Annotated in this window: 104 protein-coding genes and 1 pseudogene (1 of these 105 only partly in view); 57 read left to right on the top strand and 48 right to left on the bottom strand. The window is 69.7% G+C overall.

The window, feature by feature from the left end; translation table 11 throughout:
* The 6 genes from MKK65_RS20485 to MKK65_RS20460 form a co-directional block, all read left to right on the top strand.
* Nucleotides 1-1,094, top strand: the final stretch of a protein-coding gene (locus MKK65_RS20485) for a xanthine dehydrogenase family protein molybdopterin-binding subunit (protein ID WP_243959974.1). It extends 1,102 nt beyond the left edge of the window; 1,094 of the gene's 2,196 nt are visible here — the last part of the coding sequence; the start codon falls outside the window, past its left edge; it ends in the stop codon at nucleotides 1,092-1,094.
* 143 nt (nucleotides 1,095-1,237) lie between these two features.
* Nucleotides 1,238-1,864 (top strand): uracil-DNA glycosylase family protein, encoded by a 627-nt coding sequence (locus MKK65_RS20480; RefSeq protein ID WP_243959973.1) that lies wholly within the window; start codon nucleotides 1,238-1,240, stop codon nucleotides 1,862-1,864.
* 53 nt (nucleotides 1,865-1,917) lie between these two features.
* Nucleotides 1,918-2,205 (top strand): BrnT family toxin, encoded by a 288-nt coding sequence (locus MKK65_RS20475; RefSeq protein WP_058193135.1) that lies wholly within the window; start codon nucleotides 1,918-1,920, stop codon nucleotides 2,203-2,205.
* Nucleotides 2,192-2,530, top strand: a complete 339-nt coding sequence (locus tag MKK65_RS20470) for a BrnA antitoxin family protein (protein ID WP_243959972.1) — start codon at nucleotides 2,192-2,194, stop codon at nucleotides 2,528-2,530. The genes MKK65_RS20475 and MKK65_RS20470 overlap by 14 nt, the downstream gene beginning before the upstream one ends.
* 70 nt (nucleotides 2,531-2,600) lie before the next feature.
* The gene (pyrF, locus tag MKK65_RS20465; protein ID WP_243960021.1) at nucleotides 2,601-3,293 is read left to right on the top strand and encodes an orotidine-5'-phosphate decarboxylase; all 693 of its coding nucleotides are present in this window, start codon (nucleotides 2,601-2,603) and stop codon (nucleotides 3,291-3,293) included.
* 62 nt (nucleotides 3,294-3,355) lie between these two features.
* Entirely contained in the window at nucleotides 3,356-3,700 is a 345-nt protein-coding gene (locus MKK65_RS20460; RefSeq protein WP_243959971.1) for a DUF1330 domain-containing protein, read from the top strand.
* 59 nt (nucleotides 3,701-3,759) lie between these two features.
* Here MKK65_RS20460 and MKK65_RS20455 read toward each other — a convergent pair whose 3' ends face one another.
* Complete coding sequence (locus tag MKK65_RS20455) at nucleotides 3,760-4,407, bottom strand: TetR/AcrR family transcriptional regulator (protein ID WP_243959970.1); 648 nt, start codon at nucleotides 4,405-4,407, stop codon at nucleotides 3,760-3,762.
* Nucleotides 4,408-4,576: 169 nt separating this feature from the next.
* Here MKK65_RS20455 and MKK65_RS20450 point away from each other — a divergent pair, with 169 nt between their 5' ends.
* On the top strand, nucleotides 4,577-5,347 hold the full coding sequence (locus MKK65_RS20450) for an SDR family NAD(P)-dependent oxidoreductase (protein ID WP_058193139.1): 771 nt from the start codon (nucleotides 4,577-4,579) through the stop codon (nucleotides 5,345-5,347).
* A gap of 105 nt (nucleotides 5,348-5,452) precedes the next feature.
* Here the strand turns inward: MKK65_RS20450 and MKK65_RS20445 are convergent, their stop codons facing one another.
* The 3 genes from MKK65_RS20445 to MKK65_RS20435 all read right to left on the bottom strand — a co-directional run bounded on the left by MKK65_RS20445 (nucleotide 5,453) and on the right by MKK65_RS20435 (nucleotide 7,127).
* Nucleotides 5,453-5,650: a hypothetical protein gene (locus MKK65_RS20445; RefSeq protein ID WP_058193140.1), complete on the bottom strand. Its 198-nt coding sequence runs from the start codon at nucleotides 5,648-5,650 to the stop codon at nucleotides 5,453-5,455.
* A 248-nt stretch (nucleotides 5,651-5,898) separates the two neighbouring features.
* Entirely contained in the window at nucleotides 5,899-6,408 is a 510-nt protein-coding gene (locus MKK65_RS20440; protein WP_243959969.1) for a ferritin-like domain-containing protein, read from the bottom strand.
* Between the two features lie 89 nt (nucleotides 6,409-6,497).
* The gene (locus tag MKK65_RS20435) at nucleotides 6,498-7,127 is read right to left on the bottom strand and encodes a glutathione binding-like protein (protein WP_243959968.1); all 630 of its coding nucleotides are present in this window, start codon (nucleotides 7,125-7,127) and stop codon (nucleotides 6,498-6,500) included.
* A 150-nt stretch (nucleotides 7,128-7,277) separates the two neighbouring features.
* Here MKK65_RS20435 and MKK65_RS20430 point away from each other — a divergent pair, with 150 nt between their 5' ends.
* Nucleotides 7,278-7,601 carry a winged helix-turn-helix transcriptional regulator gene (locus MKK65_RS20430; RefSeq protein WP_243959967.1) on the top strand — a complete coding sequence of 108 codons (324 nt, stop codon included), beginning with the start codon at nucleotides 7,278-7,280 and terminating at the stop codon, nucleotides 7,599-7,601.
* Nucleotides 7,602-7,636: 35 nt separating this feature from the next.
* Here MKK65_RS20430 and MKK65_RS20425 read toward each other — a convergent pair whose 3' ends face one another.
* Nucleotides 7,637-8,236, bottom strand: coding sequence for a PAS domain-containing protein (locus MKK65_RS20425; RefSeq protein WP_058193144.1), 600 nt, complete (start codon nucleotides 8,234-8,236; stop codon nucleotides 7,637-7,639).
* Between the two features lie 433 nt (nucleotides 8,237-8,669).
* Between MKK65_RS20425 and MKK65_RS20420 the strand changes: the two genes are divergently transcribed.
* The gene (locus MKK65_RS20420; protein WP_058193145.1) at nucleotides 8,670-9,161 is read left to right on the top strand and encodes a hypothetical protein; all 492 of its coding nucleotides are present in this window, start codon (nucleotides 8,670-8,672) and stop codon (nucleotides 9,159-9,161) included.
* Nucleotides 9,162-9,324: 163 nt separating this feature from the next.
* On the opposite strand, the gene MKK65_RS20415 is transcribed toward MKK65_RS20420, so the two are convergent.
* Nucleotides 9,325-9,879 (bottom strand): hypothetical protein, encoded by a 555-nt coding sequence (locus tag MKK65_RS20415; protein ID WP_243959966.1) that lies wholly within the window; start codon nucleotides 9,877-9,879, stop codon nucleotides 9,325-9,327.
* Between the two features lie 117 nt (nucleotides 9,880-9,996).
* Between MKK65_RS20415 and MKK65_RS20410 the strand changes: the two genes are divergently transcribed.
* A complete protein-coding gene (locus MKK65_RS20410) occupies nucleotides 9,997-10,260 on the top strand; it encodes a hypothetical protein (RefSeq protein ID WP_058193147.1) in 264 nt (87 codons plus the stop codon).
* 52 nt (nucleotides 10,261-10,312) lie between these two features.
* Here the strand turns inward: MKK65_RS20410 and MKK65_RS20405 are convergent, their stop codons facing one another.
* Nucleotides 10,313-12,424, bottom strand: coding sequence for a TonB-dependent receptor (locus MKK65_RS20405; protein ID WP_243959965.1), 2,112 nt, complete (start codon nucleotides 12,422-12,424; stop codon nucleotides 10,313-10,315).
* Between the two features lie 709 nt (nucleotides 12,425-13,133).
* Here MKK65_RS20405 and MKK65_RS20400 point away from each other — a divergent pair.
* On the top strand, nucleotides 13,134-13,454 hold the full coding sequence (locus MKK65_RS20400) for a hypothetical protein (RefSeq protein ID WP_058193149.1): 321 nt from the start codon (nucleotides 13,134-13,136) through the stop codon (nucleotides 13,452-13,454).
* Nucleotides 13,455-13,562: 108 nt separating this feature from the next.
* On the opposite strand, the gene MKK65_RS20395 is transcribed toward MKK65_RS20400, so the two are convergent.
* Nucleotides 13,563-16,232, bottom strand: coding sequence for an MGH1-like glycoside hydrolase domain-containing protein (locus MKK65_RS20395; protein WP_243959964.1), 2,670 nt, complete (start codon nucleotides 16,230-16,232; stop codon nucleotides 13,563-13,565).
* Nucleotides 16,233-16,568: 336 nt separating this feature from the next.
* On the opposite strand from MKK65_RS20395, the gene MKK65_RS20390 reads away from it, so the two are divergent.
* The 6 genes from MKK65_RS20390 to MKK65_RS20365 all read left to right on the top strand — a co-directional run bounded on the left by MKK65_RS20390 (nucleotide 16,569) and on the right by MKK65_RS20365 (nucleotide 23,784).
* Nucleotides 16,569-17,702, top strand: a complete 1,134-nt coding sequence (locus MKK65_RS20390; protein WP_243959963.1) for a branched-chain amino acid ABC transporter substrate-binding protein — start codon at nucleotides 16,569-16,571, stop codon at nucleotides 17,700-17,702.
* A gap of 148 nt (nucleotides 17,703-17,850) precedes the next feature.
* On the top strand, nucleotides 17,851-18,945 hold the full coding sequence (locus tag MKK65_RS20385; protein ID WP_243960020.1) for a branched-chain amino acid ABC transporter substrate-binding protein: 1,095 nt from the start codon (nucleotides 17,851-17,853) through the stop codon (nucleotides 18,943-18,945).
* A gap of 177 nt (nucleotides 18,946-19,122) precedes the next feature.
* Nucleotides 19,123-20,013, top strand: a complete 891-nt coding sequence (locus MKK65_RS20380; RefSeq protein ID WP_243959962.1) for a LysR family transcriptional regulator — start codon at nucleotides 19,123-19,125, stop codon at nucleotides 20,011-20,013.
* A 113-nt stretch (nucleotides 20,014-20,126) separates the two neighbouring features.
* On the top strand, nucleotides 20,127-20,897 hold the full coding sequence (locus tag MKK65_RS20375) for an HpcH/HpaI aldolase family protein (RefSeq protein ID WP_243959961.1): 771 nt from the start codon (nucleotides 20,127-20,129) through the stop codon (nucleotides 20,895-20,897).
* Nucleotides 20,898-20,911: 14 nt separating this feature from the next.
* Nucleotides 20,912-22,495: a galactarate dehydratase gene (gene garD / locus MKK65_RS20370; RefSeq protein ID WP_243959960.1), complete on the top strand. Its 1,584-nt coding sequence runs from the start codon at nucleotides 20,912-20,914 to the stop codon at nucleotides 22,493-22,495.
* 65 nt (nucleotides 22,496-22,560) lie between these two features.
* Nucleotides 22,561-23,784 (top strand): PepSY-associated TM helix domain-containing protein, encoded by a 1,224-nt coding sequence (locus MKK65_RS20365; protein ID WP_243959959.1) that lies wholly within the window; start codon nucleotides 22,561-22,563, stop codon nucleotides 23,782-23,784.
* A gap of 157 nt (nucleotides 23,785-23,941) precedes the next feature.
* On the opposite strand, the gene MKK65_RS20360 is transcribed toward MKK65_RS20365, so the two are convergent.
* The 7 genes from MKK65_RS20360 to MKK65_RS20330 form a co-directional block, all read right to left on the bottom strand.
* A complete protein-coding gene (locus tag MKK65_RS20360) occupies nucleotides 23,942-26,125 on the bottom strand; it encodes a TonB-dependent siderophore receptor (protein ID WP_409565464.1) in 2,184 nt (727 codons plus the stop codon).
* Nucleotides 26,126-26,593: 468 nt separating this feature from the next.
* The gene (locus MKK65_RS20355; RefSeq protein ID WP_243959957.1) at nucleotides 26,594-27,163 is read right to left on the bottom strand and encodes a DUF2147 domain-containing protein; all 570 of its coding nucleotides are present in this window, start codon (nucleotides 27,161-27,163) and stop codon (nucleotides 26,594-26,596) included.
* Nucleotides 27,164-27,274: 111 nt separating this feature from the next.
* Nucleotides 27,275-27,907: a TetR/AcrR family transcriptional regulator gene (locus MKK65_RS20350; RefSeq protein ID WP_243959956.1), complete on the bottom strand. Its 633-nt coding sequence runs from the start codon at nucleotides 27,905-27,907 to the stop codon at nucleotides 27,275-27,277.
* Nucleotides 27,904-28,203 (bottom strand): hypothetical protein, encoded by a 300-nt coding sequence (locus tag MKK65_RS20345; RefSeq protein WP_243959955.1) that lies wholly within the window; start codon nucleotides 28,201-28,203, stop codon nucleotides 27,904-27,906. Before MKK65_RS20345 ends, MKK65_RS20350 begins: the two co-directional genes overlap by 4 nt.
* A 421-nt stretch (nucleotides 28,204-28,624) precedes the next feature.
* Nucleotides 28,625-30,460, bottom strand: coding sequence for an NADPH-dependent assimilatory sulfite reductase hemoprotein subunit (locus MKK65_RS20340; protein ID WP_243959954.1), 1,836 nt, complete (start codon nucleotides 30,458-30,460; stop codon nucleotides 28,625-28,627).
* 215 nt (nucleotides 30,461-30,675) lie between these two features.
* Nucleotides 30,676-32,445, bottom strand: coding sequence for a sulfite reductase flavoprotein subunit alpha (locus tag MKK65_RS20335; protein ID WP_243959953.1), 1,770 nt, complete (start codon nucleotides 32,443-32,445; stop codon nucleotides 30,676-30,678).
* A gap of 110 nt (nucleotides 32,446-32,555) precedes the next feature.
* Nucleotides 32,556-33,071, bottom strand: coding sequence for an Lrp/AsnC family transcriptional regulator (locus tag MKK65_RS20330; protein ID WP_039902897.1), 516 nt, complete (start codon nucleotides 33,069-33,071; stop codon nucleotides 32,556-32,558).
* Between the two features lie 267 nt (nucleotides 33,072-33,338).
* Here MKK65_RS20330 and MKK65_RS20325 point away from each other — a divergent pair, with 267 nt between their 5' ends.
* From MKK65_RS20325 to cysN, 3 genes are read left to right on the top strand one after another with little or no spacing between them, the layout of a single operon-like run.
* Complete coding sequence (locus MKK65_RS20325; protein WP_243959952.1) at nucleotides 33,339-34,151, top strand: phosphoadenylyl-sulfate reductase; 813 nt, start codon at nucleotides 33,339-33,341, stop codon at nucleotides 34,149-34,151.
* Nucleotides 34,148-35,095, top strand: coding sequence for a sulfate adenylyltransferase subunit CysD (cysD, locus tag MKK65_RS20320; protein WP_243959951.1), 948 nt, complete (start codon nucleotides 34,148-34,150; stop codon nucleotides 35,093-35,095). Before MKK65_RS20325 ends, cysD begins: the two co-directional genes overlap by 4 nt.
* Nucleotides 35,095-36,504, top strand: a complete 1,410-nt coding sequence (gene cysN / locus MKK65_RS20315) for a sulfate adenylyltransferase subunit CysN (protein WP_243959950.1) — start codon at nucleotides 35,095-35,097, stop codon at nucleotides 36,502-36,504. The genes cysD and cysN overlap by 1 nt, the downstream gene beginning before the upstream one ends.
* A gap of 119 nt (nucleotides 36,505-36,623) precedes the next feature.
* Here the strand turns inward: cysN and MKK65_RS20310 are convergent, their stop codons facing one another.
* The 3 genes from MKK65_RS20310 to MKK65_RS20300 are packed head-to-tail and all read right to left on the bottom strand — an operon-like array spanning nucleotide 36,624 to nucleotide 38,301.
* Nucleotides 36,624-37,649, bottom strand: coding sequence for an LLM class flavin-dependent oxidoreductase (locus MKK65_RS20310; protein ID WP_243959949.1), 1,026 nt, complete (start codon nucleotides 37,647-37,649; stop codon nucleotides 36,624-36,626).
* Nucleotides 37,650-37,709: 60 nt separating this feature from the next.
* A complete protein-coding gene (locus MKK65_RS20305; protein WP_409565470.1) occupies nucleotides 37,710-38,006 on the bottom strand; it encodes a type II toxin-antitoxin system RelE/ParE family toxin in 297 nt (98 codons plus the stop codon).
* Nucleotides 38,007-38,016: 10 nt separating this feature from the next.
* Nucleotides 38,017-38,301, bottom strand: coding sequence for a type II toxin-antitoxin system ParD family antitoxin (locus MKK65_RS20300; protein ID WP_243959947.1), 285 nt, complete (start codon nucleotides 38,299-38,301; stop codon nucleotides 38,017-38,019).
* Nucleotides 38,302-38,458: 157 nt separating this feature from the next.
* Here MKK65_RS20300 and MKK65_RS20295 point away from each other — a divergent pair, with 157 nt between their 5' ends.
* The gene (locus MKK65_RS20295; protein ID WP_243959946.1) at nucleotides 38,459-39,661 is read left to right on the top strand and encodes a pyridoxal phosphate-dependent aminotransferase; all 1,203 of its coding nucleotides are present in this window, start codon (nucleotides 38,459-38,461) and stop codon (nucleotides 39,659-39,661) included.
* Between the two features lie 99 nt (nucleotides 39,662-39,760).
* On the opposite strand, the gene MKK65_RS20290 is transcribed toward MKK65_RS20295, so the two are convergent.
* Nucleotides 39,761-40,060 carry a type II toxin-antitoxin system prevent-host-death family antitoxin gene (locus tag MKK65_RS20290; protein ID WP_243960019.1) on the bottom strand — a complete coding sequence of 100 codons (300 nt, stop codon included), beginning with the start codon at nucleotides 40,058-40,060 and terminating at the stop codon, nucleotides 39,761-39,763.
* 25 nt (nucleotides 40,061-40,085) lie between these two features.
* Complete coding sequence (locus tag MKK65_RS20285; RefSeq protein ID WP_243959945.1) at nucleotides 40,086-40,304, bottom strand: antitoxin MazE-like protein; 219 nt, start codon at nucleotides 40,302-40,304, stop codon at nucleotides 40,086-40,088.
* Nucleotides 40,305-40,388: 84 nt separating this feature from the next.
* Between MKK65_RS20285 and MKK65_RS20280 the strand changes: the two genes are divergently transcribed.
* From MKK65_RS20280 to MKK65_RS20270, 3 genes are all read left to right on the top strand, one after another.
* Nucleotides 40,389-41,231, top strand: coding sequence for an NAD(P)-dependent oxidoreductase (locus MKK65_RS20280; RefSeq protein WP_243959944.1), 843 nt, complete (start codon nucleotides 40,389-40,391; stop codon nucleotides 41,229-41,231).
* Nucleotides 41,232-41,655: 424 nt separating this feature from the next.
* Nucleotides 41,656-42,000, top strand: a complete 345-nt coding sequence (locus tag MKK65_RS20275) for a hypothetical protein (RefSeq protein ID WP_058193173.1) — start codon at nucleotides 41,656-41,658, stop codon at nucleotides 41,998-42,000.
* 115 nt (nucleotides 42,001-42,115) lie between these two features.
* Nucleotides 42,116-43,066 carry a DMT family transporter gene (locus tag MKK65_RS20270; RefSeq protein WP_243959943.1) on the top strand — a complete coding sequence of 317 codons (951 nt, stop codon included), beginning with the start codon at nucleotides 42,116-42,118 and terminating at the stop codon, nucleotides 43,064-43,066.
* Nucleotides 43,067-43,093: 27 nt separating this feature from the next.
* On the opposite strand, the gene MKK65_RS20265 is transcribed toward MKK65_RS20270, so the two are convergent.
* The gene (locus MKK65_RS20265) at nucleotides 43,094-43,363 is read right to left on the bottom strand and encodes a hypothetical protein (protein ID WP_243959942.1); all 270 of its coding nucleotides are present in this window, start codon (nucleotides 43,361-43,363) and stop codon (nucleotides 43,094-43,096) included.
* A gap of 328 nt (nucleotides 43,364-43,691) precedes the next feature.
* Between MKK65_RS20265 and ileS the strand changes: the two genes are divergently transcribed.
* From ileS to MKK65_RS20240, 5 genes are all read left to right on the top strand, one after another.
* On the top strand, nucleotides 43,692-46,658 hold the full coding sequence (ileS, locus tag MKK65_RS20260; RefSeq protein WP_243959941.1) for an isoleucine--tRNA ligase: 2,967 nt from the start codon (nucleotides 43,692-43,694) through the stop codon (nucleotides 46,656-46,658).
* 430 nt (nucleotides 46,659-47,088) lie between these two features.
* Nucleotides 47,089-47,619, top strand: a complete 531-nt coding sequence (gene lspA, locus MKK65_RS20255) for a signal peptidase II (RefSeq protein ID WP_243959940.1) — start codon at nucleotides 47,089-47,091, stop codon at nucleotides 47,617-47,619.
* Nucleotides 47,620-47,779: 160 nt separating this feature from the next.
* The gene (locus MKK65_RS20250) at nucleotides 47,780-48,442 is read left to right on the top strand and encodes a hypothetical protein (protein WP_058190625.1); all 663 of its coding nucleotides are present in this window, start codon (nucleotides 47,780-47,782) and stop codon (nucleotides 48,440-48,442) included.
* Nucleotides 48,443-48,601: 159 nt separating this feature from the next.
* Nucleotides 48,602-50,011, top strand: a complete 1,410-nt coding sequence (locus MKK65_RS20245) for a M16 family metallopeptidase (protein ID WP_243959939.1) — start codon at nucleotides 48,602-48,604, stop codon at nucleotides 50,009-50,011.
* Between the two features lie 106 nt (nucleotides 50,012-50,117).
* On the top strand, nucleotides 50,118-51,410 hold the full coding sequence (locus MKK65_RS20240) for a M16 family metallopeptidase (protein ID WP_058190627.1): 1,293 nt from the start codon (nucleotides 50,118-50,120) through the stop codon (nucleotides 51,408-51,410).
* Nucleotides 51,411-51,414: 4 nt separating this feature from the next.
* Here the strand turns inward: MKK65_RS20240 and MKK65_RS20235 are convergent, their stop codons facing one another.
* Nucleotides 51,415-51,735 carry a HigA family addiction module antitoxin gene (locus tag MKK65_RS20235; RefSeq protein ID WP_243959938.1) on the bottom strand — a complete coding sequence of 107 codons (321 nt, stop codon included), beginning with the start codon at nucleotides 51,733-51,735 and terminating at the stop codon, nucleotides 51,415-51,417.
* A gap of 131 nt (nucleotides 51,736-51,866) precedes the next feature.
* On the opposite strand from MKK65_RS20235, the gene MKK65_RS20230 reads away from it, so the two are divergent.
* Together MKK65_RS20230 and MKK65_RS20225 are read left to right on the top strand one after the other, a co-directional pair.
* On the top strand, nucleotides 51,867-52,817 hold the full coding sequence (locus MKK65_RS20230) for a ring-cleaving dioxygenase (protein ID WP_243959937.1): 951 nt from the start codon (nucleotides 51,867-51,869) through the stop codon (nucleotides 52,815-52,817).
* A 241-nt stretch (nucleotides 52,818-53,058) separates the two neighbouring features.
* On the top strand, nucleotides 53,059-53,832 hold the full coding sequence (locus tag MKK65_RS20225; RefSeq protein ID WP_243959936.1) for a ferredoxin--NADP reductase: 774 nt from the start codon (nucleotides 53,059-53,061) through the stop codon (nucleotides 53,830-53,832).
* Between the two features lie 216 nt (nucleotides 53,833-54,048).
* On the opposite strand, the gene MKK65_RS20220 is transcribed toward MKK65_RS20225, so the two are convergent.
* The gene (locus MKK65_RS20220) at nucleotides 54,049-57,534 is read right to left on the bottom strand and encodes a DUF3971 domain-containing protein (protein WP_243959935.1); all 3,486 of its coding nucleotides are present in this window, start codon (nucleotides 57,532-57,534) and stop codon (nucleotides 54,049-54,051) included.
* A gap of 176 nt (nucleotides 57,535-57,710) precedes the next feature.
* On the opposite strand from MKK65_RS20220, the gene MKK65_RS20215 reads away from it, so the two are divergent.
* The 7 genes from MKK65_RS20215 to MKK65_RS20185 all read left to right on the top strand — a co-directional run bounded on the left by MKK65_RS20215 (nucleotide 57,711) and on the right by MKK65_RS20185 (nucleotide 63,998).
* Complete coding sequence (locus MKK65_RS20215; protein WP_243959934.1) at nucleotides 57,711-58,178, top strand: peroxiredoxin; 468 nt, start codon at nucleotides 57,711-57,713, stop codon at nucleotides 58,176-58,178.
* A 68-nt stretch (nucleotides 58,179-58,246) separates the two neighbouring features.
* The gene (locus MKK65_RS20210; RefSeq protein ID WP_243959933.1) at nucleotides 58,247-59,410 is read left to right on the top strand and encodes a M23 family metallopeptidase; all 1,164 of its coding nucleotides are present in this window, start codon (nucleotides 58,247-58,249) and stop codon (nucleotides 59,408-59,410) included.
* A 286-nt stretch (nucleotides 59,411-59,696) separates the two neighbouring features.
* Nucleotides 59,697-60,260, top strand: coding sequence for a Uma2 family endonuclease (locus MKK65_RS20205; protein ID WP_243959932.1), 564 nt, complete (start codon nucleotides 59,697-59,699; stop codon nucleotides 60,258-60,260).
* 62 nt (nucleotides 60,261-60,322) lie between these two features.
* The gene (locus tag MKK65_RS20200; protein ID WP_058190635.1) at nucleotides 60,323-60,664 is read left to right on the top strand and encodes a hypothetical protein; all 342 of its coding nucleotides are present in this window, start codon (nucleotides 60,323-60,325) and stop codon (nucleotides 60,662-60,664) included.
* A 130-nt stretch (nucleotides 60,665-60,794) separates the two neighbouring features.
* On the top strand, nucleotides 60,795-61,646 hold the full coding sequence (locus MKK65_RS20195; protein ID WP_058190636.1) for a DUF1206 domain-containing protein: 852 nt from the start codon (nucleotides 60,795-60,797) through the stop codon (nucleotides 61,644-61,646).
* 91 nt (nucleotides 61,647-61,737) lie between these two features.
* On the top strand, nucleotides 61,738-61,896 hold the full coding sequence (locus MKK65_RS20190) for a hypothetical protein (RefSeq protein ID WP_201025703.1): 159 nt from the start codon (nucleotides 61,738-61,740) through the stop codon (nucleotides 61,894-61,896).
* Nucleotides 61,897-61,994: 98 nt separating this feature from the next.
* Nucleotides 61,995-63,998, top strand: a complete 2,004-nt coding sequence (locus MKK65_RS20185) for an SDR family NAD(P)-dependent oxidoreductase (RefSeq protein ID WP_243959931.1) — start codon at nucleotides 61,995-61,997, stop codon at nucleotides 63,996-63,998.
* A 7-nt stretch (nucleotides 63,999-64,005) separates the two neighbouring features.
* Here the strand turns inward: MKK65_RS20185 and MKK65_RS20180 are convergent, their stop codons facing one another.
* The 4 genes from MKK65_RS20180 to MKK65_RS20165 all read right to left on the bottom strand — a co-directional run bounded on the left by MKK65_RS20180 (nucleotide 64,006) and on the right by MKK65_RS20165 (nucleotide 69,348).
* The gene (locus MKK65_RS20180; RefSeq protein WP_243959930.1) at nucleotides 64,006-64,926 is read right to left on the bottom strand and encodes an NAD-dependent epimerase/dehydratase family protein; all 921 of its coding nucleotides are present in this window, start codon (nucleotides 64,924-64,926) and stop codon (nucleotides 64,006-64,008) included.
* On the bottom strand, nucleotides 64,923-65,948 hold the full coding sequence (locus MKK65_RS20175; protein ID WP_243959929.1) for an MraY family glycosyltransferase: 1,026 nt from the start codon (nucleotides 65,946-65,948) through the stop codon (nucleotides 64,923-64,925). Before MKK65_RS20175 ends, MKK65_RS20180 begins: the two co-directional genes overlap by 4 nt.
* Before the next feature lie 70 nt (nucleotides 65,949-66,018).
* Nucleotides 66,019-68,061 carry a protein meaA gene (locus tag MKK65_RS20170; protein ID WP_243960018.1) on the bottom strand — a complete coding sequence of 681 codons (2,043 nt, stop codon included), beginning with the start codon at nucleotides 68,059-68,061 and terminating at the stop codon, nucleotides 66,019-66,021.
* Between the two features lie 177 nt (nucleotides 68,062-68,238).
* Nucleotides 68,239-69,348, bottom strand: coding sequence for a DUF3616 domain-containing protein (locus MKK65_RS20165; RefSeq protein WP_243959928.1), 1,110 nt, complete (start codon nucleotides 69,346-69,348; stop codon nucleotides 68,239-68,241).
* Nucleotides 69,349-69,742: 394 nt separating this feature from the next.
* Here MKK65_RS20165 and ccrA point away from each other — a divergent pair, with 394 nt between their 5' ends.
* Complete coding sequence (ccrA, locus tag MKK65_RS20160; RefSeq protein WP_243959927.1) at nucleotides 69,743-71,029, top strand: crotonyl-CoA carboxylase/reductase; 1,287 nt, start codon at nucleotides 69,743-69,745, stop codon at nucleotides 71,027-71,029.
* A 210-nt stretch (nucleotides 71,030-71,239) separates the two neighbouring features.
* Nucleotides 71,240-71,545 (top strand): alkylphosphonate utilization protein, encoded by a 306-nt coding sequence (locus MKK65_RS20155; protein ID WP_243960017.1) that lies wholly within the window; start codon nucleotides 71,240-71,242, stop codon nucleotides 71,543-71,545.
* A 134-nt stretch (nucleotides 71,546-71,679) separates the two neighbouring features.
* On the opposite strand, the gene MKK65_RS20150 is transcribed toward MKK65_RS20155, so the two are convergent.
* Nucleotides 71,680-71,856 (bottom strand): hypothetical protein, encoded by a 177-nt coding sequence (locus MKK65_RS20150; protein ID WP_201025704.1) that lies wholly within the window; start codon nucleotides 71,854-71,856, stop codon nucleotides 71,680-71,682.
* Between the two features lie 286 nt (nucleotides 71,857-72,142).
* Here MKK65_RS20150 and MKK65_RS20145 point away from each other — a divergent pair, with 286 nt between their 5' ends.
* On the top strand, nucleotides 72,143-73,552 hold the full coding sequence (locus MKK65_RS20145; protein WP_243959926.1) for a serine protease: 1,410 nt from the start codon (nucleotides 72,143-72,145) through the stop codon (nucleotides 73,550-73,552).
* A gap of 86 nt (nucleotides 73,553-73,638) precedes the next feature.
* Here the strand turns inward: MKK65_RS20145 and MKK65_RS20140 are convergent, their stop codons facing one another.
* The 7 genes from MKK65_RS20140 to MKK65_RS20110 all read right to left on the bottom strand — a co-directional run bounded on the left by MKK65_RS20140 (nucleotide 73,639) and on the right by MKK65_RS20110 (nucleotide 79,323).
* The gene (locus MKK65_RS20140; RefSeq protein WP_007563230.1) at nucleotides 73,639-73,794 is read right to left on the bottom strand and encodes a hypothetical protein; all 156 of its coding nucleotides are present in this window, start codon (nucleotides 73,792-73,794) and stop codon (nucleotides 73,639-73,641) included.
* A 123-nt stretch (nucleotides 73,795-73,917) separates the two neighbouring features.
* The gene (locus MKK65_RS20135) at nucleotides 73,918-74,967 is read right to left on the bottom strand and encodes a cysteine synthase A (protein WP_243959925.1); all 1,050 of its coding nucleotides are present in this window, start codon (nucleotides 74,965-74,967) and stop codon (nucleotides 73,918-73,920) included.
* 39 nt (nucleotides 74,968-75,006) lie between these two features.
* Entirely contained in the window at nucleotides 75,007-76,032 is a 1,026-nt protein-coding gene (locus MKK65_RS20130; protein ID WP_313902055.1) for a sulfate ABC transporter ATP-binding protein, read from the bottom strand.
* Nucleotides 76,033-76,048: 16 nt separating this feature from the next.
* The gene (cysW, locus tag MKK65_RS20125; protein ID WP_243959924.1) at nucleotides 76,049-76,930 is read right to left on the bottom strand and encodes a sulfate ABC transporter permease subunit CysW; all 882 of its coding nucleotides are present in this window, start codon (nucleotides 76,928-76,930) and stop codon (nucleotides 76,049-76,051) included.
* Entirely contained in the window at nucleotides 76,923-77,777 is an 855-nt protein-coding gene (gene cysT / locus MKK65_RS20120) for a sulfate ABC transporter permease subunit CysT (protein WP_058190647.1), read from the bottom strand. Before cysT ends, cysW begins: the two co-directional genes overlap by 8 nt.
* A 10-nt stretch (nucleotides 77,778-77,787) precedes the next feature.
* Nucleotides 77,788-78,816 (bottom strand): sulfate ABC transporter substrate-binding protein, encoded by a 1,029-nt coding sequence (locus MKK65_RS20115; RefSeq protein WP_409565469.1) that lies wholly within the window; start codon nucleotides 78,814-78,816, stop codon nucleotides 77,788-77,790.
* A 321-nt stretch (nucleotides 78,817-79,137) separates the two neighbouring features.
* Nucleotides 79,138-79,323, bottom strand: coding sequence for a hypothetical protein (locus tag MKK65_RS20110; protein WP_058190649.1), 186 nt, complete (start codon nucleotides 79,321-79,323; stop codon nucleotides 79,138-79,140).
* A gap of 146 nt (nucleotides 79,324-79,469) precedes the next feature.
* Here MKK65_RS20110 and MKK65_RS20105 point away from each other — a divergent pair, with 146 nt between their 5' ends.
* The 5 genes from MKK65_RS20105 (at nucleotide 79,470) to fdhE (ending at nucleotide 85,885) form a co-directional block, all read left to right on the top strand.
* The gene (locus MKK65_RS20105) at nucleotides 79,470-79,808 is read left to right on the top strand and encodes a hypothetical protein (protein WP_243959923.1); all 339 of its coding nucleotides are present in this window, start codon (nucleotides 79,470-79,472) and stop codon (nucleotides 79,806-79,808) included.
* A gap of 176 nt (nucleotides 79,809-79,984) precedes the next feature.
* On the top strand, nucleotides 79,985-83,065 hold the full coding sequence (gene fdnG / locus MKK65_RS20100; RefSeq protein ID WP_243959922.1) for a formate dehydrogenase-N subunit alpha: 3,081 nt from the start codon (nucleotides 79,985-79,987) through the stop codon (nucleotides 83,063-83,065).
* A gap of 14 nt (nucleotides 83,066-83,079) precedes the next feature.
* Nucleotides 83,080-84,018 carry a formate dehydrogenase subunit beta gene (fdxH, locus tag MKK65_RS20095; RefSeq protein ID WP_058190653.1) on the top strand — a complete coding sequence of 313 codons (939 nt, stop codon included), beginning with the start codon at nucleotides 83,080-83,082 and terminating at the stop codon, nucleotides 84,016-84,018.
* A 151-nt stretch (nucleotides 84,019-84,169) separates the two neighbouring features.
* Complete coding sequence (locus MKK65_RS20090) at nucleotides 84,170-84,892, top strand: formate dehydrogenase subunit gamma (protein ID WP_082643112.1); 723 nt, start codon at nucleotides 84,170-84,172, stop codon at nucleotides 84,890-84,892.
* Nucleotides 84,893-84,895: 3 nt separating this feature from the next.
* The gene (fdhE, locus tag MKK65_RS20085; RefSeq protein WP_243959921.1) at nucleotides 84,896-85,885 is read left to right on the top strand and encodes a formate dehydrogenase accessory protein FdhE; all 990 of its coding nucleotides are present in this window, start codon (nucleotides 84,896-84,898) and stop codon (nucleotides 85,883-85,885) included.
* Nucleotides 85,886-86,011: 126 nt separating this feature from the next.
* Here fdhE and MKK65_RS20080 read toward each other — a convergent pair whose 3' ends face one another.
* From MKK65_RS20080 to MKK65_RS20070, 3 genes are all read right to left on the bottom strand, one after another.
* Entirely contained in the window at nucleotides 86,012-86,356 is a 345-nt protein-coding gene (locus tag MKK65_RS20080; RefSeq protein ID WP_243960014.1) for a hypothetical protein, read from the bottom strand.
* A 530-nt stretch (nucleotides 86,357-86,886) separates the two neighbouring features.
* Complete coding sequence (locus tag MKK65_RS20075) at nucleotides 86,887-87,372, bottom strand: SRPBCC family protein (protein ID WP_243959920.1); 486 nt, start codon at nucleotides 87,370-87,372, stop codon at nucleotides 86,887-86,889.
* Nucleotides 87,373-87,657: 285 nt separating this feature from the next.
* Nucleotides 87,658-88,296 carry a L,D-transpeptidase gene (locus MKK65_RS20070; RefSeq protein ID WP_243959919.1) on the bottom strand — a complete coding sequence of 213 codons (639 nt, stop codon included), beginning with the start codon at nucleotides 88,294-88,296 and terminating at the stop codon, nucleotides 87,658-87,660.
* 218 nt (nucleotides 88,297-88,514) lie between these two features.
* On the opposite strand from MKK65_RS20070, the gene MKK65_RS20065 reads away from it, so the two are divergent.
* Nucleotides 88,515-89,804, top strand: a complete 1,290-nt coding sequence (locus MKK65_RS20065; RefSeq protein WP_243959918.1) for an ArgE/DapE family deacylase — start codon at nucleotides 88,515-88,517, stop codon at nucleotides 89,802-89,804.
* Between the two features lie 390 nt (nucleotides 89,805-90,194).
* Here MKK65_RS20065 and MKK65_RS20060 read toward each other — a convergent pair whose 3' ends face one another.
* Together MKK65_RS20060 and MKK65_RS20055 are read right to left on the bottom strand one after the other, a co-directional pair.
* Nucleotides 90,195-91,256, bottom strand: a complete 1,062-nt coding sequence (locus MKK65_RS20060; protein ID WP_243959917.1) for an SDR family oxidoreductase — start codon at nucleotides 91,254-91,256, stop codon at nucleotides 90,195-90,197.
* A 490-nt stretch (nucleotides 91,257-91,746) separates the two neighbouring features.
* The gene (locus MKK65_RS20055; protein ID WP_243959916.1) at nucleotides 91,747-93,081 is read right to left on the bottom strand and encodes an aspartate aminotransferase family protein; all 1,335 of its coding nucleotides are present in this window, start codon (nucleotides 93,079-93,081) and stop codon (nucleotides 91,747-91,749) included.
* Between the two features lie 151 nt (nucleotides 93,082-93,232).
* Here MKK65_RS20055 and MKK65_RS20050 point away from each other — a divergent pair, with 151 nt between their 5' ends.
* Complete coding sequence (locus MKK65_RS20050) at nucleotides 93,233-93,793, top strand: cupin domain-containing protein (RefSeq protein WP_243959915.1); 561 nt, start codon at nucleotides 93,233-93,235, stop codon at nucleotides 93,791-93,793.
* Between the two features lie 142 nt (nucleotides 93,794-93,935).
* The gene (locus MKK65_RS20045) at nucleotides 93,936-94,130 is read left to right on the top strand and encodes a hypothetical protein (protein ID WP_058190662.1); all 195 of its coding nucleotides are present in this window, start codon (nucleotides 93,936-93,938) and stop codon (nucleotides 94,128-94,130) included.
* A gap of 6 nt (nucleotides 94,131-94,136) precedes the next feature.
* Here the strand turns inward: MKK65_RS20045 and MKK65_RS20040 are convergent, their stop codons facing one another.
* From MKK65_RS20040 to MKK65_RS20030, 3 genes are all read right to left on the bottom strand, one after another.
* The gene (locus MKK65_RS20040; protein WP_243959914.1) at nucleotides 94,137-95,006 is read right to left on the bottom strand and encodes an amidohydrolase family protein; all 870 of its coding nucleotides are present in this window, start codon (nucleotides 95,004-95,006) and stop codon (nucleotides 94,137-94,139) included.
* Between the two features lie 2 nt (nucleotides 95,007-95,008).
* Nucleotides 95,009-96,313, bottom strand: a complete 1,305-nt coding sequence (locus MKK65_RS20035) for an MFS transporter (RefSeq protein WP_243959913.1) — start codon at nucleotides 96,311-96,313, stop codon at nucleotides 95,009-95,011.
* Between the two features lie 144 nt (nucleotides 96,314-96,457).
* Nucleotides 96,458-96,982, bottom strand: coding sequence for a hypothetical protein (locus MKK65_RS20030; protein ID WP_243960013.1), 525 nt, complete (start codon nucleotides 96,980-96,982; stop codon nucleotides 96,458-96,460).
* A 222-nt stretch (nucleotides 96,983-97,204) separates the two neighbouring features.
* Here MKK65_RS20030 and MKK65_RS20025 point away from each other — a divergent pair, with 222 nt between their 5' ends.
* Entirely contained in the window at nucleotides 97,205-97,960 is a 756-nt protein-coding gene (locus MKK65_RS20025) for a phosphodiester glycosidase family protein (RefSeq protein WP_058190665.1), read from the top strand.
* Nucleotides 97,961-98,197: 237 nt separating this feature from the next.
* Nucleotides 98,198-100,261 carry a beta-galactosidase gene (locus MKK65_RS20020; RefSeq protein WP_243959912.1) on the top strand — a complete coding sequence of 688 codons (2,064 nt, stop codon included), beginning with the start codon at nucleotides 98,198-98,200 and terminating at the stop codon, nucleotides 100,259-100,261.
* Nucleotides 100,262-100,414: 153 nt separating this feature from the next.
* Here the strand turns inward: MKK65_RS20020 and MKK65_RS20015 are convergent, their stop codons facing one another.
* Complete coding sequence (locus MKK65_RS20015; RefSeq protein ID WP_243959911.1) at nucleotides 100,415-101,533, bottom strand: NADH:flavin oxidoreductase/NADH oxidase; 1,119 nt, start codon at nucleotides 101,531-101,533, stop codon at nucleotides 100,415-100,417.
* A 205-nt stretch (nucleotides 101,534-101,738) separates the two neighbouring features.
* Between MKK65_RS20015 and MKK65_RS20010 the strand changes: the two genes are divergently transcribed.
* Nucleotides 101,739-102,230: a hypothetical protein gene (locus MKK65_RS20010; protein WP_058190668.1), complete on the top strand. Its 492-nt coding sequence runs from the start codon at nucleotides 101,739-101,741 to the stop codon at nucleotides 102,228-102,230.
* Between the two features lie 40 nt (nucleotides 102,231-102,270).
* Here the strand turns inward: MKK65_RS20010 and MKK65_RS20005 are convergent, their stop codons facing one another.
* The 4 genes from MKK65_RS20005 to MKK65_RS19990 form a co-directional block, all read right to left on the bottom strand.
* Entirely contained in the window at nucleotides 102,271-103,566 is a 1,296-nt protein-coding gene (locus MKK65_RS20005) for an alpha/beta hydrolase family esterase (protein WP_243959910.1), read from the bottom strand.
* A gap of 77 nt (nucleotides 103,567-103,643) precedes the next feature.
* Nucleotides 103,644-104,063 (bottom strand): CopG family transcriptional regulator, encoded by a 420-nt coding sequence (locus MKK65_RS20000; protein WP_243959909.1) that lies wholly within the window; start codon nucleotides 104,061-104,063, stop codon nucleotides 103,644-103,646.
* A 233-nt stretch (nucleotides 104,064-104,296) separates the two neighbouring features.
* Nucleotides 104,297-106,222, bottom strand: coding sequence for a propionyl-CoA synthetase (locus tag MKK65_RS19995; RefSeq protein WP_243959908.1), 1,926 nt, complete (start codon nucleotides 106,220-106,222; stop codon nucleotides 104,297-104,299).
* Nucleotides 106,223-106,596: 374 nt separating this feature from the next.
* Nucleotides 106,597-106,779 (bottom strand): YdcH family protein, encoded by a 183-nt coding sequence (locus MKK65_RS19990; RefSeq protein ID WP_058190671.1) that lies wholly within the window; start codon nucleotides 106,777-106,779, stop codon nucleotides 106,597-106,599.
* A gap of 131 nt (nucleotides 106,780-106,910) precedes the next feature.
* On the opposite strand from MKK65_RS19990, the gene MKK65_RS19985 reads away from it, so the two are divergent.
* The 5 genes and pseudogenes from MKK65_RS19985 to MKK65_RS19965 all read left to right on the top strand — a co-directional run.
* On the top strand, nucleotides 106,911-107,174 hold the full coding sequence (locus tag MKK65_RS19985) for a YdcH family protein (protein WP_152997395.1): 264 nt from the start codon (nucleotides 106,911-106,913) through the stop codon (nucleotides 107,172-107,174).
* A gap of 126 nt (nucleotides 107,175-107,300) precedes the next feature.
* A complete protein-coding gene (purE, locus tag MKK65_RS19980) occupies nucleotides 107,301-107,798 on the top strand; it encodes a 5-(carboxyamino)imidazole ribonucleotide mutase (protein WP_243959907.1) in 498 nt (165 codons plus the stop codon).
* Entirely contained in the window at nucleotides 107,795-108,904 is a 1,110-nt protein-coding gene (locus tag MKK65_RS19975) for a 5-(carboxyamino)imidazole ribonucleotide synthase (RefSeq protein ID WP_243959906.1), read from the top strand. The genes purE and MKK65_RS19975 overlap by 4 nt, the downstream gene beginning before the upstream one ends.
* A gap of 286 nt (nucleotides 108,905-109,190) precedes the next feature.
* Nucleotides 109,191-110,063 carry a tetratricopeptide repeat protein gene (locus MKK65_RS19970; protein WP_058190674.1) on the top strand — a complete coding sequence of 291 codons (873 nt, stop codon included), beginning with the start codon at nucleotides 109,191-109,193 and terminating at the stop codon, nucleotides 110,061-110,063.
* A gap of 612 nt (nucleotides 110,064-110,675) precedes the next feature.
* Nucleotides 110,676-110,889 (top strand): annotated as a pseudogene (locus tag MKK65_RS19965) (hypothetical protein); the annotation flags it as partial.

Here is a 110,889-nt window from a genome sequence, read left to right as displayed (position 1 = left end):
ATGCCGGCTTCCAGTTCCAGACCGTGGAGCAGGCGACCATGGCGGCGATCCTCGGGGTGACGCCCGACCGGGTCCGGCTCCACAGCAACTGGGCCGGCGGCTCCTTCGGGCGCCGGGCGACGCCCACCGCCGACTACCTCGCGGAAGCCGCCACCGTGCTCAAGGCCTCCGGCGAGAAGGCCCCGGTCCACCTGGTCTGGACCCGCGAGGACGACATGGCCGGCGGCTATTACCGGCCGACCGTGCTGCACAAGGTCCGGGCCGGCATCGACGCCAAGGGCGCGGTGGTCGGCTGGGACCACGTCATGGTCGGCAAGTCGATCATGATCGGCTCGCCCTTCGAGGCGATGATCGTCAAGAACGGCATCGACTCGACCACCGTCGAGGGCGCCTCCGACACGCCCTACGCGCTGCCGGCCTACCGCTTCGGCGTCCATAACGGCCGCGAGGGCGTGCCGGTCCTGTGGTGGCGCTCGGTCGGCCACACCCACACCGCGCACGTGATGGAGGTGATGATCGACGAGCTGGCCCATGCCGCCGACGTCGATCCGGTGGCCTACCGGCTGTCGCTGCTCGCGCAGGCGCCGCGCCTCTCCGGCGTGCTGAAGCTCGCCGCCGACAAGGCTGCCTGGACGAGCAAGCCGCAGGAGAAGGGCCGCGGGCTCGGCGTCGCGGTCCATGAATCCTTCGGCTCCTACGTCGCCATGGTGGCCGACGTCACAGCGCAGGATTCCGGGATCCGGGTGAACCGGATCGTGGCGGCGGTGGATGTCGGCGTCCCGGTCAACCCGGACGTGATCCGCGCCCAGGTCGAGGGCGCGGTCGGCTTTGCCCTGTCGGCGGTGCTGCGCAACCGCATCACCCTGAAGGACGGCCAGGTGCAGGAGCACAATTTCGACGCCTACGAGCCGACCCGCATGAGCGAGATGCCGAAGGTCGAAGTGCATATCGTGCCGAGCCAGGCAGCGCCCACCGGCATCGGCGAGCCCGGCGTCCCGGTGCTGGCGCCGGCCATCGCCAACGCGGTGTTCTCCGCCACCGGCCAGCGCCTGCGCGCCCTGCCCCTCGACCTCTCCGGCGTAAAGGGCGCGTGACGAATCGCACGCCGCGCCGGTCTACGCCGGCGTAGGACGGAGGGGCCTTCCCCCCAAGGCAAGAGACCCGACTGACGACGGCGCGGCGCGACACCGCGCCGTTTTTTTTGGTTTCTGCGCGGCCGCTCGCCATCTTGGAGCCGATGCCCGCACCCGTCCCGTTCGAAGACACCGCCACCCGCCTGCGTGCCTGCCGCCTCTGCCGGGACAGCCCGCTCTACGGGCCGCCCCTGCCCCAGGAGCCGCGGCCGATCGTGCAGGGCAGCACCGGCGCGCGGCTCTGCGTGGCGAGCCAGGCCCCCGGGACGCGGGCCCATCGCACCGGCCTGCCGTTCACCGATCCGTCGGGCGTGCGGCTGCGCAGCTGGCTCGGCCTCGACGAGACGCGGTTCTACGACCCCGCTCAGGTGGCGATCGTCCCGATGGGCTCCTGCTTCCCCGGTCTCGACCCCAAGGGCGGCGACCGGCCGCCCCGCCGGGAATGCGCCGAGCGCTGGCGGGCGGAGCTGTTCTCCGGCCTGCCGAACCTCGATCTCATCCTGGTGATCGGCCAGTACGCGCAGGCCTGGCATCTGGGCCGGATGGAGGACGGCCTGACTGGCACCGTGCGGCGCTGGCGCGCGATCCTGGCCGAGCCCCGCCGCCCCCGGGTCCTGCCCCTGCCCCACCCGTCCTGGCGCAACAACGGCTGGCTCAAGCGCGAGCCCTGGTTCGAGGCGGAGCTGCTGCCGGTGCTGAAGGCGGAGGTGGCACGGGTGCTGGGTGCCTAAATCCAGCTGCGGATTTCGCCGAGCTGCCGCTTCCGGTCCCGGGGTTTGGGTCTATGCTGCGGTTCGTGAAGTTCATCGCGCAGGAACCGAAACGGTCGGCGAACATCGCCAAGCACGGATTCGATCCGGCCCAGTTCGAGGAGGCCTTCAGCTTCGACCGTTACGCAACTGCCCCGACCAAGCCGAGCCGCACCGGCCGTGCGCGTTTCCTGCTCATCGGGACTTGGTTCGGCGAGGCCGTGGTCGTCGTGATCGTCTCGCCGCTGGGGACCGAAGCCTTCGACGTCGTGAGTGTCCGCCGCGCCAACCGGACGGAGAGATCCCGCTATGAAGCCCTCTGACCACGCCCCCGGCTATGTCCCGAACGCGGCCTATTCGCAGGCAGATTGGGACGTGGTGTCCGACAATCCCGAATTGACGACCGAACAGCTGGCCCAGATGCGGCTCGGCTCCGAAGGTCTGCCGCCGGACCTCGCGGCCGCCCTGGACCAGCGCGGCCGGCGCCCCGCGAAGGCGCAGGGCGTCCCCGTCTCGCTGAACGTCGATCCCGACGTGCTCGCCGCCTACCAGGCCGGCGGCCCCGGCTGGCAGGCGCGCATGAACGCGGCCCTGGCCGAGGGCATCGCGCGCGGCAAGCGGCGCACCAAGGCCGTCAAGCGCGGCTGATCGGCTCCGGCTCCAGATTGACAGGGATCGCCGCGGCATGGTCGGTGCCGCCAGCCTGAAGGACGACTCGATGACCGTGCGTGCCGACCCCCGCGACCGCCTGATCGTGGCCCTCGATCTCCCGAGCGTGCCCGAGGCCGAGGCGCTGATCGACCGGATCGGCGATGCCGCGACCTTCTACAAGATCGGCTACCGGCTGGGCTATGCGGGCGGGCTGGCGCTGGCCGAGCGGCTGGCGGCGCGGGGCCTCAAGATCTTCCTCGACCTGAAGCTCCACGACATCGGCAACACCGTCGAGGAGGGCGTGCGCTCGGCCTCGGGCCTGGGCGCCACCTTCCTGACCGTGCACGCCTATCCGCAGACCATGCGGGCGGCTCTGCGCGGGCGGGGCGCGAGCCTCAAGATCCTGGCCGTGACGGTGCTCACCTCCTACGACGACGCCGACGCCGCGGAGGCCGGCTACGGCCTGCCGGTGGCCGAGCTGGTCGCCAAGCGCGCCGCCCAGGCCGCGGGGATCGGCGTCGACGGTCTGGTCTGCTCGGCCGCCGAAGCGACCTCGGTCCGGCGGATCGTGGGGCCGGACCGGCTGATCGTGACCCCGGGCATCCGCCCGGCGGGCGCCGAGGCCGGCGATCAGAAGCGGGTGATGACCCCCGGGGACGCGCGCAAGGCCGGGATCGATCACGTGGTGGTCGGGCGCCCGATCACCGGCGCTGCCGACCCGCGCGCGGTCGCCCAGGCGATCGTCGCCGAACTGGCCTGATCCCCGGCATTGCCTTCGGGCAACCGGAATCCATCTCAACTCCGCAACCGATGAGGCGCAGGATGGCGAAGGGCTACTGGATCGCGCGGGTCGATGTCCGCGACGCGGAGGCCTACAAGGCGTACGTCGCCGCCAACGGCGCCGCCTTCGCCAAGCATGGCGGGCGCTTCCTGGTGCGCGGCGGCGCCTACGAGGCGGTGATGGGTCAGCCCCGGTCCCGCAACGTGGTGATCGAGTTCCCGAGCTACGCCGACGCCCTCGCCTGCTGGAATTCCGACCTTTACCAGGCGGCCAAGGCCAAGCAGCGCGGCGGAGTCGATGCCGAGATTTTGGTGATCGAGGGCTATGACGGCCCGCAGCCGAGCGTGTCCGAGCCCACGCCGGAAGCCGGACGGGCCTCCGAATAGGGTTTTCGGTCCCGGGCCTCGAAGCTGGTCTTCGTCTGACTGAGACCGTGTGAGGCGTCCTACGCCGATCCATCCTGGGGGGCGGTCCGCCTCGTCGGCGCAAGGCCCCGCAACAGGAAGGCCGTCATGGCCTCGAGCGAGGGCACCGGCTGGAGCGCGGTTTGCCCGACCAGCAGCGGATGCGTGTAGCGGGCGATGCCGGCATGGATGCAGGCGGCCGCTTCCGCCGGGTCGGCGGCCTCGAACTCGCCCCGGTCCACGCCCTCGCGGATGATGCGCTCGAACCCGGCGGTGACCCGGGCGATGTGGTGGCGGCAGACCTCCCAGCTCTCGCCCATGGCCGCCTCGACCATCTCGTGCAGCCGGGGAAATTCCTGGCAGCGCCGGGTGCAGTCGCGGTGCAGCAGGTCGATCGCCGCCACCAGCCGCTCGGTGGCGCTGAGGCCGGGCCGGGCCGCGACTTCCGAGACCAGGGCCTCGATCTCGCCGATCAGCCGCTCCAGCACCGCCTCGTTGATCGCCTTCTTCGACTCGAAGAACCGGTAGACGTTGGCCGGGCTCATCTTCAGCGTCCGGGCGATGTCCGCCACGGTGGTCTTCTGGTAGCCGATCTCGCGAAAATACGCCGCCGCCGTCGCCAGGATCCGGCAGCGGGTGGTGGGCGCGCTCTCCTCTGCGAGCAGGGGGGTCGGGGCATCCAGGGACATGCACCCTCAGTAGGGCACGGGCGCGGCGGGCGTCAAAGACCCTGGCTCGAGCCCTTGCGGAGGCCGGACGGCCTGCGGCGGGTCGGCGCGTGCGGAACCGTCCCCGGCCGCACCGATTGCCCCGGCATCCGGCCGTCTCCGAAGGCGGCGAGCGAGCGAGATGGGCAGAATGAACCTGACCGACAAACGAGCCCTGATCACCGGAGCCGATTCCGGCATCGGGCAGGCGACCGCGGAGCTGTTCGCCCGCGAGGGCGCGGACGTGGCGATCACCTACCACTCCGACGAGACCGGCATCCGCGAGACCGCCGCCCGGGTCGAGGCGGCCGGCCGCCGCGCCCTGGTGCTGCAGCTCGATATCGGCGATGCCGCCGCGGTGAACGCCGCCTACGATCGCATCGGCAGCGAGCTGGGCGGCCTCGACATCCTGGTGGCCAATGCCGGCCAGGCGATGAGCGGCATGCCGGTGGCCGAGATGGACGACTCGGTGCTGGAGCGGATCCTGCGGGTGAACCTGATGGGCCCGCTGTTCTGCGCGCGCCCGTTCATCGGGATGCGCCGGGCGGAGGGCGGCGGCGGCAAGATCGTGTTCGTCTCCTCCGTGGCCCAGCATCTGCCGACCCCCGAGAGCGCCCCCTACGGCATGTCGAAGGCCGGGCTCGGCTCCCTGTGCCGGAGCCTGTCGCGGGAGCTCGCCGAGGACCGGATCAACGTCAACAACGTCGCCCCCGGCCTGATCGAGACCCCGATGACCGCCGACCGCTTCGAGAAGACCGAGGTGCTCGATCAGTCCCTGGAGCGGATCCCGTGGCACCGCGCCGGTCAGCCGGACGAGATCGCCAAGGCGATCCTTTATCTCGCCTCCGGCGCGTCCGACTACGTCACCGGCCACACGCTGGTGGTGGATGGCGGCCTGACGATGCAGTGGGGCGGCGCCTGAAACGACGACGGGCGCCGGGTTTCTGCCCGGCGCCCGTCGCTGACCTCAACGCGTCGAAAAAAGGCCCGCCGGCAAGGTGCCGGTCGGGCCGATACCGATCGTGGGCTATGAGCCGAACTGCGAGCCGAGCTGCTCCAGATACTCGGCGAGATCGAGGCCGCCGACGCGCTTGCCGTAATCGAAGCGCATGCCCTGCTGGATGTCGATGCTGGCATCGCGCGTGGTCAGGGTGAACGGCCGAACGCACACCCAGGCCCCGTCGCGGCGATGCTCAAAGTAGCCGAGGATCTCGTGCTTGGCCATGTCCTGCCCTCTGGAAAGTGTTCGAGGACATAACGGTCAGGCTGCCGTTCGGTTCGCAGGGGCAGGACTGTTTTTCACGCGTGATCCGATGCGGATCGCGTATTCGTGCTCTGAACCTCGCCCAGCCCGTCTCCGTAGAGCTTGACTATAACAGGTCAAGGCGGCGCGCAGCCGCTCGCTTACCATCCGCGCGTTTTGGGTCCCGGAGCAGTGGTGTATCCGCTCCCTGCCGTCCGGGACCCATTGCCTCAGCGGTCGGCCTTCTCGCCGGCCGCGGTCAGCGCGAGGTAGCGCTCGGTCGTCGGCTTGATCAGCGCGCGCACCGCCTCCGCCATGCCCTGCTCCTCCTTCAGCGATTGCTGGAAGGCGGTCCGGTGGCCCTGCTGACCGGCCGCGTCGGCGATCGTGAGCAGCGACTCGTAGGCCGCGATCTCGAAATTCTCGAAGGCGTGGTTGGCGTAGGTGTTCTTCAGGATCTCGTCCTGGGCCGGCGTATGGCCCAGCGCCATCATGTTTCCGACGAAGCCCAGGAACCCTTCCTTGAGCGCCGACGGCCCGTCGCCCAGGCTCTGCAGGGCTTCCTCCAGGCGCTGGCGCTGGCCGTGGGTCTCGTCGATATGCCGGCGGAGGGCCTGCTCCGTCTCCGGGTAATGCTCCAGGCGTTCCACCTGCCGCTCCATGATCTGCAAGGCCTGCATCTCGACGGCGTGGGTGTTCTTCAGGGCCGTGACGTAGATCGAACGTGCGTCCAAGGTCATGCTGCTGGCTCGCGATTGGGGTGGATCGTGGCGATCCGGTCCCCAGGGCAACCCCGTATGCGCACGGCCAAGTTCCGGCCCAGGCTGCCCTATGGCAACCCCTCCTCCTGCAACGCCGTCCGCACCGCCGGACGCCCGCGCACGCGGCCGTACCAGGCCTGGAGGTTGTGCAGGTGGTCGAAGTGGATATCGGCCCGGTAATAGGAGGTCAGCCACGGGGCCTGTCCCCAGCCGGTGAGCGCGAACAGGTAGGCGTCGGCCACCGTGAAGGTATCGCCCAGGAGGAAGTCGTGCGCGGCGAGCTGCGCGTCGATCCAGGCATAGCGCGCCGCGAGCTTCGGCTTGGCGGTCTCGACCCAGCGCCCCGCCAGCCGGGCGTAGAGCAGGGGAACGAAGCCCTTGTGGATCTCGGAAGAAAGGAATCCGAGCATCTCCTGGAGGCGGTAGCGATCGACGCTTCCGTTCGGCGGGGCGAGACCCGCTTCCGGCTTCAAGTCGGCCAGATATTGCAGGATGGCGGGGCCCTCCCGCAGGACGGTGCCGCCGCCGAGATCGAGGGCCGGGACATAGCCGTACGGATTGACGGCGACGTAATCCGCGCCCGCCTCCGTCCTGTGCGTCGCGGGATCGACGCGGCAGAATGTCAGATCGAGGCCGAGTTCGTGGGCGATGATATGGGGCGCAAGCGAGCAGCTCGCGGGGATGCAATACAGTTTCATAGACAATCTCTGAAGACGTGCGGTAACGTCGGTGCCGGTATCGGTGGTGTCCTGAATTTTACGTAGCGCAGTCGAGACGATGTTGGGAAAACGCAGTAGTTTTAGTGCAGGGAACAAGAATTATACTTTGGGACATGTGGGGCCCGGCCGATGAGGGCGACCGTGACCGGGTGCTCCGTCGAGCACGCGATGCACCTGCTCGGCGGCCGCTGGCGCCGGCTGCTGGTGTCCTACCTGATCGACGGCCCGAAGCGCTTCAACGAACTCCGGCGCGACCTGCCGGGCATCTCGCCGCGGATGCTGACCCTGGACCTGCGCGCCCTCGAATCCGCCGGCCTGATCAGTCGGACCGTCTATCCGACGACGCCGGTGAAGGTGGCATATGCCCTGACCGAGGACGGGATGCGGCTGAAGACCGTGGTGTCCGTCGTCCAGGAATTCGGCCTGTGGTTGAAGCAGCGCGACGCGGCCTGAGCGGTTCCATCCGCCTCCCATCCTGTCCGGTGCGGTCAATGCAGGGATTGGTTCGCCGGCGCGCGCTGCCGGTCCGCAAGATGTTTGCCGATTTCGAGAAGCAGGGTCTCCGTCAGCGTGACGATGCGGGTATCGCCCAGGTCCGAGACGGCGTTGTGCAGGGACAGGCACAGGTCGGCGGTCTTGTTCAGGGCATCCTCGATCGTGTTGCCGTCCCGGGTCGCGAAGGCGATGCCGGCGGCCTTGCTGTCCGAGATCTCGACGACGACGCCTCGCCCCGTGGTCGGCCGGCCATTCTCGTCCAGGTAGAAATGGCCGCGGGTAAAGACCCAGCGCAGCCGCCCGTCCGGGGAGCAGACCCGGTACTCCGCGGTATAGGAACTGCCGGATTGCACGCAGTCCAAGATAACCTGCGAGATATGCGCCTGATCGTCGTGATGGACGGCCCGCATGATCTCGGCGAGGCTGACGCCGGCTCGCGACCGGGCCGGGCTGATGTTGAACAGCAACGCCGTGACCGGATCGGCCCGGGCGTCGTCGTTGGGGATGTCCCACATCCAGAAGCCGACGCCGCCGGATGCTTCGAGCGCCGCGATTAGTGCCGCCTCGGAGACGACATCGTCCGAATGGTCCACCTGGATATCCCCCGATATCGGTATCACGCTTTTTCGCCATGCCGGTTACTGGATCGGCATGGCCAATCAGGCGGGATGTATCAGAAATCGACCGTCGAATAGAGCGCTGTGGCAACAGCCGGGCCGGGTCCGCGTGCGGCGGGACACATCCGGATCCAACGATCGGCGGGTCGCCGCAGGGCCACCGCGCGGTCGCGGATCCCATCGACCCGACGGCCTTGAGACAGGCGTGATTCGTGCGGGTCCGGCTCCCCCGCCGCCGAGGCTGTGGCCGATACCTGTGGACCACACAAAGTACCGATAGATTTGCCTTTCAGAATCCAAACCTTTATAAAACAGCTCAATTCGCTTCAAAAAAATGAATTTAGGCTAGATCATGTCGGGACTGCGATACATTCTTCTCGGATGCTCGGCTCTATCGCTGGCTGTCGTGTTGGTCTTCTGGACCGTGAGCGGGCATGCGGGGGATCTGACCGTGTTTTTGGTGATGGCGTTTCTGGTCGCCAACAGCATCTATCTTCTGTTTTCCCAGCCAACATTGAAAGCGAGTTCCGTGTTCGACCGTGCGGCCACAGGGCTTGCTTTCGCGTCGCTCGAACTGCAGCACCAGGCCAAGGAGGCCAAGGTCCGGGAAGCCGAAGCCGAGCGGATTCGGGCGCAAGAGGCGGAGCAGAACACATCAAAACTGCGGGCGGCCGAGGAATTCATCAGCTACGTGCGCCAGAACCCGCTCATGCGGGGGCGGCAGGCGGTGGAGATCAAGCAGATCACGCTGCTCAGCGACCCGAAGAGCATCACGCTTCCGGCCCTCGAACTGCCCCGTCCCGCTCCGACGGAGCTGAATGGCCGGCACCACGCCGACCCGGTTACCCCGATCACGCCTCAGCCGCCGCCGCCCGGTGCGATGCCGCGTCTCGAGAACTAAGCGCGCGCCCCGCGACCCTGCCGGTCGCGGACGTGAACACCGATGTTTCCTCGATCGCGGCAGCGCCAGGGGTCGTCATGACGCCCGCAGAACCTTTGCGGGTCTTCGCGTTTGGCGGGTCGCACGCGCCCTGTAGGGAGTAGCCGGTCGCGAGCAGCATCGATCACCAGCGCGCGATTCGGGTCGGCGCCGTCGTCGAGGATCCGGTGCGACCCGACGAGGCGGATGGAGCGGACGGCGTCATCGTCCCCCGCCCCAGGATGAGATCGCCGGGGCACTGCTCCACGCCGCAACCGGCCTTCTCGGTCGCCAGCACCGTGGCCACCGGGTCACGGTAGCCGTGCCAGGCCACGGTGGGTGCGGCGGCTTGCCCCGCCCCACGGAGGCCAACGCGCCGGTGGTGAGGACGACGAAGAGCGGCCACCGCACGCGCATCATCGGAATATCCGGTCGTCGTCACGCCGCCCGACACGCCGATCTGCCATGGCGACCCCCCGGCCTTGCGCGAATCGTGTGCGCCCGTGATCCGCCCGTCAGGGCGATTCGAACTCAGATGCTTCGCCGCGTTGCGCGCTTGCTTACGCAGATCGCACAGGTCCTGTCCGGCGGCGGCGATTTGTGCCGTGGCACGCCTTGCCCCGTCCGGTGCCCCTGCCGCCACCTGTCCCGGCCGTCCGGGCGAGCGCCGCTCTCCCGTTTCGGAGGTCTCCTCGGCCACGGTGGAACCAACTTGGCGGTCCGCGGCTTCCTGAGCGGGTTCCGGGAAGGATTTGCTCCTCTCACGGCTCCGAGGAAAACAACCGCCCTCGACGGCGGATATGAGAGGAAATATCCTTTGCGCACCACGCTCATCACCGCAGCCCTGCTCGCTGCCTTCGGCGCCGCCGTCGCGTCGCCCGCATCCGCCGCGCCGATCGCTCCCGGTGCCGTCGCCGCCCCGGCCGACATCGTCTCGACCGTCCAGATGGACCGTATGGAGCGCCGCATGGAGCGTCGCCACATGGAGCGCCGGATGATGCGGCGTCACATGGAGCATCGCATGATGCACCGTCACATGCGCCACCGCATGATGCGCCGCGAGATGATGCACCGCATGTAGTCGATCGACTGGCCCCCGCCGGCAGACGCGTCGGCGGGGGCCCGGCTCTGCTTCAGAAATCCGCCGAGAGGGATGCCAAGAACGTCCGCGGCATGCCGTAGGTCAGAATGCTCGATCCTGCGGAACTCCAGTATCGTGTGCCGGCCGCGTTCTCGACGTTGAAGCGGGCTGTCAGCGGCGTTCCGTTCGCCGTGAAGCTGTAGCGGACGCCGAGATCGAGGCGCGTCCAGTCCGGGATCTTCTGTGTGTTCGCCTGATCGTAGTACTGGGCGGACGTGTAGATCACGCGCCCGGTCAGGGTCACGCCGCGCAGCGTCCAGGCCGGCAGATCCACCTCGCCGCCGAGATTGGCTTGCACGTTGGGCACGCCGGGCGCCACGTGGCCGTCGAAGCGGCCCGCCTCCGTCTTCACCAGCCGGCCGTCCGACAGCGTGAGGCCGCCCAGCACGCGAAACCCCTCGGCTGGCGCGCCGAAGACGTTCAGGTCGATGCCCTGGTTGCGCTGCTCGCCGTTCAGCCCGAAGATCTGGGTCTTCGGGTCGAGAATCCCGGATGGCTGCGTGATCTCGAAGAAGGCCAGGGTGAGCCCGACCGGGTCGAGATCGAGCTTGGCCCCCGTCTCGATCTGGCTCGTCACCACGGGCGGGAACACCGTTCCGGCATTGCGTGCGAGGTCGGGGACATCCGGCCCGAAGCCGAAACCTTCCGCGTAGCTGGCGTAGAGCGATAGCCGATCCCACGGCTTGACGATCAGCGCCGCCACCGGGGTCGAGGCCGGCTTGTCGTAGCGCGATGAGAAAAGGCCATTTGGCAGGATCGTGTCGCGTTGCGCGTTCTGGAAACGGCCGCCGGCGATGAGTTGGATGCGTTCGTCGAGGACGGACGCGGTGTCGGTGACGGCCAGACCGTCCAATCCGGACTGGGTCGTCAGCTGAAGCGGGGGCCTTGTCCGGTATGGGCGCGGGACGATGACTGGAACGTAGAGTGACGACGTGAATCGCGGGCCGGATGCGGAAGAGGACGGCTCCCGCGCCTCGTAATGCGTGGCGACGACCGCCACCGCATGGTCGATCGGGCCGGTCTGGAAGTGGCCCCTCAGGCCGGTCTCGCCCGACCACTGGCCGTTCTCGACGGATATGGTCGTCGCTTGTTGCGACAGCGTGCCGGACGCGCGTGTGATGCTGCTGCGCGTGGTGAAGAAATCGCGTTGCGTCGCCGAACCGCCGACGGCGCCGAACAACGTGATGTCCGGCGTGATGTCGAATTCCGCCCGCAGGACGGCGAACTTCTGATCAATGTTCGAGCGCTCCCATGGTTGCTGCACGTTGCGGCTCAGGCGTGGCGCGCGCGGGATCCGGACTCCCGGAAGAACAGAGAGGCCCGAACTCTGAGCGTCCAGGTCGAGGTGCTGATAGCCAGCATCGAGGCTGAGGCGGAGCGCGTCGCCGCGGAGATCAAGGCCCAGCGTCAAGGCGCCGAGGTTCTGGTTCTGGCGATCGATCGGGGTCGGCCCGTCGCGGTAGACGCCGTTGATCCGGACGCCGACAGCGTTGCCCTCTCCGAAGCGACGGCCGACATCGAACGTCCCGCCGACATTGCCGCGCGAGAGGTATTGCGCCGTGACGCGCGTCAGGGGCGTCTCGGTTGCGCGCTTGGGGACGAGGTTGACCACGCCCACGGCGCTGCCCGAGGGCGGGAAGCCGTATAGGAACGAGCCCGGCCCGCTCAAAACCTCGACGCGCTCGATGCCCTCGATCGCCGGCCGGTAGACGCTCGCGATGCCGTACAGACCGTCGAATGCCGTATCTCTCGAGATGACGACGAATCCGCGGATGAAAAGGTTCTGTTGTGAGCCGAAGGGCGGCTGTTGTTCGCGGACGGAGGCGTTGTTCGCTAGGACGTCGCCGACCGTCAGTGCCTGCTGGTTGCGGATCAACTCCGCGGTGTAGTTCGATTGTGTGAACGGCAGGTCGAACACGCTGCGATTGCCGAGGAAGCCGGCACGGCCGCCGCTCGCGACTTGCCCGCCGGCGAACGGGGCCGGGGGCTGTCCGATCGTACCGGTCGGCGGCGGCGAGCTGGGATCCGGAGCAGTTCCGCCGTGGGACTCCACCGAAAGTTCGTCGAGCAGCATCGCCGGCTGTGCCGCTGCAGCTTGGCTCATCACGGCCATCAATACTGCTGTCAGCAAGACTTGGATGAAAGGACCGCGGTCCGACGGAACTCGATGACTCCGTTTTTGAACGAATAATTTGTATAAACTCAAAGATTGTTTGATCATTCTGTCGACGCAGCCCGCTCACGAAGACGTTTTCGTGCGTCGTTCGCTTATAAGGCGCGCAATAAAATCCAAAATCTCAAGTCATTGATTTGAATTATTGCAATTTATGTTGCGGCGGCATCTACGTTATCGCCAAATCAAGATATAATCATCGAAATTTTACGATAAAATATTTAAAGATCTCATGCAGAAAATGAGCACAAAATAAATTGGTGTAAAAAATATTTTTACTGAGGCATGTCTGTGGACAGTTCGCTGGGACACCTTTTTCTCCGACTGACGAGGCGGCGGATTTCGTCAGCGCCGGCATATGGAGCGCCAGTGGCGGCCATCCGGGTACGCCCGAGCTTCGGCGCAAGCGCAGGCTCCAGAGCGATCCGACCGGGATGGCCGATGGTTGGGCCGTTCGCACGCACGCTGTTCAGTCCATGGCTCCGACGCGCTGAATGGACATCCCGCGAACGGGTGCCCCCGCGCTCTCGGGGCGACCCGCGGATGGGTTTTCCGCGCTACGAGTCTCGACCGGCAGGCCGAGCCGATCGAACCATCTGGGCCGCAACGCGTTTCAAGCCTCCGATAGGAGACAGGTACGATGAAAGCGTTTTTGGCAGCGGTCGCCGTCGGTTTCGGCGTGATGTCCGCGCTCGGGCCGGCTCTGGCTCAACGCGGCCCCGATTACGGCTATGGCGATCGGGATTACGGCGGCCGGGATCGCGATGACGATTACCGGGGCCGCGACCGCGGCTATCGGGACCGCGGCTACGGCGAGCGCGCCTATGGCGGCTTCGACGAGCGCGAGTATCTGCGCTGCAACCCCGATGTCCGCCGGGCGATCGCGAACGGCCAGATGGAATCCGGCGCGGCCCATTACCGGACCTTCGGCCGCCGCGAGGGCCGTCGCCTGAGTTGCTGATACGCCGCGCGCATCGTCCCGAAAGGCGGCCTCCGGCTTTCGGACACACGACGATGGGGACGAGACGGACAGCGCGTCGTGCCGGTTTTCGATATCCCGGCCGACGCGCTAGCGCGATCGGGCTCGGTCGCGCAGCAGATTGAGGATCAGCGCGGTCCAACCGGTCTGATGCGAGGCGCCGAGCCCCCGGCCGGTATCGCCGTCGAAGAACTCGTGGAACAGCAGAGCCTCCTCGGCGCCGGGCGCCGGGGGAATCGGTGGCCGCGCCCCGAACGCGGGCCGGCGCCCCGTCGGATCCTTGGCGAACAGGGCGATCAAGCGATCCTCCAGGGCGTCGGCGATCGCGCTCAGGGTGCACATCGCCCCTGAGCCGGTCGGGTATTCGACCACGAACTCGTCGCCGTAATAGGTGTGGAACCGTCGCAGCGCCTCGATGATCAAGTAGTTCATCGGCATCCACACCGGCCCGCGCCAGTTCGAATTGCCGCCGAACATGTTCGAGGTCGAGTCGGCCGGGTCGTACCGGACCGTGAAGGAGGCGCCCAGCTCGTTGAGCACGTAAGGCGCGTCCCGGTGGACTTTCGACAGGGAGCGCACGCCGTAGGGCGAGAGGAACTCAGCCTCGTCGAGCATGCGCCGCAACAGCGCCTTCATCCGGTGCCCACGCAGTAGCGACAGGAGCTTGCGGTCCTTCACGCCGCCCTCGTTCCAGCGCGAAACCAGGCGGGCCAGGTTCGGCCGGTTCTCCAGCGCCCAGTTCAGCCGCCGGGCGAAGTCCGGCAGCCGCTGGAGCACGGAGGGCTCGATCACCTCCACGGCGAAGAGCGGCACCAGCCCGACCATCGAGCGGACCCGTAAGGGGAGCATCCCGCCGCCGGGGATGTCGACCTCGTCGTAGTAGAATTCATCGACCTCGTCCCAGAGGCCGAACCCCTCGCCACCCCCCTGCCCGCCCATCTCGGTCATCGCCTCGGCGATGAGCAGAAAGTGCTCGAAGAACTTCGAGGCGGTGCTCTCGTAGACGTCGTTGTGGAGCGCTAGCTCGAGGGCGATGCGCATCATGTTGAGGGCGTACATCGCCATCCAGGCGGTGCCGTCGGCCTGGTGGACCACCCCGAAGCCCGGGGGCGGTCGCGACCGGTCGAACACCCCGACATTGTCGAGACCCAGGAAGCCGCCCTGGAAGACGTTGCGCCCCTGCGCGTCCTTGCGGTTCACCCACCAGGTGAAGTTGATCAGCAGCTTGTGGAACACGCCCTCCAGGAAGGCGAGGTCGCCGCGCCCGCCCCGGCGGTCCCGGTCGATCTCGAACACCCGGTAGGCCGCCCAGGCATGGACCGGCGGGTTGGCGTCGCCGAACTCCCACTCGTAGGCCGGGAGCTGCCCGTTCGGGTGCATGTACCATTCGCGGGTCAGCAACAGGAGCTGCTTCTTGGCGAAGTCCGGGTCGAGCAGAGCCAGCGGCAGGCAGTGGAAGGCGAGGTCCCAGGCAGCGAACCAGGGATATTCCCAGGTGTCGGGCATCGACAGCACGTCGGCCGCCGCGAAGTGGCGCCACTGGCTGTTGCGGCCCCCCTCGCGCTCCCGGGGCGGGACCGGCTGGAGCGGGTCGCCCTCCAGCCAGCGCCGCACGTCGTAGCAATAGAGCTGCTTTGACCAGATCAGGCCGGCGGCGGCCTGCCGGAAGATGGTGCGGGCATCCGGGTCCGTGATGCCGTCCTGAAGCCCCTCGTAGAACGCGTCCGCCTCGGCCACGCGACGCCGGACGACGGCACCCTCGGTGTCGACCGGGCGCACCCTTGAGCCGGCCGACAGGCGCAGGCGGATTTGGGCAGTGGCGCCGGGTTCGAGCCGCAGGGCGTAATGCAGGCCGAGCTTCGTGCCCGCATCCCGGCGGATCGCCGCGGTCTCGCCCTCGACGATCGCCGCGTGCAGGCCGTCCTTGAACGGGCCGGGCGCGTCGGGCTGGGCGCCGTGCAGCCGGAGGTTGGTGTCGTTCTCGCAGAACAGCAGCTCCGGCGTGCCGTCATAGGCTAGCCGATAGGGGCCGAGCCGCGGATGCGTGCAGGTCGCGCCGCCCTCGGGATCGGCGGCGATAAGCGGGCGGCCCTGCCCGGCCTGCCAGGACCAGGTGTTGCGGAACCAGAGCTGCGGGATCAGGTGGAGTTCGGCGGTCTCCGGGCCCCGGTTGAGCGCCGTGACGACGGCGTGGATGTCGTCGGCATCCGCCTTGGCGTATTCGACGGTGATGTCGAAGAAGCGCCCGTCCTCGAAAATACCGGTTTCCTCGATCTCGTATTCCGGCTGGTCGCGCCCGCGCGCCAGGTTCTCGCGCACCAAAGCCTCGTAGGGGAACGGCGCCTGCGGGTAGCGGTAGAGCAGCTTGAGGTAGGCGTGGCTCGGGACCGCGTCGAGGTAGTGGTAGACCTCCTTGACGTCCTCGCCGTGGTTGCCCTCCTGGTTGGTCAGGCCGAACAGGCGCTCCTTCAGGATGCGGTCGCGGCCGTTCCACAGGGCCAGCGCCAGGCAGAGGCTGCCGCGCTCGTCGCAGATCCCAGCCAGCCCGTCCTCGCCCCAGCGGTAGGCGCGCGAGCGGGCCTCCTCGTGCGGCAGGGCCCGCCAGGCATTGCCGTCCGGGCTGTAATCCTCCCGCACCGTCCCCCATTGCCGCTCGCTGAGATACGGACCCCACAGGGACCAGGCCCGGTCCCCCCGCCCCTGCTCGGCGATTCGGCGGCGCTCCGCCCAATCCACGGAGTCATCCCCATGCGGACTCATCGGCCGTGCCCCGGCTGGGTGGTGGCGGGCGGCCTGCGGCCAGGCGGTGGAGGAGCGGTCATCGATCTCGATGGGCTGCGACGGATGTGGCCGCCCGATGCATCTTCGAAGCCACGCCACCTGAGGTCGGCGAACGCCGAGACCTCTCCGGCAGGATCGGGACGGCGTCACAGAAGGCCGGCGCCCATCATCCCTATGCGTGTGGCCTTGACGGCGCGGCATGTTGAACTGAGGGTCGGTCCCACGTCGCCGCAAGCTGATAGACGTTTTGTAAGTCCGGCCGAAATGTCGCGTGCGGATGGCGGTGCGAGTTCATCTTCGAACGCGGGGGCGGATATGAAGACAATACTTTCTTTGGCGATTGCCGGTCTGTTGACGATCGGTGCCGCACAGGCCAAGGACAGGAGCGGGCCGGTGAAGATCGGTATCTCCGCCGGCGTGACCGGGCCGTATGCGGCCTTCGGGGTGCAGGTGAAGAACGGCGCCAGTCAGGCGATCGAGGACATCAACAAGGCCGGCGGGATCAAGGGCCGGCTGTTCGAGCCCGTCTATGGCGACGATGCCTCCGACCCGAAGCAGGGCGTCTCGGTAGCCAACAAGCTCGCCGCGGACGGCGTGACGATGGTCGTGGGCGCGTTCGCGTCGAGCGTGTCGATCCCGGCTTCCGACGTCTATCTCGATGCCGGCATCATCCAGGTCACGCCGTCCTCCACCAACGTGAAGTTCACCGAGCGCGGGATGTGGAACACGTTCCGCACCTGCGGTCGCGACGACCAGCAGGGTGTGGTCGCCGGCGCGTATCTGGCCAGTCACTTCAAGGACAAGAAGATCGCCTTCGTCCACGACAAGTCGCCCTACGGAAAGGGGCTGGCCCAGGAGACCCAGATGACGCTCAAGGCCAAGGGCGGAAAGGCCGTGCTGGTCGAGGGCATCAACCCGGGCGAGAAGGATTTCTCCGCGCTCGTCTCCAAGCTGAAATCGGCCGCGATCGACGTGGTCTATTACGGCGGCTTCCACACCGAGGCCGGGCTGATCCTGCGCCAGATGCGCGATCAGGGCCTGAAGGCGACCCTGGTCGGCGGCGACGGCCTCGCCCCGAAGGAGTTCGTGCAGATCGCCGGCGACGGCGCCGAGGGCACGCTGATGACCTTCTCGCCCGATGCCCGCAAGAACCCGAGCGCCCAGGCGGTGGTCGCGGCCTTCAAGGCCAAGAACATCGATCCCGACGCCTACACGCTCTACGCCTATGCGGCCGTGCAGGTGCTGGCCAGGGCCGCAGCCGAGACCGGCTCCACCGAGGGCAAGGTGCTGGCCGACTGGCTGCACCAGGGCAAGACGATCGAGACCGTGGTCGGCCCGATCGCCTACGACAAGAAGGGCGACCTCACCCGGCCCGATTACGTCCTCTACGCCTGGAAGAAGGGCGCCGACGGCCGGATCGACTACGCGGGCAACGAACTGGCGCCGTGAGGCCGGCAGCCGATCCCCGCCGTGACCCGCGCGCCGCCGCACCGGTGGCGCGCGCTTTGGAAAGCCCCCCACAGGCGTCGCAGCGCCGTTTTCGATCCGGGAGCGTATCGTGAGAGCAACCCTGACGTTTTGTCTTCTCGGGCTCCTGATGGTGGGCCCCGCACAGGCACAGGAGAAAGGCGGGCCGGTGAAGATCGGCATCGCCGCGCCCCTGACCGGGCCCTACGCGGCTTTCGGGGCGCAGATCCGGAACGGTGCCGGCCAGGCAATCGAGGATCTGAACAAGGCCGGCGGCCTCAAGGGCCGGACGTTCGAGGCCACGGTCGGCGACGACGCCTCCGATCCGAAGCAGGGCGTCTCGGTGGCCAACAAGTTCGCCAGTGCCGGCGTGACGATGGTGGTCGGAACCTACAATTCCGGCGTGTCGATCCCGGCCTCGGACGTCTATCTCGACGCGGGCATCATCCAGATCACCTCAGCTTCCACCAACGTGAAGTTCACCGACCGCGGGATGTGGAACACGTTCCGCACCTGCGGGCGGGACGACCAGCAAGGTGCGGTCGCCGGCACCTATCTGGCCACGCACGTCAAGGACAAGCGGGTCGCCTTCGTTCACGACAAGACCCCCTACGGCAAAGGTCTCGCCGACGAGACCCTCAAGGCGTTCAAGGCCAAGGGCGGCAAGGAGGTCATGGTCGAGGGCATCAACCCGGGTGAGAAAGACTATTCGGCGCTCGTCTCCAAGCTGAAATCGGCCAACGTCGATGTCGTCTATTACGGTGGTTACCACACCGAGGCCGGGCTGATCCTCCGGCAGATGCACGATCAAGGCCTGAAGGCGATCGTGGCGGGCGGCGACGCCGTGGCCGACAAGGAGTTCGCACAGATTGCCGGGCCGGCCGCCGAGGGCACGCTGATGACCTTCCCGGCCGACCCGCGCAGGAACCCGAATGCCAAGGCGGCGGTGGCCGCGCTCAACGCCAAGGGCATCGATCCCGAAGCCTTCACCCTGTACGCCTATGCGGCGGTGCAGGTGTTCGCCAAGGCGCTGGCCGAGACCGGCTCCAGCGACGGCAAGACGCTGGCCGACTGGCTGCACCAGGGCAAGCCGGTCGACACCGTCATCGGCCCGATCGCCTACGACAAGAAGGGCGACATCACCCGGCTCGACTACGTCATGCACGTCTGGACGAAGGGCCCCGACGGCAAGATCGATTATGCCGGCCACGAGTTGACGCCGTAAGGACGCCGCGCTTTCGGGGCTCCGCGCCCCGAACCCCGCCAAAGGGCCGCGGGCCCTTTGGGATCCCTGGACCGATGCGTGGATCCGGTCGAAGCGCGTACCTCTATCGGGCGAACCACCGAGGAGCGCCGAGGCTTTATGATCTTCCTTCGCGTCCCGGCGCGCAGGGGAAAACCGATGTTCGACTTCAGCCAGCTCCGGTGCTTCGCCGCCGTGGCGGAGGAGCTGCATTTCGGCCGCGCGGCCGCCCGGCTGAACATGACGCAGCCGCCCCTGTCGCGGCAGATCCAGGTGCTGGAGCGGATCCTCGACGTACAGCTCCTGGAGCGTACCAGCCGCTCCGTCCGGCTGACCGCGGCCGGGCGCAGTTTCCTGCCGGAGGCGCAGCGCATCCTGCGGCTGGCCGAGACCGCGACCCACGTCACCCGCCAGGTGGCGGCCGGGCGCGCGGGGGTGCTGAAGCTCGGGTTCACCGCGGCCTCGGCCTACGATTTCCTGCCCCGCCTCGTCACGGTGCTTCGGCGGGCGCTGCCCGACGTCACGCTCGCCTTACGCGAGATGGTCAGCCAGGATCAGCTTGAGGCGCTGCTCGCCGGCCGCATCGACGCCGCCCTGGTCCGCCCGCCGGTCACCCATCCGGACCTGATCGCCGTCCGGGCGCTCGCCGAGCCGCTCGTTGCGGCGCTGCCGGCGGGACATCCTCTGGCCGCGCGCGTGCAACTCACCCTGGCCGACCTCGGCGGCGAGCCGATGATCGCCTACGCGCCAAACGAGGCCCGCTACTTCAACGACCTGATTCAGGGCCTGCTGGCCGAGGCCGCGGTGGAGCCCCGGATCGTGCAGCGCCTTACCCAGATCCACGCGATCCTGGCCCTGGTCCGGGCCGAGCTCGGGATCGCCCTGGTGCCGGCGGCGGCCGAGCGCCTGCGCTTCGAGGGCGTGGTGTTCCGGCCGCTGCTGCTGCCGGCCCCCCGCCCCGCCGAGCTGGTCCTGGCCTGGCGGCGCGGCGCGGACGAGCCGCTGATCGCCCGGCTGGTCGCGATCCTGACGGAGATGCCGCCGGCTTGATCGATGCGCGGGCCGCATCGATCGATCCAGCCTTTGGCTTTGACCTTCGGCGGAAAGGCTGCGCCTGATAGCCTGACGGCACGCAGATGCCGAGACGCTCCGGAGGAATCGCCATGGACAGCCTGACCAACCGCTTCAAGGCTGCCCTCGGAAACGGGCGCCAGCAGATCGGCCTGTGGTGCAGCCTCGCCAGCCCGATCTCGACGGAGATCGTCGCCGGTGCCGGGTTCGATTGGCTGCTCCTCGACATGGAGCACTCGGCCAACGATCTGCGGGATATCTATTTTCAGCTCCAGGCCATGATGGAGAACGCCACCAACCCGGTGGTGCGGGTGCCGAGCGACGATCCCATCACCATCAAGCGCATCCTCGATGCCGGCGCGCAGTCGTTGATGATCCCCAATATCGACGATGCCGCGCAGGCCGAGCGGGTCGTGGCGGCGACGCGCTACGCGCCCCGCGGCATCCGCGGCTTCTCGCAGGCCCCCCGGGCCGCCCGGTTCGGCCGGATCCCCAATTATCACACCCGCTGCGAGGCCGAGATCGTCGTGATCGTCCAGGTCGAGTCGCGCCGCGCCCTGGACAATCTGGACGCGATCGCGGCCGTCGAGGGCGTGGATGGCGTCTTCATCGGGCCCGGCGATCTCTCCACCAGCCTCGGCCACCTCGGCCAGCAGGGCCATCCGGAAGTGGTGCGCACCATCGAGGACGCGATCGGCCGGATCGTGAAGGCCGGCAAGCATGCCGGCATCCTCACGCCGAGCGAGGAGCTGGCCAAACGCTACATCGCGGCCGGCACCCGGTTCACCGCGGTCGGCTCCGATCTGGGGCTGCTCGCGCGCAACGCCGAGGCGCTGGCCGGGCGCTTCCGCACCGCGGGCTGAGCGAGGAGCATCCGATGCAGGCCGAGATCGACATCCCGACCCAGGATTACCCGACGCTTGTGCGCCCGGCCGGGGACGCGCCGCGCACGATCCGGCTGAGCGCGCACGACAACGTCGCGATCGTGGTCAACGCCTTCGGGCTGCCGGCCGGCACGACCTTCCCGGACGGGCTGCGGCTCACCGAGTTCGTGCCGCAGGGCCACAAGGTGGCGCTCACCGACATCCCGGAGGGCGGGGAGGTGCGCCGCTACGGCGAGGTGGTCGGCATTGCCACGCAGGACATCCCGCGGGGCGCCTGGGTGGAGGAATCCCGGGTTGCGACACCCACCGCCCCGTCCCTGGACGCGCTGGAGCTCGCTACCCGGGTGCCGGCCCCCCTGGCGCCGCTTGAGGGCTACACCTTCGAGGGCTACCGCAACCCGGACGGGTCGGTGGGCACCAAGAACATCCTGGCGATCTCGATCAGCGTGCAATGCGTCGCCGGCACCCTCGACGTGGCGATCCGCCGGATCAAGCAGGAGCTGCTGCCGCGCTTCCCCAATGTCGACGACGTGGTCGGCCTGACCCACGCCTATGGCTGCGGCGTCGCCATCAACGCCCCCGAGGCGGTGGTGCCGATCCGGACCCTCCAGAGCCTGGCCCAGAACCCGAATTTCGGCGGCGCCGTCATGGTCGTGGGGCTGGGCTGCGAGAAGCTCGTCTCGGAGCGGCTTCTGCCCGACGGCGGCGCGGCCGGGGATGGGGTGGTCCGCCTCCAGGACGAGCGCCACCAGGGTTTTTCCGCGATGCTCGACAGCATCCTGGCCATGGCGGAAGCCCGCCTGGAGGTCCTGAACCGCCGCACCCGCGAGACCTGCCCGGCCTCCGAGCTCGTGGTCGGCCTGCAATGCGGCGGCAGCGACGCCTTCTCGGGCGTCACCGCCAACCCGGCGCTCGGCTACTGCGCCGACCTGATCGTGGCCTGCGGCGGTACGGTCCTGTTCTCCGAGGTCACGGAGGTGCGCGACGCCATCCACCTCCTGACCCCCCGGGCCAGGACGCCGGAGGTCGCCCAGGCCCTGATCCGCGAGATGGCCTGGTACGACGCCTATCTCGCCAAGGGCGAGGCCGACCGCCGGGCCAACCCGTCGCCCGGCAACAAGAAGGGCGGCCTCAACAACATCGTCGAGAAGGCCCTGGGCTCGGTCGCCAAGTCCGGCACCGGGGCGATCGCCGGGGTGCTGGCGCCGGGCGAGCGGGTTCGCGAGAGGGGCCTGATCTTCGCTGCGACTCCGGCCAGCGACTTCGTCTGCGGCACGCTCCAGCTTGCCTCGGGGATCACCCTGCAGGTGTTCTCCACCGGCCGCGGCACGCCCTATGGCCTGGCCCAGGCCCCGGTGATCAAGGTCGCGACCCGAACGGAGCTGGCCGAGCGCTGGTCCGACCTGATCGACCTCGATGCCGGCCGCATCGCCACCGGCGAGGCCACGATCGAGGAGGTCGGCTGGGAGCTGTTCCACCTGATCCTCGACGTGGCGAGCGGGCGCAAGCGGCCCTGGTCCGACCGCTGGGGCCTGTTCAACGACCTGACCCTGTTCAACCCGGCGCCGATCACCTGAAACCCGGGCATGCGCGGCACGGCGTCGCATGCCGGGCCGGACTCTGCTAGGCATTCGGCACTGTGATGTCGCTGCCGATTCCCGCCCCCCGAACCGTCCTGTTCCGCCTGCACTGGGCGCTCGGCCTCACCGCCGGCTTCGTGCTCGCGCTGATGGGCGTGACCGGGTCGCTGATGAGCTACGAGGAGGCGATCACCGCCTTCGCCAACCGCGACCGGACACGGGTCGAGGCGAGGGATCGGGTGCCGCTGGCGCCATCGGCCCTCGCCGCCCGGATCGACGCGCAGGCCGGCGGCCGAACGGTGAACGTCCTCACCCTGTCGGGCGACCCGGAGGCGAGCGTGTTCGTGCGCTTCGCCCGGGATTCCGAGACCCGGGCGCGGCCGCCCTCTCTCTATGCCGACCCCTATGACGGCGCGGTGCTCGGGCCCGTGCGACTGGAGGCAGCGTTCTCGACGGTGCGGGACCTGCACCGCTGGCTGCTGATCCCCGGCGGGTCCAAGGGCTGGGGCCGCACCATCACGGGCGCCTGCACGCTGGCGCTGATCGTGTTCCTCGCCACCGGCCTCTACCTGCGCTGGCCCAAGATCCATCGCTGGCGGATCTGGCTGAAGCCGACCCTGTCGCGGCCTGGGCGGCCGCGCTGGTGGTCCCTGCATGCCGTGGCCGGGACCTGGCTCTTGCCGATCTACCTGGTCATCGCGCTCACCGGACTGACTTGGTCCTACCCGTCGTTCAAGGACGGGGTCAGCTGGCTGCTCGCCGGGACGCCGGAGCGGGGCAAGCCCGCCCGCATGGCCGGAAGCCGGGAGGCGCCTCCGGTGCCGGGGGCCGGGTCCGAGCCCGCTCTCGATCGCGCCTGGGCGGCATTCCGGGCCGGCGAGGGGCACGCGGCCGGCCTCGTGATCCTCACCCTGCCGGGGGCCGACACGCAGGCCATCCGCATCCGCTGGCTGCCCCGGGGCGTCGACGCCCTGAGCGCCCGCAACGAGGCCCGCTACGACGCCGCCACGGGCACGCTGCTCTCCACCGCGCACGCCGCCGACACGCCGCTGGGGCGGCGCATCGTCGAGAACATGCTGGAGGTGCATCGCGGCCGGTTCTTCGGCAGCCTGTTCGCGCTGCTGTTCTGCCTCGCGGCGGTATCCCTGCCGGGCTTCGCCGCCACCGGCTTGGTCCTCTACATCCTGCGCCGCCGCGCGAGCGGCCGACGTGCGCAGCCGAGAGCCGCGACGCCGACCCGTGAAACGAGGCCTCGCGAACAGCCCGTCGTGGGCGCCGATCGATAGCACGCCGGCGAAGATCGGGTGTCCAAAGGGCCCAGCCCTTTGGCGGGGTTCAGGGGCGGAGCCCCTGAGGCAGCCGGACTTCGTGCACCTCAGGGCTCTGCCCTGGACCCGCGAAAGGTCCCGAACCTTTCGAAATCCTAACTTTGGCCGACCCGGTTCACATCCGCGCAGTGATCGTCGCCAGTACCGAGAGCGGCGCGCCGGGGGCGTTGTTGAATTGGTTGAACGGCTGCTCGATGTAGCGCCGGTCGGTCAGGTTGCGGGCGTTGATCGAGAACCGGGCATGCTCGTTGAAATCATAGAACACGGCGGCGTCGAGCCGCGCGTAGCCGCCGACCGAGTAGCTGTTGTTCAGATCACCGGTGCGCCGGCCGACATAGGTGATTCCGGCCCCGATGTTCCAGCCGAGCAGGAAGCCCTCCTGGAACTGGTAGGTCGACCAGATGCTGCCGCTGAAAGCGGGCGCGCCCACGAGGCGGTTGCCGACCGGGAAGACCTGATCCTTGGTAATGCGCGCGTCGAGGAAGCTGATCCCGCCGATGACCTTCCAGCCCGGCAGGATCTGGCCGGCGAGATCGGCCTCGACCCCCTCGGAGCGTTGCTGGCCGGTGATCACCGAATAGAGGCTGTTGGTCGGATCATTGGCCGCAACGTTGTTGCGGGTAATACGGAAGGCGGCCGCCGACAGGGTCAGGTCGGGGGTGAGGTCGAGCCGGCTCCCGATCTCGTACTGGTCGCCGGTCTCCGGCGCCGGGTTGGTGACGTTGAGGACGTTGGCGATCTGCGGCTTGAACGAGGTCGAATAGCTCACATAGAACGTCAGCGGGTCGAATGGCCGGTAGATCAGCCCGACCCGCGGTGAGGTGCCCGAGAGCTGCTGATCCGGCGGGATCGTGCGCGAAGCCGGCAGGCGGTTGAAGTAGTACTGCGTTCCGGTGTCGTAGCGGACGCCCAGCAACACCTGGAACCCGAGGCCGAGATCGATCTGATCCTGGACGTAGAGGCCGTTCAGCTCGTTCTTCTGCTTGAGTTCGGATTGGAACTGGAGCCCGACGAGGCTGGCGCCGAAGACCGGATTCTGGAAGCTCACCGACGGGTAGTTCCGGCTCTCGGTCTGGTAGGCGTGCCGGTATCCGTTGGTGTATTCGATCCCGGCCAGCACGGTATGCTTGAAACCCAACAGATCGAACTTGGCCACCATCTCGGTCTGGCTGTCGACGGCCGCGTAGGTCGAGTTGACCGTGGCCTCGCGCCGGCTCACCAAGGTATTACGGTTGGTCAGGCCGGTGGCGCGGGTCGCCAGCAGGGCGAACGCACCCCATTGCACGTTGAGCACCTCGCGCAACGTGATGTTCTCGTTGAGGTCGTGCTCGACCTTCAGAAGCCCGAAATTCGCGTTGCTGTTGTACCGGGAGAACGGCTCTCCGTAGAACCGCGCGATGTTGTCCAGCGGCACGCGGCCGTTCCGGGCGATCAGGCCCTCGTCATACTGCGTGTCCACCCGGGTGAACTCGCCGAGGAACGAGACCCGGGTGTCCGGGCTCGGGTTCCAGGTGAAGGCGGGGGCCACGAAGGTGCGTGAATTATCCCGGCCTCCGAAATTGCGGAAGGTCGGATCGGACTGGCCGGCGAAGCTGACCCGTCCGGCCAGACCGTCCACACCCGCGATGGCGCTCGAGACCGAGCCTTGAACGCGGCGGAAGCCGAAGCTGCCGCCCTGCAGGCTGATGTCGCCGGACGGTTCGAGCGTCGGCTGGCGGGTGACGATGTTGATCAGGCCACCGGGGTCGCCGCGGCCGTACAGGACCGAGGCCGGGCCCTTCAGCACCTCGATCCGCTCCACGTCGGCCAGATCGCGGGTGACCGACGAGAAGGTGTTGGTCGGGCTCAACAGCACGCCATCGATGGCGTAGATCTGGGTCTTGAAGCCGCGGATGATGAAGCTGTCGCTGCGGCCCTGGATCGTGCCCCCGGGCTGGACGCTGCTGACGTTCTGCAGGGCGTCGCCCAGGCGGATGTCCTGCTGGTCGACCAGTACCTCGCGCGGCACCACCTGCACCGATTGCGGCGTGTCGCGCAGGGGCGTGTCGGTCCGGGTCGCGGTCGCCGAGCGCGTGGCGCGGTAGCCGACGACCGGGCCACCGGCCCGCTCCACCGCGGGGCCGGTGCCGGTGACGCTCAGTTCTGAAAGGGTGACTTCATCCTGCGCCGGATTGGGTTGTGCCTGAACGACAGTCGTCGATGCCAGAATCAGAGTGATCGCCAGTTCAGGGCGCGTACTTGTACTGCGTGTACGACAAACGTTTGCGATAACAGCGCGGTCTGATCGGCCCTGTGGCATAGCTTTTAGTCGTTCTCAAGAAGATCGTCGCCACGAGGCGCCTCGATCCTTGAGTACGATTGCCGGAGCGGTTCAATGCTCGATTGTAACGGATGGGCTCAGAGCCGCGGTAACTCGGTGGCTGTGTCCAACACGTCACAGATTACCATTAGAATAATTTAAAATTTGGGTGGTAGTGCAAACTTAGACGTGCGCTGAGATGACGAATGCACGTTCTGACGTTGATTCGGAGCAGCGCCGTGATTGGGATCGCCCGTCGCATCCACGGCCCCGTGCGAATCAGGGGCGGGCTCGCAGCGCCCAGGAGGCGGGCTTTTCCAGACGGTCTCGCTGAATGCGGCCAGCCGGCCCGCGTGAGGGGGGGATCGCAGGCCGGCCAGCCTACCGCGCGCCGTGATTCGACGCGCGATCTCTGTGATTTCGGGGGACGAACGCGGAGGCGTCGCCATCGGGATTCTGCGGCGCGGGTCAGCGTGGTGGGGCGGCTTTCCCGTCGGAGCCCTTGGCCTTCGTGCCGGCGGCAGCCCATTCGGGATCGGATCGGGGGCCGCCCGGCGCGTCGGTCGCGGCCTGCAACTGGCCCGGCTCAACGCCCGTCACCCGCGTCCAGGTCTGCGTGCCGCACAGCACTGTGAGCAGGCAGCCGCGCACCGAGAGCTCGCTCGGCTTCTCGCTCCAGATCGACACGTCGTAGGACTTGCCGTTGTCGCCGTTGTAGATCCTGCCGGCGTAGCGGCCATCCGAATCCGGCTTCAGCCCGAGGATCATCTGGTGGCCGAGCAGCGGGCGGGCCTGCCGGCGCGGATCCGGGTTGGCTTTGTCCAGCGGGCCCTGCGCCTTGTCGTCCTTCGGATTGCGCCAGACGACGTAGCCACACAGATGCCCGTGATCCGATCCGCAGAGCTCGGTCCGCACCCGGGCACGCCCGTCCTCGGTAAGCCAGGTGCCCGTGGGATCGGCCGCAGCTGCCGGACCGCACTCCAACGCGGCGACGCCGATGACGACGACCGTGACGAGGCGGGCGAGGATCTGAGGCATGCGGTATCCTTCTTCGCGCAGGCGCGCGTGGTGCAAGAGCGCGTGGTGTTTGGGGCGGGGCAGCGCGGGAACGCCGACGGATCGGTGCCCGCGTGCACGGGCCGACACGGATCAGCCGTTCGGTGGCGGCTCAGGGGTGGCGGCGCGCGGCAGGCGTCCGTCAAGGCCGGTCTCCAGCAGGGTGTGGAGCTCGGTGACTGCGGGACCCGGGTCGTAATCGGGCAGGATCGCGCGGCCGACCAGGATTCCCTTCATCAGCGGCGCCAGCAGCGCGTAGAGCCGGTCCGGATCGCAATCCGGACTGGTGGCCAGCGCCGAGAAGGTTGCGGTGAACCAGTCCCGGGTCTCCGCCTCGGTCCGCGCCGTCAATGCGGCGATGGCCGGATTGCGGGTCGCTTCGGACCAGACCTCCAGGCGCAGCACCGCGGCCGCACGGGTGATCGACACGAAGTACCGCGCGATGATGTCCAGCAAGGCCCCGCGCCGGTCGCCGCTGCGCTCCATCTCTTCGACAAGCCGGGCACCACGCTCGCGCTCGCGCTCTACCAGCCCGACGACCAGAGCCTCCTTGGATTCGAAATAACGGTAGAAGTTGCCCGGGCTCATCGCAGCCTCGCGGGCGAGATCTTGCATGGTGGCGCGATGGAAGCCATTGCGTACGAAGCAGGCTTCGGCGGCGTCGAGGATGTGCTCGCGCCGGGCGGCCGGGTTGCCGCGCGCCTCGACGCTTGCCGGTATGCTCACGGGGCGAGCTGCGTGACCGGAACGACGCGGCTCTGGTCCTTCGCGGAAGCGGCAGCCGCACAGGCCTGGGCGGTCTGGCTCACATCTGCACAGAGACGCGCCTGCCAGCCTTTCGGGCCGGCACCGGTCCAGCTGATCAGCGCCATCCAGGCCAGGACAAGCACGGCGGCGAAGGTGAGATTCGCGGGGCTGCAGAAAGTCCGGAGCGCTGCGCGGAAGTGCGCCCCACCCGTCCCCGACGAGTCAAAGCTGTCCTGTTCGAGATCGGACCAGTGGCCTTCGAGCGACAGAGCCATGGCTCACTCCTGCTTGCCTCACCTTCGTAATGAACGTTCATTCTCGCGTCAATGAACGGTCGTTCTCATACGTTGGGGAGAGGCGGGCGTTGAGGCGACATGGTTTCCAGACCCTTGCTTCGGCGCCGTCCCGGCACAGCGAGCGCAGGGAAGCAAGCCGGTGCAGCCCCACGGTTGACCGGCGCGCCAGGCCCGGGGCACCGCGCTGCGCTCGCGAGGACGGTGAAGGCCCGCTTGACCGCGGCCGCTGGCCGGGGCGCCGTCGGAAAGCTCTCTCCCGGTGGGGCTGCTGCGTGGACGCTAGCGGGCCCGTGTCGAAGGGCGGCCCGCCACCCGCAGGCCCGTGCGATCGCCCGGCCGATTCAAAGGGCCGTCCCTCCGGGGCCGAGGACGCTGCCTCGGCCTCCGGGATCGCGTCGGCTCAGGCGTGCCCGGCCGGCTTGAGGGCGCCGGTCCGGTCGTGGAAATCCGGGCCGTTCACCGTTCGGGCCACGTGCCCGGCCCGGATCAGGTAGTCGCCGAAATGCTCGCCCGGGTTCCGGCCCTTGGCGAAGTCGGCGAAGAGCGGATCCAGGGTGTCGCGGATGTCTGAGGCCGCCACGTCTTCCTTGTAGAGCTTGCTCAGGCGCGAGCCGTCGAAGGCGGCGCCGAGATAGAGATGGTAGCGCTCGGGGCCGCGGCCGACGAGGCCGATCTCGGCGATGAACGGGCGGGCGCAGCCGTTCGGGCAGCCGGTGGAGCGGATCGTGATCTCCTCCTCGGCGAGCCCGTGGGTGGCCAGGCTCTCCTCCAGCTCGGTCATCAGGTCCGGCAGGTAGCGCTCGCTCTCGGCGAGCGCCAAGCCGCAGGTCGGCAGCGCCACGCAGGCGATGGAATTGCGCCGCAGCGCGCCCGCACCCTTGGCGATGCCGTACTGGTCGACCAGGGCCTCAATCTCGGCGCGCTTGGCCCCGGGCACGTTGGCGATGATCACGTTCTGGTTGGCGGTGAGGCGGAAATCACCCTCGTGCACCTGGGCGATCGTACGCAGGCCGGTGAGGAATTGCGGACCGTCCTCGTAATCCTTGATCCGGCCGGAGGGGACGTAGAGCGTCAGGTGGTGGCGGCCGTCGTCACCCTCGGTCCAGCCGAATCGGTCGCCGTTGTTGGTGAAGGTGAAGGGCTTGGGCTCGCCGAGCGTCTTGCCGATCCGCGTCTCCACCTCGGCGCGGAACGCCGCCAGGCCGTAGCGCTCGATCGTGTACTTGAGCCGGGCGTTCTTGCGGTTCTTGCGGTTGCCCCAGTCGCGCTGGACCGTCATCACGGCCTCGGCGACCTTGATGGCGTCCTCGGGGGCCACGAAGCCCATCACGTCGGCGGTGCGCGGGAAGGTCTCGGGCTCGCCATGGGTCATGCCCATGCCGCCGCCCACCGTGACGTTCCAGCCGGTCACCTGGTTGTTCTTGTCCAGGATGGCGATGAAGCCGAGATCGTGGGCGAAGATGTCGACCTCGTTCGAGGGCGGCACCGCCACGACGATCTTGAACTTCCGCGGCAGGTAGGTGCGGCCATAGACCGGCTCGACCTCCTCCTCCTCGCCGCCGACCACGCGCTCACCGTCGAGCCAGATCTCCCGCCAGGCGCTGGTCTTCGGCAGCAGGCTGTCCGAGATGTCCTTGGCCAGCGTGTGGGCGGCCTTGTGGGCGCCGACCTGGGCGGGGTTGGTCGCCGCCATGACGTTGCGGTTCACGTCGCCGCAGGCCGCGATCGTGTCGAGCAGGGCCCCGTCGATGGCCGCCATCGTGCGCTTGAGGTTCGACTTGATCACGCCGTGATACTGGAAGGTCTGGCGCGTGGTCGCCCGCAGGGCGCTGCCCGCATAGGTGACTGCGATGTCGTCCAGCGCCAGCCATTGTTGCGGGCTGATCACGCCGCCGGCGATGCGCAGGCGGATCATGAAGCTGTAGGCCTTGTCGAGCTTCTTCTTGGTCCGCTCCGGGCGCAGGTCGCGGTCGTCCTGCATGTACATCCCGTGGAACTTCACGAGCTGCCCGTCATCCTCGGAGATCGCCCCGGTGGCGTGCTTCAGCAGGCCGTCGGCCAGGCCGCCGCGGAGATAGCCGCTGGCGATCTTGATGTGCTCGTTCGCGGCGAGCTGGGCGGCGCGGGCCGCCTCGGCATCGGTGATCGGCCGATCCTTGGGCGGGGTCTCGTAGACGCGCGGCGCCGGGGTTGGAGCCAGGGCCTGGGCGTCGTCGCGGGGGCTGTGGTCGTCCATGGGATCACTTCCAAAGTCTTGACTGCGTCCCCGCTCCCTGAACGGGCGGGATCGTCACAAATCCCAGATTCAAAAGGTCCGGGACCTTTTGCGGGTGCAGGGCGGAGCCCTGCCGTCGGGCTTCGCCCGATCCATCAGGGCTCCGCCCCGATACCCCGCCAAAGGGCGGCACGCCCTTTGGAAACCCGGATTGGCCCGTGTTCAGCCATTGCGCTCTAGTAGACGTCCTGCTGGTAGCGGTGGCTGCGCTCCAGGGCCGCAACCTGCGCCTCGGCATCGGCCGGACTCAGGGATTTGGCGATCTCGTAGGCCCGTACCACCGCGGCGCGCACGTCCTTGGCCATGTTCTTGGCATCGCCGCAGACGTAGAAATGGGCGCCGCCCTCCAGCCAGGAGACCAGCTCCTGCGCGTTGTGGGTGATGCGGTTCTGCACGTAGATCTTCTCCGGCTGGTCGCGGGAGAAGGCGACGTCGATCTTCGTCAGCGATCCGTCCTCCAGGGCCTCCTGCCATTCGAGCTGGTAGAGGAAGTCGTGCAGGAAGTGCCGGTCGCCGAAGAACAGCCAGGAGCGGCCGGGGGCCTCGATGGCGCGGCGCTCCTGCACGAAGGCGCGGAACGGCGCGACGCCGGTGCCGGGGCCGACCATGATGATGTCGGTGGCCGGATCCTGCGGCAGGCGGAAGTGCCGGTTCGGCTTCACCCGCACCCGCAGCTTGGCGCCGTCCCGGATCCGGTCGGCGACATGCACGGAGGCGACGCCCGAGCGGGCGCGGCCATGGGTCTCGTAGCGCACCGCCACGATGGCGAGGTGAACCTCGTCGCCCACTTCCTTGCGCGAGGACGCGATCGAGTAGGCCCGGGGCGGCAGCGGCCGGGTGATGGTGTTGAGGTGCTCGGCGGTCAGCGTGGCCGGGAAGGTCGCGAGCAGGTCGATCAGGTGCCGGCCCTCGATCCAAGCCCGGGCCTCGCCGCTGTCGATCAGCGTCTGCGCCTCCGCGTGGCCGGTCGCCTTGACGAAGCGCTCGATGGTGGCGGCCGACAGGGTGGTGATGTCCCGCTCGGCGAGCAGCGCCTGGCGCAGGGTCTCGTCGCCCGACAGCCCCGCGGCGTTCAGGATCTCGTCCACGAGCTGCGGGTCGTTCTCGGGGAAGATCTCCAGCGAATCGCCGGGCTCGTAGGCGGGCGCCCCGTCCTCGAAGGCGAGCGCCAGGTGGATCGTCTCCTTGTCGGAGCGCGACGAGTTGAGGTTCACGTGCTCGACGACCTCGACCACCAGCGGCTCGCGGCTCGGCTCGGCCTCGTCGTCCTCGCCGGCGGCGGCGCGGGCGAAATCCACCGCCACGACGTTGTCGGGCGTCTCTGCCGGGGCGAGTGCCTTGAGGGTGTTCTTGATCCAGTCGGCGGCCGGCTTCTCGAAATCGAGGTCGAGGTCGGCGCGCTCGGCGGCGCGCTTGCCGCCCAGGGCCTCGAAGCGCGCGTCGAGCGCCTTCCCGATGGCGCAGAACTCGACATAGGAGGTGTCGCCCAGCGCCAGCACGGCGAAGTCCACGCCGTCGATGCGGGGTGCGCCCTCCCCCATCAGCTCGCCATAGGCCCGCACGGCCCGGGCCGGCGGCTCGCCCTCGCCCCAGGTCGCCGCGATGGCGATGAGCTTGCCGGCCTTGGGCAGGCTCGCGATGTCGAGATCGGAGAAATCCACGACCTTGGGCTTGAAGCCCTGCTTGCGCGCCAGCTTGGCGACGTTGCCGGCCAGCGCCTCGGAATTCCCGGATTCACTGGCGTAGACGATCGTCAGCGGCTCGGCCGCCTTGGGCGGGGCAGCCGGGGCCGCGGCCGGCTGGCCGCCGGCGGCGTCGAGGCCCGCCAGGAAGCCCGCGAGCCAGGCGCGCTGCACGGGCGTCGCGGCGCCGAGCACGGCATCGAGGCTGGCGCGCTCGCCGTCGCCGAACGGGGCGGTGCGCGGAAGGAGATTCTGGCGTGCCATCAGGGGACCATGTCGTGGCCTACGGGGCCGGTGTCAATCGAAAACGTTCTTTTTGCAGAACGCGCCTGAACTAGGATATTGCTTTCGCTGCGCCGCAGAAAAATAGAAAATCATTCTCCTACGACGGCGAGCACCGGGGCGGTCCCGGGTAGGTGGCGCCCGGTTTTCGGCGGTGCCGGCAGCGGCAGGGCGGTGGTGGACTTCACCTTCTCCATGGCGAATCGCGACGTGACGTTCTTCAACGGCAGCACCGCGATAAGCTGCTTATAGAAACTGTCATAGGCCTGCATGTCGGCCACGACGACGCGCAGCATGTAATCCACATCCCCCGCCATCCGGTAGAATTCCAGTACCTCCGGCATGGCTGAAATGGTCGCGGCGAAGCGCTGCAGCCATTCCTGGGAGTGGTCGGCGGTCTCGATGGAAACGAACACGGTGAGCCCGAGGCCGAGTTTGACCGGGTCCAGCACCGCCACCCGCCGATCGATCACCCCGTCCGCCTCCAGCTTCTGGATGCGCTTCCAGCACGGGGTCTGAGACAGGCCGACGCGCTCGCCGATCGCCGCGATGGACAGGGTTGCATCCGCCTGCAGCAGGGCCAGAATCTTCAGATCGATGGCGTCCAAAGTCGTCTCCGTGGGATCCTTCCACGCTGGGCCGCGCGCGGAGAGTTTAGGCGTTTCACAAGGCCGCCGAGAAGAATCTTTTGTCGTGCGGGGTCTCGGGTGCCGAGGAACAGAGTGCGCCACCGCACGCCAGGCCGCCCGGATATGCCCGACAAGCAACCCGCGCCGCCTTGACTTCGTTCGTTATAGCGAACATCTCGACCCTTCGACAACAGGGTGCGGCACCGTCTGCATCTTTCCCATGATCCAACCTCAGGACATGTCGCGATGACCCGTCCGGACCGAACGATGGCCGACTCCCTCGCGGACCGGTTGTCCGGGCTCGACCTGCCAGGCCGCCTCCACCTGATCGCCGCCGAGATCCCGGGTCGCCTCGTGTTCACCACGAGCCTCGGCGTCGAGGACCAGGCGCTGACCCACGGGCTGGCGATGGCCGGGCTGGCGAAGGGCCGCGTCGAGATCGTCACCCTCGATACCGGCCGGCTGTTCCCGGAGGCCTACGACACCTGGGCCGAGACCGAATCGGCCTACGGGATCCGGATCGGCGCCTACGCGCCGGAGCGGACCGCCGAGGAGGCGTTCGTCCGCGAGGAGGGCATCAACGGTTTCCGCCGCTCGGTGGCGGCCCGACAGGCCTGCTGCGGCTTCCGCAAGGTCGAGCCGCTCGGCCGCGCCCTCGACGGCGCGAGCGGCTGGCTCACCGGCCTGCGCGCCGGTCAGTCGGCCAACCGCGCCGAGACGCCGCTCGCCGAGTTCGATCCCGCCCGCGGCCTGATCAAGCTCAACCCCCTGGCCGACTGGACCCGGGCGCAGGTCGACAGCTTCGTCCGGGAGAATTTCATCCCCTACAACGTGCTGCACGATCGCGGCTTTCCGTCGATCGGCTGCGCCCCCTGCACCCGCGCCGTGAAGCTCGGTGAGCCGGAGCGAGCCGGACGCTGGTGGTGGGAGCAGGAAGAGAAGAAGGAGTGCGGCCTGCATGTCGGGCAGCCCTCCGCGTCGATCCAGCCGGGCCAGGAGCCCGCCATCTTCGAGAGCAACCCAGACGTGAAGACCCGCCAGCCGGAGTTCGCCCGATGAGCGCCGCCCTCGCCGCCGTGCCGCCGGGCGCGCCCGCCTCCGCCGACCGCCTCAGCCACCTGAAGCGGCTCGAGGCCGAGAGCATCCACATCTTCCGGGAGACGGTCGCCGAGGCCGAGAACCCGGTGATGCTCTACTCGATCGGCAAGGATTCCTCGGTACTGCTGCACCTGGCCCTGAAGGCCTTCGCGCCCGGCACCCTGCCGTTCCCGCTGCTCCACGTCGACACCACGTGGAAGTTCCGGGAGATGATCGCCTTCCGCGACGCCCGGGTAAAGGAGCTCGGTCTCGACCTCCTGGTCCACACCAACCCGGACGGGCTCGCCCGCGGCGTCGGGCCGGTGAGCCACGGCTCCGAGGTCCATACCGACGTGATGAAGACCCAGGCGCTCCGGCAGGCGCTCGACAAGTACAAGTTCGATGCGGCCTTCGGCGGCGCCCGCCGGGACGAGGAGGCGAGCCGCGCCAAGGAGCGGATCATCAGCTTGCGCACGGCGCAGCACCGCTGGGATCCCAAGCGCCAGCGCGCGGAGCCCTGGCACCTCTACAACCTCAAGAAGAAGCGCGGCGAATCCCTGCGGGTGTTCCCGCTCTCGAACTGGACCGAGCTCGATATCTGGCTCTACATCGAGCAGGAAAACATTCCGATCGTGCCGCTCTACTTCGCCGCCGAACGCCCGGTGGTGGAGCGCGACGGCCAGCTGATCATGGTCGACGACGACCGCCTGCCGCTCGAGCCCGGGGAGGTTCCGCAGCAGCGCCTCGTGCGCTTCCGGACGCTCGGCTGCTACCCGCTCACCGGGGCGGTGGAGAGCGACGCGGCCACCCTCCCGGAGATCGTCGGCGAGACGCTGGCGGCCCGCACCTCGGAGCGCCAGGGCCGGGTGATCGACAAGGACGGCGCGGGCGCCATGGAGCGCAAGAAGCAGGAAGGCTATTTCTGATGACGGTGCACCAGGCTCCCACCGCGTTCAGCGACCGTGCCGCCACCTATCAGGCGTTCCTGGCCGCGCACCAGAACAAGGCCGTGCTGCGCTTCATCGCCTGCGGCTCCGTGGATGACGGCAAGTCGACCCTGATCGGCCGGCTGCTGCACGACACCAAGCAGATCTTCGACGATCAGATCTCGGCGCTCCAGCGCGATTCCCGCCGCCACGGCACGCAGGGGCAGGAGATGGACCTGGCACTGCTGGTCGACGGTCTCCAGGCCGAGCGCGAGCAGGGCATCACCATCGACGTCGCCTACCGGTTCTTTTCCACCGACAAGCGCTCGTTCATCGTCGCCGACACCCCCGGCCACGAGCAGTACACCCGCAACATGGCCACGGGCGCCTCGACGGCCGACGTGGCGGTGATCCTGGTGGACGCCCGCCAGGGCCTGATCCGCCAGACCCGGCGCCACGCCCTGCTGGTCTCGATGCTGGGTATCCGCCGGGTGGTGCTGGCGGTGAACAAGATGGATCTGGTCGGCTGGTCGCAGGACAAGTTCGACGCGATCGTGTCCGGCTTCGGCGACTTCGCCCGCGAGCTGAACTTCGCCGAGGTGAAGGCCATTCCGCTCTCGGCCAAGAACGGCGACAACGTCGTGGAGCCGGGCATCGCCGCCCCCTGGTATAGGGGCGGCACCCTGCTCGATTACCTGGAGACAGTGCCGGTGCATGCGGAGGCGCTCAACGCTCCCTTCCGCATGGCGATCCAGTGGGTCAACCGGCCGAATTCCGAGTTCCGCGGCTATAGCGGGCGGATCGCCAGCGGCCGGGTCCGGCCGGGCGACGCGATCACCATCCAACCCTCCGGCCGGACCTCGACGGTGGCGCGGATCTACACGGCCGACGGCGACCTCGCGGAGGCCGGCGAGGACGAATCGGTGACTCTGGTCCTCGCCGACCAGATCGACGCCTCCCGCGGGCAGGTGATCGCGGCTTCCGATGCCCCGCTGCGCATTGCCGAGCAGTTCGAGGCCCGCCTGTTCTGGGCGGCCGAGACCGAGCTGGCGCCGGGGGCGAGCCTGCTGGCCAAGATCGGCACCGCCACGGTCAACGCTACGGTCGAGCGGATCGTCTCGCGGATCGATCCCGAGACCGGCAATCCGGGCCCGGCCGAGCGCCTCGCGGCCAACGACATCGCGGACGTGTCCCTGCGCCTCGATCGCCCCGTTGCGGTGGATGCCTACGCGGCCAACCGCGAGACCGGCAGCCTGATCCTGATCGACCGGGAGACCACCGACACGGCCGCCCTCGGGCTGGTCCTGGCGCCGAAGGGCGAAGCCGCCCCGGCAGCCCCCGCCGCGCCGTCCGCGAGCGAGAAGTCTGCCGGCCTGCTCGGTCGCCTCGGTCGCCTGTTCGGCCGCTGACGCTGATAAAGTCCCGGATCCACAAGGTCCGGGACCGTGTGCGGGTCCAGGGCGGAGCCCTGGTTCATCGGGGCTCTGCCCCGATACCCCGCCAAAGGGCTGAGCCCTTTGGGATCCTCTTAGGCCGCTTCCGAGACCGCGCCGAGGCCCCAGGCTTGGGCCAGCCGGGTATAAGAGTCGTGCCGGGCCGCCTGGTCGGGGATCGCCGTGACGATCATCAACTCGTCGGCCTGCGTCCGCGCGACGAGATCTGTCAGCGTCGCCCGCAGGGTCTCCGGCCCGCCCACATGCAGCTTGTCGCGGCCGCGCTCGATCTGGGCGCGCTCCGCATCGGAATACGGATAGGCCAAGGCTTCGTCCAAGCTCGGCAGCGGACGGTACTCGCCACGCTCCCGACGCAGGGTGGACAGCCGCGCGCTCGCGGCCAGTCGCTCGGCCTCCGCGTCGGTGGCGCCGCAGATCGCCGCCACGGCTAGGATCGCGTGGGGCCGCTCGCCAAGGCGGGTCGGCCGGAACAGGCGGCGATAGGCCAGCATCGGCGCCTCGGCCGGCATCCCGGAGAAGTGCTGCGCGAAGCCGAAGCCGCAGCCGATCTCCCCGGCGAGCTGGGCGCTGTAATCGGACGAGCCGAGCAGAAAGATCGGCGGCAGCGGCACCCCGGCGGGGCTCGCCTGGATCTTGCCGAACGGATGCCCCTCCGGGAAGCCGCCGTCCCAGAACAGCAATTCCTGCAGGCGGTCCAAGAAGTCGTCGTTGCCGCCCTCACCCGGCGCCTCCCGGCGGCGCAGGGCCCGGGCGGTGAGCCCATCGGTGCCGGGCGCGCGCCCGAGGCCGAGATCGATCCGGCCCGGGAACAGGGCCTCCAGCACCCGGAAGCGCTCGGCCACCATCAGCGGTGCGTGGTTCGGCAGCATGATGCCCCCCGAGCCGACCCGGATAGCCCGGGTCGCGGCCGCGATCTGGCCGATCATGATCTCGGGGGCCGGGCTCGCCACGTTGGGCAGCGCATGGTGCTCGGCCAGCCAATAGCGCCGGTAGCCGAGGCCATCGACGTGACGCGCCAGCGCCAGCGTGTCGTGCAACGCCTGCGCCGGGGTCGAATCGGCGCTGACGAAGGAGAGGTCGAGGACGGAGAGCGGTGTCATCGACAGGAGATGGGGAGGCCGATGGGCCGGTGCGAGGGCGGCTCGTCTTGGCTGCGGCTCCTACGTCTGGTTATCGTAGAAAGCTTCGAAATCACGGCCGCCGTAGAAGATGTTCAGGATACGCACTGATCCGCGCTCCACGCGGTAGGCGATGATGGCCGACCGCTCGAAGGGCACCGTCCGTAAGCCTTCCGAGAGGTCATCGCGAGGCCTGCCGGCGTGAGGCGCATCACCGATGCGATCACACCGGTCCTTGATCCGCTGCGTGAACCGTCGCGCCGTTGGGGCGTCCTGACTGAGGTGCAAAACCGTCCGAAAGATATTGGCCAAGTCTGCCCGCGCTTGAGCGCGAAACACGACGGGCAGTCTACGCACGGCGAGGATCCCGCTGGGCTTCGGCGAACAGCTCGTCGAGATGCTCCTGAACCTCTTCGCTGCTCAGATCTGGACGAGGGTCGTCGAGGGAGCGGCGGATGCGGGCACGGATGACATCAAGGCGTTCGGCGTTCTCGCGGCGCTGGCGCTGCAGGGCGTGCACAGCCTCGTCGAGCATCGCCTCCACTGAGGCGTACTCACCGGACTCGACGCTCTGGCGTACGGTGCGGAGCGTGTCCGGTGCCAGCGTGACGCTGATCGTCTCGGCGGGTGGCATGAATCGCCCTCGTCAATCGCCCTCTTCGAATCGGCACGATCTTAGCATGGAAACCGAGCCGCCGCGCAGCCTTGTCCGCACCGCACCGTCGGCCTAGGGTCCCGGCCGAATCGCGGACGCCCGAGACCGCCGCGCCCCTCACGGAGATCGAAACGCCATGGCTCTCCTCGCCGACGTCCTCTCGCGGGTGAAGCCGTCCGCAACCATCGTCATGACCCAGAAGGCCCGGGACCTGAAGGCCTCGGGCGTCGACGTCATCAGCCTGTCGGTGGGCGAGCCGGATTTCGACACGCCGGACCACATCAAGCAGGCCGCGATCGAGGCGATCCACCGCAACGAGACGCGCTACCCGCCGGTCTCCGGCATCGCGCCCCTGCGCGAGGCGATCGTGCGCAAGTTCAAGCGCGAGAACGGGCTCGACTACAAGGTCGCGCAGACCATCGTAGGCACCGGCGGCAAGCAGGTGCTCTACAACGCGTTCCTCGCCACCCTGAACCCCGGCGACGAGGTGGTGATCCCCCGCCCCTACTGGGTGTCCTACCCCGAGATGGTCGGGCTGTGCGGCGGCACGCCGGTCTTCGCCGACACCGACATGGCGCACGGCTTCAAGCTCCAGGCCGAGGAACTCGACCGGGTGCTGACGCCCAAGACCAAGTGGATCGTGCTCAACTCGCCGTCGAACCCGTCCGGGGCCGCCTACACGCGCGACGAGATGAAGGCGCTCACCGATGTGCTGCTGCGCTATCCCGACGTGCACATCCTCACCGACGACATCTACGAGCACCTGACCTACGGCGATTTCGCCTTCGTCACCCCGGCCCAGGTCGAGCCGCAGCTGATCGAGCGGACGCTGACCATGAACGGTGTCTCCAAGGGCTACGCCATGACCGGCTGGCGGATCGGCTACGCGGCCGGGCCGGAAAAGCTGATCAAGGCGATGGACTTCGTCCAGGGCCAGCAGACCTCCGGGGCGAGCACCATCGCGCAATGGGCCGCGGTGGCCGCCCTCGACGGCCCGCAGGACCACCTTGCGAAGTTTCGGGCGGCGTTCCTGGGCCGGCGCGACCTCGTCGTGTCGATGCTCAACCAGACCAACGGCTTGACCTGCCCGACGCCGGAAGGCGCCTTCTACGTCTACCCGTCCTGCGCGGCGCTGATCGGCAAGACAACCGAGGCCGGCAAGACCATCGAGACGGACGAGGATTTCGTCACCGAGCTGCTTCAGGCCGAGGGCGTCGCTGCGGTACACGGCTCGGCTTTCGGGCTCGGCCCGAACCTGCGCATCTCCTACGCCACCTCGAACGCGGTGCTGGAGGAAGCCTGCCGGCGGATCCAGCGGTTCTGCGGCTCGCTGCGGTAGGGCTCAGAGCGCCGGCCGCGCCGGGCTCAAGCCACCGGATCGCTCCCCGGGGTTGAGGAGCGATCCGCCGGCCTGTGAGGTTCGGGCGGGACGTTGGTGCTACGCAGCCGCATCAGAGACCGGCGTCGCGGGCCGGGATCGCCACGGGCTCGGATTCGGGATCGATATCGCGGAAGGGCGATGCCTGTGCGCATCGATCAGCGCCTGGCCCGTCACCGGTCCGGTCAGCCGACGGAACTCCGCGGCCGAGATGATCACCACAGCGTCCTGGCCGGGCACGATCACGCACTGCGGACCCTCGGTGCAGGCGCGTTGGGCCACCTCGCCGAAACGGGCCTTCGCGTCTTGAAAGCACCAAGTTTCGGACTGGCTGAAGGGTTGGACTGCGCCGGTGGTCATGCTGAACAAGCGACCCATCGATTTCTCAATCGCGCCAATCGAATGCTGCCGCGATGAAGCGTAACGCTTCGACTTCCTCGCTGGCGCCCTTCAGAAGCGAAGCCTGCCGGGCCGCTTCCGCGTTGAAGCCCGGCCTCGATGGATCGGGCACCCAAACGCGCGGGACCTTCAGGCCGTCGCGTCGCCGCGCGCTGCGGCAACGCCGTGACCTCGACAGAGCATCGTTGGGCTTGGGCTGGTTCATGACGGTGATCCGTTCCGCGAAACACTATGATCCCGCTGGCGCGCTGGCTACCATGGTCCCGGCAGCGCATGTTCGGAGCCTCCCATGCCCACCATCGCGGTGATTGCCCCCGGGGCCATGGGCAGCGCCATCGGGGCGCGGCTGGTCGAGCACGGTGCTCGCGTGCTGACCGCACTCGACGGGCGCGGAGAGGCGAGCCGGGCACGGGCCGCGGCGGCCGGCATGGTCGATGCCACCATGGCCGAGCTCGTGGCCGCCGACATCCTGCTGTCGATCGTGCCGCCCGCCGACGCGGAGGCCCTGGCCCGCCGCCTCGCCCCCGCTCTGGCGGCGGCCCCGCGCAAGCCGGTCTATGTCGACGCCAACGCCGTCAGCCCGGACACCATCGCGCGGATCGCCGCGGTCGTCTCGGAAACGGGGGCCCCCTTCCTCGACGGGGCGATCCTGGGCCTGCCGCCCAAGCCCGGCAGCCAGGGGCCGCGGGTCTACATCTCGGGGGCCGACACCGCCCCGGCGCTGGTCCTGCGCGATCTGGGCCTCGACCTGCGCGTTTGCCCCGGGGGCGTCGGCGCGGCATCCAGCCTCAAGATGAGCTATGCCGGCCTCAACAAGGGGATCACGGCGCTCGCCGCGATCATGATCCTGGCCGCGGAGCGCACCGGCGCCGGCCCGGCGCTGCTCGACGAGCTCACGGAGAACGAGCCGGCGCTGCTCGCCCGGTTCGCCAAGGCTCTGCCCGACATGGCGCCGAAGGCTTATCGCTGGGCGCCCGAGATGGGCGAGATCGCCGATTTCCTCGGGCCGGACGCGGCGGGGCGGCAGGTCTTTTCCGGTTATGCCGATCTCTACACGCGCCTCGCTGCCGAGGTGGGAGGGGTCGAGATCGCCGCGCTGATACGCTTCGCCGCGGCCGCCGCGGAGCGCTGATCGCCGCGGGGGCGCCGAAACCGCCCGCGCTCTGTTGCCGGCTCGGCTGCCACCCTCTACACGGACGGTCCCCGCAGCCGATGCGCCTGAAGGTTTCGCGAGCCCGCTCGGGCCTGCATGGTAGCGGGGTCGGCAGTGACGGGGTGGTCCGGACCAGTTCTCTGGGCCGATCCTGTGAGGCTCAGTGGGCCGAGTCGCTGCAGGAGTGTCGGGAGCGCGGGGAACAGGAACCGCGGGCTCGGCGCAAGGCCCACTTAGAATTCCGGCTTTTCGCGTTCGAGAACGCGCGTTCCCCCGGCGCTTTGCCCCGATCCGGGACAGCCGCAGAGGGAATGTTTGCAGCTTCGTTCACGCTCCGGCGCGATGATGTGACGAGGCCGGGGATCCGGTCCGGCGTAACCGCGTTCTTTCGGGCCTGACGACCATGCGAGCCCTGCTCACCGGCGGCATCAAGGCGATCCTCGGGATTGCCGCCCTCTCCACCGCCGCTCATTGGACCTTGCGCGTTCAGCGCGAATCCACCCCCGCGAGTCCGATCGCGGCCTTCGCCAGCCTTCCCGATCCGGCGGCCACCGGCTCGATCGAGCCGCGCCGGCCCGTGAGCGCCCCCACCGTCGTGCCGACCCCTGTTGCTATGCCCGCGCCGAATGCGGGCCTCGACCAGGGCCATCTGGCGGCGCTGATCGCGGGTGCGACCCCGGCCAAGGCGAAGGTCGCCAAGGCGGCGACCAAGACCGCGGCCGCCGAGAAGGTCACGGCCAAGCGCTGAGCCGGATTGCGGGCCGGCGAACCGTGCCGGCTGCATACTTCCCCTGCGCCGTGGCGGGTGCCGCCGCGGCGGTCGGCATGGCAGGAATACAGGCCTCCACCGAGATTTGGCAGGCATGAGCACGCAGGTCGCGACAACCGTCGCCAACGACAGGGCCCCCGCCCGCGCGGCCCCGTCACCCGACCTCGCGCGCCGTCGCCGGATCGTCGGCATCGCCCTGATGTGCGGCGCCGTCGCCTTCTTCGCGAGCCTCGACGCCAGCGCCAAGACCCTGGCCCGGGCCGGGGTCGACCCGCTGGTCACCACCTTCATGCGCTACGCCGCCAGCGTCGCGATGATCTCGCTGTTCATCAACCCGGTGCGCACCCCGGGGGTCGTGAAGAGCCGGCGGCTGACGTTGCAGATCGTCCGCTCGCTGCTGCTGTTCGCCTCCACGGCCCTGAACTTCCTGGCGTTGCGCTACCTGCAGCTCGCCGAGACGATCTCGATCCAGTTCGCCGCGCCGCTCACCGTCGCGCTTCTCGCCGGGCCGCTGCTCGGTGAATGGTCGTCCCGGGGCCGGATGGTGGCGATCGGCGTCGGCTTCATCGGCGTTCTGGTGATCGTACGCCCGGGGTTCGGCGGGATGCACCCGGCCGCCTTGCTCTGCGTCGCCAACGTCGTGGTCTACGCCTTCTACGCGATCATCACGCGCAAGCTTGCAGCCTACGATTCCACCGCCACGACCATGTTCTACACCGGGCTCGCGGGCCTGGCGCTGATGGCCCCGCTCCTGCCCTGGATCTGGACCAGCCCGACCAACCTCACCCATTGGGCGCTGCTGATCGCGGTCGCGCTGTTCGGGACGATCGGGCACTGGCTGCTGGTGCTGGCCCATGCCCGGGCGCCGGCCAACATCCTGGCGCCGTTCATCTATACCCAGCTGCTGTGGTCGGTGACCCTGGGCTTCCTGCTGTTCGGCGATGTGCCGAGCCGCTGGACGGTCGCCGGCGCCATGATCGTGGTCGGCTCCGGCCTCTATCTCCTGGCGCAGGAGACGATCCGCCGGGACAGGCCGGCCGCCTGAGGCGACCGGCCCGATCTCAGGGCTGTATCAGCGGCCCATGCGCTCCTGGCGATCCATCCTATCCTCGCGGCGGTTCTCGCGGGCGCGGCGGGCCGGATCCGGATCGGTGCCGAGCACGCCGCCGACCGTGCCGGTGGCGGCACCCACCGCGCCGCCCACGACGCCACCCACCGGGCCGGCCGCGGCCGAGCCGTCCTCGACGCCGCGCTGGGCGCCCCGGGCCGTGCCCTGGGCTTCGGCGCCGGTGGCGAAGGCCAGCGGGGCGAGGGCGAGGGCGGCGATCATCAGTTTTTTCATGGTCAACTCCTGGTCGTCGTTCAGACTGGGCTCCGCGCCGTTGCGGGGCGCGGAGGTCGTACCGATCAACGGTTCAGGCCCCGAAAGGTCTCATCCGGCATCGCAGGGCCGCCCGCTGGCATCGGGAAGTTGCCGCTGCTAGAGAACGGGTCATGTTCGCTTCGCATGCTCTTCGCGGCCTGGGCCGCAGGCTTCGAATTATTGGCCCGGCCTCCGCGTAAATGAGCGCCCGCTTCGGCGAGGCCGCGCGGAAGTCCGGGATCCTGCTGCCGCCCGCCCTGCCCCTGCCGGCCCATTGCCGCCGGCCCGACCGCCGATGCGAGATCCGATGACCACCCCCGAGACCGCTTCTGCCCGCGACTATTCCAAGACCCTGTTCCTGCCGCGCACCGAGTTCCCGATGCGCGCCGGCTTGCCGACCCGGGAGCCGCTGCTGCTGGAGCGCTGGGCCGCGATCGACCTCTACGGGAAGATCCGCGCCGCCGCTTCGGGCCGGCCGCGCTTCGTGCTGCATGACGGCCCGCCCTACGCCAACGGCAACATCCATATCGGCACGGCGCTCAACAAGATCCTGAAGGACGTGGTGGTGCGCTCGCAGGGTGCGCTCGGCCTCGACGCCAACTACGTCCCCGGTTGGGACTGCCACGGCCTGCCGATCGAGTGGAAGATCGAGGAGCAGTACCGCGCCAAGGGCCGCAACAAGGACGACGTGCCGGTGATCGAGTTCCGGCAGGAATGCCGGACCTTCGCGGCCCACTGGCTCGACGTGCAGCGGGAGGAGTTCAAGCGGCTCGGCGTCACCGGCGACTGGGACCATCCCTACGCGACCATGGCTTATCCGGCCGAGGCGGTGATCGCCGACGAGCTGATGAAGTTCTCGATGAGCGGCCAGCTCTATCGCGGCTCCAAGCCGGTGATGTGGTCGGTGGTCGAGAAGACCGCGCTGGCCGAGGCCGAGGTCGAGTACGAGGAGCATGTCAGCGACACGGTTTTTGTCGCGTTCCCGATCCGCGAGGGTGCCAATGCGGCGCTGGCCGACGCCCGGGTGGTGATCTGGACCACCACCCCCTGGACCATGCCGGGCAACCGCGCCGTCGCGTATTCCAAAAAGATCGCCTACGGGCTCTACCGGGTGACGCAGGCCCCGGCCGAGAACTGGGCGACGCCCGGGCAGACCTATGTGCTCGCCGACAGCCTGGCCGCCACCGTGTTCAAGGCCGCCCGGGTCGAGGCGTTCGAGCGCGTCGGCGACGTGCGCCCCGAGACGCTCGCCGGCCTCACCCTGGCGCACCCGCTCAACGGCCGCGGCTACGACTTCGCGGTGCCGATGCTCGACGGCGACCACGTCACCGACGAATCCGGCACCGGCTTCGTCCACACGGCGCCGAGCCACGGCCGCGAGGATTTCGATCTCTGGATGTCCAGCGGCCGGCTGCTCCAAGAGCGCGGCATCGACCCCGCGATTCCCTACACGGTGGATGCGGACGGCGCCCTGACCAAGGCCGCGCCGGGCTTCGAGGGCACCCGGGTGCTCACCGACAAGGGCGAGAAGGGCGACGCCAACAAGGCGGTCATCGCCGCGCTGACCGAGGCCGGGGCGCTGGTCGCCCGCGGGGTGCTGCGCCACCAGTACCCGCATTCCTGGCGCTCCAAGAAGCCGGTGATTTTTCGGAATACCCCGCAATGGTTCATCGCCATGGACCGGCCGGTGGATAGCCTGGGCAACCGGTCCCTGCGGGAGGTCGCGCTCCAGAGCATCGACGAAACCCAGTGGGTCCCGCCGCAGGGCAAGAACCGCATCAACGGCATGGTCGGCAACCGGCCGGACTGGGTGGTCTCGCGCCAGCGCGCCTGGGGCGTGCCGATCACCGTGTTCGTCCACCGGGAGAGCGGTGAGATCCTCAAGGACGAAGCCGTCAACGCCCGGATCCGCGACGCCTTCAAGGCAGAGGGCGCCGATGCCTGGTTCCGGGACGACGCCGCCCAGCGCTTCCTGGCGCCGGACCATGACCCCGCCGCCTACGAGAAAGTGACCGACGTCCTCGACGTCTGGTTCGATTCCGGCTCGACCCACGCCTTCGTGCTGGACGATCCGGAGGCGTTCCCGGCGCTGGCCGGGGCGCGGCGCGTTCGCGACGGCGGCCAGGACCGGGTGATGTACCTCGAGGGCTCCGACCAGCACCGGGGCTGGTTCCAGTCCTCGCTGCTTGAATCCTCCGGCACCCGCGGCCGGGCGCCCTACGACATCGTCCTGACCCACGGCTTCGTGCTCGACGGCAAGGGCCTGAAGATGTCGAAGTCGAAGGGCAACGTCGTCGCGCCGCAGAGCATCATCAAGGATTCGGGCGCAGACATCCTGCGCCTGTGGGTCGCCGCCTCGGACTACACCGACGACCTGCGGATCGGCCCGGAGATCATCAAGACGTTTGCGGAAACCTACCGCAAGCTGCGCAACTCCCTGCGCTGGATGCTCGGCTCCCTGGCGCATCGCGTGCCGGGCGACGACGTCGAGTCCGAAAAAATGCCGGAGCTGGAGCGGTTGATCCTGCACCGGCTGGCCGAGCTCGACGGCGAGATCCGCGAGGCCTACGCGACCTACGACACCAAGCGGGTCGTGGCCCTGCTCAACGGCTTCATGACCGGCGACCTGTCGTCGTTCTACTTCGACGTGCGCAAGGACGCGCTCTACTGCGATCCGATCTCGTCGGTGACCCGCCGGGCGGCCCTGCAGGTGATCGACGAGACCTTCCGCCGGGTGGTGGTCTGGCTGGCGCCGGTGCTCGCCTTCACGGCGGAGGAGGCCTGGCTCGACCGCTACCCGTCCGCGGAGGGCTCGGTGCATCTCCAGACCCTGCCGGAGACGCCCGCGGCGTGGCTGGACCCCACCCTCGCGGAGCGCTGGCAAAAGATCCGGAAGGTGCGCCGGGCCGTGACCGGCGCCCTGGAGATCGAGCGCGCGGCCAAGCGCATCGGCGCGAGCCTGGAGGCGGCCCCGACCGTCTACGTCGCGGATCCGGAGCTGCTCGCCGCCCTGGAGGGCTGCGACTTCGCCGATACCTGCATCACCTCCGCGATCACGGTGGTGGCCGGCGAGGGGCCGGCAGACGCGTTCCGGATCGACGAGGTGCGCGGCGTCGCCGTGGTGCCGACACCGGCCGAGGGCCGCAAATGCGCCCGCTCCTGGCGCGTCAGCCCAGCGGTCGGCAGCGACCCGGAGTTCCCGGACGTGACCCCCCGCGACGCCCAGGCCCTGCGCGAGTGGGACGCCGCGCACCCCGAGGCCAGCGCGGCGTGATCGTACCCGCGACATCACCCTCCCCCCTCTGCGGGGGAGGGTGGCCCCCGAAGGGCGTCGGGAGAGGGGAGCGCCGTTTCCGGACGAGGCGAGGCCGGCATGACGGGCACGGCCTCACTCTGCACCGCCGCTCCCCTCTCCCCCCCTGCTGCGCAGGATACCCTGCCCCGCAGAGGCTGGCGGATTCACGCATCAGGGTTGTTTTGAAACAAGGCTCTGAAACACAATACGTTTTCCCCTCCCCCCTGCGGGGAGGAGTAGGGGTGGGGGTGGTGCAGGATAGGGGGCAACGGTTCCTTCTGAGCCACCCCCACCTCCAACTCCTCCCCGCAGGGGGGAGGAGAGAGCGCCGCGCCTTTCGCCGTGCGATGTGTGAACGTCGTAGCTCGCAGCGGGGGAAGGTAAACGCGCGTGTGTCTGGTCTCCGCTCATGACCCCGACTCGCGCCGGCCTGCTGGCCCTGCTCGTCACCCTGGTCTTCGATCAGGCGTCCAAGCTCGGACTCTATTTCGGCACCGATCTCGTGCTGACCCAGCCGTGGCGGCTGGCGCCCTTCGCCGACTTCGTGGTGGTCTGGAATCGCGGCGTCTCCTACGGCCTGTTCCAGCAGGAGAGCGGGTTCGGGCGCTGGTTCCTGGTGGCCCTGTCGCTGGCCGCCGCCCTCGGCCTCGGCATCTGGATGACCCGGGCCGGCTCGCGGCTGCTGGCCGTGGCCCTCGGGCTGATCGTCGGCGGGGCGCTCGGCAACGCCATCGACCGGGCCGCCTACGGGGCGGTGCTCGACTTCGTCCACCTGCATGCCGGCGGCTGGTCCTGGTACGTGTTCAACGTGGCGGACGCGGCGATCGTCGCCGGGGTGATCGGGCTCATCCTCGACAGCCTGAGCCCAGCCGGCCGGGCTACGTCGGGGGATGCGGCCCGGAGCGGGCCGGCACCGGGCGATCCGGCGCCGCGCCCGTGATTCCCGCAACAGATCGGCCCTGGCCGCCCCAAGCCTCTGGTGCGATGCGGTCAATGCGCCATACGATCGCCGGAAACCGGTCTCAGGCCGGAACCTGTCGGATCAGGCCGCGTGGCGGCCGTCCCCGTGCCGGATCCCCGGCCGGAACCCGTGAGGCAGCATGACCGAGCATCGCAGGCTTCGTCTCATCCTCCCCGCCGCGGTCGCCCTGGCGCCGCTGCTGACCTGCGGCGCGCAGGCGCAGGAGCGCGGCGAGTTCATGCGCGACGCGCTCTCGGGCATCGGCCTCCTGGAGAAGCGGCAGGATCCGATCGACTATCACGAGCGCCCGCCGCTGGTGATGCCGCCCAAGCTCGACGGCAAGGCCCTGCCCCAGCCCCGGGCCCGCTCCACCAGCACCGCCTGGCCGAAGGATCCCGAGATCGCCGAGCGAGAGCGCGCGGCCGACGAGCGGCGCCGCCCGGTGGGCAACCAGGCGCGCGGCCGCTACGACGACAACAACGCCACGCTCTCGGTGGATGAGATCCGCAACGGCCGTCGGGCCGGGGCGAGCGTCACCACCGAGGCCGAGCGCAAGCCCGGCGATACCAACCGCGACGACAGCCTGCTCAGCCCGTTCGACCTGCTCAAGGGCAAGAGCGCCAATGCCGAGCCCTCCGATGTGGAGCCGGCCCGGGACGTGCTGACCGATCCGCCGACCGGCTACCGCCAGTCGCCGAAGAAGCTGGCGCAGCCGCCGTCGCGGGATCCGATCAACAATGCCAGCCGCGAGCGTGACGAGGCCGATCCCCGGGCCTATCAGCGCCAGCGCGCCCAGCAGTAACCATCCGGCTGTGGCGCCGTTGCAACGGCGCCCCGGCATGGCAACATGACATCTCTGTCCCGGTACGGCTCTTGCCGGCCGGAGACGCGGACGGCCCCGATCCACGCGAGCGTTCCAAGGGGGCGTCAGCGGCACCAGGGCCGGCAAAAGGAAAGCGGAATGCACCTGTTCAGGAAGGCGACGCCCACCCTCTTCCCGCTGCGTCCGGGTTCGCCGTACGGCGGCAGCGCCGGCCGGGGCGAGGCTGCGCCGTTCGGGCGCTCCGAGGCGGGCGGACCCGAAGTCACGGCCTTCACCCTCGACAACGGCCTCGACGTCGTGGTGGTGCCCGATCACCGGGCGCCCGTGGCGACCCACATGATCTGGTATCGCAACGGCTCGGCCGATGATCCGTTGGGCCAGTCGGGCATCGCCCACTTCCTCGAGCACCTGATGTTCAAGGGCACCGAGAAGCACCCGGTGGGGGCCTTCTCCAAGGCCGTCTCGGGCCTCGGCGGCCAGGAGAACGCCTTCACCAGCTACGACTACACCGCCTATTTCCAGCGGGTCGCCCGGGATCATCTCGGCACCATGATGGCATTCGAGGCCGACCGCATGGGCGGCCTCGTCCTCGACGACGCCGTGGTCGCGCCCGAGCGCGACGTGGTGCTGGAGGAGCGGCGCATGCGGGTCGAGACCGACCCCTCCGCCCAGCTCTCCGAGGCGATGGCCGCCTCGCTGTTCGTGCATCACCCCTACGGCATCCCGATCATCGGCTGGATGCACGAGATCGAGGGCCTGAACCGCGAGCACGCGCTGGCCTATTACAAGCGCTTCTACACCCCCGAGAACGCGATCCTGGTGGTGGCCGGCGACGTGACCCCGGACGAGGTGCGCCGGCTCGCCGACGAGACCTACGGCCGCGTCGCCCCCCAGGGCGCCCGGCCCGAGCGCCTGCGGGCGCGGGAGCCCGAGCCCAAGGCCCTGCGCCGGGTCGCGGTCGCCGACCCGAAGGTCGAGCAGCCGACCCTGCAGCGGCTCTACCTCACCCCCTCCTGCATCACCGCCCGCGACGGCGGCTGCCACGATCTCGAGCTGCTCGCCGAGGTGCTGGGCGGCGGCTCGACCTCCTACCTCTACCGCAAGTTGGTCATGGAGACCGGCCTCGCGGTGAATGCCGGCGCCTGGTACATGGGCTCGGCGATCGACGAGACCCGGTTCTCCGTCTACGCGGTCCCGGCCGAGGGCGTCTCCCTGGAGGCGCTGGAGGAGGCCGTGGACAAGATCCTGCGCCGCGCCCCCGCGGAGGCCTTGGGCGCCGAGGCGATCGAGCGGGCCAAGACCCGGCTGGTCGCCGAGACCGTCTACTCCTCCGACAGCCAGTCGTCGCTCGCCCGGATCTACGGCTCGGCGCTCGCGATCGGCGAGACCATCGAGGAGGTCCGCCGCTGGCCGACCGATATCGAGGCGGTCTCGCAGGAGCGCCTCAAGGCCGCCGCCGAGCGCTGGCTGACCCCGTCCCGCTCGGTCACCGGCTACCTGACCAAGGCTCAGGATCCCGACGCCCCGGTCGCGATGGCCGCGGAATAGTTCTTCGGGCGCATCCCGGCGGGCGGCTTTTTGGCCCCGTCGGGACCAGCGTCAGGCCGAGGGCTTGCTCCGCCGGCGCCCGTGACACGATCAACAAGAGGTTCCCATGAGCGTCGCCGAGACCCTGGTCGACACCGCAGCCCCCGCCAATTCCCCCACCACGGCGCTGCCGGTTGCCACCGCCGCCGGCATCGAGGCCTGGCACGTCGAATCCCCCGTGGTGCCGATGATCGCCCTGGCCTTCACCTTCGAGGGCGGCGCCGCCCAGGACCCGGACGGCAAGGCCGGCTGCGCGCAGATGCTGGCCCGTCTCCTCGACGAGGGGGCCGGCGACCTGACCTCCGATGCGTTCCAGGAGCGGCTCGCCGCCCGGGCGATCGAACTGTCCTTCCATGCCGGCCCCGACGCGATCGGCGGCTCGCTCAAGATGCTGGTTAAGCATGCCGACGAGGGTATCGCGCTCCTCGCCCTGGCGCTGGCCAAGCCCCGTCTCGACCCGGACGCGATCGAACGTGTCCGCGGCCAGGTGATCGCCGGACTGCGCTACCAGCAGAACGATCCGGGCGTGCTGGCCTCGCGCCGGTTCTTCAAGGAGGCGTTCGCCGGCCACGCCTATGCCCGCCCCTCCTCGGGCACCGTGGAGAGCGTCGCCACGATCACCCGGGACGACCTCCTGGCAATGCATGCCCGCATCATCGGCCGCGGCCGGGTGAAGGTCGCGGCGGTGGGCGCGATCGGAGCCGAGCAGCTGGCCGAGGGCCTCAACCGTGCCTTCGGGGCCCTGCCCGAGGCCGGGGCGCTGCAGGCGGTGCCGCGCACCGAGGTGCAGGAACTCGGCAAGCGCATCGTTGTGGACCTCGACGTGCCGCAATCGGTGATCCGCTTCGGCATGGCCGGCGTGGCCTGGCGCGACCCGGACTTCATCCCGGCCTACGTGCTCAACCACATCCTGGGCGGCGGTGCCTTCACGTCGCGGCTGTTCCAGGAGGTGCGTGAGAAGCGCGGACTGGCCTATTCGGTCGGGACCTCGCTGGTCAGCCACCGTTCGGCCGCGATGACCTGGGGCTATACCGCCACCAAGAACGAGCGCGTCGGCGAGGCCCTGTCGGTGATCGGCGACGAGATCGGCCGCCTGATTACGGATGGCCCGGACGACGACGAGCTGCAGAAGGCCAAGGACTACCTCACCGGCTCCTACGCGCTGGGCTTCGACACCTCGACCAAGATCGCCCACCAGCTGGTGCAGATCGCCTTCGAGGAGCTGGGCATGGACTACATCGCCCGCCGCAACGCCCTGGTCTCGGCCGTCACCCAGGCCGACATCCGCCGCGCCGCCGCCCGGACTTTTGCGGACGGGAAGATGCTGGTGGTTGCCGCCGGCCGGCCGGTCGGGCTCTGACCGTCTAGGCCGCCGCGGGGGCGAGCGGCGCGATCCGCTCGATCTCCGGCCCGATGGTGAGGCTCAGCGTCTCCACCTCGTATTGGCGCTGGAGGTTGAGCCAGAACTCCGCGCTCGTGCCGAAATAGCGGCCGAGACGCAGGGCCGTGTCGGTCGAGACCCCGATCTGCTCGGCATCGATCCGCTCGATCCGGGTCCGCGGGACGCGGCAGGCCCGCGCCACCGTGCCGGCCGATAGGCCGAGGGGAATCAGGAAGTCCTCGCGCAGCACCTCGCCGGGATGCAGCGGCGGCAGGATTGTGTCGGTCTCATACGGGACGGCCATCAGGTGTCTCCCATGGGCGTGGGCCATGCAGTCTGCCCCCTCACGCCCACTGCATTCCAGCTGTGCGCTCGCAACGCCGGCGGCCAATCCCTACCTCAGGCGCATCGGAGCGGGGACCCACACGAAAAACCATGCAGCTCACCGGCATCCATCACCTCACCGCGGTGACCGCCCGCGCCGCCGAGAACGTGGCGTTCTACACCGGCACGCTCGGCCTGCGGCTGGTGAAGAAGACCGTGAACCAGGACGACGTCTCGGCCTATCACCTGTTCTACGCCGACGGGCTGGCGAGCCCGGGCAGCGACATCACCTTCTTCGACTGGCCGGCGCCCCGGGAGCGGCGCGGGTCGAACAGCATCACCCGCACCCATCTGCGCGTCCCCGGCGCCGGCGCGGTGGCGTGGTGGCACACGCGCCTGCGCGAGGCCGGATCCGTGGTGGCCGAGCCCGAGTTGCGCGACGGCCGCCTGACCGTGGATTTCGAGGATCCCGAGGGCCAGCGCCTCGCCCTGGTCGATGACGGCGGCACCGGCCCGGAGCATCCCTGGGACGCCTCCCCGGTGCCCGCAGCCTACCAGATCCGGGGCCTGGGCCCGATCCGCCTGTCCGTGCCGGCCCCGGCCCGCACCGCCGCCGTGCTCACGGACGTACTCGGCATGCGCCGCGCCCGGAGCTTCGAGACCGCCGACGGCCCGGTCGACGTCTACGCCATGGGCCCCGGCGGACCGGCTGCCGAGGTCCAGCTCCTGGCCGATGCGGCGCCGCCGGCGCAGCAGGGCGCGGGCGCGGTCCACCATGTGGCCTTCCGCATCCCGGATGCCGAATACGGGGCCTGGGCCGACCGGTTGAAGGCGGCCCGGGTGCCCAGCAGTGGTCCGGTGGACCGCTACTACTTCCGCAGCCTGTATTTCCGCGAGCCCAACGGCATCCTGTTCGAGATCGCCACCGACGGGCCCGGCTTCACCGCCGACGAACCCCTGGAGAGCCTCGGCGCGCGGCTCGCCCTGCCGCCCTTCCTGGAGCCGCGCCGGGCTGCGATCGAGGCGGGGCTGAAACCGCTTCGGCCGATCACCGCCGGTTAAAATATTCGAACGATTCCAGGCCATTCACTTCTTCCGCAGGTGTGATCCTGACGCGCCTTGACGGGCGTGCTGCAACTGCGAAAGAAGCACCCGATATGGGTTCGATATCCGGAGCCCGACGAGACCGCTCGTGGGATCCGCCCCCGCAGCCGCGGGGCGGCGGTCGCCCGCCGAACCTCATGCGCCCCGAATCATCGGGGGCATGGGCCGAGCATCAGAGGATTCGAGGACTGATCCGTCGATGAGCAAGTTCTACGAGGAGCGCGTTCTGTCGGTGCATCACTGGACCGAGAACCTGTTCTCGTTCCGCACCACGCGGGATCCGGCCTTCCGGTTCCGCAACGGCGAGTTCACCATGATCGGCCTCGAGGTCGAGGGGCGGCCGCTGCTGCGCGCCTATTCGGTGGTCTCGGCCAATTACGAGGAGGAGCTCGAGTTCTTCTCGATCAAGGTCCAGGACGGCCCCCTGACCTCCAAGCTCCAGCACCTCAAGGTCGGCGACCCGATCATCGTCGGCAAGAAGCCCACCGGCACCCTGGTGCTCGACAACCTGCTGCCGGGCCGCAACCTCTACCTGCTCGGCACCGGCACGGGGCTGGCCCCGTTCCTGTCGATCATCAAGGACCCGGAGACCTACGACCGGTTCGAGAAGGTCGTGCTGGTCCATGGCTGCCGCCAGGTCCAGGAGCTGGCCTACGGCGAGACCATCACCGAGTCCCTGCCCAAGCACGAGTTCCTGGGCGAGATGATCTCGAACCAGCTGATCTACTACCCGACCGTGACCCGCGAGCCGTTCCGCAACCGCGGCCGGATCACCGACCTGATGGTCTCGGGCAAGCTGTTCGCGGATATCGGCTTGCCGGCGATGACGGTCGAGGCGGACCGCTTCATGCTCTGCGGCAGCCCCGACATGATCCGCGACACCCGCGAGCTGCTCAGCACCGGCGGCTACGAGGAAGGCAACCACGGCGAGGGTGGCCACTACGTGATCGAGAAAGCTTTCGTCGAGAAGTAGTTTTCTGGACGTCGCGTTCAGCCCGGTGCGGTCCGCCGCGCCGGGCTTTTTCGTGCCTCCGCGGCAGCGTTCGTCTTCGTCCGTTCGTCATTGCGAGCGCAGCGAAGCAACCCAGGGATCTGCCACGTTCGGGGAACGCGCGCTGCGCTGGGTTGCTTCGCTGCGCTCGCAATGACGGTGCGGCACACGAAAACGTGCCGCCGGACGGGATGAAGCTCAGCGTTCGCCCTGCGGCACCGCCGGCACGCCGTCCGCGAAGGGGCCGCCGCCGGCGCTGAACAGCTTGCGCAGGAAGCCGGGGGCGATCGCCGAGAGCGGGTTCACGCTCACGTCCGGGGAAGCGAGCTTGCCGGAGACGCGGAAATTGACCGCGAACAGGCCCTCGTTGTGCCCACCGCCCAGTAGCGGCCCGAGCAGCGGCAATTGCGAGGCGACGTTGTTGAGCCCGTAGAGCGGCACGAAGGTGCCGGTCATGTCGGTGCGTTCCCGGCCGGTATCGAGCCAGCCCGACAGGGTGAAGCCCATCGCGGCGTTCGAGATCGCGGCGTCGCTGAAATCGACCCGGCTGCCGCTGCGCACGAAATTGGCGCGCATCCGGTCGAAGGTCACGTCCCCGGCTGCCCGACCCGGGGCGATGCGGCGGCCACGAGCCGTCTCGGCCTCGGAGGGTTCCGGCCCCTGCGCCATGATGCTCGACAGGGCCGGCTCGTTGCGGAGCGAGAAGTCGCGGATCTGGACCACGCCCGCCTGGGGACCGTCGTTGAGGCCGATTCCGGCGGTGAGGCGCCCGCCATACATCCGCCGGTAGACGTCGACGAAGCGCAGGGTCGCGCCGGCATCGGCGGATTCTACGGCCAGCGTCGGCACGCCGCGCTCGCCCCTTGTGACGGTGGCGGCGAAGGGCGCTGCCCGGAACCGCCCGGTGATGTTGGCGGCCCGCAGGGTCCGGCCGTGCAGCGACAGCCGCAGGTTGGCGTTGGTCAGCGCCTCGTCGTTGAAGCCCGCCACGATCGGCACCTGGATATCGGCGTCGATGTCCTTCGGGTTGGTTTCCTTCGTCTCCTTGCCGCCCTTGGCGTCCGGGCCGCCGAGCGACTTGAGGAACGGCCGCGCATCGACCACCGCGCCCCGGACCAGGACCTTGTAGCCGCTGCCGGTGCGGTCGAGGCTCACCCGCAGATCGTCCCCCGGGGACAGCTTGACGCTCGTCAGATCGGCACGCTCCAAGCCGCCTTCCGGGCTGATCGTGAGGCTGCCGCGGGCGGTGGCCGGGGCGGCGTCGAGAGCGAAGTCGCGCAGATCGTAGCTCTGCCCGTTCTCCACCAGGGTGAAGCTGACGCGGCCCGGCTTGCCCGCCGGCTTCGTCAGCCCGGGCACCAGCCCGTCGATGCCGGCCTTGGCGAGATCCGCCTCGACCTTGATCGGCGGCTTCCCGGATCCCGGCCGGCCGATCGGCACCACGGCGCGGACCGGGATCGTGCCCGAGAGCTGCGGCGCGGTCGGCAGGCCCTTCTTGGCCCGCAGGGCATCGTCGAGGGCGAGGGTGACCACCGCCTCGCCGGGCTGGCCGACCTTGGGCTGGCGCATGTCCACCGAGATGGGGGCGCCCGCGACCCGGCCGTCGCCCTTCAGCGTGAAGGCGCCGCGATCGTACAGCAGGGAGAACTTGCCCGAATCCAGGCGGTCCTTGCCCATCACCTTGTCGACCGAGAGGTCGGAGAGCGTCCCCGACAGGGTCACGGGCAGGCTCGGCAGGTCGGGCACGTGCTTGAGATCGAGGGGGAAGTCGACCCGCAGGTCGGCATTGCCCTTGATCGTGGCCGGGTCGAGATCCACGCTCATCAGGCTCTTGAACAGCTTGGCCTGGAGCACGGAGGCCATGCCGTCTGCGCCGCCGGTGAGCCGCATGCCGATCTGCGCCACCACCCGGTCCGGCGTGATCTGCGGGATCACGAAGCTGCCGTCCGAGATCGCCAGCCCGCGGCCGTCCGGTCCGCGGACCTCGGCGGTCACGTTGCGCACGGTGGTCGAGCGCCCGGTGATCGTCCCGGAGACGTTGCCCTTCACCACGGGCGGCGCGTCGGCGGTCACATCGAGGGCCGCGTCGGAGACCCGGAAGTCGATATGAACCGCGTCGTCGGGGGCCGGCTCGCCCCGCGTGGCGGCGGCCAGCACCGTTCCGGACATCTTCACGCGGATATCGACCGCATCGATCCGGCCGCGGCGCAGCTGGTCCACCAGATAGGTGCGGGCCGGCGGCGCGATATGTTCCGGCCACAGGCGCAGCCCGGTCCGGACCTCGCCGTCATGGCCCAGGATGCGCAGCGTCAGGCCGCCCTCGTCGGCCGTGGTGCCGATCGTGCCGGTGATCACCCCCTGCACGCCCGGGGCCGAAACGTTGAGGGCGTCGATGGCGATGCCGCCGTCGCGGCCGGTCAGCTGCGCGTCGAGCGCGTCGATCTTCACCGGCGCGTCCTTTGGGGTCGCCCCGCGCAAGACGGCGTCGCGCCCCGCCAGCGTCGCGGTCCAGGCCGTGGCGGCGTCCGGCGGGCTCTCCGTCCAGGCGCCGGTCAGGTGAACCGCGTTGCCGGCTCCCCGGTAGTCCAGCCCGGTCAGCGACATGACCCGGCCGGCTTCGTCCCAGTTCAGGGTCGCGTCCAGGCTCTCGACCGTGACGGGGTTGAAGTCCTTTTCCTCAATCAGGAAGGTGCCGTCTCCGGTATGGACCTTGGCGTTCATGGTCGTAATCCGCCCCGCCACCAGGCTCACGTCGGCGCGGGCCGAGAGCTTGAGATCGGTGGTCAGCGGCAGGCTCGATTGGCCGGAGAGCAGCAACAGGTCGGGGACCGGCAGGTCGTCCAGGGTAATGACCCCCGAGCGCGCCAGTCCCTTGCCGTCTTGCCCCTTGCCCTCCTGCCCCTCGCCGGCCTCGCGCAGGGCGCCGCCGAAACGCCACTCCCCGTGGGGGCCATCGAGCCGCAACTCAAAGTTGCGAGTGCCGTTCACGGGATCGCGCCCGAACAGGCCGTTGACCCGGGCGAACACCGCGCGCTCGCGGCCGTCGTCGTCGATCAGCCGCAGGCGCGCATCGGTGATGCGGGCGCGGTCGAGGGCGCCGACGACGCCGCTGGAATCCAGCACGACGCCGAAGATCGAGGCCAGGGTCGCCGAGAGCGGTGAGACCTTGCCCCGGGCATCGTCCACGCTCGGCGGCGTGTGCGGCTCGATATCCACCGGGTGATTGGCCTCGGAGGCCGCGAACGCGATCGATCCGTCCCGGTGCACGAGGGCGGTGGTCTGCGTCTCGCGGAACTCGATCGACCGCGGCTGCAGGTTGAGGTGCAGGAGGCCCCAGGGGTCGAGGCTGACCACGGCCAGCGGCGCCCGCACCACCAGGTCGCCCTGCGGATTGCGGATGTCGAGGCCGGAGAAGCGCAGGCTCAGGGCGTTCTCGCGGTCGAGCTCGAGGCTGCTGCCGCGGATCCCGATGCTCCAGCCCGGGCCGATCCGCTCGGCCACCGCGGCCGCGACCCGGCGCGACAGGGCGTCGATCTGCAGCGGGCCGTTGGACAGGCGCAGCACGGCCAGCCCGATGCCGCCGCCGACGAGCAGCACCAGGGTGAGCGCGCCGACGAGGCAGAACCCGCCCCAGCGTCGCGCCCTCCCCCGAGGCTTGCTTGCCAAGGTCGTCTCGTCCGCCATCGGGACCCTTGTTCCGCGGGCTTCGCACGCGGAACTCCGCGGCCGGTGGATCGAAGCGCGGCCCCGCTTTACAGCGGGCCTGACTCCGAGTTCTGGTCGGGCGGCGCGGCGCAACCTCATGGTGCTGCCGCGCACGGCGGGACTGCACACCATCAATCGGCCGAAAGGAAGGCACGATGCCATTGTCAGAGGGCGATCCGGCCCCCAATTTCGACCTCCCCGCCTCGGGCGGCGGGCGGATCGCGCTGTCCGCGCTCCGTGGTCACAAGATCGTGCTCTACTTCTACCCGAAGGACGACACGAGCGGCTGCACCTTGGAGGCGCAGGACTTCAACGGCCTGCTGCCGGCCTTCGGCGACACCGCTGCGAAAGTGATCGGCCTGTCGCCGGATCCGGTGAAGAGCCACGACAAGTTCTGCGGCAAGTATGGCCTCGCCTTCCCGCTCGCCTCCGACGAGGACAAGGGCGTGCTGGAGGCCTACGGGGTCTGGGTCGAGAAGAGCATGTACGGGCGCAAGTACATGGGCGTCGAGCGCACCACCGTGCTGGTCGACCGGGAGGGGCGCATCGCCAGGATCTGGCCGAAGGTGAAGGTGCCCGGCCACGCCGAGGCGGTGCTGGAGGCTGCCCGGGCGCTGCCTTGATCGGGCGGGCCGCGACGGATCCTTAACCCTAATCGGGTCTGAATGGCGGCTCCCACGGGGCCGTCTTGATGCATCGCCCGCCGCTCTCCAAGATCCTCGCCGCCGGGCTCGCCCTTGCCCTCGTGTGGGCGCTCGGGGCCTCCTACCTGATCGTGTTCCACGACGACGTGCTCGCCGGCTTCGTCGCCCGCCAGACGGCGATGCGCGACGCCTACGAGGCCCGGCTCGCCGACCTGCAGGACCGGCTCGACCGGGCGGGCCGCGACCGGGCCGGTGCCGAATCGGGCCTGGCCGAGCGGGTCGCGGCGGCTTTGGAGCGCCAGGCCGAGCTGGAGCGGCGGCAGGCGGCGCTGGCCGGACTCGGAACCCGGATCAACGATCCGCTCACCACCGGGGCGCTGCCGCACCCGGACGAGCCCCCGGACGGGTTCGGCCTGCGCCCGGCCGAGGCGGGCGGGGTGCCCCGGTTCCCCGCCCTCCCCCGCCGCAGCGCCATCGACGCCGAGACCGGGCTGATCCGGCTGGAGGCGCGCCTCGACGGCCTGCGGGCCGCGCAGGGTGAGCGCCTCGCCCGGGTGGTCGAGCGGGCCGGCGACACGGTCCGGCGCCTGCGCGGGCTGATCGGCCGCACCGGCCTCGACCCCGATCGCCTCGATCCCACGACGGCCGGAACCGGCGGTCCGCTGGTTCCCCTCGACGCCCGCGCTTTGGATGGGACCGGCATCGCGAACGGCTTCGCGAGCACCCTGGACTTGGCCCGCCGGACGCTGGGCGACGGCGAGCGCCTGCACCGGCTCGCCGCAGCACTGCCGCTGCGCCGGCCGATCCGCGGCGAGCCGGTCGTGTCGAGCCCGTTCGGCACACGGCTCGACCCGTTCACCCGGGGGCTGGCGCTCCATACCGGCCTCGATCTGAAGGCCGAGTTCGGCGAGCCCGCCCGCGCCACCGCCCCCGGCCGGGTGAGTGCCGCGGACTATGCCGGCGGCTACGGCAACATGGTCGAGATCGACCATGGCCACGGCGTCGTCACCCGGTTCGGCCACCTCGCCCGCATCTCCGTCCGCCCCGGCCAGCGCGTCGCCGCGGGGGACATGATCGGCTCTGTCGGTTCGACCGGGCGCTCCACCGGGGCGCACCTGCATTACGAGACCCGGATCGACGGCGAGCCGATCGACCCCCAGCGCTTCCTCGAGGCCGGCGGCGACCTCGCGGCGGCGCTCGCCACCGATTGAGCCGTCGCCGGAATCAAGGACTGATGATAGCGTGGCGCCTCCGATCGGAGGCCGCCATGGCATCAGCCGTGAGGCGCGCCGCCCGCATGAGCGTCGCCGAATACCGGCGCTGGGTCGAGCCGCGCTGGGATCTGCTCGACGGCGGGGCCGGACGTGTCCATTGCCCTGCCGGAGCTCGGCGGTGCCCTGCCGGTGGGCGAGGCCTACGCCCGGGTGGCCGTCTGAACCGACGCTGTTGCGGGCGCGAGTGTGGGTGCTACCATCGCGTCGGGATCGGAGGGCGGCGATGGCTGTGGCCGCAAGGCGCGACGCGCGCATGGGATTTGCCGAGTTCAGGCGCTGGGTGGAGGACCGCCCGGATGCGGAGCGCTGGGAACTCCTCGACGGGGAGCCCGTGCTCATGTCGCCGCCGCGGGAGCGCCATCAGGCGATCGTCGCCAACCTGATCCGCCGGATCGGTGATCTCGCGGATGGACAGGGCTGCCGCGCCATGCCGGGCCTTGGGATCGTCAGCGCGGAGCAGGACGACTTCGTGCCGATTCCGGACGTGGTGGTGCGCTGCGGGCCGCCGCTGCCCGACGGCTATGCCCACGACCCGTTGCTGGTGGCCGAGGTGCTGTCGCCCTCGACCATGAGCCTGGACCGGGGGCGCAAGATCGACTTCTACCGCACGGTGCCGAGCCTCAAGGTCCTGCTGATCGTCTATTCCGACGAGGCCCGCGTCGAGGTGTGGCGCCGGGAGGCCGACGACTGGGCCGTGCAGGCGCTCGGCCTCGACGGCAGCCTTGCGCTGCCGGAACTCGACGGCACCGTGCCGGTAAGCGACATCTACCGCGGACTCGCCGTCTGAGCCCCCGCACCCGATCTCCACGCGCCGGTCTCCCCGGCCCAGCAGAGCGTCAAGGCACCGACTTGCCCCACTTCGAAGATTTCTACGCGGCCAAGCTGCGCGGCGCCCTCGGCGTGACGGACGCGGAATCCGTGCTCGACCTGCGCGGCGCCAACCGGGCGACCGCGGAGGCGTCCCTCAAGGACATGCTGGAGCGCAGCCGCTTTGCCAAGGGCAAGACCGTGGCGATCCGCCTGGACCCGCCCCCGGAGGGCGGCGGCGAGACCCTGTTCCAGCCGGCCGGCCGCCTGCTCCTCGACGCGAAGCGCCGCGGCCTGATCGAGCGCCTGCACACCCTGCCGGCCCAGGACGGACTCGGGTTCTACGTCGCTCTGTCCGGCCGCGCGGAGCGGACGCCCATGTGAACCGGTGTGATCCGGCCCCCGGTGTAGAGCTGGCAACGGATCGGGTCCGGACGTCCGGGCGTTGATCGGTCCCACCCCACCGGAGGCCGCTCGTGCCGAACCCAGAACTCCGCCCCGCCCGGTGCCGCGCATGAGGCCCCTCCCCGGTGGGCGCAACACCATCGAACGCATCGCCCGCTTCGGCTACGGCGCCCGCGGCATCGTCTACATCGTGGTCGGTGCCCTGGCGCTGCTTGCCGCCATCGGCCAGGGCGGCCGGGCCGGCGACAGCAAGGATGCCCTGCGCGCCGTCCTGAGCGGCCCGTTCGGCGCGGTCCTGGTCGGGGTGATCGCCCTGGGGCTTGCCGGCTTCGCGCTCTGGCGCCTGGTCGAGGGCGTGACCGACGCCGACCGGCGGGGGACCTCGGCCAAGGGGCTGGCGGTGCGCGGCGCCCACCTGATCAGCGCCGCGATCTATCTCGGCCTGGCCGTCAGCGCGGCCTCGCTCAGCCTCGGCCTCGGGATGAGCGGCGGCGACGGCATGCATGACGGCACCGCGTGGCTCCTGGCGAAACCCTACGGCCGCTGGCTCGTGGCGCTCGGCGGGCTCGGGGTGATCGGCGGCGGCTTCGGGTTCCTGGGCAAGGCCTGGCGGGGCGACGTCACCGACCGGCTCGCCCTCGACACCCAGGCCCGCGACCGCTGGGCCGGGCCGGTCGGCCGCTCCGGCTACGCGGCCCGGGGCATCGCCTTCCTGATCATCGGCGGATTCCTGGTGGCGGCGGCCTGGCACCAGCGCTCGTCGGACGCGAAGGGGCTGACCGAAGCCTTCGCGCTGCTGCGCGCTCAGCCCTACGGCTGGATCCTGCTTGGCCTGGTCGCGGCCGGGCACGCCGCCTTCGGGGCCTTCGGGCTGATCCAGGCCCGGTACCGGCACATCGACGCCCCCGACATCGACCGGGTCGACGACGCGGCCGGGGCGGCGGTCCGGGCGCTCACCTGAAAGATAAGTCTTTGTAAATCGTCGCCCGTGCCCCATGTAGAGTTCACCCTCCGCGCAATCCCGTGCCCTGGGCGACGATGCGGAGGCGAAAATGGCCCGGACTTTGATTACTGGTCGAGCACAGACGGTTACGACCGAGGATTTCAACGAGCGCGTCAAGACCCTGCTCGTCGACAAAATCTACCCGCTCAAGGGCCGGACCTACCAGAAGAACTTCAAGACCGGCTTCTCCGGCGCGATCGTCAAGTAGGACGATCGACCGGCCGGGCGCGCTCCTGAGGCGTCCGGCCCCGCGTTGACAGGGCGGATGCCGCGGCGGATACCGCGCGGCACCCCATCCGGCCCCCGATGCAGCAGCGCTTCTACAAGATCGCGGTGATGGTGGCCCACGACCTCGCGGCGACCGCCGCCGCCGTGGTGCTCACCTTCCTGTTCCGCTTCCAGGGCGGCATGCTGGACGAGCGGCTGCACGCCCTGCCGCTGCTGCTGCCGCCGTTCCTGCTCTTTGCCGGCCTCGTCTACGGCCGGTTCCGGCTGTACCGGACCAAGTGGCGCTTCGCCTCGCTGCAGGACCTCGCCGGGATCGTCCGGGCCGCCAGCGTCCTGGCACTCGCCCTGCTGGTGATCGACTGGGTCCTGGTCTCGGCCGACCTCTACGGCTTCTACTTCTTCGGCAAGATCGCGATTTTTCTGTACTGGGTCCTGCAGATCTTTCTGCTCGGGGGCGCACGCCTCGCGTTCCGGTACCTGAAGGACACCCGCTCCCGGCAATCGAGCGCCCGGGCCGCGACCGTGCCCACCCTGCTGCTCGGGCGCGGGGCCGATCTCGACGTGCTGATCCGCGCCATCGAGGCGGGCTCTGTCAAGAAACTGGCGCCCCGCGGGATCCTGTCGCCCCGGGCGGACGAGACCGGGCAGTTCATGCGCGGCGTGCCCGTGTTCGGTGGTTTCCGGGATCTCGAACGGGTGGTGGCGGAGCTGGCGGCGAGCGGCGAGCCGGTGCGGCGGCTGGTGGCCGCCCCCAGCGCCCTGGTCCCGGAGGCCGCCCCCGACGACCTCATCGCCCGCGCCCGGCGCCTCGGCCTGCCGCTGGCCCGCGTGGTCGGGCTCGGCGAGGGCGCGCAGGGCCCCGAATTGGCGCCCCTCGAGATCGAGGACCTGCTCCTGCGTCCCACCGTTGCGATCGACCGCCCGCGCCTCGAGGCGTTTTTGGCCGGCCGCCGGGTGGTGGTGACCGGGGGCGGCGGCTCGATCGGTTCGGAAATCTGCCTGCGGGCCGTAGCCTTCGGAGCCGCCGCGGTGCTGGTGCTCGAATCCTCGGAACCGGCTCTGCACGGCATCCTCAGCCATCCGGCGATCCTGTCCGCGAAGGCCGTGGTGACGGGCGTGCTCGCCGATATCCGCGACCGGGAGCGGATTCGTCAGGTCATTGCGGCGTTCCGGCCCGATTGCGTGGTCCATGCCGCCGCGCTCAAGCAGGTGCCCTACCTGGAGCGTGACTGGCAGGAGGGCATCAAGACCAACGTCTTCGGCTCGATCAACGTCGCCGAGGCTGCCGTGGCGGCGGGCGCGCGGGCGCTGGTGATGGTCTCCACCGACAAGGCGATCGAGCCGGTCTCGCAGCTCGGCGTGACCAAGCGCTTCGCCGAGATGGTCGCCCAGGCACTGGACGCCGAGCAGTCGGCCAGGCCGGACCATCCGACCCGGCTGATCGCGGTGCGTTTCGGCAACGTACTCGGCTCGGTCGGCTCGGTGGTCCCTGTGTTCAAGGGGCAGATCGCCCGGGGCGGGCCGGTCACGGTCACCGATCCCGACATGGTCCGCTACTTCATGACCGTGCGCGAGGCCTGCGACCTCGTGCTGACCGCGGCCTCCCACGCCGACGGCGAGGGCCGGACCGTCCCGGAGGCGGAGCGCGCCGCGGTCTACGTGCTCAAGATGGGCCAGCCGGTGCGGATCGCCGAGCTCGCCGAGCGGATGATCCGGCTCGCCGGGTTCGAGCCGGGGGTGGAGATCGAGATTGCGTATACCGGCGCCCGGCCCGGCGAGCGGCTCAACGAGATCCTGTTCGCCCGGGAGGAGCCCCGGGTCACCCTGCCGGGCATCGACGGGGTGATGGCGGCTCGCCCGGTCTTCGCCGACCGCGCCCGGCTCGACGCCTGGGTGGCGCAGCTGCGGGCGGCCGTCGCGGCGGGTGACCGGGCGGCCGCGGAGGCCGTGTTCGAGGCGGCGGTGCCGCATTTCCGCGAGCGCCACGCGCAACGGCCTGCCCAGCGGGAACTGGCCTCCCCTGCCGGAACCACGGTCGAGGCCGGGCCGCTCGCCGGGGCGGCGCCCGCAGCGATCGGCTGACCGGCGCTCAGCCCCCCTCCCGCGCCAGCCGCGCCAGCCCGTCGCGCGTCGGCGCGGCCGGGCGCCATCCGAGTGCCGCGAGGCCGTCGGCGCGGGCCTCCAGGCCCTCGGCCACCCGGGCGAACAACGCCTCCCGGCCGGTCAGCCGGCAGGTGAGCCCGAGGAGGCCGACCGGCACCGGGACCAGCCCGGGCTTGCGGCCGAGGCCGGCGCGCAGCGCCGTGAGCATCTCGGCGAGGCTGAGCGGATCCGGATCGGCGGCGATCAGGGCGGTGCGGATTGGGGCCGGCGCCCGCAGCACGGCGTCCACGGCCCCCGACAGGCTCTCCAGGGAGATCAGCGACCGCCGGGCCGCGAGGCCGCCCAGCGGGAGGGGATAGGGGCTGCGGGCGAGCCGCAGGAGCGTAGCCATGTTGCCCTTCACGCCCGCGCCGTAGACCAGCACCGGGCGGAGCGCGACCCAGTCGAGCCCGGTCTCGGCCAACGCCCGCTCGGCCTCCAGCTTGGAGCGGCCGTAGGCGTCGGTGGGCCGGGGCTCATCGCCCTCCCCGACCACGCCCGGCGCGCTGGCCCCGACCTGCGCGCGGATCGAGGACAGGAACACGAACCGGCGCACCCGCGCGCGGGCGGCCGCCTCGGCGAGCTTGCGCGTCGCCTCGGTGTTGAGGGTGCGGTAATCGTCCTCGGGCGCCCCCGACATGGCGTGGGCGAGACCCGCCGAATGCACCACGGCGTCGACGCCGCTGAGCGCCGCCGCCATGTTGATCGGGCGGGTCAGGTCGCCCACGACCGCGCTCGCGGCGCCGTCCGGCAGGGCGGTCGGCCGGCGCAGCAGGACCCGGACCTTGTAGCCGCGGGCGGTGAGGTCGGCGAGCAGATGGCGGCCGATGAACCCGGTGGCCCCGGTGAGCGCGATCAATCCGGTCACGAGTGGGCAACCCCTTCGGCGGGCGCGCGGGCGAAGCGGCGGAGCAGGGCGGCGACCAGGGCGAGCCCGGCCGCGAGCGCCCCGAGCGTGACCGGCCAGGACGGCCAAAACAAGGTCGCGGCGGCGAGCCCGGCCAGCACGAGGTTGACCGCGAACACCCGCGCCACGACCCCCGGGACCGTGAGGCCGTGATCGGTGGCGCGCTGGTAGTAATGGCCGCGATGCGCCTCCCAGACCCGCTCGCCCCGGGCGGCCCGGGCGGCCAGCGTCAGGCTGGCATCGGCGAGGTAGACGAGCGGCAGCAGCAGGGCGGCGGCAAGCCCGCCCGCCAGGGCCAGCTGGCACAGCAGCCAGGCGGTGACGAGCCCGATCGGCAGCGAGCCGACATCCCCGAGGAAGAGGTTCGCCACGGGCCGGTTGAACGGCGCGAAGCCGAGCATGGCCCCGAGCAGGCAGGAAGCCACAAGGGCGGGCAGCGGCGGCAGGTATCCCGCGAGCCCGAGGAGCAGCAGCGCCCCGGTGACCGGGACGATCTCGGCCACCGTCAGCCAGTCGAGCCCGTCCATGAAGTTCATCAGGTTGACGAACCAGACCCCCGCCAGCAGCGCGAGCCCGCGCTCGAGCCAGAGGGGCGCCCCGGGCAGCAGCCGGCCGTCGAGCTGCCAGACCAGCAGGCCGACGACGCCCGCCTGCACGGCGAGCCGCAGGGCGGCCGGCAGCGGGCGCAGATCGTCCACGGCGCCGAGCAACGCCAGCACCAGGGTGCCGCTCGCGAGCCGCACCCAATCCGGTCGGCCGCCGATCTCGGGTGCCGCGATCAGGAGTCCGGATATGGTCACGAGCGCCGTCACCACGGCGATCCCGCCCCCCTGCGGGGTCGGCACCGTGTGGCTCGACCGGGCGTTCGGCCGCGCCAGGGCGTAGCGCTGGAGGGCCGGGCGCAACCGCAGGATCAGCCCGGCCGACAGGGCGGCGGCGAGCAGGACGGCGAGGAGGAGGATCGTTGCGAGGGCGGACGGCATGGCGCCGTCCTACGCGATCCGCGGCGCGATCGGGAAGGCGCGCACGCCCGGATCCCGGCGTGCGCCTCCCTCAGTAAACCTGCGCACCCTCCCGCGCCGGCTCCGGCGGGCTGCCCTGCCGGTCGAGACTCTTCTCCACGACCTTGGCGAGACCGATCATGATCGCGTCGATGGCATAGTCCTTGGGCGTGTAGACCGCGCGCACGCCCATGTTCTTGAGGACCAGCTCGTCTTCGGGGGAGATGATGCCGCCGACCACCACCGGGATGTGGTCGAGCCCCGCCTCGCGCATCTGGGCGCGGACCTCGCGGACCAGCGGCACGTGGCTGCCGGACAGGATCGACAGGCCGACCACGTGGGCGCCGGTCTCCTTCGCCTTGGCGACGATCTCCGCCGGGGTCTGGCGGATACCGTCATAGGTGACGTCGAAGCCGACATCCCGGGCACGCAGCGCGATCTGCTCGGCGCCGTTCGAGTGGCCGTCGAGGCCCGGCTTGCCGACCACGAGCCGCGGGGTCTCGCCGAGCCGCTCGCCGAGATCGGCGATCAGGAGCTTGGCCTCCTCGGCCGCCCCGGAGGAGACGGTTTCGAGGCTCACCCCGGTGGGGGCCCGGTACTCGCCGAACACCTGCCGCAGGCGCTCGCCCCACTCGCCGGTGGTGACGCCGGCCTTCGCGGCCGCGATCGAGACCGGCATGATGTTGGCGCCCGAGCGCGCCGCCTGCTCGAGGGCCTCGAGCGCCTGGCCGACCGCTTGGTCGTCGCGCTTGCTGCGCCAGTCGCGAATGCGCCCCTGCGCCTCCATCTCCACCGTCTCGGACACGGAGAAGATCGCGCCCTCCCCGGCGGTGAGCGGCGAGGGCTCGCCCTGCTGCCACTTGTTGACGCCGACGACGATCTGCTCGCCGGCCTCGATCGCCGAGATCCGCTTGGCGTTCGACTCGACCAGGGCGCGCTTGAGGGCGCCGGTCTCCACCGCGGCGACCGCGCCGCCGATGCCGCCGATCCGCTCCAGCTCGGCCCGGGTCTCGGCCTTCAGAGCCTCGACCTTGGCCTCGATGACCTTCGAGCCGTCGAAGATATCGTCATATTCCAGAAGATCGGTCTCGAAGGCCAGGATCTGCTGCATGCGCATCGACCATTGCTGGTCCCAGGGCCGCGGCAGGCCGAGCGCCTCGTTCCAGGCCGGCAGCTGCACCGCTCGGGCGCGGGCACGCTTAGAGAGGGTCACGGCCAGCATCTCGATCAGGATGCGGTGGACGTTATTTTCAGGTTGTTGTTCCGTCAGTCCGAGACTGTTCACCTGCACGCCATACCGAAAGATCCGCTTCTTCGGGTCGTCGATGCCGTAGCGCTCCTGGGCGATCTCGTCCCAGAGCTCGGCGAAGGCCCGCATCTTGCAGATCTCGGTGACGAAGCGCAGCCCGGCATTCACGAAGAACGAGATCCGCCCGAACACGTCGGAGAAGCTCTTTTCGTCGAATTCGGGGTCGTCGCGCACGGTGTCGAGCACCGCGATGGCGATGGCCAGCGCGTAGGACAGCTCCTGGACCGGCGTCGCCCCCGCCTCCTGCAGGTGGTAGGAGCAGACGTTCATCGGGTTCCACTTCGGCACGTTCTGGGTCGTGAACAGGATCACGTCCTTGGTGAGCCGGAGCGAGGGCGCGGGCGGGAACACGTAGGTCCCGCGCGACAGGTATTCCTTGATGATGTCGTTCTGGGTCGTGCCCTGGAGGGCGTCGAAGGGCGCACCCTGCTCCTCGGCCACCGCCAGGTAGAGCGCCAGCAGCCACGGGGCCGTGGCGTTGATGGTCATCGAGGTGTTCATCTGGGCGAGCGGGATGTCCTGGAACAGGGTCCGCATGTCGCCGAGATGCGCGATCGAGACGCCGACCTTGCCGACCTCGCCGCGCGCCAGCTCGTGATCGGGGTCGTAGCCGGTCTGGGTCGGCAGGTCGAAGGCCACCGACAGGCCGGTCTGGCCCTTGGCGAGGTTGCCCCGGTAGAGAGCGTTGGACTCCGCGGCGTTGGAATGGCCCGCATAGGTGCGGATGATCCAGGGTTTATCGCGGGGCGTCTTGTCGCCCGTGGTCTCCGCGACGCGCACGCCCATCCTGGCCTCCATGTGGTCTTCTTCACTATCCGCGCTCGGGGCGCAGTCTTGGCCGCACCGTAGCGAAGGCCGTTGGGCGCGTCATCCGCGACAGAAGTGCAAGACGGCCCAGGAGGGCCCGGAAAGACTTTAAAAAAGTTGTGCGGGCCGACAGCCGGATTTGAAGGCGACGGCCGATCAGCGCGGCAGCACGACCGCGCGCGGGGCGCCTTGGTTCGGGCCGTCGAAGAATACCAGCACCCGCTGCCCGTCCGCATTCTCGTCGAGAGGTAGCAGCGCCTCCGGCTTCTCCTTCCTCGGGTAGCCGGCCAGATCGCGGCGCTTGCGCGGCGCCCCCGTGCCGTCCCACGCGAACACCGTGTAGTCGCCGGCCGCGACCGCCCCGTCCTCCGGGTCGAGCATCGGCCCCGCCAGGATCAGGAAGCCGTCCGGCACGGCCACCAGGTCGCGCACGCCCCGCTTCTGCCCGTGACTATCGGGGCCGAGCGCCACCGTGGCGAGGGTCCCGGTGCCCGGCTTGCCGTCGAACAGGCCGGCGAGGGGAACCGACACGATCGCGGCGCTGCCATCCGCGAGCACCGGACCGCGCAGGCCGACATGGAGCCGGCCGCCGCGCACCGCGACGCCCTCGACGGTGACGCCGCCCTCCTCCAGGGCCCTGTCGTGGAAGGGGGCCAGCGCCGGAATATCGGCGATGATCTGCGCCAGCGCTGCCGTACCGGTGATCTCGGGCTCGGCGCGGAGTTGGCCGGTCTCCGGGTCCACGGCCTTGGGATCGAGGCGGATCCGGAACAGGTGCCGGGTCGCCTCGGCCCGCGCGTCGCCCTCGGCACCCTGGCCGTGCTCGCGCCGGGGGCGGCCATGCGAGCCGACGACGTAGAAGGCCCCGTCCGCGTAGGCCACGCCCTCGGCGTCGAGCTCCAGCGGCTCGCCCTTTTGGGTGGCGTCGATCAGCCGGATGAAGCGTCCGGCGACGAGGCTGCCGTCCCGGAGGATCGCCACCTGCGCGCCCTGGGCCTCGTCGTCGGCCACGAGGCAGATCCGCGGAAAGCCGGTCTCGGTGGCGCAGGCGATCCCGCTCACGTCCTTGGCCTTGTCGCTCCGCCCGGCCTCGGCGGGATGTTTTGGGTCGGGCTCGCCGAGGAGCTTGCCGCTGACCGCCCAGGGCTTGGACGGGTCATGTGCCGAGACCGTCACGGGCAGGGCCGCCGCGAGCCCGCAGGCGAGCGCGACCCGGAGCAGAGCGGTCGTGGCCGGACGCCCGACGGTGGCCGTGAGGTTGAGCATGGCGCAGCGCATCCCCGCGCGGGCTATCGATGCGACCGCGATACTCCAAAGCGGCTTGCAGCGCACCCGAACAGACGCCGGTCGATGAAAGCCCCGATCGTCATCGCACTCAGCCGGACCCCGCCGTCTCGTGGTATAACGTCGACCGGAATGGTCGGCGCCGCATCCTGAAAGGTCTCGGGATCGACACCCGGCAGGCCGCCGCCGAATAATACTTGGTCTGCGGGAAAGGCGAATTTGAATACGCAGGTGCCGGCCTTGAGCCTGCGCCTTTTTCACATCTGAAACCCTTGGGTTTCGACTTTCGGCCCACTTGGACGCTTCGGATATCGCCGCTATAGCGCGGATGAGAACCGCGGCCTTTGAGAACCACGCGGGACGAGAGGAGAGCGAGATGGCGGCGAGCGCTGCGGTCAGTCCGGCGGGCGGCGAGGTCAAGGACCTCTACGAGATGGGCGAGATCCCGCCGCTGGGTCACGTGCCGGCCAAGATGTACGCCTGGGCGATCCGGCGCGAGCGCCACGGGCCCCCGGAGCAGTCGCACCAGCTCGAAGTGCTGCCGGTCTGGGAGATCGGCGACGACGAGGTGCTGGTCTACGTCATGGCCGCTGGCGTGAACTACAACGGCGTCTGGGCCGGGCTGGGCGAGCCGATCTCGCCCTTCGACGTGCACAAGGGCGAATACCACATCGCCGGCTCGGACGCGTCGGGCATCGTCTGGAAGGTCGGCGCCAAGGTGAAGCGTTGGAAGGTCGGCGACGAGGTCATCGTCCACTGCAACCAGGACGACGGCGACGACGAGGAGTGCAACGGCGGCGACCCGATGTTCTCGCCGACCCAGCGCATCTGGGGCTACGAGACCGGGGACGGCTCCTTCGCGCAGTTCTGCCGGGTGCAGTCGCGCCAGCTGATGCACCGGCCCAAGCACCTCACCTGGGAGGAGGCGGCCTGCTACACGCTGACCCTCGCCACCGCCTACCGCATGCTGTTCGGCCACGCGCCGCACACGGTCCGGCCGGGCCAGAACGTGCTGATCTGGGGCGCCTCCGGGGGCCTGGGCGTGTTCGGCGTGCAGCTCTGCGCGGCCTCGGGCGCCAATGCGATCGCCGTGATCTCGGACGATTCGAAGCGCGATTACGTGATGAGCCTCGGCGCCAAGGGCGTGATCAACCGCAAGGACTTCAACTGCTGGGGGCAGCTGCCCACGGTGAACTCGCCTGAGTTCCATGCCTGGACGAAGGAAGCTCGGAAGTTCGGCAAGGCGATCTGGGAGATCACCGGCAAGCAGGATGTCGACATCGTGTTCGAGCACCCGGGCGAGGCGACCTTCCCGGTCTCGGCGCTGGTGGTGAAGCGCGGCGGCATGGTGGTGTTCTGCGCCGGCACCACCGGCTTCAACATCACCTTCGATGCCCGCTACGTCTGGATGCGCCAGAAGCGGATCCAGGGCTCGCACTTCGCCCACCTGAAGCAGGCCTCGGCGGCCAACCAGTTCGTGATGGACCGCCGGGTCGACCCGTGCATGAGCGAGGTTTTCCCCTGGGACAAGATCCCCCAGGCGCACACCAAGATGTGGAAGAACCAGCACCCGCCGGGCAACATGGCCTGCCTGGTCAACTCCCCCCGTGCCGGCCTGCGCACGGTCGAGGACGTGATCGAGGCCGGCCCGCTCAAGCGCTGACGCCGCCCCCGGCCTCCGCATCCGAGCGGGGGCCGGGCAGCCAGCCCACATCCCGATCGTCGTCGCACCCCTTGCCCCCGGCCCGGCCGGGAGCGAGAACGGCCGCGCGCGTTCCAGCACCCGAGCCGGGTCGATGACCGATTCGGCGTGAGGCGTGCGGGCGAGCGGGGTGTCGGGCGCGGCCCGGCCTCGGTACTGGGGGTTCTGGACTTGGCCGGCGACGACGATTCTTACGTGTACGACGAGGCGACGGGTGAGTGGCTCCCGCCCGGTCAGGCGGGTGCTGCGGCGGCGCCCGGACCGGCGGAGGTGCGCGATTCGGCCGGCAACGTCCTGGCCGACGGCGACTCGGTCACGCTGATCAAGGACCTGAAGGTCAAGGGCGCGAACCAGACCCTGAAGCAGGGCACCGTCATCCGGTCCATCCGCCTCACGGACGATCCCGAAGAGATCGATTGCCGCCACGACACCATCAAGGGGCTCGTCCTGCGCACCGAGTTCGTGCGCAAGCGCTAGATCGTCAGGGGTTCAAAAGGTCCGGGACCTTTGGTGGGTCCAGGGCCGCGCCCTGGGTCGAGCGAAGCGCGATGCCATCGGGGCTCTGCCCCGATACCCCGCCAAAGGGCTGAGCCCTTCGGAAGCCCGGCCTCTCACCGGCGCTTGGACTCCTCCTGCGGGAGGTGCCGCCCGTAGGCTTCCTGCTTCTCGGCGCGTTCCTGGATCAGGTCGGCATAGGCCTGCCGCATCTCGGGGGAGACGCTGACGCTCTTGCCCTTGGTCGGCTTGCGCTTGGGCGCCTTCTTGAAGGTGTTGTTGGTCTCGCTCATGCCGGGCTCCACGTCGGACCATGGCGGCGGCGCGCGGCCGGCTGGAGGTCCGAGTCGAGTCCCGATTCGGAGTCCGGGCCGGCCCGCGAGGCCGGACTCCTGCCCTCTAGCGCATCGCGCGGCCGCGTGCACGGGACCGGGGCGCGTCGTCAGGTCGATTTCCGCCCCGCATGGGGGCTGACATCTTCGATCTGGCGCGCTGCGGAGCCCTCTGCCAAGGTTGCCGCGTCGAGCGTCGGGGGCGGCGATGGATTCGCGTGAGGCGGGGCACGGATCGGGTCGGTCGATGGCGTCGCGGGGCCGGCGGACGGCCCCGCTCCTGCCAGCCGCCCTCCTGCTGGGCTGCCTGACGGCGCCGGGACTCGCCCAGGACCATCCGGCCCCGAGCCGGCCCGCCCTGAAAGCCGCGTCCCCTGCCCGCCCCGCCGCGCCCGACCCGGCCTTCGAGGCGGCCAGGGCCGCCTTCGAGGCGCTGCCCGAGGCGGAGCGCAAAGCGATCCAGGACGCGCTGGTCTGGACCGGCGATTTCAACGCCGTGGTTTCGGGGGCGTTCGGGCGCCGGACCTACGACGCGCTGACGGCCTACCGGACCCGGGCCGGCGGACCCGATCCCCTCGATCCGCGCGAACGGGCCGCGTTGCTCGCGGCGGGCGAGGCGGCCAAGGCCGCGGCGCGCTTCCGGATTGCAACCGATCCCGCCAGCGGCGCGGTGATGGGCGTGCCCGAGCGGCTGCTGTCGAAGCACTCTGCCCTGCAAGCCGGCACCCGCTGGCAGAGCGCGGACGGGCGCGTGACCCTTGAGACCCGGGCCTTCCCGCCCGGGACCGAGACCCTGGACCACCTGTTCGACGAGGCCACGGCGCCGCGTCCCAACCGCAAGGTGACCTACAGGCTGCGGCGTCCGGATTCCCTGGTGGTCACCGCCGAGACCGGACCCGGCCTGTCCTACATCCGCTACGATGCCGGGTCGCAGGGCGTGCGCGGCTTCCTGATCGGCTACGACCGCGCCCTGGCGCCGGAGGTCGGCCGAATGGTGATCGCGGTGGCCAACGCCTTCGAGCCGTTTCCGGCGGCGGTCGCGGCGGCGCCCGCCAAGCCCGCCGCGGGCGTCCCATCCGCGACGGCTGCCCCTCTGCCCCTGAGGGGACCCGCTGAACTTGCCGAGGGGGCGGGAACGGGGCTTGCGGTCGCGCCGGGGCGGGTGCTCATCGCATCCGCTGTCCTGGAAGGCTGCGCCGCGCCGCGCATCGGGCAGACGCCCGTCCGGGTGCTCGCCACCGATCCATCCGGCCTCGCGCTGCTCGAGGCGTCGGGCGCCCCGGCCCCGGCCCGGGTGGTGGTGCGGCCGGATCCGCTCGCGGCCGAAGAGACCTTGATCGCCCTTGCCCCTGGAGCGGACGGGGTTCAGGCGGCACCGGCGACGGCCGTCACGGGCGGCGTGATCGTACCGCTGCAGCCGGGCGGGGCCGGGGCGCCGGTGCTCGATCGGTCGGGCCGTCTCGTCGGGCTCGTCGCCCGCTATCCGGCGGCGCCGCGCCGGGTCGCCGGCATCGTGCCGCCCGGGCGCCTGGCCCTGGTGCCGGCGAAGGCCGTCGCGGCCTTCCTGGCCGGCCAGGGCATCGCCGAGGCGAAGCCGCGTCCGGATGGCGGGCCCGGCGCTCTGGCCCCCGCGCTCGTCGCGATCGCCTGCCGGTAGGCTCGGCCGCCGCGGTTGGTCGTGGACGATCCCGCCGGACCGAGATCCGGTCCGGCGGGCCCTGCGTCCGAGAGGGTGTGCGGGGCTTAGAGCCGGCCGGTGACCAGCAGGACGATCAGCACGATCAGCAGGATGCCGCCGAGGCCGAAGCCGGGGCCGCGATAGGCGCCGCCGCCCAGGAAGCCGCCGCCGCCGAAGGCCAGGATGATCAGGATGATGAGGAGAATGGTAACGAGGGACATAGAACGGGCTCTCCGGACGGTCGCGCTGTTGCGAGCGTGACCGTTCAAACGCTGCGACAATCCGTTCCGTTCAACGCAGGGCCACGCTTTTGTGAGGATATTGTCCGGATGAGGCTGTAGTTCTCAAGCGTGCCAATCCGGCAACACATCCTGGGGCGCCTCGAGCCAGCCCGGCACCGGCAGGTTCCGTTCGGTCAGGAAGACCGGGTTGAACAGCTTCGAGGCATAGCGCGCCGCCCCGTCGCACAGGATCGTCACCACCGTGTGGCCGGGGCCGAGTTCCCGCGCCAGCCGGATCGCCCCGGCGACGTTGATGCCGGACGAGCCGCCGAGCGACAGGCCTTCTTCCCGCATCAGCCCGAAGACGATGTCGAGGGCCTCCCGGTCGGGGATCCGGAAGGCGTGGTCCGGGGTGAAGCCGTCGAGGTTCCGGGTGATGCGGCCCTGCCCGATCCCCTCGGTGATCGACGAGCCCTCCGCCTTCAGGGTGCCGGTCGTGTAATGCGCGTAGAGGGCGGAGCCCTCCGGGTCGGCGAGCGCGATGCGCACGCCCGGGTTGCGGGCCCGCAGCGCCGCCGCGGTGCCGGCCAGCGTCCCGCCGGTCCCGGCGGCGCAGACGAAGCCGTCGACCCGGCCATCGGTCTGGTCCCAGATCTCCGGGCCGGTGCCGTCCACATGCGCCTGCCGGTTGGCCACGTTGTCGAACTGGTCGGCGAAGAACGCCCCGTTGGCTTCCGTGGCGGCGAGCTTCTCGGCCAGCCGCCGGGCGACGTGGACGTAGTTGTTCGGGTTGGCAAACGGCACCGCCGGCACCTCGACGAGGCGGGCGCCGGCGAGCCGCAGGGTCTGCTTCTTCTCCTCGGACTGGGTGACCGGGATGACGATCAGCGTCCGGTAGCCGCGCACGGAGGCGACCAGGGCGAGGCCGATGCCGGTATTGCCGGCGGTGCCCTCCACGATGGTGCCGCCCGGCCGGATCAGGCCTCTCGCCTCGGCATCCTGCACGATAGCGAGCGCCGCCCGGTCCTTCACCGACAGGCCCGGATTGAGGAACTCGGCCTTCCCGAAGATATCGCAGCCGGTGGCCTCGGAGGCGCGGCGCAGCCGGATCAGCGGCGTATCGCCGATCGCGGCGAGGACGTCGGGACGGGCGGTGCGATTCGGGGTCGTCATGCGTAGGAGCCTAGGCGGGTGTGCAGTGTCTGACGAGGTTCACCCGAACACATGCCCCCCGTTGATCCGCAGGCCGACCGGGTGGCCGGCCGGGTGGCGGACGCCGTCGAAATCCTCAACCGCCAGCACGCGTCCCTCGGTATCCACCACCTCGATCCGCTGGCGGCCCTGGGTGCGGTAGGAGCTGCGCACGGTGCCGGAGAGATGCGCCGCCTCGGGCTCGGCGAGCTGCAATTGCCAGGGGCGGACGTAGAGCTTGACCGGGCCGATGATCCCGGCCGGCGCCGCGACCGGCGTCTCCCGGCTCCGCACCAGCACCCGGCCGCCCTCGGCCAGCGCTTCCACCTCGACGTGGTCGCCCAGGAACTTCATCACGGTTGCGGAGGCCGGGTGCTCCTGGACCTCGTCCGGGGTGCCGACCTGCTCCAGGCGGCCGCGGTCGAGCACCGCGACCCGGTCCGACAGCTCCAAAGCCTCGTCCTGGTCGTGGGTGACGAAGATCGTGGTCTGGCCGGTGCGGTCGTGGATCTCGCGCAGCCAGCGGCGCAGGTCCTTGCGGACCTGGGCGTCGAGGGCGCCGAACGGCTCGTCCAAGAGCAGGACGCGGGGCTCGACGGCGAGCGCGCGGGCCAGCGCCACCCGCTGGCGCTGGCCGCCGGAGAGCTGCGACGGGTAGCGGTCGCCGAAGCCCGAGAGGCGGATCAGGTCGAGCAGGTCGCCGACCCGACGCTTGATCTCGGCCTTGGCCGGGCGATCGGCCCGGCGCCGCGCGTTCAGCCCGTAGGCGATGTTGTCGGCCACGCTCATGTGCTTGAACAGGGCGTAGTGCTGGAACACGAAGCCCACCGCCCGCTCCTGCACGGCCAGCCCCGTGGCGTCGTCGTTGCCGAACAGGATCCGGCCCCGGTCCGGCGCGTCGAGCCCGGCGATGATCCGCAGCAGCGTCGTCTTGCCCGAGCCCGAGGGGCCGAGCAGGCCGAGCAGCTCCCCCGCCCGCACGTCGAGCGACAGGTCGTGCAGCACCGCGGCCGTGTCGAAGGTCTTCGAGATGTCCTCGACCCGGATCGCCGTCGAGGGACGATCAGTGAGCCCGGCCGGCCGCGAGTTCGCCCGCGAAGCGCCATTCGAGGATGGATTTGAGGATGAGGGTGAGGAGGGCAAGGACAGCGAGGAGCGTAGCGACGGCGAAGGCGGCGACGAAGTTGTACTCATTATAGAGGATCTCCACGTGGAGTGGGATGGTGTTGGTCAGGCCGCGGATGTGGCCGGACACCACCGACACCGCGCCGAATTCGCCCATCGCCCGGGCATTGCAGAGGAGCACGCTGTAGAGCAGGCCCCAGCGGATGTTCGGCAGCGTTACCGTGCGGAACGCGTGCAGGCCCGAGGCGCCGAGCGTCAGGGCGGCCTCCTCCTCCGCGGAGCCCTGCTCCTGCATGAGCGGGATCAGCTCGCGGGCGACGAACGGGAAGGTCACGAACACGGTCGCCAGTACGATCCCCGGCAGGGCGAACAGAACCTGGATCCCGTGGTCCAGCAGCCAGGAGCCGAACAGGCCCTGCGAGCCGAACAGCAGCACATAGATCAGACCCGAAACCACCGGCGAGACCGAGAACGGCAGGTCGATGAGGGTGATCAGCAGCGACTTGCCGGGGAACTCGAACTTGGCGATCGCCCAGGAGGCCGTCAGGCCGAACACCACGTTGAACGGCACCGCGATCGCCGCCACCGTCAGCGTCAGGCGGATCGCGCTCCAGGCATCCGGCTCCCGGAATGCGGCCAGGAACGCCTCGATCCCCTTGGAGAAGGCCTGGGTGAAGACCGCGATCAGCGGCAGGACCAGGAACAGCGCCAGGAACGTGATCGCGATCCCGATCAGCACGATTCGGGTGCCGGCGGCCTCCGAGGCGACCGGCTCCGCGTGCGCGGTGGGCGGAAGGGTCGGGGAGAAGATCTCAGACATAGCCGAAGCGCCTCCGGCTCCAGGCCTGGATCAGGTTGATGGCGAGCAGGGTCAGGAACGAGATGCCCAGCATGATCGTGGCAATCGCGGCCGCGCCGCCATAGTCGAACTCGGACAGCTTGATCACGATCAGGAGCGGCGCGATCTCCGACACGTAGGGCAGGTTGCCGGCGATGAAGATGATCGAGCCGTATTCGCCGACCCCCCGGGCGAAGGCCATGGCGAAGCCGGTCAGCACCGCCGGGATCAGCGGCGGCAGCACCACCCGGGTCAGGGTGGCGAACCGGTTGGCCCCGAGGGTGGCGGAGGCCTCCTCGATCTCCTTGTCGATCTCGGCAATCAGCGGCTGCACGGTCCGCACCGCGAAGGGCAGCCCGATGAACACCATGGCGATGAAGATCCCCACCGGCGTGTAGGCCGCCTGGATACCGAGCCGGGCGAGCGGCGCGCCGAGCAGACCGTCCGGCGCGTAGAGCGAGGCTAGCGCGATGCCGGCCACCGCAGTCGGCAGCGCGAAGGGCAGATCCACGGCCGCATCCACGAGCTTGCGGCCCGGGAAGCGGTAGCGGGTCAGAACCCAGGCGACCAGGAAGCCGAAGACCGAGGCGGTGAGCGCCGCGACCGCCGACACGCCGAAGCTCAACCGCAGGGCGCTGGAAACGCGCGGATCGGTGGCGACGTACCAGATCCCCGAGATCCCGAGGCCGGACGCCTTGGCGACAAGCCCGGCAAGCGGCAGCAGCACGACGAGCCCGAGGCAGGTCAGCGTGTAGCCGAAGCTGAGCCCGAAGCCCGGGATCACGCTCGGACGGCGGAAGGTGCGTTTGCGACGCGGCGTCTCGACCATGATTCCCGCCTCAGCGGCCGGCCCGGCTCAACCGGTCGAACAGGCCGCCGGCGTCGAAGTTCCGCTTCTGGATCTCGTCCCAGGAGCCCTGCATATCCTCGATCTTGAACAGCTTGATCTCGGGGAGCTGGGCCAGGTCGGCCGGGGCCGCTGCCTCACGGCGGATCGGGCGGTAATGGTGCTTGGCGAAGATCGCCTGCGCGCGGTCGCTGTAGAGGAAGTCGAGATAAGCCTGGGCGGCCTTGGTGGTGCCCTTGCGCTCGGCGTTGACGGCCACGAGGGCCACCGGCGGCTCGGCGTAGATCGAGGTCGGCGGCGACACGATGTCGAACTTGTCGGCGCCGAATTCCTGCAGCACCAGATAGGCCTCGTTCTCCCAGGTTGGGAGCACGTCGCCCAGCCCGCGCTGGGCGAAGGTGACGGTGGAGCCGCGGGCGCCGGTGTCGAGCACCGGCACGTTCTTGTAGATCTGCCCCACGAAGGCGTCGGCCTTGGCGGCGTCCTTGTCCTGGCCGTAGGCGTAGCCCCAGGCCGCCAGGAAGTTCCAGCGGCCGCCAGCCGAGGTCTTGGGGTTCGGGGTGATCACCTTCACGTCGGGCTTGGTCAGGTCGGCCCAGTCCTTCACGCCCTTGGGATTGCCCTTTCGGACCAGGAAGACCACCGTTGAGGTGTAGGGGGTGGCCTCGTTGGGAAGCTTGGTCCGCCAGTCGTCGGGAATCTTGTGCGTGAGCTTGGCGATGGCGTCAATGTCCGACGGGATGCCCAGCGTGACCACGTCGGCATCGACCCCGTCGATCACCGTGCGGGCCTGGGCGCCCGAGCCGCCATGCGAGGCGCGTACCGTGATCGCCTCGCCGGTCTTGGCCTTCCATTCCTCGGCAAACACCGCGTTGATGTCGCGGTAGAGCTCCCGGGTCGGGTCGTACGAGACGTTCAGCAGGGCGGTCTCGGCGGCAGCCGGCAGGTGGCCGCTCAACAGGCTGGCACCGACCAGCATCGACAGCCCGAAGGCCCGGTTCCTGACCGACCCGTTCTTCATCACGCCCGCTCTCCCAGCCGCCGATGGGCGCGCCGCCGAGGGGCGCACCCAGTTGACCCTGGATCGTTCGTTTTATCGAACGAAGTCAAGTCTTCGGCGCAGGGTTGCGCAGCCGTAGGCACCTCGCAGGATCGGTGGATCCCCGGGGAACACAAGCCGCCTCAAGATTGGTCAGGCGAGAAGGCATGGATCTTCTCCCGCGCGGAACGCTGAGAGAAGAATGTCTGCGCGCTGTAGGGTTTCATAGAAAGAACGAACTGATGTGCGCTGGCACACATTTCGTTCGCTGCCGTTCAGCGCTCCCCGCGCGGGACGCGCGGTCTACGGCTTGGGCTTGGCGAGCTGCTGGACCAGCGCTTCGAGGCGCTGATTGAACGGCGCCGCGAGGGTGTCGGCATAGGCTGCGCGCAGGTTCTGGCCGAGATGGCGGCGCACGCTCGGGCTGAGCGGGGCCGCGGTCGACGCGGGTGTCGCCTCGGGCGGACGGTCCGGATGCGTCTTCGTCATGATCCCGACTCCCCCGCACGTCCCCGCCCTCAAGGTGGCAAAGCTTGGTTAAGAAGCCGTCACGGCCGCTGGATCCAGGTGCCGGAACTGGCCGCCCCGGGGGCACGTTGCTCGGCATGACCTCTCGCGCAGATCGGATCCGCCCCTTGTCCCGCTCGATTTCCCTGACCCTGATGGCCTTCCTGGCGGTGGCGGCGGCAAGCCCCTGCCTGGCGCAGACCAAGCCCGGCGAAATCAAAGGCGTCGACGCCATGGGCGACAAGTCCCGCAGTGCCCAGGACGGCTGGAGCCAGGCGCCGGTTCCCCGGGAGCAATCGGCGGCCAAGGATGCGCCGAATCCGGGGGGCCACTCGATCGGCGAGAATGCCAATCGGCCGGTCCCCAAGGCGGATACGGGTGGATCCTCCGCGACGGAGCCGCAGGCCCCCCTGGACCACCGCACCGGCGGCCCCTCCGGCAGCAACCCGGCTGCTCCCAGCAAGTAAATCCGTCTGACAGTCCGCTCCGTAAAAAGATCTGGTTCTGCAGGACGATAATCCACGGTTGAACGTGCCGGCTCTCGCAAGACAGAGCTGCACGCTGTGTCACCCAATCGCACTTGCCTCGTGCACGCTTTTTTGGGACACCCTGGAATTATACCAGATCGCTTTAAGGAGCGGAGATGACGGTCCAGGTCTCTAGGCGTGGCCTGCTCAAAGGGGCCGGCGCCGGCCTCGCGGGCGGCTCGCTCGGCGCACTCGGCTTCGGCGGCCTCCAGCCGGCCATGGCCGCCGCAGTGCGGCCGTTCAAGCTCGCGCAGATGCGCGAAACCCGCAACACGTGCCCGTACTGTTCGGTCGCGTGCGGCGTCATCCTGTACAGCCTGGGCGACCGTTCGAAGAACGCGCGCTCCTCGGTGATGCATATCGAGGGCGATCCCGATCACCCGGTCAACCGCGGCACGCTCTGCCCGAAGGGCTCGGCGCTGCTCGACTTCGTGCATTCCGAGACCCGCACGAAGTACCCGCTCTACCGCGCCCCCGGCACCTCCGAGTTCAAGCGCGTCTCCTGGGACTTCGCGCTCGACCGGATCTCGACGCTCCTCAAGGAGGATCGGGACAAGAACTTCAAGGCCAAGAACGAAGAGCTCACGGTCAATCGCTGGACCACGACGGGCTTCCTCGGCGCCTCGGCCACCACCAACGAGACGGCCTGGCTGACCTACAAGACAGTCCGAAGCATGGGGGCCCTGGTCTTCGATAACCAGGCCAGGGTTTGACACGGTCCGTCGGTCGCCAGTTTGGCGCCCTCCTTCGGACGCGGTGCGATGACCAACCTCTGGATGGACATCAAGCACGCGGACGTGATTACCGTGATGGGCGGCAATGCCGCCGAAGCGCATCCGTGCGGATTCAAGTGGGTCGTCGAGGCGAAGGCCCATAACAACGCCAAGCTCATCGTCGTCGACCCGCGCTTCACCCGCACGGCGTCGGTGGCCGATCTGTACTGCCCGATCCGGCAGGGGACCGACATCGCGTTCCTGTCGGGTGTCGCGAAGTACCTGATCGACAACGACAAGCTGCAGCACCGCTACGTCGCGGCCTATTCCAACGCGGGCTACGTGGTCCGTGAGGGCTACGATTTCAGCGAGGGCCTGTTCGCCGGCTACGACGCGGAGAAGCGCGACTACGACAAGACCACCTGGGACTACGAGATCGGTCCCGATGGCTACGCCGTGGTCGACGAGACGATGCAGCACCCGCGCTGCGTCATGCAGCTTTTGAAGAAGCACATCGCCATCTACACGCCGGAGATGGTGGAGCGGATCTGCGGCTCGCCGAAGGAGACCTTCCTGAAGGTCTGCGAGTTGATGGCGACCACGTCCTCCCCGGAGCGGACGATGGCCTCGCTCTACGCGCTCGGCTGGACGCACCACTCCAAGGGCTCGCAGAACATCCGCTCGATGTGCATCGTCCAGACGCTTCTGGGCAACATCGGCATGCTCGGCGGCGGCATGCAGGCCCTGCGTGGCCACTCCAACATCCAGGGGCTGACCGATCTCGGGCTGATGAGCAACCTCATCCCGGGCTATCTCAACCTGCCCGTGGAGAAGGAGCCGGACTACGCGAGCTACATCGCCAAGCGGCAGTTCAAGCCGCTGCGCCCGGGCCAGACCAGCTACTGGCAGAACTACAACAAGTTCTTCGTCTCGTTCCAGAAGATGATGTGGGGCGATCACGCGACGAAGGAGAACGACTGGGCCTACGATTACCTGCCCAAGCTCGACGTGCCGACCTACGACGTGCTCCGTGGGTTCGAGCTCGCCAAGCAGGGCAAGATGTCGGGCTACATCATCCAGGGCTTCAACCCCCTGCTGTCGTTCCCGAACCGCGCCAAGATGACGGAAGCCTTCTCCAAGATGAAGTTCATCGTGGTGATGGATCCGCTCAAGACGGAGACCGCCCGGTTCTGGGAGAACCACGGCGAGTACAACGACGTCGATCCGACCAAGATCCAGACCGAGGTGTTCGAGCTGCCGACCACCCTCTTCGTGGAAGAGGAAGGCTCGCTGTCGAACTCCAGCCGCTGGCTGCAGTGGCACTGGCAGGCGCAGGAAGCGCCGGGCGAGTGCCGCTCGGACATCGAGATCATGTCGGAGATCTTCCTCCGCGTGAAAGCGGCCTACAAGAAGGATGGCGGCGCGTTCCCGGACGCGATCCTCAACCTGAAATGGGACTACGCCATCGCCGAGTCGCCGACGCCCACCGAGCTCGCCCGCGAGCTCAACGGCTACACGGTGGCGCCGACGCCTGACCTCAACGGGACGATCATCCCGGCGGGCAAGCAGGTCGACGGCTTCGCCCAGCTCAAGGACGACGGCACCACCGCGTGCGCGTGCTGGATCTACTCGGGCTGCTACACCGAGAAGGGCAACACCATGGCCCGCCGGGACAACAACGATCCCGGCGACCGCGGCATCGCTCCGAACTGGGCCTTCGCGTGGCCGGCCAACCGGCGCGTGCTCTACAACCGGGCGTCCTGCGACCCGGAGGGCAAGCCCTGGTCGGAGAAGAAGAAGCTCATCGAGTGGAACGGCAAGCAGTGGATCGGCTTCGACGTGCCGGATTACGGCGTCACCGTCGCCCCCGATAAGGGCGTCGGGCCGTTCATCCTGAACCAGGAGGGCGTCGCCCGCCTGTGGACCCGGGGGCTCATGCGCGACGGGCCGTTCCCGACGCACTACGAGCCGTTCGAGTCGCCGATGGCCAACATCCCGTTCCCGAAGATCAAGGGCGCCCCGGCGGCCCGCATCTTCAAGGACGACCTGGCCGATCTGGGCGACGCGACGGAGTTCCCCTACGCGGCGACGAGCTACCGTCTGACCGAGCACTTCCACGGCTGGACCAAGCACGCCCGGATCAACGCGATCCTCCAGCCGGAGGCTTTCGTGGAGATCTCGGAGGAGTTGGCCAAGGAGAAGGGCATCACCAAGGGCGGCTGGGTCCGCGTCTGGTCGAAGCGCGGCTCGCTGAAGGCCAAGGCGGTGGTGACGAAGCGGATCAAGCCGCTGATCTGCGACGGCAAGCCCGTCCACGTCGTCGGCATCCCGCAGCACTGGGGCTTCATGGGCCTGACCAAGAAAGGATGGCACCCGAACTCGCTGACGCCCGTGGTGGGTGACGCGAACACCGAGACGCCGGAGTTCAAGGCCTGGCTCGTGAATATCGAGCCGACCACGCCGCCGTCCGACGCGGTCGCCTGAGGAGAGCTGAGATCATGGCCGATTACAGCTCCCTCGATATCCGCCAGCGCTCCGCCTCCACGGAGACGCCGCCGGAGATCCGCCGCCAGGTGGAGGTCGCCAAGCTCATCGACGTGTCGAAGTGCATCGGCTGCAAAGCCTGCCAGTCGGCCTGCGAAGAGTGGAACGACCTGCGCGACGACATCGGCATCAATCGCGGTGTCTACGACAACCCCCACGACCTCACCCCGAAGTCGTGGACCCTCATGCGGTTCACCGAGTACGAGAACCCGGAGACCCAGAACCTCGAATGGCTGATCCGCAAGGACGGCTGCATGCACTGCACCGAGCCGGGCTGCCTCAAGGCGTGCCCGTCCCCCGGCGCGATCGTGCAGTACTCCAACGGCATCGTCGACTTCATCGAGGAGAACTGCATCGGCTGCGGCTATTGCGTGAAGGGGTGCCCGTTCAACATCCCGCGCATCAGCCAGACCGACCACAAGGCGTACAAGTGCACCCTGTGCTCGGACCGGGTCGCGGTGGGTCAGGCTCCGGCCTGCGCCAAGGCGTGCCCGACCGGCTCGATCATGTTCGGCACCAAGCAGGCGATGATCGAGCAGGCCGAGACCCGCGTCGAGGATCTGAAGTCGCGCGGCTTCCAGCATGCCGGCCTCTACGACCCGGCCGGCGTCGGCGGCACGCACGTCATGTACGTCCTGCACCATGCCGATCAGCCGAGCCTCTATGCCGGCCTGCCGAACGACCCGAAGATCTCGCCGCTCGTGGCCTTCTGGAAGGGGGGCGCCAAGGTGTTCGGGCTCGCCGCGATGGGCTTTGCCGCGGTCGCGGGCTTCTTCCACTACGTGACGGCCGGCCCGAACGAGGTCGTGCCCGAGGAAGAGGAAGAGGCGGTCGAGTTCGACGAAGCCAAGCGCCGCGGCGAAACCGGCGGCGGCGAAGCACGGCCGCACTAGACGCGACGGTCTCCCTCCCCCTCTGCGGGGGAGGGAGAGCCGCGCGGATCCGGAATCGACAGGGTGGGGCCGTCGAGGTCATGCCGCCCTACATCAAGTTTTCGGGTCGATCCGTGTCGCGGAGCCGGCCCCGTCAGGCGCGAGAAGGCCGATGACGAGCCAGAACGATATCCGGGACGGTGATTCCCGCCCCCTGCATCACGCCAAGGCTGAGACGCCGGAGGTGCTGTACGTCCCGCGCTACACCGGGGTTCAGCGCGTGAACCACTGGATCACCGCGATCCTGTTCACCCTGCTGACCCTCTCGGGACTGGCGATGTTCACGCCCTACCTGTTCTCGCTGACCGGCCTGTTCGGCGGCGGACAGGCGACGCGTGCGATCCATCCGTGGTTCGGCGTCGCCCTGGCGGTGAGCTTCTTCTTCCTGTTCGTGCGCTTCTGGAAGCTCAACATCCCGAACAAGGACGATGTCGCGTGGTCCATGAAGATCGGCGACGTGGTCACCAACCGAGAGGACCGCTTGCCGGAGCTCGGCAAGTACAATGCCGGCCAGAAGGGCGTGTTCTGGGGCCAGACCGCGCTGATCGGGGTGATGTTCGTCACCGGCCTGGTGATCTGGAACACCTATTTCGGCGGCCTGACCACCATCGAGACCCAGCGCTGGGCGCTCCTCGCCCACTCGCTCGCCGCCGTGATCGCCATCGCGATCATCGTGGTCCACATCTATGCCGGCATCTGGGTGCGCGGCACCAGCCGGGCGATGGTGCGCGGCACGGTGACGGGCGGCTGGGCCTATCGGCATCACCGCAAGTGGTTCCGGCAGATCGCCGGCGCCAAGGCGCGCCGGGGCTCGGTCGACAAGCGCGGATCCTGAGGCGTGGCCAATTTCTTCAGGCGGAAGCCCGCGGTCCCGGCCGAGACGAAGCCCGCCGCGGCTGAGGCGAAGGCCCGGCGGCGGGATTTCAGCGAGCTGAAGCCCGATCCCGACAAGATCGGGATCTCAGGCTCGGTCCCGTTCGTGCGGCTGCCGAACCCGGAGACGCTGTTCGCCGACAGGGCCGCGCGCCTGACGGCTGTCGCCCCCGGGCATCCCCTCGAAGCCTATCTCCGGTTCGTGGCCGAGGTCGCCCGGGCGCAGGCATCGGTCCAGGCGAGCGTTCCGCCGGCCGAGGCGCCGGTGGCGTCCGACACGGCTTTGCGCGCCGAGCACGGCATGCCGCCCCTGTCGCGGCACCGGCTTGAGGTCGATGCGGGCTTCGACGGTTGCCTCATCGCCCTGCTGGACCAGCTCGACCTGTCGGTGTCCCCGGAGGCGTCCCAGGCAGCCCGCGCGAGCCTGCTGGCGGCATCCCCGGCCGACCGGCTCGACTTGGCCGTGCAGGTCGTCGAGGGCGCGCTCCCGATGGAGCGGATCGCCGAATGCGTGTTCGTCGCCGCCGCCCTGCAGGTCCGGTTCGCCCAGGATGCGGCGCGCCTCGACGCCTCAGCCCTGAAGCCCGTGGCCGACGGCGTCTGCCCGTGCTGCGGCGGCGCACCGGTGGCGAGCGTCGTGGTGAGCTGGACCCCGGCCGACAAGGCCCGGTACCTGAGCTGCTCGGTCTGCAGCACCCTGTGGAACCACGTCCGGATCCGCTGCACCGCCTGCGGCTCCGGCGAGGGCATCAGCTATTACGGGCTCGACGAGGTGTCCAAGGACGTTCAGGTCGAGACCTGCACGACCTGTCACAGCTACATCAAGCACCTGCACCAGCACCGGGCGCCGGCACTCGACCCGGTTGCCGACGACATCGCGTCCTACGGCCTCGACCTGAAGATCGCCGAGGACGGATTTCGCCGCGCAGGCCTGAACTTACTGTTCATCGTTTAAGTCCCGGATCAACACGGTCCGGGACCCAGTGCGCGGGCAGGGCGGAGCCCTTCCGAATCCCCGCGCTCAGAGTGCGGCCGGCATCACCGTTTTCCGAACGCCGGCAACACCTTTCGGGATGATGCGCTAGCGATACCCGTACCGGCTCTTGGCGGCGGCCAGGAGGTGCAGCGCCTCGCCGGACTTGCCGGCGGCGCATTCCCCGGCGGCCTGGCTGAGGTCGGCGTTGAAACGGTCGCCCACCGGCTTGTTGAGGTTGCCGGTCGCCACGTCGCTGTCGACGATGGCCTTGGTGCGGGCGATCTCCGGACCGCAGCCGCTGCCCGTGGGCAGGGCCAGAGGTGCCGGAACGATGGGCGAGGGCTCGGAGACCTTGGGCGCGGAGCGTTGCTGGCAGGCGCCCAGCGCCGCGGCGGCGAGAACGACGAGGGTGAGGCGCATCGGAAGACGGGACGCGGGCACGGCGAACATCCTGTTGCGGCGCACGGGCTGCGCCGCCCGGGTTTTGGGCCGAGCTTGGCAGTGGGTCAATCGCCCCGGCGGCATGCCTGCGCACTGCGATGATCACACATGTGTTCCGGATCGTCCGAGGCTCAGTAAGGTGCCCAATCCAGAACAGAGACGCACCTCCCTCACAAAGGGCGCGGGTCTCTCCTCCGGCGCGGACTTGCAGTTCCACACATCGAGGTCGGCAGAAGACATGGCAGACGCCACGGCTCTCCCTCCCCCCTTTGCGGGGGAGGGTGGCCCCCGAAGGGGGTCGGGAGAGGGGAGCGACGGTGCAGAACGGGACTTCGCCCGTCACGGCAGTCGCGCCCTGTCCTAAGCCCGGGCTCCCCTCTCCCGGCCCTCGCTGACGCGAGGCCCACCCTCCCCCGCAGAGGGGGGAGGGAGACGCGCTGGGAGGTAGCCTTGGCCCACATCCGGCAGCGACATGTGAACATCCAAGCTCGTGCGGGAGAGGGGGCGCGTCGAGCCCTGCACCGGCGCCTGAGCGCGCCCTACTTGGCCTTGTCGGACAGCGCCTTCAGGCCGGATTCGTAGATGCCCTGGATGGCGTCGACCGCCACGGTGTCGGGGGCGCCCTTGGCGTTGAAGGTGCCGCTCCAGGTCACCTTGGAGCCCGTGCCCTCGGGGGCCACGGCCAGGGTCGATTTGTAGTCGGAGACCGGCAGCGGGCCTTCCAGGATCGTGTAGGTGTAGCTCATCACCTTGTCGTCGCGGGAGACCTGCTCCTCCTTGAGGGTACCGCCGCCTTTCAGGCTGAGCGTGCGGACCTTCATGCCGTCCTTGTCGGACAGGACGCATTTCTCGATGGCCGGGTGCCAGTCGCCGATGCCGCAGAACTCGCCGATCGTCTGCCAGACCTTGGCCGGGGAGGCGGCGATGTCGGCCGAGCGCGTCACCTCCAGGGCATGGCCCGCCACGGTGGAGGCGGCCAGCGCCAGGGCGGCAAGCGGCAGGGGCCGGCTGAAAGCGAAGGGCATCGGGGGGTCTCCATCCAAGTCGATCGCGGCGGGCGCCGCGCAGGCTCTGGGGCCGCGGTTGAGCTAGGCCGGGATGCCCGCCGGGGCAATGGGCGGGTCGGACGAGGCGGGTGGCCGCGCTCAGACGACGCGGCGGGTGGGGGTGGTATCGCCTCGCGCCGCATCGACGGCTCGCTCGTCTCTCCTCATCGCCAGCACCGCGACGCGTCCCCGTGAGACGCTACGATCTGAGATCGCGCGTCGCCCTCTGTTGCTTCGCGACGCTCGCGATGACGAGGCGGGCCGCTACCACCCCTCCCCGACATCCACCTCGACCGGATACCCATACCCCGTCACGGGCGCGTAGGCCGGCCGGACGGCGGTGCGGGTATAGGCCGGGAGCGGGCGGCGGCCCATCTGGTCGAGATCGGCGTAGCTGTCATCCGGCGCATAGGGATCGCGGATCCGGGCGACCCGGCGGGTGCGCGTGCTGCGCTCGGCCACCAGGGCGTCGGCGCCCTCGATCTGGACGCGGGTCCGGTTCATGCCCTGGGTCTTCACGAGGTTGAACAGAGTCGCGGCGTTGCGCACCGACAGGCGCACGCAGCCATGCGAGGCTGCGCGCCCAAGATTGCGGACGTGGTTGGTGCCGTGGATCGCGTGGCCCTGATTGGTGAAGAACATCGCGAACGGCATAGGCGCGTCGTCCCACTCCTTCGAGAAGTGGGTGCGCTCCATCCGGAACGGCCGATAGGAGCCGGACGGGGTGTCGTGGGCCTCGACCCCGGTGGAGACCGGCCAGGTGTAGCGGGGCTGCCCGTCGACCGAGACCTCCATCCGCTGGGCGGACTTGTCGACGTTGATGAGCACATCCGCCCGCGCCGCCGACGGCGCGGCGCCCCACAGGAGCAATCCCGACAGGACCGAGACCAGACCGATACGCATGAACGACCTCGATGGATGGGCAAAGACGGATTTCAGATAGGCTAAGCTATTGGCAACGCCAAGGTTCCTGGGCGGAGGCCCGCGGAGCTGGGGTTCGACTGCGCAGGCGGATCGGCGCTCGCAGGGGCGGCGCGGGTCGGCTTCGGCACGGAAGATGCGGCCCGTTGACAGGCGCCCCAGGCCGGGCGCCTCCTGCCCATCCCTGATCCGGAGATTCCATGGCTCTCGACCCCGCCCTCGCCGCCGAGATCGAAGCCTCCGTGGCGGAGGGGTTTGCCGACCAAGTGGCGCACACGCAGGCCCTGGTCCGGTTCGCCTCCCTGCGCGGCGCCGAGCATGCCTGCCAGGATTACGTGTTCGGGGCGTTCCGGGCCCGGGGCTACGCCACCGAGCGCTTCGCCATGGACCGGACCGCGATCGCGTCTCATCCGGGCGGCTCGAAGATCGACGCGCGCCACTCCGACGCCCCGATCGTCGTCTGCCACCACCGTCCGCAGACCGAGACCGGCCGCTCGCTGATCCTGCAGGCCCATGTCGACGTGGTGCCGGTGGGCCCCCTCGACCTGTGGACCCATCCGCCCTTCGACCCGGTGATCGAGGGCGACTGGCTCTACGGCCGCGGCGGCGGCGACATGAAGGCCGGCCACGCCGCCAACCTGTTCGCCCTCGACGCGCTCACCCGCCTCGGCCTCCAGCCCGCCGCCGCGGTGACGATCCAGTCGGTGGTCGAGGAGGAATCCACCGGCAACGGCGCGCTCGCCACCCATCTGCGCGGCTACCGGGCCGACGCCGTGCTGATCCCGGAGCCCGAGGACGAGAAGCTCGTGCGCGCCAATACCGGCGTGCTGTGGTTCACCGTCGAGGTGCGGGGCGTACCGGTACATGTCCGCGAGATGGGGGCCGGCGCCAACGCCATCGACGCCACCTACCGGGTGATCGGCGCCCTGCGTGAACTCGAGGCGCGCTGGAACGCCGAGAAATCCGAGCACCGCCATTTCGAGGCGGAGGACCACCCGATCAACCTCAATATCGGCCGGATCGAGGGTGGCGACTGGGCCTCCTCGGTGCCGGCCTGGTGCCGGATCGACTGTCGCGTCGCGCTCTACCCGGGGGTCCCGGCGGCCCGGGCCGCCGCCGAGATCGAGGCCGCAGTCTCGAACTTCGCCCGCACCGACCCGTTCCTCGGCAACAGCCCGCCGCGGGTGGCCTTCAACGGCTTCTTCGCCGAGGGCTACGTGCTGGAGGAAGGCTCCGAGGCGGAGGCCGTGCTCGGCCGGGCGCACGAGCGGGCGATGGGCACCCAGCTGCAGAGCTTCATGTCGCCGAGCTACCTCGATACCCGGGTCCACGCCCTCTACGATAAGGTGCCGGCCCTGTGCTACGGGCCGAGCGCCCAGAACATCCACGGTTTCGACGAGCGCGTGAGCCTCGCCTCGATGCAGCGCTGCACCACCGCGATGGCGTTGTTCGTGGCCGAATGGTGCGGGACGGAGCGGCGGCCGGGCTGAGGGTTCCGGCGTCCGTACGCGGTGCGGGTCCCCTCTCGCTTGCGGGTTTACGGAACGCAGTCCGGCTCGTTCCCGGTGCAACTGTAGTCACATCGCAGCAGACACGCGCTCTCCCTCCCCCCTTTGCGGGGGAGGGTGGCCCCCGAAGGCGGTCGGGAGAGGGGAGCAACAGTGCAGGATAGGGCTTCGCCCGACATGCTAGTCGCGCCCTTGTCTGAACCCGGGTCCCCTCTCCCGACCCGGCCTGACGGCCGGCCCACCCTCCCCCGCAGAGGGGGGAGGGAGACGCGCCTGGGTCCGGTCTTTGCTCCCATCCGGCTACGATGTGAGGACATCGTAGCTCGTGCGTGAAAGGGATCCGCGTCGCATCCGGCGATGAGTGCCCCCCGATCAGGGGATCAGGCGGTCCGCCCGGAGCCGGGTGAACAGATCGTAGAACGCGTCATCGGTGGGCTGGTAGGCCGTAAAGCCCAGGCGGCGGCTCTTGCTCATGTCGGTGACGACCTCGATCGGCCGGCCGAGATCGGCGTCGGTGTGCCACGGCGAGGCGAGCTTCGCGAGGTCCGGCTCGGCCAGGCCGTGGCGCTTGGCGATCTCGGCCCAGGCCGGCCCGTCCTGCGCCATCCGCTCCTCCAGCGGTCGGATTGTCCCGTCGAACGGCACTGCCTCGATCCCGAACCACTCGGCGATCCGGCCCCACATCCAGCTCCAGCGGAAGACGTCGCCGTCGACCACGTTGAACGCCTCGTTGGCGGCCTTCGGCTCGGTGGAGGCCCAGAGCAGCTGGCGGGCGAGGAGCCTGGCGTCGGTCATGTCGGTCAGGCCGTTCCACTGGGCGGCCGAGCCCGGGAAGGTGAAGGGGCGCTTCAACGCGCGGCACAGGGTGGCGTAGCAGGCCAGCGTCGTGCCCATGTTCATGGCGTTGCCCACCGCCTTGCCGATGATCGTGTGCGGGCGGTGCACGCTCCAGGTGAAGCCGTCGCGGTCACTGGCCGCGAAGACAGCATCCTCCTGGGCGTAGTAGAAGTTCTCGATGTCGAGCCGGCCCTGGTCCTCGCGGAACGGCGTCTGCGGCAGGGTGCCCTTCCCGTAGGCCTCGAACGGGCCGAGATAGTGCTTCAGCCCGGTCACGAGAGCGACGTGGCGGACGCTCTTCTGCGGCCGGAGGGCGTCGAGCAGGTTCTCGATCATGGCCCGGTTGACCTGGATCATCTCGGCCTCGGTCGGGCGCCGCTGCCAAGTCGCCAGGAAGACGTGGCTCGGGGCGAGGCCGGCCAGCGCCGTCTCCAGGGAGGCCGGATCCTGCAGGTCGGCCACCACCGGCTCGATCCCGGCCAGATCCACCGGCTTGCGGGCGAGCCCCGCGACCCGCCAGCCCTCCTCAACGAGCAGCGCGCCGGTGGCGCTCCCGACGATCCCGCTGGCGCCGACGATCAGGGCGGTGTTCGACATGCATATCCTCTCGGCCCGGCTCACATCCAGGTTGAGCGGCAGATGCGGCCGTCGCCCACAGCCTTCAAGGCCGCACGGCGCCGCCCTCCCCCGCGTCGCGGGTATTGGCTGGGTGTCGAGAGGTCAGCGACCAGGCACAGCTGATGTCATCCCTCCGCGGGAGACGGCACTGACGACTCTTCGGGCGTGGCGCGGGTTCCCCCTCTCCCCGCGCGCGGGGCTACGATGTTCACACATCGGCGGATGAAAGGTGCGATGCGCTCTCCTCCCCCTTGCGGGGAGGCGTTGGAGGTGGGGGTGGTGCAGAAGGCACCGTCACGTTCGATCCTGCACCACCCCCACCCCTGACCCCTCCCCGCAAGGGGGAGGGGAAAGCGCGGTCCTTCAAACACTTGCGACCGGAACGATGTAGGAATCCGCTAGCCCCGCAAGCGGGGCGAGGGGATCCCGCCGAAAGCCTCGAACCCGATCTGTCGACTGCCCCCGCCCCTCACGCCACCCGGTCGATGGCCGCGCCCAGGACCTCGACGATCTCGCCGATCTGGCCGCGCTCCAGGATCAGCGGCGGCGACAGGGCGATGATGTCGCCGGTGACCCGGGTGAGCAGGCCGCGCGCGAAGCAATCCACGAACAGCTCGTAGGAGCGCTTGCCGGGGGCGTCGGGCCGGGGCGCCAGCTCGATGCCGGCGATCAGCCCGATGGTGCGGATGTCGATGACGTTCTTGCGCCCGCGCAGGTCGTGCATCGCCGTGGCCCAGTCGTCGGCGAGATCGGCGGCGCGGGTGAGCAGCCCCTCCTCCCGGTAGATGTCCAGCGTGGCGAGGCCGGCCGCGCAGGCCACCGGATGGCCGGAATAGGTGTAGCCGTGGAACAGCTCGATCCCGTCCGGGCCGTTCATCAGCGCGTCGTGCACCGGGCGGCTCGCGAACACCGCGCCCATCGGCACCGTGCCGTTGGTCAGGCCCTTGGCGCTGGTGACGAGGTCGGGCACCACGCCAAAGTAATCGGTCGCGAACGGGCTGCCGAGGCGGCCAAATCCCGAAATAACCTCGTCGAAGATCAGCAGGATGCCGTGCTTGGTGCAGATGTCGCGCAGGCGCTCGAGATAGCCCTTAGGCGGGATCAGCACGCCGGTGGAGCCCGCCACCGGCTCGACGATGCAGGCCGCGATGGTCTCGGCCCCGTGGAGCGCCACCAGCCGCTCGAGATCCTCGGCCAGCTCCGCCCCGTGCTCGGGCTGGCCCTTCACGAAGGCGTTGCGGGCGGGGTCGTGGGTGTGGCGCAGGTGGTCGGTGCCGTTGAGCTGCGGGAAGACCCGGCGGTTCGAGACGATGCCGCCCACCGACAGGCCGCCGAAGCCGACCCCGTGATAGCCGCGCTCCCGGCCGATCAGCCGGGTCCGGGTCCCCTGCCCGATCGTCCGCTGGTAGGCGAGCGCGATCTTGAGGGCGGTGTCGACCGATTCGGAGCCGGAATTGGTGAAGAACACCCGGTCGAGGCGCTGGTCGGGACCGCCCGGGGCGATCTCGGCCAAACGCTCGGCGAATTCGAAGGCGATCGGGTGGCCCATCTGGAAGGTCGGGGCGAAATCGAGCGTGGCGAGCTGGCGCTCCACCGCCGCCGCGATCCCCCGGCGCCCGTGCCCGGCATTGACGCACCAGAGCCCGGCCGTGCCGTCCAGCACCGTGCGGCCGTCATCGGCCGTGTAGTGCATGCCCTGCGCGGCCACGAGCATCCGCGGGGCCGCCTTGAACTGGCGGTTGGCGGTGAACGGCATCCAGAAGGCGTCGAGGGACGGCGTGTTGCGTAAGGGATGATCGGTCATGGCGGGCGCTCCGGGGCGGCGATCGGTACAGGGGACACCCTGGCGGATCGGGCAACAAGTCCTTTTCTGATCGCCGCCAAGCCCTTGCAGAATCGGGGCCGCGGGCGCCACTGTTGCGGGATCCTCAACACCTGAAACGGGGCCCGGACGGATGAGCATCGATGTCGGCGAGCGCCTGCGCTTCGTGCGGGCCCGCCACGGCCTGTCGCAGCGGGCGCTGGCCAAGCGCGCCGGGGTGACGAACTCGGCGATCTCGCTGATCGAGGCCAACCGGGTGAACCCATCGGTGGGCGCCCTGAAGCGGATCCTCGACGGGGTGCCGATCGGCATGGCCGAATTCTTCGCCCTCGAACCGGAGCCGGAGCGCAAGGCGTTCTTCGCCGCCAACGAGCTGACCGAGATCGGTCGCAAGGCGGCCAAGGGGGCGATCTCGTTCCAGCAGGTCGGCGACAGCCTGTTCGGGCGCAAGCTGCAGATCCTGAAAGAGCGCTACGAGCCCGGGGCCGATACCGGCCGGGTGCCCCTCTCCCACGAGGGCGAGGAGGGCGGCATCGTGCTGTCCGGGCGCCTGGAGGTCACGGTCGGCGAGGAGCGGCGCATCCTCGGCCCCGGCGACGCCTACAGCTTCGACAGCCGCCGGCCCCACCGGTTCCGCTGCGTCGGCCCCAACCCGTGCGAGCTGGTCAGCGCCTGCACGCCGCCGAGTTTCTGACGCAGCGGGGCTCTCAGGGGCTCTGCCCCCGAACCCCGCCAAAGGGCTGAGCCCTTTGGGAACCCGGTCTGGGCGTGCATTCGCTCAAAGGCGACGGATCCGGCTAACGCCGGGTTCAGGCGCGGGCTGCTAAACGTACGCCATGACGACTCTTGCCGCCACCGCCACGCATCTGCTGGCGACGTCCCAGAACCAGTCGATCGGCATCGCGGCGGCGCGCCAGCAGATCGCCTCCGAGAAGGCCGTCGCCGGGCTCGTGGCGGAGAGCGCGACCAAGGGGGCCTCCGGTCCCCCGGCCCCTCCCGGCCAGGGCCAGCGGGTCGACCTGCGGGTCTAAAGGCCCCTACGCGAAGCCGTAGAGGCGGCGCGAGTTGTCTACGAAGAGCCGGCGGCGCCGGTCCTCGTCCGGCACCCAGTCCGCCATCAGGTCGAGGAGGTCGGGAAGGCGCGGCGGCCCGTCCCATGCGGCCACGTGCGGCCAGTCCGAACCCCAGACGCAGCGCTCCGGGGCGGCGTCGTTGAGGGCGCGGGCGAAGGGGATCGTGTCGGCGTAGGGTGGCCCGTCCACCGAATCCCGGAAGGCGCCGGAGAGCTTGACCCAGTTGCCGTCGCGCACGAGGCCGAGCAGGGCCTGGAAACCCGGATGCTCCACCCCCGCCGAGGCCGGCATGTGGCCCATATGGTCGAAGACCAGGGGCACCGGCAGCCGCGACAGGCGGCCGGCGATCGGCGGCAGGTCCCGGGCGTCGAGCAGGAACTGGAGGTGCCAGCCCATCTCCCGGGCGAGCGCGCCGTAGCGCTCCACCGCGTCGAGCCCGACCCCGCCGCCGAACAGCACGTTGAGGCGCAGGCCCACCACCCCGGCCTCCTTGAGGGCCGCGAGCTCCGCATCGGGGAGGCCGAGCGGGATTACCGCGATGCCGCGCAGGCGCTGCCGGTTGGCCCGGAGCGTCTCCACCATCAGGCGGTTGTCGGTGCCGTGGACGCTGACCTGGACCAGCACGCCGTTGGCCATGCCGGTGGCGTCGAGCATGGCGAGGTACCGGTCCGCCGGGGCGGCCGGGGGCGTATAGCTGCGATCGGCCACCAGCGGGTAGGCCGGTGGCAGGCCGATCACGTGGGCATGGGTGTCGACCGCGCCGGCGGGCACCCGGTAGCGGGTCGGGCCGCCGGGATGCGGATCCGGGGCGGGGCAGTCGCGAATCTCGGCCATGCTCAGGTATCCGCGTGCAGGACCCGGCCGCGGGTCTCGGGCAGCGCGAAAGCCGCCAGGAAGAAGATCCCGTAGGCGATCGCCGCGAAGATCGCGATGGCCGAGGCGAGGCCGGCACGCTCGGCGAGATAGCCGACCAGCGCCGGGAACAGGGCGCCGACGCCCCGGCCGAAATTGTAGCAGAATCCCTGCCCCGAGCCGCGCAGGCGGGTCGGGTAGAGTTCGGTCAGGAAGGCGCCCATCCCGGAGAAGTAGCCGGAGGCGAAGAACCCGAGCGGGAAGCCCAGCACCCAGAGCACGCTGTTGGACAGCGGGATCTGGGTGTAGGCGACGATCACCGCGATGGCGCCGAGCGAGAAGATCAGGAAGAGCGGCCGCCGCCCGAGCCGGTCTGCGAGCCAGGCGCCGACCAGGTAGCCGGCGAACGAGCCGATGATCAGCGCCGCCAGGTAGCCCGTGGAGGACACCACCGAGAGGCCGCGCTCGGTGGTGAGGAAGCGCGGCACCCAGGTGGTGATCGCGTAATAGCCGCCCTGGCAGCCTGCCGCAGCCAGCGAGGCGAGCAGGGTGGTCTTGAGGATCGGCCCGGAAAAGATCTCCCAGATCTTCGGCCGGTCGCCGGTGGCGATGGCCCGGGCGCGGGTCTCGGCGGCCACCTGCGGCTCCTGCACGTAGCGGCGCAGGTAGAAGATTAACAGGGCCGGCAGGGCGCCGATCGCGAACATCCAGCGCCACGCGATCTCAGGCGGCAGCAGCGAGAAGGTCACCGCCTGGGCCAGCGCCGCCATGCCCCAGCCGATCGCCCAGCCGGACTGGACCGAGCCCACGGCGCGGCCGCGATACTCGGCCCGGATGGTCTCCCCGATCAGCACGGCGCCGGCCGCCCACTCGCCGCCGAAGCCCAGCCCCAGGATCGCCCGGGCGATGAGCAGCTGCTCGAAATTCTGCACGAAGGCGCAGAGCAGCGAGAACACCGAGAACCACAGGATGGTGATCTGGAGGGTGAGCACCCGGCCGATCCGATCGGCGACGAAGCCGGCGAGCCAGCCGCCGAGCGCCGAGGCCAGCAGGGTCACCGTCGCAGCGAGGCCGGCGGTGCCGGAATCGACGTGCCACAGGGCCATGATCGTCCCGATCACCAGCGGGTAGATCATGAAGTCCATGCCGTCGAGGCACCACCCGGCGGCGCAGGCCCAGAAGGTGTGCCGCTCCGTCGCGTTCATGGAGCGGTAGAAGGCCATCAGGCTGGCATCGCGGATTTCCACCGCCTCCACGCCCGTATTCCCCGCCCCGGCTTTCGTACGCATCACACTCTCCCACAACGGGAAAGCAGTATCGGCGCCAATGGCCGAGCTTTGCAACCGTCGGGTGGTGCCACGCAAGGAAAAGGCCGCCCGGAGGCGGCCTTTCCCAACGATCGTGCCCAAGGATCCGGGTTCGGTCGATGCCGCTCAGTAGCAGCGCTCGACCAGCACCCGGCGGTAGCCGTAGGGCGTCCAGCGGGTCCGCGGGACCGTGTAGCAGCCGCCGCCGTACCCGTAATCGCCAGCGTAGCCGTAGCCGCCGCCGTAGCCGACCGGGGCGTAGCCCGGATAGCCGTAGCCGCCGCCGTAGCCGCCATAGAGGCCGCCGGCCGCCAGGCCGAGCCCGACGCCGAGACCCAGACCGCCGAGACCGTAGCCGTAGCCACCGCGATAGCCGTAACCGCGGCCGTAGAAGCCCCGGCCGTAGCCGCCCCGGAACCCGCCAAAGCCGCCGCGGTACCCGCCGAAGCCGGCGCCGCGGAAGCCGCCGAACCCACCGCCCCGGAATCCGCCGCCGCCGAAGCCATGGCCGAAGCCGCCACCGTGGAACCCGCCACCGAAGCCACCGCCATGGAATCCGCCACCGCCGAAGCCGCGCGCATCCGCGCCGGCCGGCATCAGGACCAGGGCACCCGCGGCCAGCATGGCCGAGCCGAGCATTGCACCCTTCATCATGTATCTCCGTCGATCAAAACCGCCCTCGTAAGCCAGAAACGCCCGAATATGGAAAACAGTTCAGCTGCCGCCCGCGGCGCGCCGCCGCTGGCCCGGGGCACAAGCCCGGCGCCATCTCGCGGGCCGATGGTGCGGTTCCGGACACCAAAATCGCCGCTTTCAGGGGCGAGAGGCGCTGCGCCCGCCCTCGGCTCCGCCTGGGGCATCACGGAACCACCGATGACGACGCGCCCGGTTCACGCTCTGTTGATCGCGCTGCTGGCGCTCACCGTCCTCGCCCGGGGCGCCCTGGCGGCGCCGGCCGCGCCGGATCTGTGCCGCGCCGTCCAGGCGCAGGGCGAGAGCTTCACGGTCTGCACCATCGATCTGCGGCGCCAGCGGCTGCGGCTGTTCTGGCTCCAGGAGGACGGTCGCCCCTACGGCGCGCTGGGAACCCTGGCCGAGAAGCAGGGCGGGCGCCTCGGCTTCGCGATGAATGCCGGCATGTACGACAAGGACCAGGCGCCGGTGGGCCTCTATGTCGAGGACGGGCGCGAGATGAAGCGCGTCTCCACCGCGGACGGCCCGGGCAATTTCCATCTGAAGCCCAACGGGATCTTCTGGGTGAAGGGCGACAAGGCCGGGGTGCTCGACACCGGCCATTACCTGCGGGCGAAGATCCGGCCGGACTTCGCCACGCAATCGGGCCCGATGCTGGTGATCGATGGGCAGATCCACCCCAAGATTTCCGCCGACGGTCCGAGCCAGAAGATCCGCAACGGCGTCGGGGTCCAGGAGGACGGGCGGGTGGCGGTGTTCGCCATCTCCGAGCGCCCGGTGACCTTCGGCGCCTTCGCCCGCCTGTTCCGGGACGACCTCGGCTGCCGCAACGCCCTGTTCCTCGACGGGACGGTCTCGAGCCTCTACGCGCCGAATCTCAGCCGCTCGGACATCAGCCGGCCGCTGGGGCCCCTGGTCGGGGCGATGGCGCGCTGAAGGCGCGCTCGGCATCCCGCGTCACGGCGTATCCGATCCTGAATCGCGACGCGGAACGACCGCGCAGCCCTGAACGGCTCGCCACCGATCGGCGTCCGATCCGAGGCCGTAAGGTCGAAGGCCCGGCTGTCCGGAACCACCGTTCGCGCTTGGAAGCACAACCCGCCCCCGATATACTCAGACAAAACAAGGGGGGGAATCATGGGTCGGTCGCGGCTTTTCGGTAGCGCCGTAGCGATGGCGATCGCGACGAGCTCGGCGGGGGCGCAAGTTCCGCAGACGATCCTGTACGGCGCGGCCTATTACGACGAGTATACGCCGGTCGATCGGGTCGACGAAGACGCCAGGATGATGAGGGCGGCGGGCATCACCGTCGTCCGAATCGCCGAATCCACTTGGAGCACGTTGGAGCCTCAGCCAAACGTCTTCGCGTTCGGCCATATCGACCGGACCCTCGCGGCGATGAACCGTGAGGGCATCAAGGTCATCATCGGCACGCCGACCTATGCCGTGCCGACGTGGTTGGCGCGCCAGCACCCCGACATCCTGCTGCAGCCGGGCGCCTACGGTCCGCGGCAGAATATGGACATCACCAATCCCCATTATCGCGCAGCCGCCGAGCGCGTCATCGTCGCCCTGGTCGACCACGTGAAAGACGATCCCGCGGTCATCGGGTATCAGGTCGACAACGAGACCAAATCGTTCGGAACCAGCGGCCCCGACGTCCAGGCCGCCTTCGTTGCGGCCATGAAGAAGAAATGGTCGAGCCTTGCCGATCTCAACAAGGCTTGGGGACTCGACTACTGGAGCAACCGGATCAACAGCTGGGACGATTTCCCGTCGGCCAACGCGTCGATCAACGCCAGTATGACGAACGCCTTCCAGGCCTTCCAGCGGGGGCTCGTAACCGACTTCCTCGCGTGGCAGGCGGATCTGGTCCGTCGGCACGCCCGCCCGGGCCAGTTCGTCACCCAGAACTTCGACCTCGACTGGCGCGGCTATTCCTACGGCATCCAGCCCGACGTCAACCATTGGGAGGCCGCCAAGGCGCTCGATGTGGCCGGCATCGACATCTACCATCCCAGCCAGGAGAAGCTGACCGGGACCGAGATCGCCTTCGGCGGCGACGTGGCCCGCTCGATGCGCGGCGGCGCGAATTACCTGGTGATCGAGACGCAGGCGCAGGGGTTCCCGGAATGGACGCCCTTCCCCGGACAGCTGCGCCTGCAGGCCTTCAGCCACCTCGCCTCGGGTGCGAAGATGGTCGAATACTGGCATTGGGCCACGACCACGAACGCGTTCGAGACCTACTGGCGCGGATTGCTCACGCAGGACTACAAGCCCAACCCGGTCTACGACGAGGCGAAGACGATCGGCGCCGACCTCAAGCGGCTCGGGCCGAAGCTCGCCGGCATGAAGAAGACGAACCGCGTCGCCCTCTACGTCAGCAACGCCGCGTTGAGTGCCTTCGATTCGTTCAAGATCAACACGCACGACTTCAAGGGCAATGCCGATCGGACGCCGGTGACCTACAACGAGGTGGTGCGCGGATTCTACGATGCGCTCTACCGGCAGAACATCGAGGTGGATCTGATCTCTCCGTCCTCCACGGTGCCGCTCGATCAATACAAGCTGATCGTGGTGCCGGCGCTCTACGCGGCGAGCGACGCGGAGATCGCCAAGCTCAATGACTGCGCCAAGGCCGGCGCCCACCTGCTCTACACGTTCAAAAGCGGCTTCTCCGACGAGAACACGAAGGTGTGCTTCGCGGCGCAGCCGGGCGGGATCGCGCAGGCGGCGGGGGTGACCTATCAGCTGTTCACGGTCCCCGAGGGCGTATCCCTCGCGGGCGACCCGTTCGGCGTCGGCGCGGCCGACAACAAGGCCCGCTGGTGGATGGAGATGCTGACCCCGACCACCGCGACGGTGGTGGCGCGCTACCAGAGCCTGTCCTGGCCCGCCGCCGCCGCGGTGACGCGCAACAGCTGGGGCTCGGGCGAGGTGAGCTATGTCGGCTTCATGCCGACCGATGCCCTGGCGGAGAAGATCCTGGCGGATGCGGCCAAGCGTGCCGGGATCGAGGGTCCCGCGGTGCACTGGCCGATCATCGTGCGCGGGGGCACGCTGACGAACGGGCATCCGGTCCGCTACGTGCTGAACTACTCCGCGACGGCGCAGGCCACGCCCGCGATGGTGAGCGGCACCGAGCTCCTGAGCGGTCGGGCGGTCACGCGCGGCAAGCCGATCGACCTGCCGGCTTGGGGCGTCGCGATCCTCGAAGGCGAGTCCGCGACGCCCTGATCGGAGGATCGCGCTCGGCCGCGGGGCCGCGCGCGACCGGAGGGCGCTCTAGTGCTCAGACGCACTGACTTCGTTCACGCGACCCAGCACTAGGTCCTTGGTGATGCATCAATTTTTCCAGCTTCGGCTGACGCCTCCGTCTGGATCGATGCTCTAGCGCTGCCCGAACGCCGTGTCCTTGAACAGGTCCTTGTATTCGCGCGGCTGCGAGCGCCAGTACTGCTTGGGCGCCCGGACCTGAGCGCCGAGCTCGGCCGCCGCGTGCCAGGGCCAGCGGGGATCGTACAGCATGGCCCGGGCGAGCGAGATCGCGTCGGCCTTGCCCTCGGCCAGGATCGCCTCGGCCTGCTGCGCCTCGGTGATCAGGCCGACCGCGATGGTGGTGAGCCCGGTCTCGGCCTTGATCCGCTCGGCATAGGGCACCTGGTAGCCCGGCCCGAGCTTGATCGCCTGCTTGGGCGAGACGCCGCCGGTGGAGACGTGGAGCGCCGGCGAGCCGGCCCGCTTGAGCGCCTGGCCCAGGGCCACGGTCTCGTCGAGATCCCAGCCGTCCTCGACCCAGTCGGTGGCGGAGACCCGCAGCCAGACCGGGCTGCCCGCCGGCACGACCGCGCGCACGGCGTCGTAGACTTCGAGGGGAAAGCGCATCCGGTTCTCGAGGCTGCCGCCATAGGCGTCGGTGCGCTTGTTGGCGATCGGCGACAGGAACTGGTGCAGCAGGTAGCCGTGGGCGCCGTGCAACTCCACGGCCTCGATCCCGAGGCGCACGGCGCGCTTGGCCGTGGCGACGAACTGGTCGCGGACGCGCTTCAGGTCTGCGGCGTCGAGGGCGTGGGGGGGCACCTCGGTCTCGCCGTGCGGGACCGCGGAGGGCGCCTCCGTGCGCCAGCCATAGGGATGCTCGGGCGGGATCTGCTGGCCGCCGGCCCAGGGCGCGTCGCTCGACGCCTTGCGGCCGGCATGGGCGATCTGGATGCAGATCGGGATCGGCGCATATTCGCGCACCGCCTCCAGCACCCGGCCGAGCGCCCGCTCGCTTCCGTCCGAGTACAGGCCGAGATCCCAGGCTGTGATCCGCGCCTCCGGCGAGACCGCGGTGGCCTCCAGGGTCAGCAGGCCGGCGCCCGACTGGGCGAGCTGGCCGAGATGGATCATGTGCCAGTCGGTAGCCTCGCCGTCCCGGGCCGAATACTGGCACATCGGCGCGATCAGGATGCGGTTCTCGAGGGTGAGGGCATCCAGGGTGAGCGGTTCGAACAGGCGGGCGGTCATGGGGCGGCTCCGTTACGGGCCGGACCTATGTGGCGCAAGGGCACGGCCGGGGCCAGCGCCAGCCTGTGCGGACGCTCACGCGCCATGCAGGCGGCGCAAGACCCGGCGGGAACCGACCGCCCATTCGTTAACTTTTGGCAGGACGACGGCCTGAAGCCGGCGATGCGAACCGCCTGAGGGGGCGAGATCGCGCGAGGTCCTCTCCATGTTGCTCCCGAACCGTTCCACCCGCATCGCCGCCCTGGCCGCGGCCCCGTTCGCCCTGGCGGCGTTCCTTGCCGTCCCGGCCGATGCCCAGCCGGCCGCGTTCGGCGGTCCGAAGATCCTGATCCACGGCAATTACTGCGGCCCGGGCAACAACGCCCCGCTGCCGCCGATCGATGCCCTCGACGCGGCCTGCGCCCGCCACGATGCCTGCACGCCGAACGGCGGCCTGCCGTCCCAGGCCTGCAACCTGCGCCTCCAGCGGGACGCGGCCCTGATCTCGCGCGATCCGCGCCAGTCCGAGGATCTGCGGGCCATGGCGGGCCTGGTCGCCGCGAGCGCGACCTTGATGCCGACCGAGTCGGGCCCGCAGCGCCTGCCGGCTTCGGTGTCGACCGGCGCCATGCCGGACGCCTACGCGCCGGGCCTGTCGCAGCCGGCCCCGGCGGCCGATGTGCCCGACGAGGATTCGGACGGCGCCGACGTCGAGTGAAGCCGAGCCGGGGCGCCCTGCCCCGGCTCCGTTCGGTCACTCAGGGGCGGGCGGCGGCGCCCCGCGCATGCCCGAGGAAGAACCGGACCATCGCGCGGCTCGCATCCGGGCCGCGGGGCTCGGTGAACGATCCGTCCGGGCTGCCGCCCGACCAGGCATGCCCGGCCCCGTGCAGGACCCAATATTCCAGCCGCGCCTGGCCGGCGCCGTCGCTGCGGACGGTGCGGGTATAGGCGACGCCCCCCGGGCTCGTGCCGCGCTCGACCGTCTCGGCGAGGCCGGTGACCGCCATGGCCTGGGCGACCACTTGGTCGCCGTTGGCCGGGTGGACGGTGCGGTCGACGTCGCCGTGGAACACGATGGTCGGGACCGCCTGCCGGTTGCGCCCCGGTGCGCCCCCCTGCCCCTTCATGGCGGCGAAGGCTGAGGCGACGTCCCGGGCCGAGCCGCAGGCCAGGCCGGAATGGACGCCCACCGCCGCGAACAGGTCCGGATAGGTCGCCGCCAGGATCGCCGCGGCGGCGCCCCCGGCCGAGAGCCCGGCGGCGTAGACCCGGTCCGGGTCGGCGGAGAACTCGTCCACCACCGCCCGGGCGATCCCGGCAAGCAGAGCCGGCTCGCCGCCGTCGCGGGCCTGGTCGCCGGCGGCGTACCAGTTCCAGCAGCGCTGCATGTTCGCCGACTGGGGCTGCTCCGGATAGGCGACCAGGAAGGTCTGCTCCTCGGCGAGGCGGTTCATCTGCGTGCCGGCGGCGAAGTCGTCCGGGTTCTGGGTGCAGCCGTGCAGCATCAGGAGCACCGGCAGGGCCTGGCCCGTGTAGCCGCTCGGCACGAACACCTTGTAGCGGCGGCTGCCCGCGGCGGTGAAGACCCGGTCCTCGAACCGGGCGCCCTCCGGCACGGTGGCGGCGGCCTTGCCCGGCTGAACGGAGCCGCCGGCGAAACCCTCGGCGAAGCCGCCGCTGGGAATGCCGCCTTTGGCGAGGCTGTCGCGCACGGTGCGCATCACCGCCGCAGCGATGTCGGCCCCGCCGGGGGCGGCCTGTTCCGGGGCGGCAGCCGGGCTGGGCGCGGTCCAGGCGCCGTCCGGGGATGTCGGCGCCTCCATGTCGATGGTGGTGGATCCGGCGGCCTCGGCCGGGCGGTCGCGTGCCTCGGCCCAGCGGGCAAAGGCATCGGCCTGCCGGCGCTGGAACCGGCCCATGGCGGCGGCCATCCGGGCGGCCCGGGCGGCGCGCTTGCCCTCGGCCTCGGCCGACCCGGAGGCGCCGAAGCCGCCGAGCTTCATCTTCGACATGTCGAAGTTGAGGAAATCCATCTTGGGAAAGTGTTTCATCGGGCCGTTCCTTGCGGGTGGGGACGGACACGGCCGGCTGCATGGCCCGACTGTGCGGTAGGGGTGGTCGGATGGGGTCAGGCGATCCGGTCGGCCAGGGCGGCCTTGACGGCGGGGCTCGCCTGGAACGCGCCCAGGACCTCCACGGAGGCGATCGCGGCGCGCGCCAGTTCGGGGGTGACATCCAGCGCCACGGTGGCGAGGCCGAGGACCTGGATGTGCAGGGGCACGCCGGCATCCCGGGCGGCTTCCAGGGCGGCGCGCGAATAGTGCGAGACGCCCAGGCGCAGCTGGCGCCGCGCCACGGATTGGCGCACCGCCTCCTCCTGCCGGTCCAGCTGGTTGCGCACCGCGGTGCGGATGAAGTCGGCCCGGTTGGCGTAGAACCCGTCGCGGACCATCAGGTCGACCCGGCCGAGATCGACGAAGCCGAGATTGATCGTGATCTTCTCGCTGTCCGGCACCTTGGGCCGGAGTTCCTGCACGGTGTCTGTCATCGCCTCGCCCTCCCTGGGCCATCCGGTTGGATGGTCTAGAGATGGTAAGCGCATGCTGTGGTGCAAGAGGCGGTTGCCGCGCGGCCCGAAACCAGCGTGGTTTCAAAAGGTCCGGGACCTTTTGCGGGTCCAGGGCAGAGCCCTGGTGTCGGGCTTCGCCCGAGATCGGGGCTGTGCGCCCCGAACCCTACCAAAGGGCTTCGCGCCCTTTGGAAACCCCTAAGTCCCCGCGCTCAGTCCGCGCCGATGCCCCTGCCCTTCAGGCTGGCGTCGATCTCGTCGAGCACCGCGGCGTCGTCGATGGTCGCCGGCATGGTCCAGGGCTCGTGGTCGGCGATGCGCTTCATGGTGGCGCGCAGGATCTTGCCGGAGCGGGTTTTCGGCAGCCGCTGGACGGTCAACGCGAGCTTGAACGCCGCCACCGGGCCGATCTCGTCACGGACCTTGGCGACGAGCTCGCGCTCGATGTCCGCGGGGGCGCGGTCGACCCGGGCCTTGAGCACCACGAAGCCGCAGGGCACCTCGCCCTTGAGCGCGTCCCGGATGCCGATCACCGCGCATTCGGCGACATCCGGATGGCCGGCCAGCACCGCCTCCATGCCGCCGGTGGACAGGCGATGGCCCGCGACGTTGATGATGTCGTCGGTCCGCCCCAGCACGGTGATGTAGCCGTCGGCGTCGATCACCCCGGCATCCGAGGTGTCGTAAAAGCCCGGGAAGGTGGCGAGGTAGCTCGAGTGCATCCGCGCGTCCGAGCCCCAGAGGGTCGGCAGGCAGCCGGGCGGCAGGGGCAGGCGGATCGCGATGGTGCCCATCGTGCCGGGCGGAACCGGCTTGCCGCCCTCGTCCAGGACCGCGACCCTGTAGCCCGGCATCGGCACGCAGGTGCTGCCGTGCTTGACCGGCAGGAGGCCGAGGCCCAGCGGATTGCCGGCGATCGGCCAGCCGGTTTCGGTCTGCCACCAATGGTCGATCACCGGCCGGCCCAGCACGCGCTCGGCCCAGGCGACCGAATCCGGATCCGCCCGCTCCCCGGCCAGGAACAGGCTGCGGAAGGCCGAGAGGTCGTAGTCGCCGATCAGCGAACCGGACGGATCCTCCTTCTTGATCGCGCGCAGGGCCGTCGGCGCCGTGAACAGGCAGACGACGCCGTGCTCGGCAACCACCCGCCAGAACGCCCCGGCATCGGGCGTGCCCACCGGCTTGCCCTCGTACAGGACCGTGGTGCAGCCGTGCAGCAGCGGCGCGTAGACGATGTAGGAATGGCCGACCACCCAGCCGATATCGGAGGCGCAGAAATAGGTCTCGCCGGGCTGGACGCCGTAGAGGTTGGGCATCGACCAGGCCAGCGCCACGAGGTAGCCGCCGGTATCCCGGACCACGCCCTTGGGCTTGCCGGTCGTGCCGGAGGTGTAGAGGACGTAGAGCGGGTCGGTGGCGGCCATGGCCACGCAGGCGGCCTGCTTGCCCGCCGCCTCGGCGGCCGCGACGGTCTCCGCCCAGTCGTGGTCGCGCCCGGCGACCAGGCTCGCGGCGCATTGGGGCCGCTGCAGGATCAGGCAGGCCTCCGGCTTGTGCCGGGAGGTGGCGATCGCGAGGTCCAGCAGCGGCTTGTAGGCGACCACCCGGTTCGGCTCGAGGCCGCAGGAGGCGGCCAGCACCACCTTCGGGGCGGCATCCTGGATCCGCACCGCCAGCTCGTTGGCCGCGAAGCCGCCGAACACCACCGAGTGCACGGCCCCGAGCCGGGCGCAGGCCAGCATGCCGAACAGGGCCTCGGGCACCATCGGCATGTACAGCACGACCCGGTCGCCCTTGCCGACACCGAGCTCGGCCAGCACGGCGGCGAACGCCGCCACCGAATCGCGCAACTCCCGGTAGCTGATGCTGCGCTTCGTCCCGGTGACGGGGGAATCGTACAGGATCGCCGCCTGCTCGGCCCGCGCCCCCTCGGCGTGCCGGTCCACCGCGTTGTGGCAGGCGTTGAGCGTCCCGTCCGGGAACCAGCGGCCATAGGGGCCGGATTCGGGTGCGAAGGCCTGCACCGGCTCCCGCGTCCAGTCGAGCGCCCCGGCCGCCTCCAGCCAGAACGCTTCCGGGTCGCGGCGTGCCGCGTCGTAGATCTCGGGATAGCGGCCCGGCAGGCTGGCGGTTGTCATCGGCGCGGCGAGTCCTCGGGGGCCGCTCTTCGGCGGCATCCCGGGGAGATTAGCCGATTCTGGTTTCTTGCGCGCGAGCGGACGGCGAGGATGATGTGAGCAGACGGATCGTTTGAGACAGGGCCTGACGAAGAAACCGCCTCTCCCACCAACCCCCCTCATCCTGAGGTGCCGCGCAGCGGCCTCGAAGGAGGGCTCCAGGGATCGCAGGGGCGTCTGGAGGACTCCTTCGAGGCCCGCTGACGCGGGCGCCTTAGGATGTGAGGCAGGGTCGGGAGAGCACGGTCGTCACCCGGAAAAACCGCCGCACCGGGCGGACCGGTGCGGCGGTTCTCGTCGTGCACTTATGTCCGGGAGGGACAGTCAGGCGCGGCTCAGTGCAACGTATCGTTGCCGGCCTGCAGCCGTTTGATTTCGTCCTTGAGGAGAAGTTTCCGTCGCTTCAATTCGGCAATGTGGAGGTCGTTTGCAGAAGGCCTGTGGATCGCCTCGTGAATCTCACGCTCGAGGGCTTCGTGCTTCCGGGCGAGTTGGCTCAAATGCGTCTGCAGCGACATGAGTCGAATCTCCTGTCATTGTTCCGACACATGGAGACTGGCACAGGATGCCACACCTGTCGAAGCCTTTTCTCCGGCCAAGCCTGACGAATGCTTACCGGGCCGGCTTGTCCCGCGGCGGGGTGTAACGCATGCTCTTCGACACGGAACGGTCTTCGATACCGCGGGTGACGATGGCGGACGAGTCGAACGAAAACGTGCAGCCGGCGGATCTCGAAGCCGAGCTGAATCGGCTGCGCGAGGAGCACCGGGGGCTCGACGGTGCCATCGAGGCGCTGGAGCGCAGCGTCGCCGGGGACCAGCTCCAGATCCAGCGCCTGAAGAAGCGCAAGCTGACCCTGCGCGACCGGATCTACCATATCGAGGACGCTCTCACTCCGGACATCATCGCGTAAGCGGATCGTCCCGAACGCTGGAAACCATCTTTCGGGACGATCCGTCGATGCCGGTGGACGCTCCGGCGCGACGCCTTGCCGCCGGCCCGCCCCGCCTGTAAGCGGCCTCTTTTGCCGGGATCAACGATGGCGTCGCCTCCGGTTGCGATCATCATGGGCAGTCAGTCCGACTGGGCGACCATGCGGCACGCCGCAGAGACGCTCGACGCGCTCGGCGTGCCGTACGACGCGCGCATCGTCTCGGCCCACCGCACCCCCGACCGGCTCGTGGCCTTCGCCAAGGGCGCGGTCGCGACCGGGTTCAAGGTCGTAATCGCCGGCGCCGGCGGGGCCGCGCACCTGCCCGGCATGGCCGCCGCGATGACCCGCCTGCCGGTCTTCGGCGTGCCGGTGGAATCCAAGGCCCTGTCCGGCCAGGACAGCCTGCTCTCGATCGTCCAGATGCCGGCCGGCATCCCCGTGGGGACCCTGGCGATCGGCCGGGCCGGGGCGGTCAACGCGGCCCTGCTCGCCGCCGCGGTGCTGGCGCTCGCCGACGCGGGCCTGGCGGAACGCCTGGAGGCCTGGCGCGCGGCCCAGACCGCATCGGTGGCCGAACGGCCGGAGACGGACACACCTTCGTGACGGACACAGCTTTGAGGCCCGGCTCCACCCTCGGCATCGTTGGCGGTGGCCAGCTCGGGCGCATGATCGCGCTCGCGGCGGCCAATTACGGGCTGAAGGTGCATGTCTACGCGCCCGACCGGGACAGCCCGGCCTTCGACGTCGCCGCCCGCACCACCTGCGCGGCCTACGACGATGCCGAGGCGCTGGCCGCCTTCGCGCAGAGCGTCGACGCGGTGACCTACGAGTTCGAGAACATCCCCCGCGCCACCGCCGACATCCTCGCCCGGCACGCCGCCCTGCATCCGAACGCCGAGGCGCTCGCCACCACCCAGGACCGCCTGACGGAAAAAGAATTCATCAACCGGCTCGGCATCCCGACCGCGCCGTTCCAGGCGGTCGACACGCCCGACGACCTCGACCGGGCGATCGCGGCGCTCGGCCTGCCGGCTGTGCTCAAGACCCGCCGGTTCGGCTACGACGGCAAGGGCCAGCGCATCCTGCGGGAGCGCGCCGAGGGCGACCGCAATGCGCTGTTCGCCGAGTTTGGCGGCGCGCCGCTGATCCTGGAGGGGTTCGTGCCGTTCGAGCGCGAGGTCTCGGTGGTGGCCGCCCGCGGCCGCGACGGCGGCTTCGCGGCCTTCGACCTGTGCGAGAACGAGCACCGCGACCACATCCTGGCGCTGACCCGGGTGCCGGCCCCCGGCCTCACCCCCGAGACCGCCCGCGCCGCCTTCGACATCGCCAAACGGATCGCCGACGCGCTGGACTATGTCGGCGTGCTGGCCGTCGAGATGTTCCTGGTGCGCGAGGACGGCGCCGAGCGCCTCGTCGTCAACGAGATCGCGCCGCGGGTCCACAATTCCGGGCATTGGACCATCGAGGGGGCGACGACCTCGCAATTCGCCCAGCATGTCCGGGCGGTGTGCGGCTGGCCGCTCGGCGATTCGGCCCGGGTCGGCGGGCTGCCGGTGGAGATGCGCAACCTGATCGGCGCCCAGGCGGACGACTGGTCCGCCCTGCTGGCCGAGCCCGGCGTCCACCTGCACCTCTACGGCAAGGGCGAGGCCCGGCCCGGCCGCAAGATGGGCCACGTCACCCGGGTGGGGCGCGTGCCGGAGGCCTGACCGGGCCCGGTTCTGCGGCTTCGGGAACACACCGGACCGGCCGCACGCGCGCCGGAGGCCGCGACACGGCCTACGCGCGTCCGCGAGCCATACCTTCGCCACATCCCGAAGCTTCCACCACGGCGTGACCGGTCGCGGGACCGCGTATCCTTAAGCCGGCATTCACCGCGATGCGCGACGGTGCCCCGGAGACGAGGGGGCGCGGCGTAAGCCGGGCGACGGACAAGAGATTCGGGGGCGGGGTGGGCACGCGGGATGCGGGTCGCGCCCCGGGGAGAGTGGGGCGATGATCGTACGCAACGGGCTGGCACACAAGATCGCGCTGATCGGCGCGGCCACGCTCTCGGCCGCGGCGCTTGCGGGCTGCGAGACCGTCGGAAGCGCCGCCGGCCCGCGGCAATACGCGGTGGTGGAGACCGACACCACGGGCGCCACCACCGTCAACATCGCCTCGCTGACCGAGGTGATCCAGCGCAACCCGAACGACGCCGCCGCCTACAACACCCGCGGCGCCGCCTATGCCCGGGCCGGCCAGTTCAACGACGCCATCGCGGACTTCACCAAGGCGATCCAGATCGACCCGAATTCGGGCTCGGCCTACAACAACCGCGCGCTGGCCGAGCGCCAGGTCGGCCGCGACGCCGCCGCGCTCCAGGACTTCACCAAGGCGATCGGCATCGATCCGAATTACGGCCCGGCCTATATCGGCCGCGCCAATGTCGAGCGCGCCCAGGGCAATCTCGACCAGGCGCTCGCCGACCTCAACGTCGCGATCCGGCTGATGCCCGAATCGGCCGAGGCCTACCACGCCCGCGGCCTGGTGCGGCAGAAGCAGGGGCAGGACACCCAGGCGATCGCCGATTTCGACGCCGCCATCGACCGCAACCCGTTCGTGTCCGCGCCCTACGCGGCCCGCGGCCAGAGCCTGATCGCCACCAACCAGTACCCGAAGGCGATCGAGGACTACAACGCGGCGCTCAACGTCAACAACAAGGACGCCACCTCCTGGGCCTATCGGGGCCTGGCCTACGAGAAGTCGGGCCAGCGCAAGGAGGCGCTCGAGAACTACCAGCGCGCCGCCGTGATCGAACCCAACAACGCCGTCGCCCGCGCCGGCCTCGGCCGCGTGCAGGGCGGCGTGGGCTCGCTGTTCAACTGATTTTTTGCTCCCTTCATCCAACCCATTCTGACAGGCTCTGGTCTTTCGATTGACAGACGGGCTTGCAACGCCAGGACGAGGCGCGGGTCCCCTCTCCCGCACGGGCTAAGATGTTCACACATCGGCTGGTGGAAGGCGCGACGCGCTCTCCTCCTCCTTGCGGGGAGGCGTTGGAGGTGGGGGTGGTGCAGAAGGCACCGTGCCGTTCGATCCTGCACCACCCCCACCCCTGCCCCCTCCCCGCAAGGGGGAGGGGAAATGCGTGGTGTTTCAGAGGCTTGCGACAGGGCAATCTCGATCTGTGAGTCCGCTAGCCCGGACGGGAGAGGGGGCTTGTCGCGCTCCATCCTCGAAGGAGGGCTCTAGCCAGCCGCACGATCCCTGGAAGGCTCCTTCGAGGCTCGCTGCGCTCGCACCACAGGATGACTGAGCATTCCTCAAATGACATCCCCGTCCAGAATCGCTTAACGACGGTGATTAAGCTGTGCGGAGGAGTTCGGGTGCGATTGTGCTTGGCATAACGGACGGCCCGGCGCGGGTCGCCACTTGCTCCAGGGACCCGGACAGATGAACACTTCCTCGTTCACGGACGAACGTCGCGAAGGACTTTCGATGCATGCCCGTGCGGCCGCTGCTTTGGCCGCTTTCGATATCGTCCCGTCGCCGCTCCCGGTGATCGGTCGCATCCCCGGCGCCCGCAAGGCAGCCGGCGTCGCCCTGGCCTACGCAACCGAGGATGCCGAGATCTGCGGCGCCGACCGCTTCAGCCTGATCCTGGTCGACGCGGACGGCGAAGAGCTGCACCGGATCGGCAGCTTCGACGAGG

The sequence above is a fragment of the Methylobacterium sp. J-001 genome, assembly GCF_022829565.1.
In the GTDB taxonomy this organism is placed as follows: domain Bacteria; phylum Pseudomonadota; class Alphaproteobacteria; order Rhizobiales; family Beijerinckiaceae; genus Methylobacterium.
The sequence above is the reverse complement of the archived record's forward strand: the minus strand, read 5'-3'. Positions and strand labels throughout refer to the sequence as shown.

Excerpts from the sequence above, each read along its gene's own strand:
- MKK65_RS20480 (WP_243959973.1), top strand. The coding sequence starts at position 1,238 with ATGCCCGCACCCGTCCCGTTCGAAGACACCGCCACCCGCCTGCGTGCC.
- MKK65_RS20475 (WP_058193135.1), top strand. The coding sequence starts at position 1,918 with ATGCTGCGGTTCGTGAAGTTCATCGCGCAGGAACCGAAACGGTCGGCG.
- MKK65_RS20470 (WP_243959972.1), top strand. The coding sequence starts at position 2,192 with ATGAAGCCCTCTGACCACGCCCCCGGCTATGTCCCGAACGCGGCCTAT.
- pyrF (WP_243960021.1), top strand. The coding sequence starts at position 2,601 with ATGACCGTGCGTGCCGACCCCCGCGACCGCCTGATCGTGGCCCTCGAT.
- MKK65_RS20460 (WP_243959971.1), top strand. The coding sequence starts at position 3,356 with ATGGCGAAGGGCTACTGGATCGCGCGGGTCGATGTCCGCGACGCGGAG.
- MKK65_RS20455 (WP_243959970.1), bottom strand. The coding sequence starts at position 4,407 with ATGTCCCTGGATGCCCCGACCCCCCTGCTCGCAGAGGAGAGCGCGCCC.
- MKK65_RS20450 (WP_058193139.1), top strand. The coding sequence starts at position 4,577 with ATGAACCTGACCGACAAACGAGCCCTGATCACCGGAGCCGATTCCGGC.
- MKK65_RS20445 (WP_058193140.1), bottom strand. The coding sequence starts at position 5,650 with ATGGCCAAGCACGAGATCCTCGGCTACTTTGAGCATCGCCGCGACGGG.
- MKK65_RS20440 (WP_243959969.1), bottom strand. The coding sequence starts at position 6,408 with ATGACCTTGGACGCACGTTCGATCTACGTCACGGCCCTGAAGAACACC.
- MKK65_RS20435 (WP_243959968.1), bottom strand. The coding sequence starts at position 7,127 with ATGAAACTGTATTGCATCCCCGCGAGCTGCTCGCTTGCGCCCCATATC.
- MKK65_RS20430 (WP_243959967.1), top strand. The coding sequence starts at position 7,278 with ATGAGGGCGACCGTGACCGGGTGCTCCGTCGAGCACGCGATGCACCTG.
- MKK65_RS20405 (WP_243959965.1), bottom strand. The coding sequence starts at position 12,424 with ATGAGCCAAGCTGCAGCGGCACAGCCGGCGATGCTGCTCGACGAACTT.
- MKK65_RS20400 (WP_058193149.1), top strand. The coding sequence starts at position 13,134 with ATGAAAGCGTTTTTGGCAGCGGTCGCCGTCGGTTTCGGCGTGATGTCC.
- MKK65_RS20395 (WP_243959964.1), bottom strand. The coding sequence starts at position 16,232 with ATGAGTCCGCATGGGGATGACTCCGTGGATTGGGCGGAGCGCCGCCGA.
- MKK65_RS20390 (WP_243959963.1), top strand. The coding sequence starts at position 16,569 with ATGAAGACAATACTTTCTTTGGCGATTGCCGGTCTGTTGACGATCGGT.
- MKK65_RS20385 (WP_243960020.1), top strand. The coding sequence starts at position 17,851 with ATGGTGGGCCCCGCACAGGCACAGGAGAAAGGCGGGCCGGTGAAGATC.
- MKK65_RS20380 (WP_243959962.1), top strand. The coding sequence starts at position 19,123 with ATGTTCGACTTCAGCCAGCTCCGGTGCTTCGCCGCCGTGGCGGAGGAG.
- MKK65_RS20375 (WP_243959961.1), top strand. The coding sequence starts at position 20,127 with ATGGACAGCCTGACCAACCGCTTCAAGGCTGCCCTCGGAAACGGGCGC.
- garD (WP_243959960.1), top strand. The coding sequence starts at position 20,912 with ATGCAGGCCGAGATCGACATCCCGACCCAGGATTACCCGACGCTTGTG.
- MKK65_RS20365 (WP_243959959.1), top strand. The coding sequence starts at position 22,561 with ATGTCGCTGCCGATTCCCGCCCCCCGAACCGTCCTGTTCCGCCTGCAC.
- MKK65_RS20360 (WP_409565464.1), bottom strand. The coding sequence starts at position 26,125 with ATGCCACAGGGCCGATCAGACCGCGCTGTTATCGCAAACGTTTGTCGT.
- MKK65_RS20355 (WP_243959957.1), bottom strand. The coding sequence starts at position 27,163 with ATGCCTCAGATCCTCGCCCGCCTCGTCACGGTCGTCGTCATCGGCGTC.
- MKK65_RS20345 (WP_243959955.1), bottom strand. The coding sequence starts at position 28,203 with ATGGCTCTGTCGCTCGAAGGCCACTGGTCCGATCTCGAACAGGACAGC.
- MKK65_RS20340 (WP_243959954.1), bottom strand. The coding sequence starts at position 30,460 with ATGGACGACCACAGCCCCCGCGACGACGCCCAGGCCCTGGCTCCAACC.
- MKK65_RS20335 (WP_243959953.1), bottom strand. The coding sequence starts at position 32,445 with ATGGCACGCCAGAATCTCCTTCCGCGCACCGCCCCGTTCGGCGACGGC.
- MKK65_RS20325 (WP_243959952.1), top strand. The coding sequence starts at position 33,339 with ATGACCCGTCCGGACCGAACGATGGCCGACTCCCTCGCGGACCGGTTG.
- cysD (WP_243959951.1), top strand. The coding sequence starts at position 34,148 with ATGAGCGCCGCCCTCGCCGCCGTGCCGCCGGGCGCGCCCGCCTCCGCC.
- cysN (WP_243959950.1), top strand. The coding sequence starts at position 35,095 with ATGACGGTGCACCAGGCTCCCACCGCGTTCAGCGACCGTGCCGCCACC.
- MKK65_RS20310 (WP_243959949.1), bottom strand. The coding sequence starts at position 37,649 with ATGACACCGCTCTCCGTCCTCGACCTCTCCTTCGTCAGCGCCGATTCG.
- MKK65_RS20300 (WP_243959947.1), bottom strand. The coding sequence starts at position 38,301 with ATGCCACCCGCCGAGACGATCAGCGTCACGCTGGCACCGGACACGCTC.
- MKK65_RS20295 (WP_243959946.1), top strand. The coding sequence starts at position 38,459 with ATGGCTCTCCTCGCCGACGTCCTCTCGCGGGTGAAGCCGTCCGCAACC.
- MKK65_RS20290 (WP_243960019.1), bottom strand. The coding sequence starts at position 40,060 with ATGACCACCGGCGCAGTCCAACCCTTCAGCCAGTCCGAAACTTGGTGC.
- MKK65_RS20285 (WP_243959945.1), bottom strand. The coding sequence starts at position 40,304 with ATGAACCAGCCCAAGCCCAACGATGCTCTGTCGAGGTCACGGCGTTGC.
- MKK65_RS20280 (WP_243959944.1), top strand. The coding sequence starts at position 40,389 with ATGCCCACCATCGCGGTGATTGCCCCCGGGGCCATGGGCAGCGCCATC.
- MKK65_RS20275 (WP_058193173.1), top strand. The coding sequence starts at position 41,656 with ATGCGAGCCCTGCTCACCGGCGGCATCAAGGCGATCCTCGGGATTGCC.
- MKK65_RS20270 (WP_243959943.1), top strand. The coding sequence starts at position 42,116 with ATGAGCACGCAGGTCGCGACAACCGTCGCCAACGACAGGGCCCCCGCC.
- MKK65_RS20265 (WP_243959942.1), bottom strand. The coding sequence starts at position 43,363 with ATGAAAAAACTGATGATCGCCGCCCTCGCCCTCGCCCCGCTGGCCTTC.
- ileS (WP_243959941.1), top strand. The coding sequence starts at position 43,692 with ATGACCACCCCCGAGACCGCTTCTGCCCGCGACTATTCCAAGACCCTG.
- lspA (WP_243959940.1), top strand. The coding sequence starts at position 47,089 with ATGACCCCGACTCGCGCCGGCCTGCTGGCCCTGCTCGTCACCCTGGTC.
- MKK65_RS20250 (WP_058190625.1), top strand. The coding sequence starts at position 47,780 with ATGACCGAGCATCGCAGGCTTCGTCTCATCCTCCCCGCCGCGGTCGCC.
- MKK65_RS20245 (WP_243959939.1), top strand. The coding sequence starts at position 48,602 with ATGCACCTGTTCAGGAAGGCGACGCCCACCCTCTTCCCGCTGCGTCCG.
- MKK65_RS20240 (WP_058190627.1), top strand. The coding sequence starts at position 50,118 with ATGAGCGTCGCCGAGACCCTGGTCGACACCGCAGCCCCCGCCAATTCC.
- MKK65_RS20235 (WP_243959938.1), bottom strand. The coding sequence starts at position 51,735 with ATGGCCGTCCCGTATGAGACCGACACAATCCTGCCGCCGCTGCATCCC.
- MKK65_RS20230 (WP_243959937.1), top strand. The coding sequence starts at position 51,867 with ATGCAGCTCACCGGCATCCATCACCTCACCGCGGTGACCGCCCGCGCC.
- MKK65_RS20225 (WP_243959936.1), top strand. The coding sequence starts at position 53,059 with ATGAGCAAGTTCTACGAGGAGCGCGTTCTGTCGGTGCATCACTGGACC.
- MKK65_RS20220 (WP_243959935.1), bottom strand. The coding sequence starts at position 57,534 with ATGGCGGACGAGACGACCTTGGCAAGCAAGCCTCGGGGGAGGGCGCGA.
- MKK65_RS20215 (WP_243959934.1), top strand. The coding sequence starts at position 57,711 with ATGCCATTGTCAGAGGGCGATCCGGCCCCCAATTTCGACCTCCCCGCC.
- MKK65_RS20210 (WP_243959933.1), top strand. The coding sequence starts at position 58,247 with ATGCATCGCCCGCCGCTCTCCAAGATCCTCGCCGCCGGGCTCGCCCTT.
- MKK65_RS20205 (WP_243959932.1), top strand. The coding sequence starts at position 59,697 with ATGGCTGTGGCCGCAAGGCGCGACGCGCGCATGGGATTTGCCGAGTTC.
- MKK65_RS20195 (WP_058190636.1), top strand. The coding sequence starts at position 60,795 with ATGAGGCCCCTCCCCGGTGGGCGCAACACCATCGAACGCATCGCCCGC.
- MKK65_RS20190 (WP_201025703.1), top strand. The coding sequence starts at position 61,738 with ATGGCCCGGACTTTGATTACTGGTCGAGCACAGACGGTTACGACCGAG.
- MKK65_RS20185 (WP_243959931.1), top strand. The coding sequence starts at position 61,995 with ATGCAGCAGCGCTTCTACAAGATCGCGGTGATGGTGGCCCACGACCTC.
- MKK65_RS20175 (WP_243959929.1), bottom strand. The coding sequence starts at position 65,948 with ATGCCGTCCGCCCTCGCAACGATCCTCCTCCTCGCCGTCCTGCTCGCC.
- MKK65_RS20170 (WP_243960018.1), bottom strand. The coding sequence starts at position 68,061 with ATGGGCGTGCGCGTCGCGGAGACCACGGGCGACAAGACGCCCCGCGAT.
- MKK65_RS20165 (WP_243959928.1), bottom strand. The coding sequence starts at position 69,348 with ATGCTCAACCTCACGGCCACCGTCGGGCGTCCGGCCACGACCGCTCTG.
- ccrA (WP_243959927.1), top strand. The coding sequence starts at position 69,743 with ATGGCGGCGAGCGCTGCGGTCAGTCCGGCGGGCGGCGAGGTCAAGGAC.
- MKK65_RS20150 (WP_201025704.1), bottom strand. The coding sequence starts at position 71,856 with ATGAGCGAGACCAACAACACCTTCAAGAAGGCGCCCAAGCGCAAGCCG.
- MKK65_RS20145 (WP_243959926.1), top strand. The coding sequence starts at position 72,143 with ATGGCGTCGCGGGGCCGGCGGACGGCCCCGCTCCTGCCAGCCGCCCTC.
- MKK65_RS20140 (WP_007563230.1), bottom strand. The coding sequence starts at position 73,794 with ATGTCCCTCGTTACCATTCTCCTCATCATCCTGATCATCCTGGCCTTC.
- MKK65_RS20135 (WP_243959925.1), bottom strand. The coding sequence starts at position 74,967 with ATGACGACCCCGAATCGCACCGCCCGTCCCGACGTCCTCGCCGCGATC.
- cysW (WP_243959924.1), bottom strand. The coding sequence starts at position 76,930 with ATGTCTGAGATCTTCTCCCCGACCCTTCCGCCCACCGCGCACGCGGAG.
- cysT (WP_058190647.1), bottom strand. The coding sequence starts at position 77,777 with ATGGTCGAGACGCCGCGTCGCAAACGCACCTTCCGCCGTCCGAGCGTG.
- MKK65_RS20115 (WP_409565469.1), bottom strand. The coding sequence starts at position 78,816 with ATGAAGAACGGGTCGGTCAGGAACCGGGCCTTCGGGCTGTCGATGCTG.
- MKK65_RS20110 (WP_058190649.1), bottom strand. The coding sequence starts at position 79,323 with ATGACGAAGACGCATCCGGACCGTCCGCCCGAGGCGACACCCGCGTCG.
- fdxH (WP_058190653.1), top strand. The coding sequence starts at position 83,080 with ATGGCCGATTACAGCTCCCTCGATATCCGCCAGCGCTCCGCCTCCACG.
- MKK65_RS20090 (WP_082643112.1), top strand. The coding sequence starts at position 84,170 with ATGACGAGCCAGAACGATATCCGGGACGGTGATTCCCGCCCCCTGCAT.
- MKK65_RS20080 (WP_243960014.1), bottom strand. The coding sequence starts at position 86,356 with ATGTTCGCCGTGCCCGCGTCCCGTCTTCCGATGCGCCTCACCCTCGTC.
- MKK65_RS20075 (WP_243959920.1), bottom strand. The coding sequence starts at position 87,372 with ATGCCCTTCGCTTTCAGCCGGCCCCTGCCGCTTGCCGCCCTGGCGCTG.
- MKK65_RS20070 (WP_243959919.1), bottom strand. The coding sequence starts at position 88,296 with ATGCGTATCGGTCTGGTCTCGGTCCTGTCGGGATTGCTCCTGTGGGGC.
- MKK65_RS20065 (WP_243959918.1), top strand. The coding sequence starts at position 88,515 with ATGGCTCTCGACCCCGCCCTCGCCGCCGAGATCGAAGCCTCCGTGGCG.
- MKK65_RS20060 (WP_243959917.1), bottom strand. The coding sequence starts at position 91,256 with ATGTCGAACACCGCCCTGATCGTCGGCGCCAGCGGGATCGTCGGGAGC.
- MKK65_RS20055 (WP_243959916.1), bottom strand. The coding sequence starts at position 93,081 with ATGACCGATCATCCCTTACGCAACACGCCGTCCCTCGACGCCTTCTGG.
- MKK65_RS20050 (WP_243959915.1), top strand. The coding sequence starts at position 93,233 with ATGAGCATCGATGTCGGCGAGCGCCTGCGCTTCGTGCGGGCCCGCCAC.
- MKK65_RS20045 (WP_058190662.1), top strand. The coding sequence starts at position 93,936 with ATGACGACTCTTGCCGCCACCGCCACGCATCTGCTGGCGACGTCCCAG.
- MKK65_RS20040 (WP_243959914.1), bottom strand. The coding sequence starts at position 95,006 with ATGGCCGAGATTCGCGACTGCCCCGCCCCGGATCCGCATCCCGGCGGC.
- MKK65_RS20035 (WP_243959913.1), bottom strand. The coding sequence starts at position 96,313 with ATGCGTACGAAAGCCGGGGCGGGGAATACGGGCGTGGAGGCGGTGGAA.
- MKK65_RS20030 (WP_243960013.1), bottom strand. The coding sequence starts at position 96,982 with ATGAAGGGTGCAATGCTCGGCTCGGCCATGCTGGCCGCGGGTGCCCTG.
- MKK65_RS20025 (WP_058190665.1), top strand. The coding sequence starts at position 97,205 with ATGACGACGCGCCCGGTTCACGCTCTGTTGATCGCGCTGCTGGCGCTC.
- MKK65_RS20020 (WP_243959912.1), top strand. The coding sequence starts at position 98,198 with ATGGCGATCGCGACGAGCTCGGCGGGGGCGCAAGTTCCGCAGACGATC.
- MKK65_RS20015 (WP_243959911.1), bottom strand. The coding sequence starts at position 101,533 with ATGACCGCCCGCCTGTTCGAACCGCTCACCCTGGATGCCCTCACCCTC.
- MKK65_RS20010 (WP_058190668.1), top strand. The coding sequence starts at position 101,739 with ATGTTGCTCCCGAACCGTTCCACCCGCATCGCCGCCCTGGCCGCGGCC.
- MKK65_RS20005 (WP_243959910.1), bottom strand. The coding sequence starts at position 103,566 with ATGAAACACTTTCCCAAGATGGATTTCCTCAACTTCGACATGTCGAAG.
- MKK65_RS20000 (WP_243959909.1), bottom strand. The coding sequence starts at position 104,063 with ATGACAGACACCGTGCAGGAACTCCGGCCCAAGGTGCCGGACAGCGAG.
- MKK65_RS19995 (WP_243959908.1), bottom strand. The coding sequence starts at position 106,222 with ATGACAACCGCCAGCCTGCCGGGCCGCTATCCCGAGATCTACGACGCG.
- MKK65_RS19990 (WP_058190671.1), bottom strand. The coding sequence starts at position 106,779 with ATGTCGCTGCAGACGCATTTGAGCCAACTCGCCCGGAAGCACGAAGCC.
- MKK65_RS19985 (WP_152997395.1), top strand. The coding sequence starts at position 106,911 with ATGCTCTTCGACACGGAACGGTCTTCGATACCGCGGGTGACGATGGCG.
- purE (WP_243959907.1), top strand. The coding sequence starts at position 107,301 with ATGGCGTCGCCTCCGGTTGCGATCATCATGGGCAGTCAGTCCGACTGG.
- MKK65_RS19970 (WP_058190674.1), top strand. The coding sequence starts at position 109,191 with ATGATCGTACGCAACGGGCTGGCACACAAGATCGCGCTGATCGGCGCG.